This window comes from Paenibacillus sp. FSL R5-0378 (assembly GCF_038009285.1).
Classification (GTDB): Bacteria; Bacillota; Bacilli; order Paenibacillales; family Paenibacillaceae; genus Paenibacillus_AQ; species Paenibacillus_AQ favisporus.
Genome location: NZ_JBBPAY010000002.1, coordinates 1 through 115,343, shown reverse-complemented (window position 1 = coordinate 115,343; position 115,343 = coordinate 1). Strand labels below are relative to the sequence as shown.

The window sequence follows — 115,343 nt, the reverse complement described above, 5'->3', positions numbered from 1 at the left end:
ATTGGTAGACTGGTCCTTTACCTTGCCATCCTCTACGACGACATAATCACCGCTTGTGATATAAACACCAAAGCTCCCGTAAATGTCAAACTGCCCGCCGACATAACTGTCATAGAGAAAATAATATGGTATCACGTCGGCAGGAATCGTTCCTTTGCCAGCATTGGCCTTGATCGCTTCAAGAGCCTTCTTAAAATCTGCCGTGGTCTTGGGAATCTCCAAATTCAACTCACTCAACCAAGATTTCATGATGATCCATTGATCCCGAATGTTGCGGTCATAGGGCGCAAAATCGATATAGGGCAGACCATAAAGCTTCCCATTAGTCGCAAGAGAAGCGTTGTATACCAACCGGTTCTCCTTCATGAAGCGATTCCAAGTCGGTGCATACTTCTCTAGCAGTGGTTCTATCTCGACGAAATAGCCGCCGTCCACGGAATTTGTCATCTGGTTTGCATTGATATTTACCCCCATCAACAGGTCGGGAAAATCACCACTCGCGAACATTAGATCCGCTTTGTCCTGATCCTTCACTACCTCGATTTCCAGATTAATGTTCGTCTTCTCCGATACATACTTCCAGATTACCGATTTATCCATGTCTGGTCGCAGCGAATTGTACATAACCGCCGCTTTGATCGTTATTGGCTTCGTCGTAATCGGGTATCCCTCCAGATTTGTTACACCGCCGTCAGCTTTCCCGTTGACTTCTTGCGTTAATGCAGAGCTCTTCCCTGCCGAAGATTCCGAACTCTCGTTACAGCCCGCAAGCAATCCGACTGTCAGACCGAGCAGCAACCCCAAGGTGACAATAGACTTGTATATTTTTCTCTTCATTCATAAACCTCCTTTATAGATCGTCCAGGTTCTTTAATGGCTCGTGATTTGGAAGAAATCATGAGCCAATGAAGATAATTGAACAAGCTGCTGGATTTCTAGCCTTTGCGATTCGGTAAACAGGTCAGCGTCGAACATGCGGCTGAAGATCTCCATAGAAACCCCCTGAAGGGATAAAGCGAATTTAGCATTGACGGGATAAGACTGGTATTCTGCCATTGAACATACACCCAAAAACTGTTGGACCTGCTCTGCAAGCTGTAGATCTGTCTGATAAGAGTGGCAGAGCCAACTATAAAATTCCGGATGGAAATTGGCCATGACCCCACTATAGCCATCCGCCCCCATTCGGAGGCTTTCCAGCAAGGTTGCGCTGTTAGCATTAAACAGCTTAATACCGGTTCCAGCGATGATTTTCAATTTTTCGGCGATCTGCTCCACCCTGCAACAGGTATCTTTGATAAACAAGAAGCGGTCTGACTCCACACAGCTATATAACACCTTTGGTGTGAGCAGCCGCTTGTACGGATAGGGACATTCGTAAATGCCTAGCGGAATGGAAGGAACCTCAGATAAGAACGCTTTCATTTTTGCAATAAGTTGATCGTCAGATTCATCAGCATCCGCAAATCTGTTAGGTAAAATGACGTAAGCAGAGACGCCCTCGACTGTTAACTCCATTGCTTCGCTGATCTGCTCATCGAGGCTGCTCGCAGTATGTCCAGACACTATCACCTGCAGATCCCCCGCATGGCTGACGATATGTCTGATCAACTGGCTCTTCTCCTCCCGGCTGAGCTGGAACATTTCGCTAGATTGACACACGGCAAAAACGCCTGTGACACCACGCTGCCGATAGAATTCCAACAGTCTTTCTACTGCTGAAAAGTCGATTTCATTGTCCTTGTTGTAAGGAGTCACCATGGTCGGCCAAACTCCACTACTGATGCTATGCATCATATCGCCCCCTTAATGTTCTATAATATAGAACATCGTTCTATATTATCTCGAAAAAAAAGGAAGTTTTTAACTTCCTACTCTCGATCAAGAATCATCATAGCACGTCAAATTGTTACTGTAAATGCGTTTTTGATAGTCATTTTACATGATCTATTTCTAACACCTTGATTTTTATAATGAGTTGCGAATTATTTACAATCACTTCATTATGACCGATAATAGAAAGTAGTTATGTTTTTTGGAACGAAGATTCACACCGGAAGTCTAGTCACATAATACCAGATGCTTTACGACCACCCCCAGGGATGACGAAAGGAACAATTCTTATGACCGAAGAAGTAAAAGTCAAAACACTCAAAAAAGCTCTAGATGTTCTGGGCTGTTTCTCCGCATCCGTAACGGAACTTGGTATTTCTGAAATCAGCGAAAAGCTCGGACTGTACAAGAGCAACGTTCACAACTTAGTTTCTACTTTTGAGCAATTCGGATATATGGAAAAAAATCCTGATAACGGGAAATATCGCCTAGGGATGAAGGTTCTCGAGCTTGCCTATATCATCAACTCCAACCTGGGGCTTCACAATCTTATCTATCCACCCATGCGCGCACTATCCACTGAAATAAATGAAGTGGTCTATTTCGCGCTTCCCAAGGAACCTCTCATCATTTACCTTGAGGGCGTCTATCCAAGTTCCTCATATAGTTCTCGCTCTATGGTTGGCGAAACGGCTGAAATGTACTGCACATCACTGGGAAAAGCTATTCTTGCGAACTTACCACCAGATCGCGCTGTCAAGGCGATCGCCGGCCAGAGCATGGCCGTGTATACTCCGAATACGATCACCGAAAAGGATATTCTGCTCGATGAGTTGGAGCTCACCCGCAAAAGAGGTTACAGTATTGACAATATGGAGCATGAATTCGGGATTAAATGCGTCGGGGTGCCCGTTTTTAAACGTGATGGCTCCCTGCTCGGGGCCATGAGCATCTCCGGTCCTTCGCTCCGCTTAGATGATCAAACGGTGAAAGAGTATGCTGAGAAGTTACGTACCTCCAGTCAGAAGATCAGTTTGCGAATCTAGCCTTAGCTTAGGCAAGGATTGGTGAGTAATACCGCGGTCAGCAATGGTTGTGAGATGCACAGGAAGCGATCTCTGATCAAGTTTGCCTAGGATGGGATCTCGATTGCCGCAATGCCGATGCAACCAACTTTTAAAACTCTTTCGAATTACCAATGGTTTCAGAACGATTTATAATAATGAGACTGATATCTGTATAAAGGTTCTTGCGAAAAGGAGGGAGTAAGGGGGCTAATATAAGTAAAAAACCATACTCTAAAGGGCGCTTTTGACTTATTAACAAACAAGGAATTAAGTCACCTGGTTTAGACTAGGTCGTTTCAGAATCCAATGTTGCCAAGATGACACTTTAAATTCACTTTCAATCAAACAATGATCTCGTACTCGAATATCTAATGAGACAGGATGGCGAACGGAAAAAATCGTTAAATATTCTGTTGATAAACGAGGAACCAGAATTTAATTTCCTCACATACATTAAGACCGCCTCGAAATTTACGGATCATCCCCGACGCACTATAAGGTTGCTCATCAGTATAAGACTTTTATGCGATATTATATCGCTTCTCTTACTGATTCAAAGTCTCTCATCGAATTCCGAAGAATTGCCAACGCTTTAATTCTGCTAGAAGAAGGTGCAATACAGACCGATACAGAGCCTGCTTTGCACGCTCAAGAAACAACCGAGATTGTTATTGATCACTTCACACAAACAAAATTGAAAGAAATAACATAGCTTCCCTATCTTGTGATGGCTATGTTATTTCTAGAAAGCCCAGTTCTAGGCCGTTGAAACCGAAAAACGAACACTCAGTCGCTCCTAAACTAACTTTCTCCCCATAACCTTTTTCATCACCACAAAATATATCTTCTTTAATGTAAATATTGAGTGTTTAATTCAACAACTCTGCTATGTATGACCTATCACTTCCGCTCCTCCAATAATATGGACCCTGGCAATAATCCACGCCTCGTTTTATCATAGTTACATCATAATTATACACCAACTTTTTGAACACAACTTCCCCGTTTATTGAGAAAAAGGCGAACTAAAAAGCCCTCTGCCTTCAAAATTCTTTATTGAGCTGTCGTGTCATCAATAGCTTAATAGGTGACCTTCCATGCGTTTTACTCTCTTGCTTAAAATTGCTGGTGTAACCGTCTGCATAACTAAAATCCCATTCCGGCATATTCTACTTTCTATTCTTATTTGTTTTGTAAAGTTTGCTATCGGACAACTTTCAATTTTTTTACGTAATTATAAAGTTGAACAGCAGCTGCCATTTCTTTTCTCAGTAACTCAATTAAACTGGGGAACCCCGCGTCTATCAAAACACTCTGAGCATCATCATGGACAAAGCAAGGATAAATGTTTCTCTGTTTAATTCCAACATCGCCACGTTGTTATTAATTTTCTTCATTTTTTATAACCCCATTTTTCTATGGACTCGGGTTTCCAGTAAAGAAGTGCGGCTTTGAAATGATGCGGGTATACAAATTCTTCATTTTCTTTCTTCACATAGCGAAACAGAATATCCTTTGCGGCCTGCTTGTCGAACTCGTCATTTAATATAACATCGAGATTTTGGTTTATCAGTTGTTCCTCAGAGCTATAACGGTTCATTCGCTGTAAATTGATGATCCTACAGTTTGCGTCAATCCCCATCTCATACAGTAGGTTTAACAAGTAAATATAATCTCGACGTCCGAACTTTACCTTATACCCCAACTCGTGATGTAAGTCCCATAAGTGAGGCTTTTCAGGGCCACTCGTCACACCTACAATTGCTAAACGGCGTGCCGTGTTGTTCATGTTTATCAATGCTTGTTCAATATCTTGCATGCGATAGTAACAATTTACTCCGAAAACAACATCAAATTTCTCTTTTGGATTAAAGTTCTCCCATTTTTCGTGTAAAAATCGCATGGAACGTATACCTTTAAGTTCTGCTTGCTTCTTCAGAAAATCCAGTGCACTTTGAGAGCTGTCAACACAAGTAAGAGAAGATACTTTATTGGCTACTTCAAAGGTATAGTTCCCCCATCCCGGCCCAATTTCCAAAACCGTGTCTGTTTCTCCTAGCAGGTTAAGAATTTCAGGCCTAATCTTTGTTGTATAGTCATCATAACCATCAGTTGCAGTTGCCTTTTTCGAAATCATATTCTGCCAAAACGCTTCTTCTTGTTCGTCATTCGTCATTCTTTCGGGTAATTTTCCATTCCAATCTTTCATCCCGTCCAACCACAGCCTTTTGCTGTCCAAAGAAAGCCTGACTCCATGATACATACGCTTTCCCCTTTCAAGAATTTATATATATCAGCTCGTTTGTTAATCGTAATAATTACGATCATTTTTCAAAAAAATAACTTGCTTCTGTAAAATACTTAGCCAATCAAATTTAGGCAATGGGTCATTAAAGAACATCCAATTACTTGTTATTTCATCGACATTCAACAAAGCAGAGTCCAGCGTATTTATAACTTTTTCTTTATCATAAGGAGAACAAAAAACTTTAAGTGAAGTAAGCCGATCTCCCCATTGCTCATCCCAATCGTGATCTTGGATCGATTTAAGAATGTCATTACTGTACTGACCTTCATCAGCAATCGCAGCATGCCAAAGGCCTTCCGGGGATATACTCCACTTCTCCCCACATAAAGAAAACGAAATGGCCAAGTGATTTCGAGTTGCCAACCAGATTGTTCCTTTGGAGCAGAGCCTACAACTTGAATTATTGTTAATCCATTTCAGGAACCTATCCGGATGAAATGGGACCCTTCTAATATAGTCAAAGGAAAAAATTCTATGCCTGCTTTCATCCATGATTAATGAGTTTCTCCTATGCATTTGTTATGATCACTGGTTTTTACACTAGCTAATACAGCAATTTCACTCATCAATAACAACCCCTTATTTTCGGTTTGTATCTTATAGGCGTGGAACTGATTATCACATTAATCGTAATTATTACGATTATTATTTTATTAACTTTCCATGTTGAAGTCAACATGAATAGCATCTCCCCCCCTTCTTCTGCCGCAATACCACTTCTGGATCGTCGTTGCGCAGATGTATTTCACGTCTGAGGTCATGTCTCGACAAACCCGGTTAAGATTGGATCATAGCATTTATCTGTATCGTCATTAAAAAGTAAGTATTGGTTTGAAACTCAGAAATTGACAATCCAATCACCAACTCCTATAATTTAATAGTAATTATTACGATTAAGCTCATTTAAAGCGAAGGAGTGAATTAGATGTCAACCTTAAATGATCCACGCATTCCAGTTACTGTTTTAACAGGTTTTCTCGGAGCAGGAAAAACGACCTTGCTAAATCATGTATTAACCGCCGACCATGGTCAGAAAATCGCGGTTATCGTTAATGAATTCGGTGAAGTTGGGATCGACAACCAATTGGTCGTCGGCGCGGACGAAGAAATCTTTGAAATGAATAACGGTTGTATCTGCTGTACAGTGAGAGGCGATCTAATCCGTATTCTTGCTGATTTGAAGGATGCCAAGCTTGGGAAAAGTGGTCGCCGAGCAGCCGATTTTGACCGTGTCTTGATCGAAACCACAGGTTTGGCAGATCCGGCGCCGGTGGCCCAAACCTTTTTCGTCGACGATGAAGTTGCAAACTTCTATAATCTCGACGCGATCGTCACGGTGGTAGACGCCAAGCACGCAGGACAACATCTGGATGAAGGACATGAAGCCCAGGAACAAGTCGCCTTTGCCGATGTACTTCTGTTGAACAAAACGGACCTTGTGTCCGAAGAAGAACTCACGCAGTTGGAAGAGCGTTTGCATGCGATGAACCAGGCTGCCAAGATTTATCGTACACAGCAATCAGAAATCGAAATCAACCGCATTCTGGGCATTAACGCTTTCGATTTGGATAAGAAACTGGAGATTGAACCTGGATTTTTAGAAGAAGAGCATCACGATCATGATGATGAAGTTTTCTCTGTGTTTTTCCGTGAAACCCGCCCTCTCGATTTAAAAAAGCTGGAACGCTTCATTAACGAATGGCTTATCGAACATGGTGTGGACACATTCCGCTACAAAGGGGTTTTGAACATTAAAGGCAGCAAAAAAAGAGTGGTATTCCAAGGCATTCACATGCTGTTTGGTGCGTATCCGGATAGGGACTGGAAACCGAATGAGGTGCCTACAAGCGAATTTGTTGTGATCGGACGAAATTTGGACGAGGAATGGTTCCGCAAGCAATTTGCAGCATGCGTAGCTGATTAAACCAAATTTGATATTAGGTTAGAAGCGCACATCTGAATGTGCGCTTCTTTTCAATGACTGGCTCATGCAGGTCTAGCGATTTCCTCCAGCTTCTTAAGTAAAGACTCTTTTGAAAAATGCTCCCCAATAAAAACAGCGGCATCCTGAATTTTACTTTCCGGTTGAATCGTAATCAGCTCCAATTGCCTGTAGGCAAATTGAAACATTACCCGTTTTCCGTTTTTCTTAGACGTAAAAATACCCTTTGCTCGGTAAACCCCATCAGGCAAATCATTCAAAACTCGCTCCAGTTCGTTATCCTCTAACGGTTCCGGGAAATAGTGTGAATATGCCATTACATGATCATAAGAATGATGGTGCCCTGAAATACCGTGATTGTGTTCATGATGTTCGTGCTCTTGTGTATGCAGATGATCTATTGAATCATTATAGTCGAACCGCTCTTGATGTTCCGTACGTAAGCGATCTATGGCGTCCAATTCGACTTTTGACGAGAGGCTCTGAAGCCAGACTACTTCGTCCATGTCGCAATGAGCTGTAGGTATGATCGGAGCGAACGGGTTCAACCCCATCATGTTCTTTTGAATCTCTTCCAAATCTTCCGTGTATACCAGATCGCTTTTATTTAGGACAAGGATTGATGAACATCGTATTTGGTCCTTCATCAAGCGGTAGGTTCTCCCCTTTCCAATACGGGAGCGATCCAAAAAATGCGCTGCGTCAACAACAGTAATCATTGCCTGGATCTCGATCGGATTGAAAAAGGCAGCTTCCGTGACCGCATCTAAGATTTCGATCGGATTTGCAACACCAGATGCTTCAATAAGAATATGATCCGGATTTGCTTCATCAATCAACCTCCTGATTTCCATAGCCAGATCACCACGAATCGTACAACAGATGCAGCCGCTGAGCATTTCGGACATCGGTACCCCCATACCCACCAGTTGACCGTCCAGATTGACATCCCCTATTTCATTCATAATGACTGCCGGCTTGATCCCTTTTCGTAAATCGTCATTCAGCATTCGGGTCAGCAAGGTCGTCTTTCCGCTGCCCAAGAACCCCGACAAAATCAGAATCGGAACGGATTTCATTTGAACTCTCCTTTTTACTGCGATTTACTTTTGCCGATGGCTTTTCTTGACCTTTCACAGATCGTCCGGTAGGCATGAAACGCTGATTAAACGTATAGACCATTTGTTCCACCAAACGACTTCCAGCGGCATGTCTGCGTACCAATTCTCTGCCCAGTTCAGGTGTCATTTCCTTGTACCAGACCCCTTCTGGATAAGCGATCACTACACAGGCATCGTCGCATCGTCCATTACAGCGCGTACGTGTCGTATGTATTTGACGATTTGCTTCGAGCTGGTTGATTTCGTCCCTGATCGCCAGCGTTACTTCCTCTGCCTGATGTTTCATGCAGTTCCCACCATTGCAGATCAGTAAATGACAAGATGTATCTTGCAAATTCCATGTGGTCATATAGTCATCCTCCTTATCGGTAGTTCTCCACCGCGAAATCGTCTGCACCGAATTCACTTGGGCAGCCGTCCGTCTACAGTTTTAATTGTCAGGTTACAGAACATGTCTTATGCTTGTACGTCCTCTGCGACTGCCAGCAGCTAAGGTACACCCATCAATGAATGGGCCACCTTTTTATTCCTTGCATACAAAGCCATCTCGAGTCATTGGTCTTATTAATTCGTAATAATTACGATTAATGAAAGGCATGTTACACCCTTTTTCCCACCCCTTCTTTGCGTCCTCCTTAAGAATTTGCTTCCATCATTATTTTAATCGTAATTTTTACGATTATCAACATCGTTTATGGACTTCACAAAAAAGCATGCTCTCTTGAAAAGATCGCATGCTTACGAATGAAAGGATACGTTGCAGGCATCCTGACTATTCATCTATTGGTTCTTCGTTTTGCAGCATCTGGCATTCCTCACAAATCCCGTATACCTCAAACCGATGTCGTAACACCTTGTAATTCCCCGGCAAATCAAAACGATGGTCCATTGGACAATAATCAAAAGGGAGTGTTTTTTCACAATTAACGCAAATCAAGTGATGGTGATGGTGTGCAGAACAATTATCCCTAAATTTTAGGCCGCCATCCATAAAGTAGAAATGCTCCAATACTCCCATCTCACTTAACATCCGGAGATTACGGTACACCGTATCCAAGCTTACGCTCGGATAACGAATCGACATTTGATCGTAAACATCTTTGGGCGACAGATATCCTTCATGATCGGCAAAAATTTGCGCAAGCATTCTTCGCTGTTCGGTTACTCTCCATCCGTTTCGTGCCATCGTATCCAGCATCTCTCTAACTTTGGAATGGCTGTCTTTCATAACATCACACGTTCCCTTCATCAATGTACAATGCATCCCACCTGACGGAAGCTTCATCAGAAAGAACTCTGTCTTATTTATTTTATCAAAAATAGGGGAATGTTGTCATATGATCAAACGGAATATTTACCTGGGACACATTTTGTATTACACTTATTTGTAATATTTACGATTAAAAATCATGTTCGGCCCCTTAGGAGAATGTTAGTCACCAATAATCCGTCAGGGACCATTTATAAAAAACACACTACAGCATGAGGTGGAAACGATGAAATCGACCAGTAACCAAAGGATTTTTCCCCCGAAGGCAGAACGGCTCCGCCGTTTTGGTTCAACAGACCCTATTCCTGGTAACAAACCTACGGTCAAGGAACACATGACCGACCTGCAAAATTTCCGACAAGACTACCTGTTCCCCATTGATCATGTCGGCATTTGCCGGGTTAAACACCCTGTTCTGGTTTGTTCCGAATTGGAACCGAGGATCCAAAGCAGCATTGCAACGATGACGCTGACTACGAGCTTGCCTCGCGAGTCCAAAGGCATTAATATGAGCCGGTTGACGGAACAATTGGAACTTTATCGCCAAAAGGACTGGACAAGCAATCTTGCCGATCTGTGTAACTTTGTCCATGAGCTTGCCAAACGGATGGAACAGGATAAAGCCGAAATGACGATGACGTTTCCTTGGTTTTACGAACGAGCAGCCCCGGTTACCGGGAAATCCGGGCTAAGTCATGCGGAAGTGTCGATCAAGACTGGATACGAAAAAGGGAGGGATTTTACTGCGGAAGTCAGCCTTCGCGTTGCCGTCACCACCTTGTGTCCTTGCTCCAAAGAAATTAGTGAATACAGTGCCCATAATCAGCGAGGGACGGTCACGATGACTATCGAGATCAATCCCTTATTAGACTCGGGATGTGATTGGAAAGCCATCTTATTGGAGGCTGCCGAATCTAACGCAAGCAGTTCACTTCACCCGATTCTGAAACGTCCGGACGAGAAAAAGGTCACGGAACAGGCTTATGAAAACCCGCGTTTTGTGGAAGATATGGTGCGGCTTATCTCCGCAGATTTATATGAAATAGACGCAGTTCAAGCCTTCACTGTGGAATGTCGAAACGAGGAATCCATTCATATGCATGATGCTTATGCTGTAATCACGTACGATAAAAGAAAGGAAGCGGCGACGCGTTGACGTCGCCGCTTCCTCAGTTGATGACCTCCAAGTCTCCTTCCACTTCGACATACTTTTCCCGAAGCTGGTCCAACTTCTCTGGGGCAGGTTGCCAATATCCTCGTTGATGGCTCTCTAGCAACGTTTCCATCAAAGCGTGATAAGCCCAGGGATTGTTCTCCTGCATTTGCCGGCTCCGCTCTGCATTTGCCACATATACTTCATGCATCTGGTCGAACACCCAAGTGTCTACCATTCCAGTGGTAGCAGCCAGTCCCAGCACGTACTCAAACCGCTGGGCGATTTGTGCAGCGCCATGATAAGGGTGATCCAGGAGCGCGTCGATCCATTTCGGATTAGTCAGCCGAGTGCGTACACCTCGTGCAATGGCATGCCTTGCCGATTCGGTCTGAGGTTGCTCGCCCGTTGTATCTGTAATATGGATCTCCACCGGGGTTCCTTTTACCATCTCTACCGACTTGGACAAGCCTCCGAAATACTCGTAATAATGGTCTGAATCCGTGACTTCCCATTCGTGGCTGCTGCGAATTTGAGAGACGACATCTACTGCCAATAAATTGGTTCGAAACAACTCTGGTTCCGCACTCCCGCGCTCCCCCAGACTATATACATATTGTTGGCTATCCGCATAAGCCTGACCTAGCTCTGCCTCTGCACTCCATTGCTTTGTCTCGACCAATTTGGTCATGGTTGTCCCGTATTGGCCTTCGGCCGGGCCAAATATCCTAGCGTTTGCTAAATCCCAGGCGCGCTCTGACTTTTGACCAGCCTTCAGCAGGCCCTCCTCCGTTTTTCGGGTATGGGCCTTGAACATATTCATTTCATCAGGCTCATCGAGCCTAGAGATACGCCGGAAAATCCGGTTCAAATCATCCAACAGATTTGGAAACATGTCGCGGAACAATCCGGTCATATGCACCACAACATTCAAACGCGGACGGGCCAGATCGGATAACGGGATGATTTCGTATTCGCTTCGAAATGTCCCGATTCCTCTGCCCACGCGTACGCCCAAATAATGAAGAATTTGGCCGATGGTCTCTCCTTGAGTCCGGGATGTCTCCAATCCCCATAATACGATCGCCGTGGTTCCCGGGTATTCACCATGAAGTTCGTAATACTGACGAATCGAATTTTCAGCTGTACGCGCCCCTCGTTCCACCGCGGTAAGGCTTGGCACAGCGCGCGGATCGAATTGATAGAGATTGCGTCCGGAAGGCAGCACTTCAGGGGAACGCATGGCGTCCCCAGCCAATTTGGCACGGATGTAGCGGCCTTCCAGTGCCTTCAGCAGGCCTTCCATCTCTTCGTTATTCATAGAGCTTTCATAGGCGCGGTATCCATATTCCAACGTGTTCCGCAGGGCGTTCTGCCATTCTGGGGGCTCCCCCATGCAGAAAGGCGGGAGCGCCCCATTTTCAAGGTAGCTGTCAATCAGTTCTTTCGCTTCAAGGTCAAGACTTCGAAGTTCGTCTGTTCTCCCCGCAGCGACCAGGTCTTCCGCCCCCTTCCCCTTCCGCTCCGCCAACAGTCCACGCAAGGAACGAATGGTTCCCCGCTCGTGACGAAGCATGAACCGCATGTATGCTGCTGCCGCTTCCCGGGAATAACCCTCGCCAAGCACATGCAGTCCGCTTGGGATGAGCGACCGCTGCATCCGGTAAAGTTCTTCTTCCATTTCTTCTGGGGACTTCGCTGAAAAGTTCAGTGCCTCAGCTGTCGTTTGCATCTTGCAGAGGATATCACCGCAACGTTCGGGATCAAGCTGCTGCGCCTCACGATATTCATGCAGCATCGCATCAAGACCTGCCCATTCGCCATATAAGTCCGCCTCTATGAATGGAGGAGCCTGGTATCCAACCAATACGGCATGACTGCGGCGTTTGGCAATCATCGCTTCTGAAGGGTTCCCGACGTAATAATAATACAAATGGGGTAGCTCACCGATAAAGTCGTCAGGAACGCAATCGCCAGACATGCCGCATTCCTTGCCTCGTTGAAACTCCAGCGTCCCGTGAGTGCCAATATGTACGACTGCATCCGCTTCCCACTGTTCCCGAACCCATTGGTAAAATGCTGTGTACTGGTGTGTCGGGAGCAAGAAGCGATCATGAACGGATTTCTCCGGGTCCTCGTGAATGCCTCGCGAAGGCTGCAGGCCGATAAAAATATGACCGTTTATCAAGCCGGGAATTAGGAAAGAATCACGCTCTGTCATGATTTCACCAGGTGGTTGCCCCCAACGTGCCTCTGCCTCCTTCCCCCACGAACGAGCGGACAGCTTGTTCGCAAAATCTGGATCAACGTAGCGGATCATACCATCTGCTGCCTGCTCACCCGCCCAATTTCCGGAATTGACAAGCCCACCTTCCACAAATCGGGATCGAAGTTCATCAGCGGTCATTTCCTCGACATGATACCCTTCATGTTTCAGTCGGGTCAGCAGCCGCGATACGGATTCAAAAGTATCGAGAAACGTGCCCCCGAACACGTTGGCTTCTCCGGGAGGGTAATTATAGCAAATCAGCGCCAGTTTCTTATCGCTGTTCGATTTCCTTTTCAGTTCAAGCCAGCGCCGAATGCGGCCAACTACCCGATCGGTCCTTTCTGGAAGGAGCTCCAGCTTGTTTAAAGCAATATTCAGGGATGGATCGACTCCATCACGGTTCAAGGCCGCGATTGGAAACATTTCAATGCTGCCGTCCAGCTCAGGCAGTACGACTTGAACCATGAGCTGTGAAGCATTGACGCCCCTAACGGATTCCTTCCATTCGTCTTTTGTCGTACCAGACAGAAAAAACGGATGCAGGACAGGGGCTCCCAGTGCGTCGAGTAATTCCGCTGCATCTTCGACTGCAGCTGCCGGCCTAGCTCCACCCGGGCCAATTCCGAGACGAAAAGGAAGCAGGTTAACAATTAAATCGACCGTTCGATCCTCTCCAACCAGTAATTGGCGCAGATGATCCAATGAAATATTCATCACCGAGGGAAAGGCGATGGGCAAAACATCGGCAAATACCTCGATTTTGTCCATGATTCCCTGAACGCATTCTGCGAGGTCCATCGGATTGCCGTTGACGAGAAACAATAATGCAACCGTCGGCCGCTGACCCGTGTATCCCCGACTTTCCCGATATGCGGATAAGGAAGCAAAGTGAGTTTGACTGGCAGGATCAAAAATGCATAACTCCTGGATGAAAACCGGCTCTTCAGGAACAGGCAGCTGGTCGCAGCCCCCATATTCCCGGCCCAACAGACAAAGCAAGGCAAACATATTTTTCGTTCCGCCGCCTCGCCAATATTCCGTCATGTTCACATAGTTGTCATAATCCTTTCGCAGGTCGTCTGGCAATGCTTCTTCCTCGTTTGTGTGATGCCCTGGTAAATAGTCGGATGTCATCCCACCAATCCGAAGCAGCGAGCGGGTATCGTCGGAGTCTCCACCAACAGGAACGATCTGCGCCGATCCTTGGCTCAGGATTCCCTTGATCTGCTGGACGATCTCTTTGCGGACGCCATGAGCATCCAACACAACAAGATCAACAGCGGAGGACAAAAGCTGCGCTTCCAGCTGGGGCGGCGACTCGACCGCCTCACTGCCGCCCGGGTCTACAACAGCAAGCTGAAGCTGATGTCTCTGTCCTTCATCCAGCATGCGGTAAGCCGCCGATAAATGGGTTTGCGCGGTCTCGCTGTTCGTCAGTACAATGATCTTCAACCTCTCATCTCCCCACATGTTTTTGTAAGCGTCGGCGTTGTCCGACTCATTCAAACGGTTACAGTCCTGAAAAATGCCATATACACCAGCTCGACAGACCCTAACCAGTCATTTCGTCAACTAACCTACCTTTGCACCAAGCCCCTTACGGCGCGCTCGATCCGCCTGGCATCCAGTTCCTCCAACTGGTAGTATTGGGCATGCAAGCAGTCTGCCAATTGACGTGCATATCCGAGCCGTACGAAACCCTGTTCCGTGTCAATGACCAATGCTTGTATGCCTGCGGCTGAAATCCGGCGTCCAACGTTACGGATCTCTTGCCATTGGTCATGTCCCGAAGCCGTCCCCGTGTTTGCTTTGCCATCGGTGATGACGATCATTGCGGGGATCAGTCCGCTGCCTTTTCGCATCAAGGTATGAATCGTCTCCGCGCCTTTCTCCAGTCCGGCCAACAGCGGCGTCCTTCCGCCGACGGGCATCGATCTCAACTTGCGTTCGGCCAGTTCGACACTGCGCGTGATGTCCAGCAGCAGTTCTGCTCCACGGTCCCGGAAAGCGACCAAGCCGACGCTGTCTCGCTGCCGGTAGGCGTCACGCAGCAATGACAGTATCGCCCCCTTGACCGCCTTCATCCGTTTGGACGCGTTCATCGACCCGCTGGCGTCTACGACGAACAACAATGCAGTTCCCGTCCGGCTCTCCCGCACCTTTACCCGCAAATCGCTCCGCTCGACGAGCACATGGGGACGTGATCGGCCACCGTCGTCCTCTACTTGACGCTGAGCCCGAAGTTGTTGGTAAGGTGCTGCCGCCCGAAGCGTCGCATCCAAGGCCAAATCAGATAGGGTTCTACGCGGTGGCTCCGCTCGGACATAGCGCCCGTTTCGCCCGCCTTCGCTGGTATGATTGCGTTTACCCGCTTTCCCCTGGAACCGTTTATTCGGCGGGGCAAAGGCAATACGGCGAACATCGAAGCCGCGGCCCACGGCCTCAACGACGACTTGCGCTGTAGTACTTACTTCGTCGGAACGGGAAGATCCTCCGGATTCGCCTGAAGCATTGGGATCAGGTGCCGCCGCGGATTCCTCTCCGACGTCATCTGTTAATTCGCCACCAGGCTGCTGCTCCTCTTGCTGGCTATGAATACCTTGTTCCGGGGCCTTTGGCTGTTGAATGGAATTACTATCGCTCTCCGTCTGTTCGCGCTCCGTTTCTCTTTCCGATGTTTCTCCCGATGCACCGTTCGCATCACCAGCAAGCATCCGGTGCGGCAAAACAAACCCTGCTGCTTCTCGTACATGCTCGCTGCTAATCTCCGGCTGACCTTCCCAGGCGGCTAAAGTTCGCGCCAACTCCGCTAGCAGAATATCTGCGCGATGTCCTGTGCAGCCGGATTCCTTGACAATTTCAACAGCCAACCGCAGCATCGGCTCGCCAATCCGCACAGTGCATAGACGCTGCTGAGCCTGAGTAATCTTCTTGCGTAACGCTGCGGTCTCGGTTTCGAAGGAGAGTACAAACTCGTCCGAATTCCGTTCAAAAGCCAGCCTGCGGCGCATAATCTCCATTCGCTCAGATGGATTGGCCGAATTTTCTACGCGCACATATAGTCCCCAACGGTCAAGCAGAGCGGGATTCAACTTAACATCCTCTGGATTCATTGTTCCAAGCAGCAGGAAGGAAGTGGACTGCCAAACGGATATCCCTTCGCGTTCCGTTTCGAAGCCTCCATTTTCCGTCGTACTCAAAATCGCCTTAAGCATCCTTTCGCTCATCAGGTTCACATCGTCAATGGCCATCATTTGTCCATCAGCCGAGGCAAGCAATCCGGGAGAAAATCTTTTCTCTCCAAGGTGGACAGCGTCAGCCGTATCCATCCCTCCAAACAACCGGTCATCGTCGACATGAAGCGGAATGTAAATTTGCCGGCGTTCTGGAAGCAGGGTGGCAAAGCCACGCACAAGTAACGACTTTGCTGTCCCCGTCTCCCCGGCCAGCAGCACTCCATTTAAAGACGGATTTACGGCATACAGCATTAACGCCCTTTTTGCGCGCTCCTGCCCAACAACAGCGCAGAAGGGGTAAGCATAATCTTTAGAATGCATTGGAGGCCTCTTGCAGTAGATCACCAAGCATTTCCCTTATCCTCTCTACTCCTAATTCATTGTCCTCGAACGGTTTTTTGCGCATCCGATGCGGCATGACCATTAAGGCTGCCTCCACCAAATCTTGCGGCAGAACTTGGGTTCTCTCATTCAATGCGGCGAGCGCCATCGATGTCTTCATCAGGGTGATGTCCGCTCGATGACCGTCCACTTCCAAGCGAATTCCGACTTTTGCGATCCATTCTAACAGCTGTTCGGAAGGTTCGAGCTGGGCAAGCCGCTCACGTGCCTGCAGAATTCGTTCGAGGAGCGTAAACTGTTCCTGATAGAAACGACGTCTGAATTCTTCGGGATCCTTGTCAAAAGCCAGGCGACGCTTGACGACTTCCATCCGGCAAGCCACATCGCGTTCGCCTGCGACCTCCACGGAAAGGGCAAATCGATCCAGCAGCTGCGGTCGCAGTTCCCCTTCTTCCGGATTCATCGTACCGATCAGAATGAACCGGGCAGGATGTGAATGCGATACTCCCTCCCGCTCGACTGTATTCACGCCCATGGCGGCGGCATCAAGCAACGCATCCACGATCGCGTCATCCAGCAAATTAATCTCATCCACATACAGAATATTTCCGTGGGCCGCAGCCAGTAATCCCGGTTCGAATCGTTTTTGCCCTTCTCGGATCGCATGCTCGATATCTAACGTACCAACTACCCGGTCTTCGGTGGCGCTAACCGGCAGGTTAACGACCTGCAGACCGGGCATCAGATCGGCAAGAGCGCGTACCGCCGTGGATTTGGCAGTCCCTTTTTCCCCGCGAATCAAGACCCCTCCAAGCCGCGGATCCACGAGATTTAAGAGCAACCCCTTCTTCATCGTGTCTTGTCCGACGATCGCCGTAAATGGAAACACATCCGGTTTTACATCCATCGTTATCCTCCTTACCCCTATTTTTATTGAAGTGTGGACTTCATGGTTAAATACAAGAACACTTTCTATCTTCGCTCCGCTGGGAGCAAGCCGGTCACCAAACAGGTTAGCCGTGCGTTATCCGGATCGCGTTCAATACGCCCGTTTACGCCGAATACTTCTCCAAGTGTTTGCTCGGTAATGGTGTCCTCCGGCTTACCGCTTGCATATACTTCGCCCTTGTTCATCACCATAATTTCGTCTGAATAGCCGGCAGCATGGTTCATATCGTGCAATACCATGATAATCGTCATGCCGAACTTTTGGTTAATTTCGGATATCAACTCCATGATCTCCCATTGGTGGCTGACATCCAGATAGGTAGTCGGTTCATCGAGCAGCAATAGACGCGGTTTCTGTGCCAACGCCAACGCAATCCAGACCCGCTGGCGTTCTCCACCAGATAAAGCGGATAGTTTCCGCTGTGCAAACGGAAGCGTCCCCGTTTGTAATAAAGCCCAATCCACGATATCTTCATCCTCTTGACTCATCGCCGTCCAGGCTGGTTTGTGAGGGAATCGGCCATAGCCGACTAAGGTGCGAACCGTCATATCCGGCAATTTATCTTGGCTTTGCTGCAACATAGACAATTGTCTGGCCAATTCACGTCTCGTAAAGCTGCTAATGGACCGGCCGTTAAGGAGAATCGAACCCACGACCGGCTTTAACTGTCCGGCAATGGCCTTAAGTAGGGTACTTTTGCCGCAACCGTTCGGACCAATAATGCTATAAATCTTTCCTTCCTCGGCATGCCAGTTTAAACGCTCGATCACCTGGTGGTTGTTGTATGTAACAGACACATTATCCAGTCGCAGCGCCGTCATTCTCTTTCCCTCCTTAGCAGATACAGGAAAAATGGAGCACCAAGGACACCCAATATAATGCCGACGGGTAGCTCGATCGGCGCGAACATCAGGCGAGCCAGCGTGTCACAGATGGTTACCACTGCCGCGCCGAGCAAAGCGGAAGCGGGCAGCAGTACCCGATAATCGCTTCCGATGAGCATGCGGGCAGAGTGAGGAACAATCAGACCTACAAAGCCGAGCAGGCCAACGACACTCACTGCGCTGGCGGCCAGCAACGTAGCGATGGCCGTTAATACAAAGCGTGTCGCCTCTACTCTTAGACCAAGACCACGTGCGTTTGAATCCCCCAGCGTAAGCAGGTTGAGGTGAACAGCCGCGAAGAACGCCAAACACAGGCCTGCAATGGAATACGGGAGCATCATGTTCAGCTCCGGCCAGCTTTTAGCAGCCAACCCGCCAACAAGAAACACCAGTGCACCATTGACCCGATCACTATAGAAGGTGAGCATCGCTGAAATGCCGGAACCGAGAAAAGCAGATACGGCCACGCCTGCGAGAATGATGCGAACGGGCTGGACACCCTGTTTCCAGGCCAGCACATAAATGATGGCGGCTGCACCGGAAGCCCCGATAAAAGCTACGGGTGTAAGCAGAGACCACGCGTGAGGAAACAAAATAAGAATGATGATACCTAGTAAACCAGCTCCAGAGGAGACTCCGATGATATGCGGGTCAGCTAGCGGATTACGCATGACTCCCTGCAGAATGGCCCCCGATAAAGCCAAATTTATTCCCACCAAGGCCGCAACCAACGTGCGCGGCAGACGAATGTTCCAGATCACTTCTCTCATCGGACCATCAAATCCATGAAATAGATATCGCCAAATATCACCCAGTGTAATCGAGACCGCCCCGGTACCAATGCTGAACGCGATGCCGGCAAGTGCTACAATCAGCATCGCTGCAAGTACAAGGACGGCTCTGGGAACTGATATTCGTTTTTGGATATTAGTCTTCATTGCCGTATACGTCGGGATAAACGAGCTTTGCTAAATATTCGACCGACTCGTTTAACCGAAAACCTGGGTTCGACAGCAGCAGATCCGAGGGCAAAATCGCCATTCGTTTTTCCTTCACTGCGCGAAGCGAGGACCATGCCGGTTGACTTGCCAGATCTGACTTGATTTTTTCCTCACCGTCCTCACGTGCTCCGTGGATAAGAATAAAGACATAATCCGGATTCAGCTCCACGATTTTTTCCAGGCTGAAGGGGGCTGTGGATGGGCTCTTCTGTGAACCAGCTAGCGTTGCCGCCACATTTTTCATATGTAGCATTTCTGCAACTTCAATGCCTACCGTATTTTCTCGCTGCACGGAAATACTGCTCGGCGTGATGTTCAGCATGATAAAAGTAGGGGCTTGGACAGTCGGTACCTTGGCTGTCAGATCATTGATTTGTTGATCCAGCTTGGTCAATGCCTCCGTTGCTTTCGCCTCCGTACCAGCTAACTTGCCGAACAGTTGGGCTTTTTCCTTCAGGTCAGAGTAGCTACTAAGTGTAAAGAGAGCAAACGGAACATGGCTTGCGTCAAGAACGCTTGCCAGATCGCGATGAAACGAGGTAGAACCGATCACCAGATCCGGTTTTAAGGAAAGCAGTTTTTCCGTGTTAACCGTTGTTATGCCGCCAACATTCTCAATTCCTTTCGCCTTTTCCGGCACAGTCCCCCCCGTCGAAGTGGCCTTGGCAATGGCGCTTCCATCAACCTCGTACAATAAATCCAGCAATTGCGGGGAAAGCACGATAATTCTTTTGGGCTGCGATGAGAGCGTCACTTCACGATTGATATCATCCGTAAACTTGAGAAACGGCTGCACCTGGCCCCCTTCAATAGAAGTTGAAGACTCGAGTGACTTGACGTTTGAAGCTTGGGAATCGTTTACCGACTCCGTTGCCGTATTGTTAGCCACCGGGGATGACGCACAGCCAGCGACGCCAACAAGCAGCAGACTTCCTAATAAAATGAGTGTAGATTTCTTGATTGAAAGCATAGATTCAAGCCTCCTATATCGTAATTATTACAGTTTACAAGCGAAGTTCCCTGTTGTTCTGCTAATTCATATCAGCATTCCTGTCCATCTCCCATTGGACAAAGCTTTCGGCGCAATGATGCAACAATATACAGAAGGAGCGGTTATGTCCGATAAAAAATGAAGAGAGATCATATCGGTCCCGTAGTGGCTCGAACGTTACGAGTAAACGATGTTTCATCATTCTTATGGCAAATTGCACGAATCGGTGGGCTTTCTCAGACGCGAACAAAGTTATGTAAGCATACATTGAATGATCTACCGGCTCATCCAGCGGACTCACACCTGCGCAGGAAAATTCGGTTTGAAGCCCCAATCGCTTCAGGCTAACAAGCGCACCAAATATCTCCGTATCCACCTCAATGTTACCGAGCCATGCCGTTTGTTTAGTCCGTCTTCTAGGTTTGACACATTCTACCCAGTTTGTAAGCTCCAAGTCTCTTCGTTGCCAACGTTCTTGGGAATGGATGCTGATTACCTTTTCCCCTTCTTTCATCGTGCTCCAGTATGCCAACAATCTCCCCCCATTCGTTAAACAAATCCCTAAAACTTGGGCAGTGGATCGCTCAAAGACTTTATCGTTGAAACACTTTAGGCTTGTATTCCAAAAAAGCATTTTCAAGATGTGCCATACGAAGCAGACTGTCTTCAATAATAGCCTTTCGTTTTGCCTTGAGAATAATTTGTTCCATATCGGCAAAACTGCAGCCTGTTAACAATCTGGGCACCTCCTTGGTAATTGTCTCCTCATGTTCAAAATCGTCCAGCTGCAGGCGAATAAATTGGTTCCTGTCCTTATCATCCGGCATGTTGTAAGTCATTTTCGTATCAAACCGACGCCAGATTGCCTGATCTAATTCCACCTCAAGGTTGGTCGCCGCAATGAATACGCTATCCCCTTCAAATTCATCCAGGCATTGCAGCAAGGTATTCACGACTCTCGCCATTTCTTTGACTTCGTCATTGTTATCACGCGTTCTGGCAACTGCATCGAATTCATCCAGGAACAAGACACAAGGAGTAGTTTTGGCATACTCAAAAATTTTGCGGATATTGCTTCCCGTCTCTCCCAAATGGCTGTGGATCACCGCATCTAACCGTACTAAAATTAACGGGAGCTCTAATTGGGCAGCAATATAAAAAGCAGTTAGCGTTTTGCCGGTGCCCGGTGGTCCGAACATCACAATTTTATTGGGAATCGGAACTTCAAAATGTTCGAATTTCTCTTTCATCCCCAGGATGGTAATAAACTCCTCAACGATTTTCTGATTGATTGATGTAAGCACGATACGCTTTACTTTTTTTTGCATTCTTTTGGCGCATAATAGGTCGCCATATCTGTACCCTTGGATTTGGGAAGATGTAAATTAGTGTTCTTTTTACTCATTTTAGACGAACTCCTTTAATTACTTCGTAACGATTTGACTCTCCACCTCAGACATCCAACAGATACATTAGATCCAATTCAACCTCTTCCAACTGCAACTCGAAACCCGGATGAGGCGTAATGGATTCGAGCCAAGACCATCACCTCCATTTCACAGTAATTTTTATGATTTGATGTTAAGTGTAAAAATTACGATAAGGCAGCAGAGCACCCTATACTTGCGATAACAATAAATAACTAAGCCGCAAGTTTTGTCGGCTTCTTGCAAAAACAGCGCCATAAAATGGCGCTATGAATAAATCGTTCATGCCTGCACTTACCAGCTTGCCTTTTTCACCCCGGGAATCTGTCCGCGATGGGCCAGTTCGCGAAATACGATGCGGGATACTTTGAATTTGCTAATATATCCCCTAGGCCGGCCAGTCACAGAACAGCGATTATGCAGGCGAGTGGGTGATGAATCACGGGGCAGCATTTGCAAGGCCTCATAATCCCCTTTTTTCTTCAATTCTCTGCGCTTCTCAGCATATTTTTGAACTAGAGCCTGCCTTTTCTGTTCTTTAACAATCTTCGATGTCTTAGCCATCCTTGATCCCTCCTTTTAACTTGCGGCACAAGAACCGCATAGACCGTAAACTTCAAATTTGTGCGAAACAACCTGGAATTCTGTCGGTAAATTCAAGTCTTTCTCCAGCGGGCAAAAATCGATTGGGATCGTTTGCTGGCATTGAATGCATATCAAATGGTGGTGATGACGGTCCGGACCACATCTAAGCTTGAACCGGACCCCCTCTGGAAAATCGAACTGTTCAATCAGGTTGAGATCCGCCAGCAAGCGGAGGTTACGATACACCGTATCATAACTGACTCCCGGAAGATGCTGGGCAATATAAGAGTGAACCTGACGCGGTAACACGAACCCGTTGGAGGCAGAGAACAACTCTGCTATCCATCTTCGCTGCGAGGTTATGCGCAGGCCTTTGGACTTCATAGCTTGAATCAAGCGATTCGACATGTTCTCTACCTTCTCTTCCCCCCGGTTTTCATATCTGTATAATTAATTCGTCTATCCGTCTGTTGATATTACTCGTTCAGCGCTGTCTTCAAGGCTTTTAAATTTTGTTGCATTACCGCAATGTAATCAAGGCCGTCAGCCATCTCTTCTTCCGTCAAACCTTCAATTGGATTCAGAACATCAGACTTGGCTCCGATTTCTTTTGCAATCGTATCCGCTATCTTGGAAGACACCAGTGTTTCAAAAAAGATCGTTTTCACGTTGTGTTCTTGCGAGAACTTAACAATTTCAGCCATTTGGGCAGCAGATGGCTCTTGTTCAGGTGAGAGTCCTGCGATTGGAACTTGAGTTAGCCCATACTGCTTCGCTAAGTAACCAAAGGCAGCATGCTGAGTGATGAAATCCTTACGCTTGGTGTCTTTCAAAGCATCGGCATACTCCTTGTCTAGCGCTTCCAGCTTCGTTATATAAGCATCAGCGTTGGATTTAAACTGATCGGCGTACTCCGGTGCCGCTTCAGACAAGCCCTTCTCAATGTTATGAACCTCTTGAATTGCCAGTTTCGGAGACAACCACACATGCGGATCCAAACCACCGTGGTCATGATCGTGATCACTTTCGTCGTGGCCCTGTTCTTCTTCAGTGTGTGCATGTTCAGCCTCTTCACCATGTTCATGCTCTTCTGAGCCTTCCATTATTTCGATACCCTTGCTGGCTTCAACGCTTTTAAGTCCCTTACCCGCACTATCAAGTACTTGTTCCACCCAGCCTTCCAAACCTGCCCCGTTGTATACGAGCACATCAGCCTCCGAAATGGCAGCCATATCCTTCGCTGTCGGCTCCCAATCATGCGGTTCCATGCCTGGAGGAACAAGATTTTCCACATCCGCCAGATCACCAGCCACATGTTTCGTAAATTCATACATCGGATAAAAACTCGTCTTGATATCCAATTTTTCCGTTACTTGCGTTTTTTCAGTGGACTCAGGTGCAGCAGCTGATCCGTTATTTTCAGCAGTATTGTCCGCTGTATTCGCTTTTGACCCACACCCGGATGCAACCAGCATCACCGACAAGGATAAAACGGCTAAACTACGACTCAAAACTCTCATTTTTCGTAAACTCCTTCTTTTTATTTATTTTTTTGGAACTGCGCCGCCCATAAACATGTTGCAGCTTTTGCATCATCATGGTTGCCAGCAGGACAACAAGTAAAATCAGTGCAATCGTCCCGCCTGGCGGGGTATCGATATAATAAGACAGACTCAGACCCGAAAAAACGCCAACCAGCCCCGTCCCCACAGAAATCAGAATCGCTGCAATAAAGCCTGATGCTAATCGCAAAGCCAATGAAGCCGGCAGTACAATCAACGCGGAAACCAGAAGAACCCCTACAACGGGCATAGCTGAAGCAACGATCATCCCGGTCAAAACCGCAAAAGAAAACGACAACAGCTTTACCCGTGCGCCTGAGATCGCAGCGGTTTCTTCGTCAAAAGTAAAATTGTAAAGAGGACGGCGCAGAATAATAAAATAGAGCAAGCCGACCAGCGCCACGACGGCAATGAGAAGCAGTTGAGTATCGCTCACTGCCACGATGGAACCGAACAGATAAGAGCTGAAGCTCTTGCTCCAATTTTGCTTTAGATTCATCAGCACGACAGCAAGCGCCAGACCCGATGTCATGATGATGGCAACAGGCAGTTCGCTGTAAGTGCGGTAGGAACGTCGAAGTTGCTCGATCACAAGGCCTGCGGCTATAGCCAAAACAAAAGCGCTGAGGGAAGGATTCAGATGCATGACGGATCCCAAAGCTACCCCAGCAAGGGAGACATGAGACAACGTATCCGCCATTAATACCTGACGGCGAAGCATGAGGTAAACGCCGAGCAACGGAGCGATAATCCCTATTAAGCCTCCCGCCCAAAAGGCACGCTGCATAAATTCGAAACCGAACAATGCCAACTTTCATCCTCCTTCCGCTCTAATTTAACCAATGTATCGAGATAGGGCATCGCTTCATCGAGCTCATGGGTCACCATAATAACCGTTTGGCCATGCCGCGTAACGCTATCTCTTAACAACTCGTAAAGTTTTATCCGGCTTGCCTTATCCATGCCCGTCATAGGCTCATCCAAAACAAGCACTTGCGGCTCCTGGGCTAGGGCACGAGCAATACATACACGTTGCTTTTGACCACCCGACAGTTCTCCAATTCTTCGATCGCGAAACTCCCACATGCCTACCTGTTTCAAACTTCGCTCAACTACCTGCTGATGCTCTTTCCTAAAACGACCAAATAGCCCCATGCGGGAATACATCCCTGACCGAACCAACTCAATAACCTTGCTAGGAAAACCGGCATTAAAGGAAGACACTTGCTGGGGTACATACCCCACTTCTACCTTTGAACCGTCCTTATTGGCCCGGTTTAACCAGACAGAACCGCTCCAAGGCTTGATCAAGCCCATCATAAGTTTCAATAAAGTGGATTTTGCTGCACCGTTCGCTCCCGCAATCCCTATAAATTGTCCGGCATGAATGTCCAGAGACAAGTTTTCGATAACCGGTTCATTACCGTAACCAAACACAACATCGCGCATGGACGATACCATCATATCCATCTCTCTTTTCTTAATCGTAATCATTACGCATTTAACGGATTACATATTATCGTAATAATTCTGATTTGTAAACCCTTTTTGGCGTCAAATGCTCTAGATCATAGAGACTTGGCAGGTAATAGAGCCCCAAAAGATATTCCCCGTCAAAAGAGTCGTCATAGGAGAAAAGTGGATCTTCACCGGTATCCAAATTGTAATGAATGTGACTCCGTTACATTCACGGTTTAAGCAATTCCTATGTAATCCCAATTAAGCAGCAGTCAAGGAATGAATAGGATAAGTAGTTATCAAGAACAAGCGGAAATCTTACGATTAAATGTATTCCTTTGCTGAGACTTAAAACGACGGCAAACAGCCGCCCGTTTTTTAGGATCAATACTTACCCTATTCTCAAAACTGAAGGTATTCCCGGAGAGACTTTTGTTCAAATGGATGACCTCATAGTTGCGTAGCAGATTTTATATACTGATAATAACTACTTCGCCCATGTAAAAGCCCGGCATCCAGGCTCCGCCTTTAACCTTAGATATTTCAAATTCCTATTCACTAGCAGTTTCATAGCAAGGTTGTCTTTAACATGCTTTCCAATGTCTTTCTAACGTCTAGACACTTTTGGGACTCGAGTCTCCAAAGCGAGGATTCGCTGAACTAAACCAGAACCGGGTTAAACGTTCGCCAGCTCAGCTTAATCCTGAATAGCCCATGGTAACGGATTGTTGAATTGACTCCAATCCTGCTTCATTTCTTCTTCATTTAATAGACAACGCGACAACCTTTTCTCAATATCTTTTTGATTCATGTCCATACCGATAAAGACCAGTTCTGTCATTCGATCTCCCCAGGTATCATCCCAGCGATCCAGAACTTCGGGTTCACTCTCCAATACTTCTCGCTGCTGATCTTCCGGCAAAGCTGCTAACCAATATCCTGCAGGACCAAACTGAATGGAAGGACCTGCCTGACTTAACTGTGCCGCCATGTCGCCACGCGCTGCAATCCATACAAGTCCTTTAGCACGAACTACTTCTTCGGGCCAATTGCTAAAAAAATAGCTGAGACGCTGAGGATGGAACGGAATTTTGCTGCGATATACAAAAGATCCTATTCCATACTCCTCCGTTTCGGGAGTGTGTTCTTTATTCATTAGCTCCGAAATCCAGCCTGAGGACATACTCGTCTTTTCAAAATCAAACAATCCCGTATTCAAAATCTCCTTGGGGTCCACGACTCCATGTATGGTACGAATGATTCTAGCCGTCGGTTGAAGTTTCCTCAATACGGCCTCCAGCTTAACCAGTTCCTTCTCCTCAACTAAATCACACTTGTTCAGCAGTAAAACATCACAAGTTTCAATCTGATCGATTAGAAGATCCACAATATCTCTGTAGTCGTTTTCGCCTACCGCCTGATTCCGGTCAAGTAAGCTTTCTCCCGAGGCAAAATCGTGCCAAAAGCGGTTGGCATCAACGACAGTGACCATCGTATCCAATCGAGCTAGAGAAGTTAAGTCGATATCCAGATCCGGATTGGCATAAGTAAAGGTTTGTGCTACAGGGACAGGCTCACTGATTCCTGAGGATTCAATTAAGATATAGTCAAAACGCCCCTCACCGGCAAGTTTCTGTACCTCGCGCAGCAAATCATCCCGAAGCGTACAGCAGATACAGCCATTGGACATTTCCACCAGCTTTTCTTCCGTTCTTGACAACGCGTTCCCCGATTTTACGAGATTGGCATCTACGTTCACCTCACTCATGTCATTGACAATAACTGCTACCTTTAAGCCATCCTTGTTATGCAAAACATGATTTAACAAGGTTGTTTTACCGGATCCCAAGTAACCGCTCAAAACCGTAATGGGTATTCTCTTCGATGTCTGATGCGTTAACATACCTGATCTCCTCCCATCCATTAACGCGTTTCGCGATGCAGTGTGTATTTTTTAAGACGCGGACTATATTTGCGCAATTCCATGCGTCCGGGATGCATCTTCTTATTTTTGGTGGTCGTGTAATTTCGATCTCCTGTTTCGGTGCATGCCAAGGTAATAACTACTCTCATGTTTAAACATCTCCTTTTCTTATTCGTAATGTTTACGATTTAATCATTTTACTCTGTCCACTCTCTCCTGTCAATCAACATGGATTGTATACCATGTGTTCGTTAAGATAATAAAGCGAGCTCTTTCGTGCAGATTTGAGTTTCCTAATTTGAAGGCCACTCCCTTTGACTGGGATGCGTTATGAGCATGGAATTCAACAATTTCATTGAGACGGGATGCGAGAGGTTCTGGACGATGTCACCGGCTGACTCATCAACAATCGACCTGCATCCATAACCAGCAACCGGTCGGCGAAAGCACATGCAGCCTTGATATCATGAGTAATATACAAATAGGATATATTCAAGGTACGTTGCAATTCCTTCAATAATGCGAGGATTTCGAATTGAATGATTGCCTCTAAAACGTCTTGTCGCTTCATTCAATACAATCAACTTTGGCCGCATAGCAATGGCCCTTGCGAACGACAGCCGCTGCTGCTGCCCTCCGCTAAACTGATGCGGGTAACGGTCCAGGACTGAAGGATCAAGTTCTACCCTCTCTAGTAGCTCGCTGGCATATTTCCTACGCACCTGTCTCCTCATTTTCTTGTAGTTGTCCAGCGGCTCGAGTATGATATCCCCAGCCTTCATTCCGGGGTTAAGGGCAGCCGAACTGTACTGGAATACCGCGTACATATGTTTACCCGGGATGCTTTTTCCTAGCTCCCGACTCCCCCACTAGAGCAACGCATTCCCCTTCTCCGATCTGAATGAAACCCGCTCAAGCGCACGATAGTGCTTTTTTCTTCCTCGCCAGCCTCTGGTTTCAACCGGAAAGGCTTTAATCACTTCATCCAACCATGCGCAACATCTCCTAAGGTAGAGAACTGAGTGTCCGAATTCAATGGAAGGCTAAAGCGGGTGTTCAATAGACAGCGAGTGTATGGATGCTCAGGAGCATTAAACAACTGGATGCACGGCGCCTTTTCCACCACCCTGCCGTATCGCATTACAGCGACCGTTTCCGCCATCTCTGCGATAACGTCAAGGTCATGCGTGACAAGCAAAACTGCAGCTCCGGTTTCCTGCTGCACCTTTTTCAACTCCCGTAAAACGGACTTCCGATGATAGGCATCCAGCGCGGTGGTCGGTTCATCTGCAGTAATTAAATCCGGATTCACGGCGAGAGCCATTCCGATCATCACCCGTTGCAGCATGCCACCACTTAACTGAAAGGGATAATGCTTAATCAAGTTGAGCGGACGCGGAAACTGGACTCTGCTCATGGACTCTACCCCCAAGTCAATCGCCGCCTTCTTGTTTAGGCCAAGATGAATGCAAAACGTTTCTGTGAAATGAGCTCCTATCGTACGGAGAGGATTGAACCATGTCATCGGATTTTGCATAATCATCGCCATTTTGCTCCCTCGGAGTGCACGGAACTGTCTGGAGATAATCCTTCAAGTAAAGTTCCTCTGAACCGGATCTGGCCTTCTGCTATCCGAAATTCGGACGGAAGCAAGCCCATTACGGCCTGGCATAACATCGTTTTGCCGGAGCCCACTCTTACCTACAACACCAACAATCTTTTTATGGAGAGATAGAGATATCTTCCAGCACAGGATATGGTTCCCGCTCATGACTGACAGTTACATGCTGAATGTCCAACAACGCAGATTTACTTAAATCTTCAGAACGCATTCTCACCGTTCCCTGGGGTCAAACTGAGCACGAAGCCCCTCCCTATCAGATTAAAGGCAATAACCGTAAGTAAAGTGGCTATTCCGGGATACACCATAAGCCAAGGGAATTGCCATATATAAGACTTGCTTTCGTTGAGCATCATCCCCCACTCGGCTTCAGGTGCCTGTACCCCAGCCCGAGGAACGTGAGACCCGTCATATCCAACACTACGCTTCCCGTTTCCAAGAATGCAAGCACAGCTACAGGTATGCCACTTGAGGTATAAGATGCTTCCGTATCAAATTCCAACCTGACGTTCCCGATACGATCGACCCCCGCACATAATCGCTGATTTTCAAAGACAACACGAGACTACGGACAAATCTGGCATAAGCAATCCATTGCGAAAAAATAAGAGCCAACAATAAATTTGCAAATCCAGGTCCCATGACTCCAACAAGCGCAAACGCTAGAACAAGGGTTGGAAACGCGAGGAGCAATTCGCATTAGCGCATAAAAAACGATCCAGCAGGCCACCTTTCCAAGCAAAAAATGCGCCCATCACTGTGCCCATGACAACGCTGCACACCATAACGACGACCGCTCCTCCTATGGAATAACGAATGGCCATCAAGAGCCTGGATAAGATGCACCTGCCTAGATGGTCCGTTCCAAAGGGATATTGCCAGGAAGACGGACTCAACTTGGAGTCCAGATTGACCAAGTTTGGATCGTTCGGCACAATCCATGGAACGAGCACCCCGGCTACGCCAAGCAGAAGCAAGAAGACAAGCTCAGCTTTTGCAAGACGCGTATCTCTACCATGGATCCATCGAGTCACGAAAGACGAAGTATTCATATCTGTCGGATTCAGACTCATGTACGCCCCTCCCCATCGTCCCCTCTAGGATCGAGCTTACGTTGTAATCCGTCCGAAATCAGATTCACCGGTTACATACACTACAGCCATCAGCCATACATAGCATTGAATTACCGGATAGTCACGATTCAGAATCGATTCCATCAAATACCGGCCCATGCCAGGCCAACCAATTACTTGCTCGACGATTACCGTTCCACCCAACATATTCCCTATGCCAAGCCCCAGAATAGTTACAATCGGTGCCAGTGAGTTCCGCAGCACATGACGGACCAAAATAAACCCCTCGCCAAGCCCCCTGACTCTGCTATAGAGTACAAAGGTTTCCCCCATCCGCTCAAGCATTTGACTTCGCAAAAGCCGAGCCACCATGGCAATCTGGTGCAATGCCAGCGTAAATGACGTTAGAATAAGATGAGCTATGCCTGCTTTGCTCTGGGACGGAAACCAATCAAGCCTAAGCGAAAAGACATAAAGAAGTAAAACACCGAACCAAAAGCGAGGCATCGCCGCTGTTATATACATGGAAACCGCTGTGACCCGATCTAGCCAGTGGTTATGAAATTGCGAAGATAAAATACCTAACGGGATGCCGATCAAGACGATTAACAGGAAAGTTTACAGGGCAGTTGGAGGGTTGCCGGAAATTTGGAGGCAATCTCGGACGAGATTGCCAATTTGCTCACGTAGGAAAACCCGGAATCAAATTGTATCGTCCTAGAAAGCCGTAGCCACTATTGAACTTAAAGAGGCTCATCCATCCCTAGTTCGGTCCTAACATCCGCAACCGCCACATCGGTCGCAGGTAGGTTCGACAGACGCAAGATCACTTCCGCAGGCTCCACGGATACCAGCCGGACGAGCAGAATAATGGAACCCTGCGCTCATCTCTTTTGAAACAAAATAATTTCCGGTGCTTTTCGGTTGCTTGGGTTGCGATTAGTAATTCTTGAACCACTCCATTTCCGCATGCTTCGAATACTCTCCAATCATCTTTCAACATTAGTTCAATCATCGATAGATCGTACTAAAATAAAAAGGCCGAAGATATCATCTCTTCGCCCCTTTATATTCCTTGTAATGCTGATGTCACTAGATTTTATGTATTATAAGCTCGTTGAACTGATGATGCATACCTGAGCCAAGTAAAATATTCCTCAGTAGTAACCAACCGAATGTCCCGGAGGGGAATCCACCGCTCAAATGATTGATCTAGGAACCCCGTTGGACGTAAAACGAATTGGATTTTGGCATGATGGCAGTAGATCGCCACCACTCTGCCGGCATATCCACCATAAGGATTCCCCGGTAGACCGATTTGAACAATTACCCAGTCACCTATATTCATTATTATCTAGCACCTCTTCATCAACCGGCTGTTGCCGCAGGGTATCATGACTTCGATCATTAGCTGCTCATAATCTTTACTGCTAGTCTTGGATTGGATGCCTTCCATGCGCTAATCTTACCTTTTGCTCGGATTTGTTCTCCATAACTTCGGATATAACCTACTTCCATTCAGCTCACCAAGTACAAACTAACCGCCAACCCAATCAATACAAACCTATGGGCAATGACAATAAAACCGTCGTCTTTAAGCATTTTTCCGGGCCTTCGAAAAGATACCGTGCCGATCAATACGACAATAGTAACCAGATAGACAGTCATTATAAGGATTAAATTCCGGTACTACGGGTGTAAGTCAATCTGTTTTTATATGTAATGGTCACCGGAACATTTACATTAGGAAAACAAACTGCCGTTAAAAATGCGGTTCTCTAAACCGCGTCTTCAGAGGTGTTGACCTCAATGTATTCCGCAACTCTGCGGTACTCACTGGCAAATTTCAGCTTCACGCTAATATTGCCATTTTCGTATACCTTGATGGTGTCGACAAGCTCAATCAGAATATCCCTTGTCAGTTTGTTGATGTTTTCGTACTTCCGAAAAGTTGCTAAAAACGGATTCTATGTGTCAATGCCATTTTCAAGCTCCTCCTTTTCCTCTTGCAGATTGCCTATAACCTCGGTTAATGGCTTCGATCTGCCGCTCATAGTCTTCTTTCATCTGGCGATAATCCTTATGGGTAATTTCGCCGTCTTTCCAGTCTTGATAAATGCCTTGCCTATAGCGTGAAATCTTGGAAAGCTCTTTTTCCTTTGCCGTTATTCGTTCATTAAGCCGGATAGACTGGCCTTTCTGGAGCGGATCCTTGTTAATCCGTGGAACCATTTCTGAAAGAGAAACCGCAATGTATACCTGTTGCTTGATCGCATACAAAACCGATTGTTCCAAATGGTAGTGCTTCATCGTGTGTTTCGTACAAGCCGCTTTGGATTGGTCTCTGTACGTGCGTGCGGCAGTAGTAATACACGTTTCCTTTAACGGTGCTTCGTGTCATGGCCTTGCCGCAATCTGCGCAGCGTAGGAAGCGACTGAACAAATACAACGTTTTTTGCATCGGCGCGGTACGAGTATCCTTTTTCAAAAGCTTCTGTAATCTTCACGGCTGATGATCGGCTCATGCGTATTTTCGACAATGAACCATTCATCCTCGGGAACCGTTTCCTGCACATGGATTTTATAACTCTTAATGCGATAGCGCCCTTGCACCATATCCCCAACATAAATGTGGTTTTTCAACATATTGGTGACCGTCATGGCACACCATTAAGGATTGCTGCCCTCGCTGTTGGGATTCTTGTATTTCATCCCCTTGCTTTTCTTATACGCTGACGGACATAATATACCACTTTCGTTCAATGCTCATGCCCTCTAAGAACCAAGCATAGATGCTTTTGACATTTTCTGCGGCTTCCTCATTGATGATAAGCTCGTTTTTGTCCTCCGGGTCTTTCAGATAGCCATAAGCGGCAAGAGAACCAATATGCAGGCTTTTTCACGCTTCCGATGTGCAGTCCGAATGATATACGTTTTAAAATGATAGCACATAACTAACGAAGGTGTATGGATGAATCACAAGAAGATACTGCGCTAATGCAAAAGCTCGGTCTTTAAGCCAGCATTCGCCGGAAACGTCGGAATATGACATACCAGGCTGCCGGGCGTGTGGCTGATAATCTGCTTAAGCGAAATTTCACAGCTTTTGAACTTTAATTGCAATTAAAAATACACCCCCTAATCTAGGGGGTGCACTTCAATATTCAACGGGTGTAATGACAAATCAATCAAGAAAAGTGAATCATGTTTCATCAATTTCTGTTGTTAGTTTTGGTTGAACAGATTCAAAACTTCATCTAGTTCTTTTGACTTTTCCAGCACAGCTTCGGCCATCATACCCTTCTCAAGTACCAGCACGTTCAGTTCGCGCCGCAATTTCTCTATTTTCATTATCAAGTCGAGTTCATTCATTTTTCATCACATGGTACTCTCGGAATAACCAATCTCAGCCAAAAATGAAATTATGACTGTATGAATAGAATAGGTGACTCTAATTTTGAATATCAACTGCCTCCATCCTGGCGCTGGCGATTAATGCATGCTCTACATAAGTCGCGAGCATTCCATCGCGGGACCCTTGTGTAAGCTTGTGTAACGATTCCCAATCTGCTTACAAAGGATAGTCCATCCCGTTGCGCGCTGCAGAATATTACCAATAGGGGCGCCAATCCTTCAAAATCCGAACAAGTGCCTCAAAGTAAAAGTAATCTCCCCATATATTACACTCATCAATCCCCCATCCACGTGGTTTATTGTAGACGGCATGTTTGAGAATACCGTTGGAGTAGAGGTGATCCTTTGTTGTATAACTTTGAGAAAGAGATTCCAATATTGCTAGTGCCGCTTTTTCATAACGAGGTTTGTCCGAGTCTAACAGAGGCAAGTGCCTAGCTAGTTCCAGCATACCGCAAACCGCAATTGCAGCGGCAGAGCTGTCTTTCTCCTGTTCCTCACCATCTGTAAATACCAGGTCCCAATAAACAACCCCATCCTCGGGGAGACGAGACAAGAAATACTCGGTTAATGCTTTAGAGGTTTCAATGAAAGAAGGATCTCTAGTGTAGAGGTAGCTAAGCATAAAGCCGTAAATTCCCCATGCCTGTCCTCTGGCCCAGCAGGAATCGTCTGCATAGCCCTGATGGGTATTACCATACTTAGGCTCACCTGTAACCACATCCATATAATACGTATGATAACTGGTATGATCCTGGCGTACCAAGTAAGACGCAGACTGTTTGGCATGGCTGACAGCCATTTTGGCGTAGCTTGAATTGCCAGACACCTCGGATGCCCAGTACAATAAAGGGAGGTTCATCAAACAATCCATTATCATTCTTCCACATTCCTTTGGATCGTTTAAGTCTCCCCAAGCCTGAATAATTCCCGCCTTTGGAACAAATCGTTCTGCCAGCAACTCTGCTGCTTTAACGGCGATCGCTCGGGCTTGCTCGTTTCCGGTTAGTCGATAGGCAGCAATCGCCGAAAGACTATACAGAAAACCTAGGTCGTGTGTATTCGTAGCAATACGCTCATCAATCCGTCTTTGAAAGCTGGGCAGTCCCGATTCCGCAATCTCGCGGTACTTTTCATCCTGTGTGCATTCATATGCAAGCCAGAGTATTCCGGTCCAGAAACCGGAGGTCCAATCCGTGTTGGAAACCGCCGGATAAACTAAGCCCTTGCTCGTTGCGGCTGGAAATTGATCCTGATTAAATACGGATAAGCTCTGTTCAAGCTTTTTCAAAACAAATTGAATCTCGTTTTCAAAGTAAGCCCGATCCACAGTTGTCACTTCTCGGGAAAACTGCTTCATCTTATAACCCTCCTTTACTATCAATTAATATCTATAATCATTTCCGGATAAACCCATGCGTAGGATAGATAATAGCCACTTTCCTGGTTTCGATTCCCGATGACAGGACGATAAGGGCCAACGAAATGTTCGTATGCCGCGTCGCCGTAAATACGGGCCATCGCATCGTATAGCTCTACCGGCCAAGTATCTTGCGCCAATTCAGGAAAATTCTGATCCGGTGCATACGGCCATTCGTTTACATGTCCATTCACGTAGTAAAACAAAGTATCTAATGCCAGCTTCAAGCTTCTACCCGAAGGAGAGACCCAGTGAAACAAGTCCTCCTGGGTTGCTTTCCGGATCAGATCGGCCGCAGCTGTCGTAGGTGCAAGAGCAAAATAGTGATACCACATCCCGTTCTTTCCGCGCTCGGTTTCTTCAGTTATAAATCCTTGAGAGGATATCGACTTGTCTATATGTTCCTTCAGTTCCTCAATCACCACCTGCAATGCAGCTTTATCCCCCGCATAAGCATAATAGGCCGCCTGAGCATACAAGCTCCAGCTCCACCAATTGTTTCTCCCCTGAATTCCTTTCCAGGCAGGCAAGCAGACCTGTGTCATCCAACGTTTGAAAGTAGTTTGTTCTTCTCTGTTAAAGAAATGGTAATCTTTAATCATATCTGCCGCCCGAATCAATCCCACACCAAGGTAGGCAGAGACCAAAGGGCCGTCGTTTTCAGTAAACCCCCTGTTCATTTTGGCCCAGGCATAAATCATTTCCCGAGCCTTATTCGCATAAACGGTCTTGCCTGTATATTTGTAGGCCAATGCAGTCGAGAAGGCAGCCTGAGCATCCGGCTCCATCTTTCGTTTGGCTTCCAAGTGTCCCTCCTGATCCATGTAGAATCCAGGTATTCTCCAGGTAGCTACGGCATGAGGCTTCGATGCCAAGCTCACATTAGCTTCTTTGAGCAGTATCCTTGTCATATCGGAACTTGCCAATTTTCTGAACCACCTTCCTTAGTAAAATCATTGTCCGTCTAACCTTTGACTGCACCTATCATAACCCCTTGAACGAAATACCGCTGTACGAACGGATAGGCTGCCAGCATAGGAACAATCATGACAATGATAGCTGCCGACTGCATCGATTCAGGAGTCATCATTTGAATATCTTCCGGACGCAATTGATTCATTTCCTGCACCATGGATTGATTCTGCACCATCTGTTGTACCATAACGGCCAGGTTAAGCTTGTCGGCATCGGTGATATAGATCAATACGCTCATGAACGAGTTCCAATAACCCACACCGTAAAATAACGTTAAAGCAGCCATAACAGGCAGCGATAAAGGAAGCATAATACGGATCAACAACCCCAGCTCGGAACATCCGTCAATTCTGGCTGCCTCCTCCATTTCCTGAGGAATGCCTTCAAAGAAATTCTTCATCACGAGCATATTGTATACACTGACTAGACCAGGAAACCAAAGGGAGCCATAGTTGTTCAACAGACCCAACGATTTCACGACCAAATAAGTCGGGATCATTCCCCCTGTAAAGAGCATCGTAAATATAACGGCCATCGAGATCGATCGTCGACCGTAGAAATAAACTCTTGATAACGGATAAGCAGCCAAAATGGTGAACAACATGCTTAATCCGGTGCCGACTGCCGTTATTAATACGCTATTGAGAAAAGCCTGAACGATTCTCGTACCTTCAAATAAATTCCGATAAGATTGCAAATTAAAGCCTTTGGGCCAAACAGAAACATTCCCGGACAATACAGACGATGCATTGCTAAACGAGAGTGCAGCTATATGGATGAGCGGAAATAAGCACAATAGGGCTGCGCAGGTCAACACCAAGTAATTCACGGCATAAAATGTTTTTTCACCAAATGTCGCTCTCATATTAGCTACCTCCTACCATAGTCCCTGGCCGAATTTGTGGGCAATCTTGTTCGTTGTCAACACCAGAAGCAAGGCTATAGCAGATTCGAATAGCCCTAAGGCAGTTGTAAGACTGAACTCGCCATTTTGCATGCCGAGTCTGTAAATATACGTACTGATAACTTCTGAAATGTCCGATACAACCGGGTTTTTAAGAATATAAATTTGATCGAATCCTACCTCCATGAAATGACCCATGGACAAAATCAACATCAGAATAATTGTTGGCAGCATACCAGGAATCGTTACATTCCAAATTTGTTTTAATTTCCCAGCCCCATCCAAGCCTGCAGCCTCATACAAGGCAGGATCTATACTCGACAGAGCAGCCATATAAATGATCGCGTTCCAACCTGCATCTTTCCATATTCCTGACCCAAGAAAAACCGCCAACCATGAGGACTGCTGGTAAAGAAAAGGTACTTTAAACCCAAACAGCCTATACAACACCTCATTCACAATCCCTTGCTCTTGGGCGAATAGCGTTACTACGATACCGCCAACAACAATCCAGGACATGAAATGAGGAATATAAACCAGAGTTTGCGTCCATCTTTTAAACCATGACTTTCGAACTTCATTAAGCAGGATTGCCAGAAGGATAGGAAACGGAAAACCTATAATAATGTTTAGTATGCTTATCACAAGCGTATTTCGAATAATTTGCAGTGTCTGCGGTTGTGAGAACAAGGCTTCAAAATTTTTAAGACCAGCCCATGGACTACCCAGAATTCCATCACGAAAGCTGTAGTCCTTAAATGCAATAATCAATCCACCCATCGGAAGATACTTGAATATAATAAAAAAAAGAGCAACCGGGACAAACATCACAATCAAAGGAATATTCTGTCTGAAAATTCTGCTTTTTGTCTTCATGGTACACCTTCATTCCTGAACATGGATCCTTCAGAAATCTCTAAAGGATCCATGAACATTAGTTGTTATTTCAAAATGTTATAAAGATCCTTGGAATAAATCGCTTCATCTTTGTTCTTGTCATACCAGTTTCTATAATACTCCTCCAGTTGTTTCCCTCCTGCTTTTTCCCAGGTCGACTGCGCGTCTGCAGCTGCCTGATCAATCGTATAAGAGGAACCACTGATCACCGCTCTAGACCAGATATCATCAATCGTTTTGCTGACAGTCGTATCAATCAAACTCAACTCCTTGGTCAATTGCGGAAGATACTCCGGAAGAATAAAGGTAGCTACGGGACGATCCGGAGACAGATAAATCACATTGGCAGCTTTCTTCAGCTCATCGACTTTTTTCAGTGCCGGTGTACTCAGGTCTTTCATCTTGTCATCAATATATTTTTGACGAACTCTTGGATACAGTAATTGATAATAATCAAAGTTCCAGTCCAGTTGGTTCTTGTTAATATCGGTAAAGCCCGTTTTATCAGGGAAGCCGTTCACTTTTTTGTAATTTTGTCCTTCTATCCCGTAATGAAGCGTATTGCCAGCTTGATCGGAAACCATAAAATCAATATATTTCATGACGGCTTCCGGATCTTTGGCATCTGCGTTAATGACGGCCGTTGTTTTAATCGGTGCTATTAACTGCGGATTATATTGGCCGTACTCTGTCTTCGGAAGTGCCATTGGCAGTACTTCTGCTTCTGGTTGGTTCTTCATTAACGTTTCCATGTTATTGACATCTAGCGCTGTGCCTGATGGGGCGATCCAGATACCGAGTTTTCCGGTTACCCAATCCTGAATAGCCTTTTGCCCTGTTGAATCGGTCAAATAATCCTTGTCGACAATACCCGCGTCATATAGTTTTTTCTTGAAAGCATTAGCCGCTTTAAAGCGATCCCAATCATGGATCATCTGTCCGTCCTTCAATGTCCAGTTAACTGCACCGAACATTTGATTGACTCCACCTCCGGAAAAGCTGCTTAAATTGATCCCATACTCATCCTTCTTATGATTTCCATTAGGATCATCTTCGGTGAAAGCCTTTGCAACATTATACAAATCATCAATTGTCTGAGGCATTTGAAGGTTTAGTTTTTTCAACCAATCATTTCGAATCAGTAAGTAGAATTGGCTGCCGAGCTCCGCCTCAGTGGTTCCGAATTCGTACATTTTACCATCAGGCTTGGTTCCGAGTTTTTTTAGAATGGGATATTTATTCAACAATTCCTTATAGTTCGTACTGTACTTTTCAATCAGATCGTCAATAGGAAGCAGTTGTTTCTGATTGTATAACTGGTTGCGAAAATTTGCGTCGTATTCCAAAATCAAATCTGGCGCATCTCCCGCTGCGATTAAGGTGTTTAGCTTATCCTGTGACTGGTTTCTTGGAATCGGTACAAATTTTACATTTACTGGCCCATTATCGTTGATCCACTTCGTCCAACGATTATTCTCATATGTCCCCTCTTGCGGTGGTACCTTGCCACGGTCGTAAATTGTAACGCTTATCTCAGGCTTTCCTTTGTTCCCTGCATTTGTGGAACCCGATCCAGTCAACTTCTCTGCTCCTTCCTTGCTGCTTGAACAGCCAGAAAGGAGCGAGCCTGTTACCATTGCCAGCGTAATAAGCAATGTAACAAACCGCTTCCCTTGTGTTGATGCCATGTTTGCATGTCCCCCTATTTTAAGATATTGTCGATGAACATCGACTGAATCGAATATAGATTCAGCAGGAAATCAAGTAAATTCACACTTATTAATCAGCGACACATCTTTCAAGGAATAGATACTCACAATTTCAAAGGTCCCTCACAAAATCAGATAACTCCTCGGCTTATCCCGTTTATTGATCAAGTAAATTCTCCGTCTTCTCCTGTTTCCGGAATTCCCCCGGAGTCATCCCGGAAAGCTTTTTAAACACCCTCATAAAGGAATATACATGCTCATAACCTACGCGCGCAGCCACATCCTGCACTGTAAGTGATGTTGTTTTCAGAAATTCCTTTGCATGTGAAATTCGAACTCGGGCCAGATAATCAACAAAACGTTCACCAATTTCATCCTTAAACAACCTGCTTAAATAGTTGGCATGGTATTCGAATGTTTCACTTAAATAGTTTAATGACAAATTGGGTTCCATATAATGTTCTTCAATATAATCACAGATTTTTCGGCTAACCCCGTACTGACTCTTGTTTTCCCGAATCAACAACATTTCTTCATAAGCTTCCCGTAAAACAGTGTGAATATTGGTTTGAATTTCCTGCAAGTCATCAAAGTCATTCAAATTCTCATTTAGACGAGGGAGCGTGCGCTCTAGCCATAACGCCTGATATTCTTTGGACAATTCCATCAAATTCCGGTACATGTTATATATTAAATAGCTGATCAAACCAACAATATCATCCCGACGAATACTACTAGTTTTCAATAAATCAAAAAAAATGCTGAGTTCCTGTTCCCATTTGGGCTCTCCAAGCCGATAAGACTGAATCATATTGCGAATAATTTGGAGATATTTGAACATCTCATCTGGAGTATCTCCGTTAAGATCCCAGGCTGGTATAACTCGATTCAATCCAAGAGAAAGTTTATAGTTCAGTGCCTTTCTTGCATTATCGAAGGAGATAGCTAAGTCTTCTGGTTTATGAACAATCTCACCTAGTCCAACTGTAACCGAGAAGTGCAAGTTATGCTGGACCCAATCCCGTACCAGCTCCCCAAGTCGAATAAGATTATTTTTACAATCCTCTACTCCCCCTTCGACCAGACATATTGCTGTCAATTGATACGGTTCATCTATCCATTCGGCCCAAAGTCGTATAGCTTGATGCTCCGATATTTCCTGGAGTACTTTCAAAATGACGAATTTGAATAGGTTTTGATCCCGATATGAATACTGCTTAGTGAATAACGAGTAGCGATCAATCTCGAAAATCATGACAGACAGCATATCAAATCGCGGATCCAATCCAAATACCTGAAGTTCTTCATCCCACTCTATTGAAGTAATGATCCGGCTTCCTTCAAGTAATTCCTCAAAAAAGATCTGTCTTTTATATAACTGATTCTCCTCATGCTCTTTTTGAAGCATGCTGGATGTATTCATTAGATCATCTAATGCATAATCAATATATTTAAATTCATCAAGGAATTGATTATCTAGTGCTTGATCATTAGGCTTTGCAAACGCCTCGATTCGTTTGACAATGGATTGAAGCGGTTCCACGTTCCTCCGTGTAATGATAAGAATCCAGAATGCACCGACCAATAAAGTAGCTACAATGAGAATCAACCAAATCCACGAAACGGAGGAAATGATGCCTAATAAAGCAATGTGTTTGACTCTACTTTGGAGGTCATAGCCTGAATACTGAGAATGAACTGCCGTCAACACATCTAGATTAGCTTGGTTTTGAATCGATCCATTATCCTCCAATGTAAGCAGCAACTGCCCATTTTCGTCATACAAGCTAAAAGTGTTTTCGTTTCCCTGATGCTTAAAATTATCTTTAAGTAAGGATTGAAGCCTTTTGGGATTAATATTGACAATGATTAGCCCCTCATCACTCACTTTTCGTACAAGTGATATGACTTGCCGTGGTGATTCTACTTCGGGAAACTCAGTGAATGTGCGTAAGCTTGTCCAACGATAAGGGGTTTTTTGGTTCATAGAACCCTGGACGAACTTCTGATCCGGATAATCGTTCAACGATCCGGTCCAGGATGAACTCAGCACATGATTGTCCTGAATTCTGTATAAATACATGGAATCAATCAGCGGATTGCTGATCATATATTCCTGTAGTCTATGAGATATGGTTAAATCGTCCACTTGAGTAATTCGGTTACGAATTGGTTCAAAAAAAACTTGAAAGCGTCCATCGCTTTGACTTTCTTTAATCATTGAAGAATCAATATTCCCTAGTGAATAATCCACGAACTGTACTATCACCTGTGAATAAGTCTCGTTTGCTTGCCTAACTTCTTTTTCAAACCGTTCACTAAATCCAATTAACGCTGCCAGAATGACAGCGCAAGATACAACAAGAAGAACCGGCATATAAGAAAAAAGTAGCCGATAATACCACTTTTTGTTATTCAAGAAGACCCCTCATTTCTAAAAACCACAATTTAAGTACGGATTTATAATAACATGAAGCAAACCCTCCAAAAATACAAACATTTCTGAGAAACCATATTTTCAAAAACCGCCAAAAAACAAACAATAAAGACCGGAAACAAGCAGCAACCACGGTGGAAGTAGCAAATATCCCGTTAATAGGCGAGTTTATCATCGGCAACTATACAAGAAGCAAGGTGGGACAGCCATGGCTACATGTAAATCTAAATTATTCGGAAATCAAAGCAGAGGGGAGTCTGGGAGATCCCGATTCCGTCTTCTTCTGTTACCGCAAGTTGATTCAACTGAGAAAAAGCAATCCGACTGTTGTTTCTAACCAATAAATGTTGGCCACAAAGCGATATTGGTAATCGAATCTCGAGGCAATGCTTAATTCAGATTCACTCGAGTAAAACAATCAGATATATTTTCCCAGTAAGATTGGGTATTATAGTCCCAGCCGCCATAGTGGTTGTCCAGTTGCTTAGCATTAGCCAAACAAAAGAAAAGAGGTAAAGAACAAAGCCAGTTGATACATACAGTACAGGTAATACGATTTGTAAATTGAACATAAATAGGAGGAGCACTCCTAAAACAAGAAATAATAACTTGTAAGTTTTTTTAATAAATGCACCCCTGGGAAGTTGAAAAACTCAGCACTTTGGAGAACGTAGCTAATGTGCTTGATATCCGCACTAAGAGCAAAAAAGAGAACATCCTCAAGGATATTCTCTTCCTTAATTTATTTCGGGAAGTCAAACCTTCCTGCACCGGTGCAGCCGGCTCCTGCCATGTTAAGTTCCCACCTTTCGTATTAAAGCCTCTCTTATAAGATCGACTTCCTGGGAACGAGCACATTGGATCACAGACCGATCGCCCCAACGGCATGAGGATAAAGCTCCGAGGTATAATGACCGAAGCCCTCTTCAGTCGGATGCACGCCGTCAGCAAACAGATGCGGTAATCCCGGAACGAGCAATGCGCCGTCAACGACGCGAGCTTGCCCGAATCCGGAAGCGACGCGCGCGATCAAAGCGCGAACGTCTGCCAACGTTCCAGCAGCCTTACTTGTCATCTCCGCATGGTGCCAAATCGGCGTGATGACCAGAAGCGGTACCCCCGCGTACCTAGCGCTTATTCGCTCCAAATACCCCTTCGCTCGAACCTCAATCTCGGAGGCTAGCATGTTGCTCATCCAATCGTTCACGCCGTAGGCGACAGTGATCAGATCGGGCTCGAAGGGAAGCGCCGTATCGAAACTGTCGGGATCGAACACATGTCCTCCCACGCCCTGATTGAGCAATTCCGCATTCATTAAACGAGCTAGCCGAACCGGATAAGTTCCAGACGGGTGACGGGATTCGAGCCCCTGAGTGATCGAGTCTCCAAGGCAGAGTAGTCTTCGTAGGGGCCGATCTTGCGCCGGAACCGCAATGGCGCCAGGAGATAACCGGACGTCTGTAACAGTGACCCATGCGGCTTGAGGCAAATGCACTTCAACCCTACGTAGTTCCCCCGCTTTTGTCACCGGCTCCAGCGAAAGCTTCAACACACTGGTATGCGGTAACGTACCAATACGTTCGAACGAGGCTGAATCGGCCCAGCGGTTACGAATGATCGCAGTGGCCTGCAAATATTGGCGTGCAGCACCTTCAACGTGGAGCTCCAACTCCAGCCAAGTTGCGTCCGTTTCCACAACTAGGCTGACGCCTGCCGCACAACGGGCCCTAAGTAAATACGAGTCATTACTCCTGAAATACGACAATTGTTTATCCGTAAACCGGACGGGCCGCACGCCTAAGTCCGTCTCTTCCAGATGGAGTAAATGGCGATAGCTTTCCGCCTTCTTCCAAAAGACCATGTAACCTCCCCTATCGTTTCAAGTTTGATGAACCTTCCTGTAATCGCCAGGTGTCACGCCAACTGTTTTCTTGAACGTGCGGATGAAAGACATCGGGTGCAGGTAGCCAACCCGGACCGCGATTTCGTTGATCGGCAATCTGCCGTTGCGCAGCATGTCCTTGGCGTGCTCCATCCTTACTTGACAGAGGTATGTGACGAACTTCTCTCCGAATTCTTCCTTGAACAGTGTGCTGAGACTGGACGTGTTCATCTGAAATTTCTCTCCAAGCAAAGTCAAGGAGAGGTCAGGATTATGAAAATTCTCTTCAATGTAGTCTCTCACTTTGCGGACGACGACGTGGTTGCCTTTCTCTTCTCTGAGTCTCTTCATGCTGCGGAAACAATTCGCCAGACGATCCGAGTAGAAGGCTTCGAGTTCATCCAGTGTCTCGAGAGAATCCATGCGCTCCCCCCAACTAGCGCGGAATTCGCGGTTCCAGATCTCTTGATATTCCGGTGGAAGCTCCGTCATCTCTCTGTAAAAGAAATAGTTCATATAGGTTAGAACACCGTCGATCTCTTCCCTTGGCAACAGCAGCGACCGAAGCCCGGTGAACAGCAGCTCGAGTTGCTCCTGCCAGCCCTCACTGCCAACGCGGAATGCTTGGGCGATCGTCCGCACGTACTGCAAATAGACAAACAAATCGCCGCTCGCCAGATCCTCGATCTCCCAATGTCCGATCACCCGGTTGCTGCCGAGGGCGGATTTATAATCTAGTGCTCGAACACCTGATTCGTAGGATTTGGAGATGTCGCTAACCTCTGCTACGGACGAGCCAATGCCCCACGTGATCGTCAGCTTCAGATGGTTCTGCAGCCAGTCTCGGACCTCCTCGGCTTGAGCAAGGATGCGCCGGCTCGCCTGAATCCGATCTTCCTCGGATGAACTCAGATCAATAACGCATAGCCGGTGGTTCGTCGCCCACTCTTGCCAAATTCGCAGGGAACGCGTCTTTGCCGTCTCTTCGACGACCTTGTTCAAAATATATTTGAACAAGCCCTGATCCTCGTGTGAGTAACGGCTAATAAAGGAGGAATATTGGTCGATCTCGATCACGCTAACCGTGGCGCCCGCGAAAGCTCCGATCCCTAGCCCACGCATCGCCTCGGACCACTCCGCTTCATCGACCATCCCGCTTCCTTCCAACAATTCCTGAAACAATCGCAATCGGCGGAGCCTCGCATGCTCCCGATCCCGATGTTCATAGTCCTGCGTCGCTTCGATCATATTGGAAAGCGTGTAATCGATGTAACGTAGCTCGTCGCCGATGGGCTCACGCAGAAAGGAATTCAGGTGCTGCTCGTTATACGATTGAATCCGGGAAAGAATCGATTCGATCGGCTTGTAATTTTTACGCGAAATATAGACGACCCACCATATACCGATTAACAACCCGAGCAAGCCAAACAGCACCCAGCCGCTCGTGATGTATTCGTATAAATTTCCAGAAAGGGATGTCTTCAACACGCTGCTATAGGTTAGTCCAGAGTAGGCCGAAGTCAACTGGACGGGGTACTTCTCGGACGGGGTGGCGGCTTGACCGAACACCGCTCCTCCGTTACGGTCCGAGACTGACAGGTAGCTTACCTGCGACTCCCCGTAGCTTTCGAGATAGTCCTGAATCTTGTTTACGCTGACGTTAACGACAAGAATTGCAATACCTCGGCTACCGAGTGGTATGCTCTTGGTCATGGAGATGACGTTATCCTTGCGTTCTCCGCTAGCAAAGACCCGAAAAGTTCGCGGGGCACTCCAGACGGACTTTGCGCGTTCAGGCCGACTTCAGCATACGCGCGATCAGCGAATTGATCGATGCTCAGCTTCGTCTGGTCGCTAACCACCGCCCCGTCCCCCGCTCGATAAACGTAAATCGAGTCGATCAGGAAATTCGTATCGACCATTGATTGCAACAACTGGGACAAGCCGATGATAAATTCGGGCGAATTCTCCATTCCGCCGAATGATGTCAGCGTCGAATTACGAGAGATCGTCCCAATCATCATCATTTCGATTGAGCGCAGCGACATATCGAGGTTATTTTGTAGATTCTGGGCAATCTAATCGGCATGTTCGGATAGAGCTTCCGGTTTGCCAAGAAGTTTCCGGTTTAATGCCTCCATTTAAAAAATCGAATACATCGTGAATATGGACGCGGGTATCTTTCGATATTCCTAACGTTTAGAATAATGAACGGTGATAACTATCCGAGCATTGACGTTCTGCCAACATTCGATAGTAGAAGGAGTCATGTTCGGAGTCACGAAACAGGGTAGGCATCATACATTTTCTCCTCTCAAAATGATTTGTGACAGCAAAAGAGCCAATGAAAACAAGGCTTCTTTACTAACCCTTTCATTTTGGAGTTCAAATCGGGTACTTTATAAGATTAAAATTATTATAAGGACACTAATCATGACACAAAATCGTCATGCGGCATCTGGAGGAGGGTATGTCATAACGGATTTACAAAATTTGATTACATATGTATGGAACCGGACTGTTTTCAAACTTTGAGAGACCCAGTGGCAGAAGGCAAATCTTGCTTGGATCGAATAATTTGAGCGAGGGAAAGAAATTTTATACGATCAATGGAATCAACCCATCGTGCTTATGATCACTGATGGGTTGACTTTAGTTATTGAGCTATTCACTTTCAACATCAAATGGATTGGATCAAGAGAATCATTGATTAGGCTTAACGATATCCCCTGCTTGAAGTTGTAGCACCAAGTGAAGTAGAAGCCACCCTCAATTATGCACAAGGAAGGCGCATGCACTTAGCGTTATATTACAGAAAAATCCTTCGCGTTGCTTCGTCGCACTAGAAAGCATTCCTATAATCGATCCCCTTCGCAAGTGATCAGGCGAAACCGACTGCCTCATGCCCAGCGAATGTTTCTACTTTCCTCTCCGCTTTCATACTTCCTCTACCAGATCACAAACTTAAATGCCACTTCAGTTCAGGCTTATAAACGTTTTTTAGATTGTTGTATCTAGCTCCAGTTTCAACTCATTTTGAGAAAATTGTTCCCCCATAAAAACAGCTACATCATGCACCTTCCCTTGCGGCTGAATGCGAAATAACTCCAATTGTCGGTATGCAAATTGAAACAACATGCGTTCCCCGGTTTCTGCTGAGGTAAAAATACCTTTTGCCCGATAAACCTTGTCCGGCAATTGGCTTACGAACTGTTCGAAACGTTCACTGTCAATCGGTTGATTAAAATAATGCGTATAGACCATAACATGATCGTAAGAATGCGAGTGATTCCCATCATGATCATAGTCATGGTGGTGATCATGCTCATGGTCATGGTGGTGATGTTCGCATGTATGCTGTACATTTTCTTCATTATGATGCTGACCTTCTTGAACAGGAACAAACTCATGCGCTTGTAGAACTCCTTCTATCCAAGATTGATCGAACTCACAATAGACCGTGGAATAAATAGCAGCTACCGGATTGACCAGATGAATGATTTGTTTCATTTCATCTAACTCCGTTGTGCTTATCAGGTCGGACTTATTAACTAAGAGCATGGATGCGCATCGGATTTGATCCCGCATTAAATGATACGTTCTCCCGGATCCCTTACGGTGCCATTGCATGAAATGCGCTGCATCAATCACTGTAATCATCGCTTTAATTTCAACATGGACCAATAAAGCCGCCTCTGTAACGCCGTCGAAAATTTCCATGGGGTTTGCCACACCCGTTGCTTCAATTATAATCAGATCCGGTGACAAATCATCTACAAGCTGTTTAATTTCCATTCCTAGATCGCCACGAATTGTACAGCAAATGCATCCACTCAACATCTCACGCATGGGGACACTCTCTTCCAAGAGTTGTCCGTCCAGGTTGACATCACCCACTTCATTCATAATGATCGCAGGTCTCATACCTTTCGCCACGCAAGTAGTCAGCATCTTCGTAAGCAATGTCGTTTTCCCGCTTCCCAGAAATCCAGACAAAATGAGGATTGGTACCTTTTTAATCAATGGATAAAAACCTCCCGCTCTATTCCCATCTCTACTGATGCAGAGATGAATTCTTTGTTCATAACTAAAAACAATGATTGCTCTCTTCACCTTTTTGACAGATACACGTCCTATGGTCTATACTGAATTTAATTGTAATAATTACAATTATAGATGTAATTTGAAACCTGTTCAAGTAACAGAGGTTCAAATGAGGCATCTTTAAAGAGGAGGATTGGATTTTTGAATAAAGTTCCGGTCGTCATCATAGGCGGTTTTCTTGGTAGCGGCAAGACAACGCTTCTGTTAAGACTTCTTCAAGAGGCAAGACTGCGTCAACTCAAAACCGCTGTCCTTATGAATGAATTGGGACAGTTTGACGTAGATGGCGGACTCGTTTTATCCGACTTGCCTGACGCCTCCGTAGAGAGGCTTCTCGACGGTTGCATCTGTTGCAGTAAAAAGTCGGAAGTCACCCAATACGTGCGACGGCTCCTCGACCGCAATCCTGATGTTTTGTTCATCGAATTGACCGGGGTAGCAAACCCGGAAGAGGTCACCGATTGCTTAACTGAGCCGCAACTTCTTAATCATATCGAGTTGAAGCATATTATAACCATACTTGACGCAGAATGGGTGCTGGAATATAACAGCATATTTAATACCGATCGCCAGCTTGTCCATACGCTGCGTAGGCAAATGGAAGTAGCAGACACAGTACTAGTAAACAAAAGCGATCTGGTTTCCTTCACCCATTTGTCCAAAATTGAAAAAGCAATCAAGAAAAGCAGAACGGAGTGGCCACGATCCATTTTACGTTATACAGTGAAATGAACATGGATCACATCTTCTCCGACTTACGGCCAATCGTTCGAAGCGTTCCCGCGGTCCAGAGGAAAACCTTCAAAGTTATCGAATCCGTGCGAAGACAACAAAATTCGCAGGGAGAACACTCCCACCATGAGAACGATCATTTAGAAAATAAATCCTTCAGCAGAGTCCAGACCATAGCCCTACATTTTGCGGAGGGCGCTTCCACAACAGCAAAGCAAATTGATCGCTTCCTCAAGCAGTGGGGAAAATCGCTTCTGCCAGCAAAAGGCTACCTCGTCTTAGTTGATCAAACATGCAAGCTTGTTCAATTCGCCGGAAACCGAATCGTTTGGCAACCGACGGGTTATCCGGGCCCCTCTTACCTGGTCCTCATCGGGATCGATTTGGATCGTGATCGGGTTAATCACGAATGGGCCAAGATCGTTTCCTATTCGACATAATTTGCTACAAACAAATTTAGCTTGAACGCGCGGCCCCAAATGTACTTCCACGGTCTCCTACATTTCTAAATAGGGTTCCAGCAGTCCGCCATTATTGCCGGACTGCTGGCCTATACACGGTATCGGGCTTCCAGTGCAGCAACGCGGCCTTGAATTTATTCTTATAGTTGAATACACCATCCTCTACCTTCACATACCTCAGCACCAAATCCGCCGCTGCTTTACGATCAGACGACTGATCGATAATGTCGCTCAGACAGGAACTCAACAACTCTTCCTCCGACGCATATTGATAGTTACGCTCCAATTCAAGAATTGTACAGTTCGTATCAATACCAAGCTCATACAATAAATTGGTCAAATGAATATAATCGCGCCGCTGAAATTTCACCCTGACCCCAAGCTCCTTTATGAAAATCCAGCAAATGCGGTCTTTCCGGTCCGCTAGTCAATCCGATCACAGCATATTTTCGGGCCGCTTCATTCATATGGAGCAATGCCTGCTCAATGCCCTCCATTCGATAAAAGCAATTAATGCCGAATACCACATCGTATTGCCGATCCGGTTCATATTGCTCCCACTTGGCATGGATCATCTCCATTGGGCGAAGACCTCTTCGGGCCGCTTCCTTCTGTAAAAAGTCCAAAACGCTTCGAGAACTGTCCACGCAAGTCATCGCTGATGCCTGCTCAGCCACGGCGAACGTATAATTTCCCCATCCGGGTCCAATTTCCAGCACACCGTCTCCAGGCGCAATATACCGAAGCAACTCCTCACGGATTCCGGCCGAATATGCATCCGGCCCACCGTTTTTCTCCTGCAGAAACGTATGCCAGAACGCCTCTTCCTTTTCATCATCCGTCATGCGCTCCGGAAGCTCACCGTTCCAATCCTTCATCCCATCCAACCAAAGCTGCTTGTAGTCGACTTTCAACCGCACTCCATGGTACAAGTACAAACACTCCCTCTCCTAATCGCCTTCATGTGTCATTCTCCGGGCTGAACCGACTCCAACGCCGTCATCTTCAATCCATGCCGAGACGGCTCGATAAGCATATGAACACCGTATACGTGCCGCATATTGCCGGCAACAAATACCTCTTCCGGCGAACCGGAAGCATAGATTTTACCGTTGTAAAGCAAATGGATCGTATCCGAGTATCGGGCAGCCAGCTCCAGATCATGGAGAACAAGTACCACAAGCATATTCGCTTGACGGGCAAAGCCGCGAATAAGCTCCAGCACCTCCAATTGATGACGAATATCCAGTGCAGACGTAGGTTCGTCAAGCAACAAAATTTCGGGTTCCTGCGCGAGCGCCCTGGCAATCAATACCTTCTGCCGCTCACCTCCGCTGAGCTCATCCATGTATCGATCAGCAAACACTTCAAGCTTCAGCCGCTTCAGCAACTGTTCAACAACGTGCAGATCATGGGACGATACTCGCCAGCGCATATGCGGTTTCCGTCCAAGCAACACCGTCTCCATCACCGTAAGCGGAAAATAAAATGAGGCTTGCTGCGGCACGTAGGCTTGCTTCCGCGCCAGCACTTCCGGCTTCAAGGCACGCACATCCTGACCATCCAACCATATCTTTCCTTTTTTGGGCGGAAAGATTGTTGCCATACTTTTGAGCAGCGTCGTTTTGCCTGCTCCATTGGGACCGACAATACTAGCCACCTCGCCTTTGGCAAGTTTCATTCGAATATTGCTTAACACTGGATTGCGCTCGTATCCGAAGGAGAGTCCGGTTACTTTAATCATGATCGTCCCCCCTAGGCCCAGTATTCCCGACGCTTTTTAATCAATAGGTAAATGAAAAACGGTGCTCCGAAGAAGGCCGTCACGATACCTACCGGAATTTCAATTTGCGATAGCAGTAGCCGGGCAACAGTGTCTGACAACAGCAGAAGCAAAGCGCCTATCAAGCAGGAGCAAGGCAGCAGAAATCGATAATCGGTACCAATCAGCATCCGGCTAATATGTGGAGCAACCAGGCCGACGAAGCCAATAATCCCGGTAAATGCGATGGTCGTGGAAGCGATCAACGTTGACAAAATTAGACAGATCCAGCGCATTCTCCGTATCTTGACGCCGAGCGTGCGAGCGGCTTCTTCTCCAGAGCTGAGCGCATTCAAATCCCAAGCGTATTTCAACAATACTGCCAGCGACACCGCCAATAGCGGCAGCAGAATGCCCAGCACCTCCCAATCAGCGCCCCAGAATCCTCCCATTAGCCAAACAATCAAATCTTTAAGCGCTTCGTTATTGGAAAAATATTTGAGTACGGACACGCCTGCGGCAAATAATTGACCAATCGCCACTCCCGCCAACAGCAGCACAGTGACTGAGCTGTTCTTTAGCCGCGAGATACCATAAACAAACAAGACCGCCATACAACCGAACACAAAAGCATTAAAGGCGATCAGCCAGCGCCCGCTATATACAAGATTAACGCCGAAGGCACTTGCCCCGGCCACAATGGCAAGCGCTGCTCCAAATGCCGCTCCGCTGGATACGCCAAGCGTAAATGGATCAGCCAGCGGATTTCGGAGCAACGCCTGCATGATCACACCTGCAGCTGCCAGAGCCATACCGGTTACGACCGCCATCACAATTCTTGGCAAGCGGACCTCCTGAAGAATATACATATTCATCGCATCCGCTTCGCCGCCAACCAGCATCGCCCGCAGATCGCGAAACGGTATATTCGCCGAGCCCTTCAATGCCGCGAACGCCGAAGCGAGGATTAGGAGAAACGCAATACATGCTAGAAGCAGCAATCTGCGCCGCACACTGCGTTGATAAAGATGAATGACCGAATGTTCCACTTTCATTGACTCTCCTTGAAGGAATAATACCAGGTTCCTTGATACGGTACTCCCAGCCATTCCTCAAAATATTGCCTGGCGTAGTCGTCAGCCTCCACTCCTTCAAACCGTTCAGGGTACAGCCACTTGGCCAGCTGAAGAACACCGATGTATCGTTTATCGGAACCGATGAAATTGGTGTGGAAGAAATAGACATCACGAGTTTTACCTGCATCCAATTGCTTCAGCGACGATATCTCCATGATGTTGGCAAACGCTTCTTCGAATGGAGCACGTTCTGCAACACCGTATCCGCCGAGCCATGTGCCATGCAGAGTGATCTCTTGTGGATTGTGTGTGAGCACGTATTCCTCATCCACCAGAATCGTCGTAGACGCTTCAGTCGGATCCCACTGCAAATCGGCCGCATCAATCCCGCCTGCCGCTATAGTGGCATAACCTTCGCCAACGCCCGGCTTTCCTCCGAGAGATTGGCTGGGGAACACGCGGTAGCCGCCATTGGAATTGAGGAAACCTGCAGATAAAGCCAGCACGCTCTTTTTCTCTTCTTCCGCAAGGCCCTTTAAACGTTCAACTGGAATCTGTTCAATTGCTTGTTTCCACTCCAGAAATTCAGCTGCACGTTCTTCCTTGCCAAACAATCGGCCAAGCAGCTCCAGTTCGGCATCCATCTGATCCGGCAAATAGTTATTCATCCGAATCACCTGGATGCCTGCCGGCCCCAGCTTGTCCTCCAACGTCTGATCCGGTCTGTTCGTGTAGGCAAAAACGACCTGCGGCTTCAAGCTGAGAATCGTCTCCAGATTCACTTCACCGGTTTCTCCGATATCCGGCAAATCCTGCAAGCCCAAGTAACGGTTGTTCTTGACTGTCGTATCGCCTGTAGCAATGATCCGATCTTCTGCGCCTAACAACTTTATAGCTTCCGCCGTATTTCGGTTGATTACAATCGCTTTATCAATCGGAAGATCAAGCGTGATTTCCGTTCCCGCCGTATCCGTAAAGGTAATGGAGGTCTCTTCTGCAGGCGACTGAATAACCTGATTATCCGGTGGCGGAGATTGTTGCGGTGCTGAGGGTTGCGGCGAGGAATTCCCATTGCTCTAGCTGACTGTTCCACCTCCATTGCAAGCGATCACCATGACTGAAATTAGAAAAAACAGAAAGAACATAGATGCAGGCTTCATGTACCGAACGTTCAATTCAGACAACTCCATTCCTGAATTTAAATGTAATAATTACAATTAAAGATATTGAGCACACCTATTTTTTATACAATGTAAATACGTCGCATCATACAGTGACTACTGATTGCCGACATAACCGCAATAAGCTGTAAAAGTAATCCTCGCTGCTGCCTCCCACTTCATTCTAACCTTCCCACGACAATCATTCTTGGTGACTGCCGCGGATCATATATGTTCTCTTCGTAATCACCATAAATCTGATCAATGCGTAAGCCTGCCCGTTTCAGCATGTTTTCCATCGCCGGAAGTGCGTACAGCTTCACGCGCTCCCAATATCGACGGGAAGGTGCGCCTGCTTCCTCGATAAGAATTTCCTTTACGACAAATCCGTTCATTAGACGTCTCGTTTCCTGAATGGATACTCCGTCGACTACCCGCTCAGAATAAGCCATCAGATGTTCCCTGACGTATCCTTCGTTAAGAAGATCTATAATAAATCGGCCTTGGGGCTTTAGTGCCGTTTGAATTTGCCGCAGCACTTTTATTTGCTCATCGTCTTCTTCAAAATAACCGAAGGAAGTAAACAAATTGACAACAGCATCGAACTTCCCATGCAACATTACCTCATCCGGCAACCGTCGCATATCGCTCTCGATCCAAGTAACCAAACCCTCCTTATCCGTCTCTCGCGCTTCGTTAAGCAGGCGCTCGGATAGGTCAATACCCGTCATCCGAAACCCCGCCTCTGCTAAAACCAAAGCGTGTCTCCCAGCCCCGCAACATAGATCGAGGACACGGCTGCAATTGGGAAGGTTTAGCCAATCTATCATTATTTTTACTTGATGAACGGCTTCATGCCGATCCCGATGACTATAAATACGCAGATAATCGTCTCCAAAGCTTGTCTCGTACCAGTCGCTCACTTTCTTCCATTCCCTTCAATAATAACGGTCGATTAAATTGTAATTATTACAATTAAAATGCACGTTATAAACTTAGCAATAGTACTCAAGGCAAGAACAGCTACGACCTTGACCTTCCTCAAGAATGATCATTTTTCAGTCTTTCCATTTTAGACACTTGATTATCTGAGTTGCTAACTTATCAATGTAATTTTATATGTAATTCCTTCCGTTTAGATTCCTTCCTCCGAAGGATTTTTATTTGTAATAATTACATTTAATAATAATGCAGACTTACTCCTCTGTCAACGAACACGCTGTACCTTAAATTTGTACTTGCTGAACGAATAGAAGATATTGTATTCAGCGAAGATTACATGTCCTATTAGAAGTTTGTCAATGTTGAACGATTGGGGCAGACGAAAAAACTGCTCCTTCGAATGGTGGAGGTAGCCGGAAGAGGGGAATACGGATAAACGAAAATTGACTGCCAAGGCTAACGGTAGCCACTAAATTCACGAAAACGGATGGAACGTTTGCAGACTGGATAAGCTGCAAAAAAGAAAGCAAATTTGCGTTGTCGCTTAGAAGTCTCCGTTACGTTTGACAAGCATCACAAATTGCGTATACCTCGAACCGATGACTTAAAATTTTATAATTATCCGGCAATTCCAATCCTTGATCCATCGGACAAAATTCCAAAGGGATTGTTTTTTCACAATTGACGCAGATCAAATGGTGATGATGATGGGAGGTACAACTTCTTCTAAATTTCAATCCCCCCTCCATAAAATAAAAATCCTCTAACACACCCATTTCGCTTAGCATGCGGAGATTGTTATAAATCGTGTGAAAACTGACGCTCGGATATGTGACAGCCATTAAATCATATACGTCTTTGGGAGACAAATATCCGTCATGGTCTGCAAAAATTTTCGCCAGTGTTTTACGTTGCTCGGTCACCCTCCAGCCATTTCTGGACATCGCCTTTAACATATCGTTTACCTTATAATACGTTTCACTCATGTCTCCAAACCCTCTCCTGAAGATCGATAATGTTTAGCTTTCTACACGACGCGACAATTCGCCACCACTCTCATTATAGTTTAACAAAAAAACACAAGCGTTGTCACATTCATATTCAACAAACTCAGCAACCATGGGGAGGCCTGCCATTAAATTCAGTTTACCTCTCTCTTATTTTGTAGTACACTTTAATTGTAATTATTACTTTTAAGGAGGGGTCGCATGCTTCTTGATCAACTTTATCGACAAATTGTGATGGATCATATTACGGTAAATTGGAACAACCTGAAGCCATCCGACTGCCTTATAAAAACCCCACTTGTGGAGATACCATGATTTTATATGCTTACATTGATCACGGGGTTATTTCGGAAATCCAATTCGAAGGCAGAGGTTGTTCCATCAGCATGGCTTCTTGTTCGATGATGACGGATGCCATCCGAGACCAAACAGTGGCTGAAGCTCACAACATGATTAACCAATTCGAACTCATGATCAAAACCGGGATTGCTTTAGATCATCCGTCTTTGCTAGACGCTTCGTCTCTTTCGGGTGTTCATCCCTTGCGAGGCCGTCATAACTGCGCCTTAATGGGGTGGCAAGCATTAGCCCTAGTTCTTCAGCAATACGAAACTCAGTAAAATTTTCTTAAAATCTAAGGCAAACTAGCGATCCGACTGACCGCTATACCGCTGCAAGAGAAGGAGTAGGAGTACAGCATGCAATTTACCAAGATACAACTGGCTCTTCCTGCAAAACCGGAGCGTCATCGTCGATTCGGTTCCGTGGATCCCGTTTCAGGCAACAAACCAACGACAAAGGAACAAATGGTCGATCTTCAGAATCAACAAAAAGATTTTCTGTTTTCTATTGATCGAGTGGGCATCTGTCGAGTTCGACACCCCATTCAGATACGTTCAGAGATGGCTCCCACGCTTCAAACCAGCATTGCAACCATCTCTCTTACAACAAGCTTGGAGCAAAATTCCAAAGGCATTAACATGAGCAGGCTTACCGAGCAACTGGAGCAGTATCGTCAGGAGGGATGGACAACCGACCTTCCAGAGCTATGCCATTTTGCTCGGGAGTTGGCCGAGCGTATGAATCAGCGAAAAGCCGAAATCAGGATCGACTTCCCTTGGTTTTATGAGCGTTCTGCGCCGGTTACGGAACATACGGGACTGAATCACGCAGATGCTTCAATCCGCGTCGCTCATGAAATACAAAAGCCTCCAAAGATCACGATAGGTATGTCTGTAGCAGTAACGACCCTATGTCCCTGCTCCAAAGAAATTAGCGAATACAGCGCCCACAATCAGCGTGGAACCGTGGCCATAACCGCCGAGATTGATCCCGCCGCGCTCCCTGTACAGGATTGGAAGACGGCACTTCTAGCAGCGGCGGAGTCCAATGCCAGTAGCGCACTCCATCCGATACTGAAACGTCCAGACGAAAAACGAGTCACGGAGCAGGCCTATGAAAATCCCCGCTTTGTCGAGGATATGGTGAGACTTGTAGCCGCGGACTTGTATGAAATGAATGCAGTATTGGCATTTTCGGTGGAGTGCCGGAATGAGGAATCGATTCATCTGCACGATGCGGTCGCCGCCATTTATTACGACAAAAGAACGGAAGCGACACATTGATGTGTTGCTTCTTTGGTTCCTATCCCACACAACGTGTCAAGGTAAACCATTTTGAGCGACCTGTCTCCATATTGTTCATGCCGCATCTTATCGTGATCAGAAATCGCTATCAAGATGAATCCGGCTGCCGACCGCATTCCGCTGTCCCTGATATTTTCCTTGATAGACGTTTCCGGTTTTCCGATCCATCTGCGCAAACACCAACTGACAAATTCGGCGTCCGGCCTTCAGCCTGATCGGCAACCGGTTGGCATTAAATAATTCTAGCGTAATTTGACCCTCGAATCCTGGATCGACCCAACCGGCGTTCTGAATAAACAAACCCATGCGACCAATGGAACTCCGACCTTCAACAAATGCAGTCACATCGTCCGGCAAGCGAATTTTTTCGATCGTTGTTGCCAGTAAAAAAGACTGCGGAGGAATCACAACTTCCTCGCTCTCGAATTCTTCGTACACCATCTCCTCCTCCAACGTCATTACACCGTTTACAAATTCATTCATTTTCAAATAATGTGTACCGAGCCGTAAATCGACGGAGGCTGGTTGAATTTGTTCGTCCGTTAACGGGTCAACAGCCAATTTATTTTTTTGGATAAATTGCCGAATGGTTTGATCGGACAGAATCATATAAACATCCTTTCCTTGGAATACTGCAACCCATTCAAATAATATGATACTCTGTTTACTCCTTAATCCTACTCTTTTTGAATACCAGCTATTGAACAGCCTGTCGCAACAAATTGACAATTATACTCATACACAACCTTCTCTTCCAGCCTCGCCCCGGAGAGATGTTTACGAACCAACAATCGGCCCGCTTCCGGTTTAATATCCTTGTACCAAACGCCTTCAGGATAAGCGATAACCACACAAGCATCGGCGCACCGACCGTTACAGCGGATGCGTGTCGTATGAATAAGACGATCCAGTCCAAGACTTGTAATTTCATCTCGAATCGCCAGCGTAACCTCATCCGCCAATCTCTTCATGCAACTGCCCCCATTGCATATCAATAGATGGCATTGGGTTTCTTGCAAATTCCATGTCGTCATAAGAAGCTCCTTTCTGTAATTTGACAAAGTCGAGTAGGCGCCTTATACTCATATTAATAGTAATTATTACAATTTACAAGAGAGTATGAACTTCCATGTCTGCTATACAAACAGATTCGCGTATTCCTGTCAGCGTGTTAACCGGGTTTCTCGGTGCTGGTAAAACGACCTTGCTGAATTATATTCTTACCGCCAATCACGGCCACAAGATTGCGGTTATTGTGAATGAATTCGGCGAAGTCGGCATTGACAATCAATTGGTTGTCGGTGCGGACGAGGAAATTTTCGAAATGAACAATGGTTGTATTTGTTGCACCGTACGGTCGGACCTCATCCGCATACTCGGCGATTTGGCGGATGCCAAATTCGGCAGGGGCAATCGCAAGGTCGATTTTGACCGCGTCGTCATCGAAACAACTGGACTGGCCGATCCCGCGCCGGTGGCCCAAACCTTCTTCGTCGATCCGGATATCGCAGAGAGCTTCAAATTGGATACCATCGTTACCCTCGTTGATGCCAAACATGCCGACCAACATCTGGACGAGGGGCATGAGGCCCAAGAGCAAGTTGCCTTTGCTGATGTTCTACTCTTGAATAAAACCGATCTCGTTTCCGATGAAGATGTTCAGAAGCTAGAGCGCCGTCTTCGTTCCATGAATTCAGCGGCAAAGCTATACCGTACGCAACAGTCCCAAATCGAACTGCAGCATATTTTAGGCATCAACGCCTTTGATTTGGACAAGAAACTGGAGATTGAACCCGGCTTTCTCGAAGAAGAAGCTCATGAACATGACGATGAGGTCGCATCCATCTTCCTCCGTGAAACCAAACCTCTTGATTTAGAAAAAGTGGAACGCTTCATTAACGAATGGCTGGTGGATCATGGTACGGATACGTTTCGCTACAAAGGCGTCCTACATATTAAAGGTGTTAAGAAACGTGTCGTTTTCCAAGGTATACACGTGTTGTTCAGTTCCTATCCAGATCGTGACTGGAAACCGAGTGAAGTACCTGTCAGCGAATTCGTTGTAATTGGTCGCAATTTGGACGAAGATTGGTTCCGTCAACAATTTGCTTCCTGCGTTGCCAGCTAAAGCACAAAAGTCGTTTAAGACCTCCAGCCTGTTATCAACGGGCTGCGGGGTCTTAAACATAATTGCCGTGTTGCTGGCATGCTTCACAAATGCCATAGATTTCGAATCGATGATTGACAATTTTATAATGACCGGGTAAGTCTCCCAAGTGATCCATCGGACAATAATCAAAAGCAACCGTTTTTTCACAATTTACACAAATAAGAGGATGATGGTGATGATCCAATTTGCATGCCTTAAATTTCTGGCCACCATCCATAAAGTAAAATCGTGCCAGCAGTCCAACGTCGCTTAATAACCGCAGATTGCGATAGATAGTATCGAAACTGACGCCAGGGTACACCTTTCTCAATTGCTCGTAGACATCTTTAGGGGATAAATAACCATCATGTTTGGCAAAGATTTTAGCGATTGTTCGGCGTTGGTCTGTGATGCGCAGCCCCTGCCTCGTCATCGCATTCAACATTTCTTTGCTTGCGTAAGCATTCAACAAGAGATCCTCCCTTCACCGGTTGTTAATTGTAATTATTACATAAAAGAGAGGGAACAGCAATGAATTTTGATCGATTCCATCCCAAGCTTGGTACTGATGACAGTATGTCGTTTTCTGTCGAGCAACATCGTATGGAGAGTCCTAATTCGGTCCGATGCATGATAATTACCGTATCGGACAGCAGAACACCGGAAACGGATCGAAGCGGAGCGGAGCCCTCATCCGCAGTCTATTGGAAGCTGCCCAAATTGCCCACGATGATTACGATCAAATCCAACTTGCTATCAAGAAAGGGGTTGCCGACTCTTCCGTCGAGGCCATCCTTCTTAATGGCGGCACCGGCATTGCCGCACGCGATGTCACTTACGAGGCCGTGCACAATTTACTCGAAAAGGAGATGCACGGCTTCGGTGAAATATTCCGATTCTTAAGTTTTACAGAAGATATCGGTGCTGCTGCAATATTGAGCCGGGCTATTGCAGGTATCCGTGGTCATAAAGCTATTTTCTCTATGCCAGGCTCAAGCGGTGCCGTCAAGCTTGCCATGTCACGAATCATTATTCCAGAGCTCCGTCATGTCATGAGGGAAATATACAAAGATATGTCGTGAAAAAGGGATAAAGCTCCATTATCGCTTGACTTTATCCGGGTACAATCCGGCGGCAAGTGTCTGCAAGGCAATCGGGGCACGAATTCCTTCCGCGGCTGCCGATAGGGGCATCACAATGAATCGCTCGTTTTGGACAGCATGAATGTCTGCGAGTGACGCTTTGTTCAGCAGTAACTCCCGCTTTTGCTCCGCGGTCGTATCCCCATAATCGACAATAACGATCACGTCCGGATTGCGGTTCACTACTTCTTCCCAGCTGACTTCCGCATATCCCTTATCGATGTCGTCAAATATATTTTTCCCTCCCACTTGATTGATCAGGCTAGTTAAATAGGTGTTGGCCGCGGTGAGTGCCTTGTCGTCTCCGCTATCGTACACAAATACCTTGAGCGGTTTGTCCACAGTTCCGATCTGGCTTTGAATTTCCTCCAGCCTAGTGGTGATATTATCTACAATCGCTTGAGCACGATCTTCAACTCGAAAAATACGTCCAATATTCAAAATATCCCGATATACGTCCTCCAAAGTTGGCGAAGGCTTACTGGACGATTCCTGAACATAAGTTTGCACGCCCAGCTTGGCCAAATCCGACCTCATCCCCAGCGACTTCTCAGTGAAAGCACTTTGCCAACCCGCATAAGCAAAATCGGGAGTGGTGGCCAAAAAAACTTCTTTCGACGGATATTGATCCGAGAGCACCGGAATGTTGTCGTAGGCTTCTTTAAATTCAGGCAAAATGCTATCGTCCAAATAGGCAGTTCCTACCATCGACGCTTCCAGTCCGAGCGCCAACATCACTTCTGTTGCATGCTGGTTTAAGGTAACTGCCCGCGTTGGCGCTTCCGCAAACACCAGTTTCTCGCCCATATTTTCAATTTCAACCGGCGTGTCCTCACTCTCCATTTCAACCGACACATCCTCGTCAGTTGCCGATCCAGATTCAGGCTGTTGCTGCTCCTGCGTCTGTTCGGCAGTCGCTTCCTGCGTATTTGCCGATTGCGGGCTGTTGCCGCAAGCAGACATGAAAACCAACAGTACGATTCCAAGCAATATGGGCATCCAACTGGATACATTTTTTTTCATTTCGTTTTCTCCTCGCTTAATTTTCTAGCCTTCGGTCGTTAGATATATGGCGTTATTCCCTCATCTTGTCAGGATATAAGCCTTTTGCGAAGTCTTCCATTGCTGTAGTGATGCGAATGCCTTCCATTACGTTTGCCAGTTTGGTGATGACAAATCGATCGTTAACGACGGCCGCAACATCTTTCATGGCTGGCTGGTTCTTAATCAGGTCAATTTTGCTTTGAGCACTCTCCTTGCCGTAATCAAAGACAATAATGACTTTGGGATTGCGATTCACGACTTCTTCCCAGTTCACTTGTGACCAGTTTTTCGGGATATCGCCAAATATATTGATTCCGCCGACTCTCGCCAGCAAATCGGAAGCCAGTTGATTGCCGGCCGTCCACATACTTGTCGTGTCGCCGCTATCATAAAACATGACCTTCACAGGCTCGTCTACTTGGCCAATCTTACTTTGTATCGATTCAACATCTTCCTTTAACGAAGCTACCAGTTCATTAGCGCGATCCTCTACCTGGAATATTTTCCCGATGTTCATGATATCTTCGTAAACCAGCTCCATTGTCGCTTGCGGAGCTGAAGTCGCCTTCACAACATAGGACTTGATTCCTTATTGCGCCTGCAAATCCGACACCGGCGTACCGTTAAATGCGCTGGCTCTCGCATAAATAAAATCCGGGTCGGCCCCAATAACGGCTTCAAGCGATGGATACCGGGCTCCGTCGCTCAAGATGTTGAGTGTAGAGAACTGTTCTTTCAACTCCGGCAAGCTTCTTCCGGTTTGCCAATCGCCGCCACAATGCGGTCGCCGAGGCCTAGCTTCAATAAGATTTCAGTCGTTTCTGTCGCCAGAGATACAACGCTTTGAGGTTTCTCCGTATAGGTCGTCTTGTGATCAAGATTGGTTACCGTTATCGAGGTATATTCCTCCGCGAACTCCTGCTGGCTGCCTAACTGCTGCTCCGCAACGGGCCGATTCAAATTCTCCTCGTTCCGGTTTAATTCGCAACCGGCCATAATCAACATAACCAAAAGGATAGCTGACAATACTGCATATGCTTTCATATCCAATTCTCCCCGTATGTTTGGTCTAATCACGCATTGGATTTTTTTTCGCGATCAACGTCATGGTCGCAGGATCTGCAGGCGTTCGGGCTGACATGGTATGACTGAACGGGTATCCGCCATTCGTCCATGCCCCTTGGCGGTAAGGGACAATGGTTTTCCCTGCCGCTATCGCCTCCTCCATCGACTCTGTAGCACCTAGCTTCTGCGCCGGTTCTTCCATATTTGCAGGAAGTGCTGTTTGCCACGGCGTAGATAAGCCGTAATTCTCCACGATTTGCATGACCTGATACCCTTCCGAGGCAAGCAGCAATGACATTTCTTTAGGTGTCATCAGCGCATATTCACGTTCGACCCGGTAGCGGGAGTCCATCACGCCCTCCACGTATACTTCGTAATGGATCGCGCACCGATAAAGCTGGCGGGTTAGCGATGTCTCCCCCTCGATCCTCCGAATCACCCATTTATTTGGTGTGACACGCTTGCGATGCAAGGTCTCCCATTGCGATTCCCCTGGCGGCAGCAGCAGATCGACGGCAAGCCAACCTTCATCCTGTAACCAACTGCTAATATTGCGCAGCAATGTACGATGATCCTCCATATACGTGAAATGCTGCAAAAAACCATCCGGGCATAGGACATGACTGAAACGCAATTCCGGCTGAAAAGTCAGGGCATCCGCCTCCACCAGTTGCAGTCGTTGTACATCTTCTTGGAATATGCGCTTCCGTTTCGTGTCTGCCGTTTTGAGCATCAGAGGGCTCCAATCCACACCACAATATTGTGCAGTTGAAGCAGCCAATTCGACGGCAAGCCGTCCCGTACCGACGCCAAGCTCCAGCACGCTCGGCAATTCATCGAAGCTTTCCAGCCAGTTTCTATAGAATGCGAGGCCGGCTTTCCCCGCGAACTGGTCATAGAAATCGGCCTCCTGCCCCGCATATTGGGGACCGCGCTGCCGCTCATGCCGTACGCCTTGAATCCCACAGCGAGAACAGACCGAACCGGCCAAATCTTCGATAGATGTGCCGACGGGCACACCATTCCTCGTATCCCCGCTCCACTCGTCATATGAAAAGTTGCAGTAACTGCATTGCGTCAATGTCAACGTTTCACCCTCCCTTCTATCAGTTGATTAACACTCTCCGGCAAAAAGGTAATAGATATCTTTCCAGTTAATGGGTGTGACGTAATTTCAGCGGAAACCCCGAACACATCATGCAGCAATTCCGGGCGCAGCACCTGCTCCGGGCTGCCAGAAGCGACCAACCGGCCGGCCTTCAAGACAACTAATCGATCGCAATAAAAAGCGGCGATATTCAAATCATGCAGCGCGGCAAGCGAAGTAATCCCCAGTTCCTTCACCAAATCCATGACTTGCAATTGATAGCGGATATCCAGATGATTGGTCGGCTCGTCCAGAATTAAAAAGCGGGCCTGCTGGACCAATGAGCGGGCAATCAAGGCGCGTTGCTTCTCTCCCCCAGACAACGTTGAAAAGCTGCTATGCGCCTCGTCCAGTAAGCCGACACGCGATAATGCCTGCTCCACGATCTCATGGTCATGTCCGGTATCCGGTTCAAACATCTTTTTATGCGGGTTGCGGCCCATGAACACAATGTCCTTCACCGTGAAATCGAACGATACCGATGTCTCCTGGCTGACTACAGCAACTTGTCTGGCGGTTTCTTTATACGACATCCGGAATAAATCCTGCTGGTCCAGAAACACTGCACCTTTGTCCGGCTCCAGTACACGATACATGTTTTTGAGCAAAGTCGATTTACCGCTGCCGTTTGGACCGATCAAGCCGACCAGTTCGCCTTCCCGAACTTCTATACCGATGGCCTCAATCAATGTCTTGTTCTGAATTCGATAGGTGAGTTCTTTTACAGTTACGTTCATTTTCCACCTCCAAACGAATAATTGCTGCGGCGCAGCATCCAGATGAAGAAAGGACCGCCGCATAACGCGGTGACAATCCCAATCGGCAATTCTTCAGGCGCCAGGACCAAACGTGCAAACACATCTGACCAGACGATAAAGACCGCTCCCAATAGCAGGCTGACCGGAAGCACGCGCCGATGATCGGAGCCGACCATCAGTCTGACAATATGCGGGATCATCAGCCCTACAAAGCCGATCGACCCGCTGACCGATACAATCGTTCCGGTTAACAAAGCAGCAACGATAACCAGAAATTTACGGAAAGCCTGAATATCCACCCCTAACGTCACGGCTGCATCTTCTCCCATCAGCAAAGCATTCAACGCTCGGTACTGAAACAGCAGAATTAAAGCACCCGCCACGACAATCAAGGCAGGAATCGTCAAGTACTCCCACTTGGCTCCAGTCAGACTGCCCATCATCCAATACATCGCTGACCGTATCCCTTCTTCCCGCGGCGCCATGGTTACAATAAAATTTGTTGCAGCTGACATGATCATCGAAACGGCAATACCCGACAACAAAAGCCTGGTTGTTGAAACTCTGCCTCCTACCCGCGCCAATACAAAGACCATCCCCATGGCGGCGAGCGATCCGAGAAAAGCAGAGAACACGAGCGCATACTGACCAAAAAAGCGGAAAGCACCGAACAAAATGACAAGTGTCGCGGCTACGGATGCCCCTGATGAAACGCCAAGTATGTACGGATCGGCCAATGAATTACGGATTAAGGCTTGAATCGCAACGCCGGCCACCGCTAATCCGCCCCCTACCACGACCCCTAGCAGAACTCTCGGAAAACGAATATCCCAAACGATATGCCCGTCTCCTTTCGTCCACGTTTCCTCGATCAAGCCATTTAACCCCGGCAAATGGGACAAAACTATTTTCCAGACCGTTCCCGGAGCGATCTGTACGGGCCCCAGCATAACGGCAATCGTGATCGAGACAACAAGACCACCTCCCAAAATCATCAACCAGAACGCAAACAGAGCCGGATTACGCGAGGATTCCAGCGTTGTAGATTGGTCCGTCTTTTGAATTTCTGTTTTTTCCACTTCTTCCACCCTTTTAATTGTAATTATTACGATTTTTCCACATTCGATAAACTCTTTTTCTGAAGATATCTATCATCAGGGAACTCTAACCTCTATTTAAATGACTCTGGATGGAAGGCTTTAGCCATTGCTTCCAACGCATTCATATTTTGCACACCGGCAAAGACGCTGTCGAGCGGGATGATGACAAACCGTTTGTCCTGTACGGCGGATACGTCCTTAAGCGAGGCACGATTCGTTATTTCCTTGATTTTCTCATCAGCTGTATTTGTACCGTAATTGTTGATTACGATCACCTGCGGATCCCTCCGCACAACCTCCTCCCAACTGACATCCGCCCAGTTTTTCTCAATGTCGGAAAAGATATTTTCTCCTCCTGCCATCTCAATCAAGCGTGTCTGTAACGCCCAATTCCCTGCTGTGAATACGTTGTCGCCGCCCGAATCGAATACCAGAACACGAACCTCCTCTTTTGCTGGATTCAGTGCGGAGGTAATCATCTCTGCTTTTTCCTTTAAAGCATGAACTAGCCCTGCTGCCCGTTCCTCGACTTGAAATATAAGTCCCAGATTCATAATATCCTGATACAACATATCTATTGTGGAGTTCTCACTATAGGAATCCGTGTCGACAAACACTTTAATCCCGTACTTCTCCAAATTCTCAACAGATTCAATCGGCGTATTCCCGGCAAAGGAGCTTTCACGTCCATATATCAAATCTGGATTCAAATTTAACACGAGCTCAAGTGACGGGTTTTCATTCCCTAATAAGGGAAGCTTGTCAAAAGCCGCTTCATACTCAGGCAAGACATAGCGGCCCTCCCGACGTATGACACCTGCAATATGCTTTTCTAAACCAAGTGCGAGCATGATTTCCGTCGTATGTTCATTCGTTACGATAAATCGTTGCGGCACGCCCTCGAACGTAACTTCACGCCTATAATTCTCTATAGTAACAACGGAATTGCTTTCTACAGAGGCATCCTCTGTTGCTGCTTCTTCAGTCTCCACTGGCTACTTAATGTTGATTGCGTATTAACCGAGCAGCCGGCGGATACTGCCAATATCAAGATTAGAATATGGATCGCCAGAAGACGATACCGTTTTTCAGCATCAAGATAACCTCCCCTGTTTATTTACTGCATTTTATATGTAATTATTACAATTAAAACTCAAAAAATTAAATGACATTCGTTCGATGTTTAATTGTAATTTTTACAATGTAATGAGTATAGTGAACCGAGCATTTTTTGTCAACATGAATCTTTAACGTGTGATTCTTTTACAATGAATTTTCAACGATATTTTAACGGTCCAGTTGTCAGCAGAAAATAAGTATTAGACTGGATTCTTTTTCTAAGCGGCTATTTGAATTCTCATACCGTCAGACTCCATAAAATAAATTTTAGATCTACCAGAGAAATTGAAACAGCGACAGCCAAGGACAAGAAAATAAATCCTAGACTGTCGCTGTTTCATTGAACTAACGTATCCGTTAGTATAAAGCTAATCATATTCAAATGATTGTTTGACTGAATAATTACAGTGTGATATTCTCTCAATAATCAAATATAAGTTTGAGTATAGGGGGCGCGGCATGAAGGATAGCTGTGAAATTTACTGTTATGACGAGCCAAAGGTACGCAAGGTCCAGGCATCCTTAAAGCAGCAAAATATATCTGGCATGACCAAAATGTTCAAAGTGCTTTCCGACGAAACCCGAATGAAAATCGCCTTCGCTCTTTGTGAGGAAGAGGGACTGTGCGTTTGCGATGTGGCCAACATCATTGGCTCCTCGCTTGCAACTGCATCCCATCATTTGCGGACGCTAAAACAGCTGGGATTAGCGAAATATCGCAAAGAAGGCAAGCTCGTGTTTTATTCGCTTGAAGACGATCAGATTCGCCAGTTCATTCAAATGGCATCCAGCCACGTGTTTTTCCAGTAAAAGTTGAAATAAAAATTGTACAGCCAGGTATCAATTCACAAGGTATTACGGACGATATGCTTCGTATTTTAAGCGGAACCGCATCGTATTTAATGGATACCTACAGTATTGACCTCAAAGTCATTTGCAGCTCGGTGAGTATTTCGCAATGAATTGAGCCATTGTTCCGGCAAGTGGGAGTCGCAATGCGGACTTCTAATTTGAGTGAAATGGACTTTTGTGGGTAGTAGAAGTGAAGAAAGTATTACGGAGCAAAGCTTTCTTCATTTTTACTCCTGCCTTCCTCAAATTTTTCGAATTCAGGGAAATAACTTGTAATGGATAGCCCTTCAATTTTGTCTTTCACCATACCAACTGCTTTAAATATCGTATTATCCTGTTCATTTAATTGATAGTTAATTATCAATTTAGAAAAAACTTCAAGAACATGTGATACATTATTGTCTTTATAAGTGATAATAACTGGCGGCAGTAAATTTCCTTTTGGAGATTCCCTTCCTTGCATCCCATAAATTAGATACAATATAAAAATGGGGACGGCAAGGACCATTTGTAATTGGCTGCAAGAGAAGTTAAGGGTCCTACGTTTGTAGTAGCAACTTGAGATGCGTTAAAGTCACCACCTTGTTTTGTCCAGAGATTAGTGGCATCAGCATACATCCAAGAAGCGGAGTATTCCATCCAAGATGTGGCTACTCCATGTAAAGTGATGCCGATGTTGGTGTCATTAGAAACAGCGGCCAGCCATAGATTTAAGTCAGCAGTTAATACCTTGGATCCTCTGGGAATTAGCGTCGTATCAAACTGAATTAAAGAACGAATGACATTCGACTGGGTGAATCTTTATAGAGACCGCCCTCCCACCGCCCCCTCAGTATCCCTACCTTATATGATGACCCCTCTCCCTAAAGTTTAATACTGTCACAGTTTTAGGAACCGTAAGAGCAAATGTAGGGCTTATTTGGTAGTCCCCCATTCCATAACCAGGATCAGCATTAAAAATTGTTTGCGGATTACCCTTACATTTTCCATCAATTTTATAATCGTTGCATTCAAAGTACAATATCATTTTGCTGTAATCACTGGCAACACAACTGCAGCCCACCGGATAACCAGTTTTATTATCGTCGAAGACGATTAAAACACCCTTAACTGCTGCACTTAAAGCAGTTTTCAAGCTCAAAACTGCTTATAGAGGGATCGGTTGTTGTCTTGCAAATGCAGTGCTTTATACAGCCGTTTCCTTAACGGGTCGTAATTATCAACATCCAAGTATGTGTAAGCAGTTGATACTAAGTTTCATCAAAATAGAGCGCACTTCGGCTATTGTTAACTCATAGCAGAAGTGTTGAATTTCATTCCGTAATTTTCCTCTTACCTGCGATGGCTCATCAGCACGGTGCTCCGTGCCTCCGTTTCGTCAGTTTTCTGATTATGATTTCCTTCAATGTCTTCAACGTATCCGTTACAACCTACCATTCTTTATGAAACAAAGGCCGACTTCTCAGTAGTCTGATAAGACTGCATTGAAATCGAATCTCTAGCTTAAACGAGTATCGCCTTGGAGAGTTCCTGTATGCCCAATTGCGGTCCTGTACTTTTACATATTCTGAAGCAAGCAGGATTTATGGTTGTATTTAACATACAGGTTAATTAAGCCCTATCTTAGGGACCTGCCCCAAATGAGTTGTCTCTCCATTCTATACCAGAACTGCGTATAGCTAAACCACTGTTAGATAAGATACACATGAGCTGTTATTTATGGACACATTCGCAAAATTAAGCATTTTTTCGTGGCCGGGAAAAAGAAAAGACGACGGTCAAAGAGCCGAGGCCTTCCGGTGGGAAACTGCTAGAAACAAGTGCAGTTTCTTGGGGGGCGAGATTTTTTCCACATTTCATAATAACTTCCTTTTTTTGTTTTGAAAGTTAAATATTCTGAGCTAATTGTAGTATAGAGATTACAGGTTTATTAATGTCACATTTTGCTTGTGCAAAGTGATTATAGAGTACACATATTATCTCAAGAATATTCACCACCGCAGCTGTTATTGAAAAGGTCGCGGCAGAGATTAAAGCTACAATTCAAGTTATTGACTTTTTCATGAAACCACTATTCTTAAGGTATATTCGAACTTATTCTAGATAAAAAGATGTATTTTATACGACAAAAAGCGTGAAAAGCTAGACAGTATAGCGTTAAAATAAAAAAGCATCAATAAATAGAACCCCTTGCAATGGACATATGTAAAAAGAAAACGGGGTTTTGACATCCAAAAATGCCTTATTCAACAATCATGACAAGCCCCAGGTTCTCCAAGCTTCAGAGTAATGCGTCTAAAACTTTATACTTTTAATAATCCGGTACCTACCAGGTACCGGATTATTTATTTTTTTACAAAGCTCTTTTTAAGTCTCATTAATTTTGTGTTTTTTTCGTCCAACTTTTGAAAAATTCCCACAACCTGGAACTGGCCAGCTTTAAGCCGCTACCAAGTCGGTTAAGTTCCTCGCGCAGCTCTTCAACTTCTTTTTGCAGGACATCCAACTTTCGGATTGAATCAACAACCTGGTTACCATCACTCCTGACTCCCCCTCCCTCCTCATAAATGGTTGAAGCCCTTATACTGCGCTTCTTCTAGCTCTTTTGGCGGCCACATGGGAGCGGGCTCCGAAGGGGCCGCAAAGCTTGGGAACAAATGAAGATGGAATGTTCAAGGACGGCATGCAACATTTCCTTGGTCAACATCAGATATATCACGGTAACCCCCGGGCCAAATAATATCGTCTTTGTAAGATACAGAATTTCCTGCAGATACCGTACCCAAAGCAAATGACGGGCCTTGCATTTTGCAGCTCACTGAAATCAAGTAATCTTAGCTCCATTTCGGAATTAGCATAATATTTGTAAATTCCTAGTGGAAACAAAAGGAACGGTTGAAGTTGAGATCAGCTTCAACCGTTCCTTTTTAACACTAGCAACAAGGCCTGTTAGTTCCTAACATGTGCACAGCTCCTAGGTGGCTCTAAGAAAACACTAATCAGCAAGTACTGGATATTCGGCGATCCGAAGTCTAGCGCATCCATATGGAATGAGTTCCAACTGCTCATCCGGCTCCTTGCTTCGCACGGGTCCAACCGGAACGGTCCCCGCAGAGTTCATTTCCATGGTCCACTCAGGGATGCGTCTTCCGTACACTTTCAGACGCACGGGGGCATGTTTGGCCATAAACGGCTGATAGGTAACCTCGCCCAGATTAACCTGTACCGAGCTTCCGGGATCACGGAGATTCAGGTGCAGGCCATAATTCCAAGGGGATTCAGGGTAGATTTCCCAGTCATGATAGGGTTCATAAATGCGGTGCCTCTGCCAGCGTTCTTTCACGGGGATCACATACATCAACGGTCCCCTTTGAAGACCAACAGCGCCGTTTGCGCGGGTCACCGTGCTAACACTCATCGGAAGTTCAAGCGAAATGGAATCGCCGTCATTCCAGCATCGGTGAATGGCTGCAAAGCCTTGAACCACACTGAATTCTACCGCCTGGCCGTTAATCTTGACCACAGGTGACAAGCACCATCCGGGTATTCTTAATTTCACAGGAAATTCTAACGCCTGATCCAAAGAAAGGGCCATCTTAATACTCTCTTTAAAAGGATACTCCGTCGTCACCTGAATCGAAACCTGCTGGCCGTCTGCCACCAAAGCCGTTACCGTGCAGGGCGCATAAGATACCGCTGCCAGGCCGTTATCCTCAGTCGCCATCCATAATCTCGCGGCAAATTTCGGCCATCCTTGATGCATATTAGCCGTGCAGCAGCCAAAATGTGGTTCAATACCAAACAGGTTGGCTTCATTATTATTTTCCGTCCAGTTGCGCTTCGCATGCGTGCACATGATCTGGTTCGCTTGCTGATCATATTGGTGAACTTTCCAATCTGGACTGATCGCGGCAGGCAGCGCATTAAAAGCGACCTTCTCCAGCACATCGCCAAAGCTCCCGTCACCGGTAATCCGGATCAGATGCTCAAGTGTATACATGTATTCAACGACGGCACAGAGTTCTGTGCCTTGGCTTGGATGGGTTCCCGCAAGCCATTCATCGCCGGAGAACATCCCACTCAATTGACCATGATACGTCATCACGCTTTGAATTCCCTGATAGACGGATTTTAACTCTTCAGGATCTTTCGTCAACAGATAGGCAAGAGCCGGTTCCTTAAACGACATGGCGACATTCACCACATGCACCCTGTGGTCGAAAGCAGTCTGACGGTTCCAGTAAGGGTAATTTCTAAACAAGCCTGACCAATCCATCGTCTGGTTCCGGATTAGCTCCATCAATTCCAGCAAAAAGTTTTCGCCCGTCCGGTTGTACAACCATTGAATACTGATCAGGTTCTCCCCTCCCCTGGCTTTCGCCCATTCGGAAAGAGGCCGTTTTGGAAGTTCCTGCAGTTGGTACCGGAAATAAGCAGTCATCAAGGTTTCCACTCGCGGATCCCCTGTATAATCCGCATGCTGTATCAGAACTTTAAGCATAATCATGCGGCTCCACCAATCATCATTGGTTTCCGGCCCGAATTGTCCATCTGCTCGGGAGCTGGAAAGAGTCCATTCGATCCAAGGCTGAACTTTCTCAATCAGCTCCTCGTCGCCGAGAAGATAAGCCAGCGGCAGGAGTCCGTCTAGATAATACGGTCCTCTTTCCCAGCTGTCTCCACGACCTCCCAGCCAACCGTTATCCGGACCTACATAGCTCCAGAATTCGTCAAGATGTCCTGTTAGACCGTTCCTTTGAATCTCGAGCTGGTCTTTCAGCCAGCCTGCAGGTTGGATCGAACCAAGCGGCAGCTCCATGTAGGGAGTCGTTGCCAGCGGTTCACGGTTTATCACTGTACGCGTCACTGTCCATAGTCACCTCGATTATAAAATGACATCAGGGACAGGCCCAAGTAGATCTGCCCCTAATGTTTGACCGAATTCACTTTTGCTTCAATAAATTGTCCAGCTCCGGAGCCAAATCATCTGCAGCTTTGGATGCGTCCAATTGATTCAGGCCGACCAGATCCATCTTCTTCATGATCGTATCTACAACTTCCTGCCAATTGTTTGTAAACGGGATGGCCCGGGAAAATTCAACAGACTGGAACCATACTTCTTTCTCTTCAGGGGACAGTGGATTGAACATATCTGCCTTACGGGATTCCGCAACAGACTTCAATACAGGCATTCCGCCAACATTCTTGTCCACCAATATATTTTCGGCTTCCTTCGAAATAAAGAATTTAATGGCTTCCGCCGCTTCCTTCACATGCTTTGAGCCTTTATAAACCACATACGTATCCACAAAGTTCGGTGTAAACGCCTTTCCGCTTGCGCCCATGGGAATCGGTGCTACGCCCCATTTGAATTTGTCGATCTTGCTGAATCCTGGCATCATCCATTGGCCTTCAATCAGCATGCCTAGCTTCCCGGACAGAAACAGCTGATCTGGTGGCATGGTTTGGGTCTCGGCAGGTGTCGGGGAGTATCCATCTTTAATCAATCCTTGAAGATAGGAAAGCGCACCCTTGGATTCCGGGCTATTGATCATCGATTTGGACTTGTCCTCATTAAACAGGTCCCCTCCGTTTGTCCATAGATACTGGGTTGCCCGCTCCGGATTAAGATTGACGTAGACGCCGTACTGCTTGCTGGCTCCCTTGCCACTAGAGAGCTTCGATGCAGCGTTCTTCAGATCGTCAAAGGTCCATGCTTTATTCCAATCGGTTGGAGGCTCCGAAATGCCTACCTTCTCGAACATATCTTTATTGTAGTACATCGCCATAGTGTAAATGCCAGCAGGCACACCGTACATTTTGCCGTCCTGTTTATACTGATCAAATGCAGAGCTGTAATAATCCTCCATCTTCAAATCCCCTGTATAAGGTGCCAGGTCTTCAAGCTGCCCCTTGGAGGAGAACATCGGCATATACGCCGCCCCTACCCGGCCGATATCCGGCGGGTTGCCCGCGGCAATTTGGGCTGTCATCTTCTGAATATATTCGTTCCAGCCGCCGGGAAGACGCTCGAGTTTAATTTCCGTTTTGGGATGAGATTGGTTAAAGGCATCCACAATGCTTTGCCAAGCCGACATTTCGTCCGTTCCGGCAACGATCGACATCCGGAGAGTAACTTTCTCCTCTTTCGCTGGAGTTCCCTCTTCGCTTGATGATCCGCCAGATGAACAACCAGAGATAAAAAGAGCAACGATGCAGCTGATAAACGTAAGCCTGAATACCATTTTTTTCATAGAAACACTCTCTCCTTTTCTACATAATTTGTGTTACCCTTTCATACCGCTGAGTGTAATTCCTTCAATAAAGTACCGCTGTGCAAAGATATACACGATTAGCACAGGAATCAGGGAAATACACGAAGCTGCCATCAAGAGGGGCCAATCCGTCGAGTAAAGCCCTTGAAAAGAAGCGATGATGAGCGGCAGCGTAAATTTCTTCTGATCATCCAAATAAATCAGCGGCGTAAGGAAGTTGTTCCAGTTACCCATAAAGGTGAAGATCCCGAGTGCAGCCAATGCCGGTTTGCAGTTGGGGAGCACGATTTTCCAATAAATTTGCCATGGATTGAGTCCATCCACCCTCCCGGCATCCTCCAACTCTTTCGGGATAGAGCTCATATACTGGCGCAGTAAAAATACACCAAACGCGTTGCTAAGTACCGGGGGAATGATAAGAGGCCAGTGCGTATTCACCCAGTTAATTTTGCTGAACCACATAAACATCGGAATCAGGGTCACCTGACCTGGAATCATCATGGTTGCCAACATCAGCATAAACAGAAATTTCTGTCCTACAAACTGCATCTTGGCAAATGCGTACCCTGCCATCGAACAGGTCAGCAGCGAACCTGCCGTTACAATAACGGCAATTTTCAAGCTGTTCAGATAAGCGATCCCGATCGGAAGAGTTGTCCAAGCCTGTTTGTAATTATCATAGTGAAGAGGGTTGGGAATGACTTTAGGCGGATATTCGAATACCGCCCCCTCCCCTTTAAGTGATGTCGAGACCATCCATACAAAAGGAGTGACCATAAGGACCGCTCCGAAGATCAGGACCAGATACAGCAGCGGCCTGGCGAGAAACTTATTTTTTCCACTGTTCCATACCGAAATCTCCGCACGTTTTGCCGGCTGTATGTCAGACATCGTAATTCACCCACTTTGAGAATTTGAATTGGATCAGCGTCACGATCAGAATAATAACGAACAGAATGAAGGAAATCGCTGATGCTTCACCCATCCGGAAAAACTGAAATGCTGTATTGTAAATGTGAAGTACCAATACATTTGTGGCATCCGCAGGACCTCCGCGGGTCATCATATAAGGCTCTGAGAATACCTGCATAGAACCGATCAGAAGCATAATGACAACAAAGAACGTTGTTGGAGAAATCATGGGAATGGTGATTCTCCAGAATCGCTGCCAGCTTCCAGCCCCGTCCATCTTCGCAGCTTCATGAAGCTGTGAGGGCACACCTTGCAGACCGGCCAAGAAAAGAATCATGTTATAGCCCACACCCTGCCATACCGTCATAATGACAATAGAGGGCAGCGCCCATTTCATATCGGATAACCAGCCTGGTCCTTCAATTCCAAGTGACATTAATACCGAGTTGATGAGCCCGTAGCTCGGATTGTAGAGCCAGGTCCATACAAGAGCAACCGCAACGGAAGAGGTCACGACAGGTATAAAGTAAGCAGCCCGCAGCAATGTTTTCCCCTTCAAATTTTGGTTTAGCATTAGAGCAAGGGCCAACGCACCAATAACCGTCAAAGGAATATTCAGCAATGCAAACACTGAAGTATTTTTTAATACTTTCCAGAATATCGGATCAGAGACCTGCTTGCTGTAATTGGTGAGGCCAACCCACTCAGGCGTAGATCCAATGTCCCATTTCATAAAACTGATGACAAAAGCGAAGATGACCGGACCAATGACAAACACGAGTAATCCAAGAATCTGCGGGGCGATAAACAGGTACGCCCATGCGTTGTCTCTGACCCATCGTCGTGTCCATGTACTCAAATTTCAACCCCCTTTGTTATTCAAACACGTTGATATGTCTAGGCTCCCATAATGCATTGGGACGTAGATCCCGGTTTGGAAGCACTTACAGGAGCTATTGTATCAACGAATAACAAAGTGAAAAATAAGGCGATTCTTTGATTATGTTTGATGATATTACAATATAAGACCGCTGCTTGAAGCAGCGGTCTTACGATTTACTCATTTATCAGCTCGTCGTGTTCAGTAAATATCCCATTGCGATTCCGATATTCTAAAGGTGTCAATCCTTGGCTTCTGCGGAACATCTGGCTGAAGTGTCTCCCATCGGTGTAACCAACTCTCTGCGCCACTTCGTAAATCTTAAGGTTGGCTTCTTTAAGAAATAACTTAGCTCTTTCGATCCGGTAACGACTTAAATAATCGCTAAAAGACACCCCTGTTTCCTGTTTGAATAGCGTGCTTAGATAGCTTGGGTTCACCCCCAACACCTCTGCAATTTCGCCAAGCTTGATATTTGCGGCATATTTCTCATGAATTATCCTAATGACCCGCTGAATCACATGGTTCATTTGAATATTCAGATAACTTCGTGTCCGTTCTGCATAATCCTTAACTACCTGTCTAAGTCTCATAATAATTGTTGATATATTTTCGCTATCTCCATCTACAACATAATCAAGAAGCGTATTCCCGTCATCTAGCCGCTCATTTCCATTCTGAAGTTGTATCAGAAAATGGACTGCATGCTTTTCTAGCTCCCGAATTGTCATTTTACTATAGTGATCTGCAACCTTATCGAATACACGTATAGCTTCATCTGGGTTCCCCTCTCTAACATGCTGGATTATCGCATATTCCAGATCGATGGGGATAAGCAGCAACGTTGCATCCGTATCCGTTAATTTTTCGTAGAAAACAATTTTTTTATCCGTGCTGGCAAAATATGCTGCAAATTTACTCTGTTCGTAAGACTTACTGGCCTGTGCAAATTGTATTTTTTGTCCGATCCCTATTCTCCAATTGACAATCCCTGCCGCACAGAGCTCTAGGCCAATTTTGTCGAATAGCTGATTTAGCTCAATAGATGGTGTTCTAACACTTCTCTCACCCAGTAAAATCGTCCACTCCGAAAGACCATCCTGCAATACTAAGAATGGTGAAGCATACTCCATTTGCAATTCATTCCTTAAGATATTTTCGCAAGGTCCACGTAGTGAATTATTATAAGAGTCTAATAGAATACTGGCTACTGCTAACCGGTCACAATCCGAAAACATGGACAAATTAGATATGGATAACTCATCCAGTCTTCCGCCGTAGATCACCTCACGCATATTTCTTTCAAGCAGCTCCCGTTCATAATCTTTGGCCATTCGGAGTGACTCCTCATATTCCTGTTTTACATGACTCGCCTCATCGAGATGAATTTCCGCCTTTTTAATAATCTCAATGATATCCGGTGCTCGCATCGGCTTCAGTAAATAATCAAACGCCCCATAACGTATCGCCTTTTGCGCATACTCAAAATCTGGATGGCCTGTAAGGAACACTACCAAAGTATCTAATCCCATTTCTCTAATTTTTCCGAGGAGTGACAACCCATCCATCTCCGGCATACGGATATCCAATAAAATCAAGTCAGGTTTATGAAGTTTGATTTTCTCCAATGCAGTAACCCCATTAGTAGCCTCCCCAGCCCAAACCCACTCTTTCAGGGTGTTGACCATCATTCTTAGTCCATCCCTCGCCATTCTCTCATCGTCAACAATTAAAATTTTGTATGGCATTGTTAATCTCCTTAGATGTTATTATCATTTAACGGCAATTTGTAAAGCACCTTTGTGCCTCTCCCTTCTACACTCGTAATTGTCAAGCCATAGGCCTCCCCAAAGGTTAGTCTCAACCGCTCATCCACATTTTGAATTCCGTGTCCATCACGAACATGTCCTGGCTCCATTAACTGGGCCAGTCTCTCTGCAGAAATGCCAACCCCGTTATCCGAAATTTCAATCCGACATTCTCTTTCATAACGATAAATACGTGTACAAATAATCCCTGGCCGAACACTGGGCTCAAGACCGTGAGTAATAGCATTTTCGATCGTAGGCTGCAGCATTAATTTAAGAACCCGAGTATCCTCGAGTGAGTGGTCTATATCATACTCAAATGTTATTCGATCCTGATAGCGGGTTGATTGAATATGAATATAGTTGGACAGGTTGTCAAGCTCATCTTTCAGCGTAACAATTGGGCCGTTCTTTCCGATGCTGTACCTTAGCATATTGGACATGGCAACAACAACATCGCCAATTTTCTCTTGCCCACGCATATATAGCATCCAATAGATGGTATCTAATGTGTTATATAAAAAATGTGGATTGATTTGAGCTTGAAGAGCACGAAGTTGAGCACTTTTTTCTTTAAGTTCCTCTTCATAAACACGGCTGATCAGTTCTTTGAGCCTTGAGGTCATTTTATTAAAATTGCTGCTTAATATTAAAGCCTCCTCATTACCTGTTAAATGAGTCTGCACGCTAAAATCCCCACTCTCTACACTGCGCATTGCCCGTATTAATTGCTTAATTGGTGTGACAACAGTTCTTGTAATAAGAAGAGAAAGCAAAATACTAATTAAAATCCATCCTCCAAGATAGAGAATGTTACTTTTGTACACACCTTGAAGTCCTGGGGTCATCTCGGCGATCGGTACTAATCCCATCGTTTTCCAGCCAGTCGTTTCTGAGGTATGGAATGCCATAAAATAGGTCTGACCATCAATCTTATCAATGAACGCACCCTCGGAATTGGCGTACAATTTGTTTAAAATATTACCGTCTAGATGGCGACCCACCCAGTTTCGGTTTTGCCCAGAGAGAACAGTACCCGTAGTATCTACAATAATTGCTTGTCCTGTTTGTCCAAGCTGAAGTTCCTTAATCGAATCATAAATAATATTTTCAGGCATTTTGAACGTTAAATATCCAATTGGAATGATTTCAGGGCCTAACATGTTTTTGATTAATCGAACCCCTTGAATATGAGCTTCGTGAAAAGTGTCATAACCGGCAAAGTTCCAATAAATCTGTCCATCAAGTTTCGTCACTTTACTTATAAGCTCTCCACTCAGAGGTGTGTAATTGTCTGACAAACCAATGAGGAATATCCCTTTAGTTGAATAGACGCTGATGTCTGACATTTTTGGAGAAACGACGTTATATTGGGCCACTTCCTTTGATAGCGCTTTCCTCTCCTGGTATGAAATATCTCTATGAAATTGTTTGTTAAGGAGTTGTTGCACAACGGGATTAATCAAAAATGAGGCATCACTGTTAAACTGTTGTAGGTTTAGGTCAATCTCTCCGTTGGTTTGTTTCAGCATCTGGATAATATACTGTGAAGTATTACTATTTATAATATCCTTACTTTTGAAATACGTTCCGATAGAGGTGGATACGACAGGGACTGTTGAGATGAAGATAAAGCTGAGAATTAGAATATACGTCAAACTTAAGTTTTTTCCGAAGAAACGTGGTTTTCTCAATCAGAATCACACCTTGATGAATAAATTGTAATAAGTTATCTTCTTGCACCTGATTATGCATGGAATCACAAAATCCGTCCAGCTAAAATCACTTATAGAATCATCGCCAATAAATATAAATCTTGGAAGCTCCATTGAGATTTCGGATCGGTAATGTTCTTTCCACCCAACGATGCTTATCACGCCAAGGCGTGATCCAATGACAAAGACGGTATATCAGCGAAAGTCCTCACTAGCTTCGATCCGTTCTTTCGCCTACATTGTTGTTAGTCAAAAAAGGCAGACAGTCATCCAGGACTGTCTGCCTTATCTATTCTAACCTGCCGGGAATTGATCGGCCGGCGTGAATCTTTATCGCACCCCTGTGCCTGCGGTACTTAGACTCACAGAAATGCGGTCGATATCCGGGGCGTAGCCTGTCGGCTGGGATACCAGCAATGTATTGGACCCAGCCTGCAGATGCACCGTCGTCTCCAGCGTGCCGACCGTCGTCCAGCCGCCGGAGCTCGGAAAGCTGAGCGACGCGCCTGCCCCGCCGTTCACGCTGAGCACAGCGGAGCGGCTTACCTCACCGTTCAAATAATGGATCGTCAGCGTATAATCGCCTGCGGACGGTGCTGTAATTCCGTTAAACCGCAGCGTGCCGCTGCCGTTGCCCAGGTAGCCGACCTTGCTCCCGCCGGAGCAGGTCGCGCAGCTCGCAACGACCGCAGAGCCACCAAGCGTGTTGCCCGGCGCTTCGGCCTCATAAGTGACTGCGCCGGAAGTCGGTGTGCCCGGCGTCACAGGCGGGTCGGGCAGTACAGTCGAAGTCGTGGCACTGGCGGTTACCCGGAAGCCTGACAGCGTCAGCCAGCCATCCTTGTTAGCGTCCTGCCGCGTGTTTGCAAAACGGAGCGTCTTGCCTCCAGCGAGCGGGTTAACGACCCGCATGACCAGCTTATAGTCGCCGGGAGCCAGGTTGTGGTTCGCGCTAAACGAAAAGGCGTAGTCCGTACCGCCAGGCAGGACGCTTGTCAGATTCCAGTCGGCGGTGCCAAGTGACTTGACCCAGACATCAGAGGCGTTCAGTACGCCGAATTCGACCGGCCAATTATAATAAAACGGGGCAACGCCCTTGTTCTGTAGCTTGACGCCCACCTGCAGCGATGACGCCGAGGAGTCGGCCAGCTGAACGGAGGAGTTGTACAGCGTGTATCCCAGCATTTTATGAGCCCGCAGCGCGTTAGCCGTGGCGGTGCTGTCCGGAAGGGAAGATTTGTACACTCGATCGTACATCAGCCACGAGGCGTGCGTTGTCTCGACCGAAGTCTGGAAATCTTGACCGTTCTGGTTCGGCCAGTGCTGCCAGAAGCTCGAATCCTGCTGGAGCGGAGGATAGAGCTCGCCGCCGATCGGATGCGTCTGCCAGATGTTTTGCAGGCCGTTCTGGGTAACAAGATGCCAGAAGTCCCAGTCATTCTGGAACAGTGTCTCGTAGGAGAAGGAATCGTCATGGTAGCCGAAGGCGCTTTTTAATGCAGCCGTGCTCGCGGAGTAAGGGTAACGGGCCAGTACATGAGTCTTGTGGAACGCATCCTTAAACGCGGACAGCAGCGCATCCCGGTTGCTTGAGTTCATCTCCCAATTCGTCGGGTCGGTATTGTAAGGCCATGTATGCCACTCTCCCCAGAAGCCGTATAGTCCCGCCGTTACAAATCCGATCCGGGGATCGCCGTCGTAACGTGCGCCGAGCGCGGCGACGAACTGGCGCATCGCCTGATTCAGATTAGCGTCGTTCCAATCGGGGGCCAGGCTGTGCGTCGCTGTATTGTGGTTGCCGTTCTGATCGTAATCACGAGTCAGAAGCCCGCCGTTGATCAGAAACTGCGGAATTCCGGTCGTGCGCCCCGGATAATCGACGTAGACACGGAAGGCTGCCTGGTTGCCCCGACTAGCAATATCGTTGAGATAGGCGTCCAGTGGCGCCCAGTTGTACGTGTTCCAGTCAGTCATCAGATCGCGGAACGAGACGTAGAACCATTCCATGCTGTGCGGGAAGCTGTTGTTCGGGTCAGTGCTGTCCGAGGGCTGTTTAGAGAAGGGCATAAAACCTTTCAACGGATTCAGCTCCAGCCCCGGCTTGTTGGGGTCGTACGTCTGGGGCTGCCATTCGCCGGAGGCGTCGGCATACGAGAGCTTGAAATTCATGAGCAGCATCGAGCCGAGCAGAACAAAGACAAACAACTTCCATCCCTGCCTTGCCAATCTTGCGTTTAACATTGCATCGTTCACTCCTGTCAGATGGGATTGACTGTTGAAGCATGCGGCGATCCTCCCCGCCGTCCCTGCACTTCACCCCCTCTCCAGCACCGCCCAATCAGCCCTTGCTGGCACTAAAGGCGACGCCCTCGATGAACCGCCGTTGGAAGATGAAGAACAGGACGAGCATCGGGATGACAGCCATGAATGCACCGGCCATAAGTACCGGATAATCTGTGCCGAACATGGAGACAAGCGTGGCAAGCCCTGCCGACAGCGTCAGTTTCTCCGGCGAGCTGTTGATGATGAGCGGCCACTGCAGCTCATTCCACGACCACAGCAATTGAATGATGACGACCGCGACAAGCGCCGACTTGACGAGCGGCAGCATAATGTGGCTGAAGATCTGAAACGGATTGCAACCGTCCAGCACCGCAGCTTCCTCCAATTCTTTAGATATACCCATAAAAAATTGCCGCAGCAGGAAGGTGGCGAATGGGCTGACGAGTGAGGTAATCCAGAGCGCGGTCACCGTATTCACCAGACCAAGCTTGCTCATCATCAAATATTGCGGTGTATAGAATACCGGGTTTGGGATCATCATGACCGAAATGATCAGGAAAAAACACAGCCCTCTGCCCGGAAAACGGATGCGTGCGAACGCGAAAGCGGCCATAGCGCTGAAGATGACGGGAAATGTCGTTTTCATGAACGCCGCTATCAGTGTGTTGGCATAGTAATGCAGAAAGGGTGACTGCCTCAGTGCGTCCGCATAACCCCGCAGGTTCGGCTTGGCAGGGAGTACGGTGATTGGAATTTGGGTCGCCTCCGTCGTCGTTTTGAGTGACGTAAGAATCATCCAAAGGAACGGAAGCACCATGACAAGGGCCCCTGCGATCAGAATGAAATGAATGACAAGTTTGTTTCTATGCTTGGCAGACACGGCGCTGCTCATTTTTTGTACCTCCTAAAAGTTTTGTGAGCATGACTTCTTGAGCTATTTCGTACAAAACTTGCTTCGGAAGCGTTGCTAAGTTTTGTGAGCATCAATCGTAAACCACCCATTTTTTTTGCAGCAGGAACTGGATGCCCGTCAATATCAAATTAATAATCAGCAGGATGTTGACAATGGCCGCTCCATAGTTCTGATCATAATAAATGAACGAATTTTGATAATAGGCGTAGACGAGAGAGCGAACGGCGGGCAGCGCAACGTTCGTCTTGCCGATAATCAAATAGATGCTATCGAAAATTTGTGTAGCGCCGATCACGAGAACGATGGATGTAAAAAACAGCGTTGGCGTGAGCAGTGGGAGCGTGATGGAACGGAACTTGCGGAATCCGGCTGCGCCGTCGATCTCGGCCGCCTCATACAGCGGGCGCGGAATCCCTTGAAGACCGGCAAGGATCAGCAGCATGTTAAAACCGATCGAGCCCCACACGCCGACCATGACGAGGGCATACATCGCGAACCGCTTATCCGAAATCCACGCGATATGGGTGCCAAGCACGGAATTTAACAATCCGTAATCCTGCGCGAATATAATGACCCACACCATGGCAGCTGCGGCCGCCATCGTGACCTGCGGCAGAAAATAAATGACCCGATAGACGGACTGGCCCTTGATCTTGGCGTTCAGCAGCACGGCGAAAAAGGTCGAAAGCACAATCGTCAAGGGCACAAACAGCACGACATACAGCATCGTATTTCGTAAATTTTTCCAGAACTCCGGGTCCTTGAACAATCTCTCGTAGTTGGCCAGGCCGACCCAGTGGCTGACGAGGCCGAAGTTTTCGGACTTCAGAAAGCCCAGATATATGGAGTAGACGGCAGGCCAGCTCCAGAACACCAACGTTCCAATCAACGTCGGAGCAATCATTATATAAGCCCATGCGTACCTGCTTTTCGAATTCATTGCCTTCACCTCATATTTGTCGAAGGCGTCCCGGATCCCGGAACGCCTTCGACGATTTTGCCCGGCATGCGGCGCTTACTTTGCATCCGCGATCGCCTGATTCATCATTTCCGCCACCTTCTTGGCGCCTTCCTCGATCGAGATCGCCCCGCCCCATGCCTGGGACATAATCTCGCTCTCCTTCGCGAACCAGACTGGGTACGACTTCGAACCGCTTGGATATGGCGTCGCGTCGGCCGCCTGATCAATGAACACCTGCAGGTTCAGGTCCGGTTTGGACTTCACCCAGGCATCCTGCGTCCCTTTGAACGCCGGGATCGCCGCACCTATTTCGGCCGTGATCTCTGCGGCTTCCTTCGAGCCGAGGAATTTCAGAAACTGCCATGACTCTTCCTTGTGCTTCCCCTTCGCCGACATGACGTTGCCAAGGCCATTGATAATATTGCCCCGTCCGGCTTTGCCCTTCGGCAGCGGCGCCCAGTTGTACTTGCCCTTAATGATGTCGCTGCTGGCCAGGTTGCTGTTGTCCCACGAGCCGTCAAAAATCATCGCCAACTTCCCCGACTTGAACATTTCAACGGAATCCGTGTCGGTCATCTGCTGATGCGTTGGCGAAGCCTTATCAAGAATCTTAAAGCCGATATGCTCCAGATGCTGCTGAGCCGTGATTTCTATTCTATCCAAAGAGATGCCCGCAGCCTTTCGCCCGAGTCGATATTTGAACAGATCTGCTTCATTTCCCACTTGTGATAAAGACTCCTGAGATACCCTCAGAATAGCCGCCTAATAGACAACCCCTAGCGCTCGAACAGTTACGTTCAAGTCTAGGGGCAGTTTATTTAAAAGTCCGTATCCATTCCCAATTCATTTTCCTCAGAATATCAACCTGATATGAGCGAAGACATTAACATTCCCTGTGTAAAGCCGAAGCTGTAATGGAACAGCCTTATGTTGATCATTTACCTAGATCGAGCTCATTACGTTCTGCGAGAGATACCCCACTGGAATTAAATCTCCCTTTTCTCCATTTCTCCATTTGCTTCGAGAGATAAAAACAACCAGATGACCAACTCTTGTATAATCTATAAACATGGATCGCCGATTAGTTTAACCATCTATTACAGTTGAGAACTCCAAAACGCCGGAACATGGATGTAATGATTGACTTCTTTAAGAACATGACCCAATCCCGGGAAGCTCAGATGCATCCCGCTGACAAGCAATCGTTCTTCGGCAGCCCAATCTAAAATTCGCTTCCTTGTCACAATGGCCAATTCGGGATTAACATCCAAAACTAACTTCTCATCGGGTCTATTCAATTGAATTGTTGCATTGTGAACAATGTCTCCCCAGATAAGCAGCTTCTCCCCATTAGATTCGATTAAATAAGCCGTGTGACCCGGCGTATGACCAGGTGCTTCAATGGCTTGTATGCCCGAAACCGGCTCCTTCTCATCCCTCCCAAAAGTACGGATTAGCCCCTCATAAGGCGCCATTGCCGTTTGAGCCATCTGAAAACTGACTTGTTCAATTTCATTAGAAGGGTCCTTCATATTCCTGTCGTCCATCCAGTACTCATACTCGGTGTCTCTTACGACAATTTCTGCGTTTGGAAATGTTTTTGTGCCATCTGCCTGGACAAGGCCATTTGAATGATCAGGATGGAGATGGGTTAACAGCACTGTAGCGATATCTTCAATAGCATATCCAGCTGCTTCAATATTTTGCACCACAACACCAAATCCCATTCCAGCACCTGCATCAATTAGGGTCAGATGCCCTCCAACATTAATGACAAAGCAGTTGTTATTTAGGTACGGCGGGCTCATTTCAAAGTTAGCATTCAGGATTTCCTTTCCTTTTTCTTCGTCAAGTTCAAAATATGGCCACAATGGAAGCTGCATCCCGCCATCGGATACAACCGAAACGATGACATCTCCGATTTTCTGATGGTATACGGAAGGAGCTTGCGATTTAATAATATTGGTCATAACGAGTACTCCCTTCAACAATGAGATATGCACCTCGATTTAAACAACAAGTGTTGCCCAAGGTACAAGTGTAATGATATATTTTAGAGTACCTCGCTTCAACCAATAATTTAGCGGATTTGTTGCTTAAGCAATGCATGATTCAATGTGTCGATTTTAAGTAAGACGCTTGCCGGGAACACTGTATATGTTAACAGTATGGGCGTATACGCAGTAAAATGAGAGGAGATTAAGGAATAATGTCAATTACTTCTACGCTAAATCTCAATGATCCACGCGTTATTAGAACAAGACAGCTTATAATGGATGCTTTTGTTTTCTTACTCAGCAAACAGAACTTTAATTCTATAACGATAAGCGATATTACAAAAAAAGCAACGATCAATAGAGCTACTTTTTATGCTCATTTTCCTGATAAATTTGCGCTTATCGATAGCATGTTAGCTGATGCTTTTATAGATTTCGTTAAGGCACGAGTAAACCCTAGCAGTACACTCGACGAAGGGACAGTTAAAAGCATCGTCATTGCGTTATGTGAATATCACGAGGCATCTAATAAACGTTGCGTACGTGGTTATGATGATATAGCACCTTTAGTGGAAAAAAATATCAAAATTCAATTACAGAACTTCATTTCTGAATTAATCAACGAAAGCTGTGAAGAATCGGATTCCCGCACTCGAGAAGTAGCGATTATCATGATGACATGGTCCATCTATGGAGTCACCTACCGCTGGAATCAGGATGGAAGATCCGAGTCGCCAGAACAATTCGCAGAGATAGTAATACCGTTGTTGAAGAGTTTTATTAAATCTTAAGTTTATTTACTGACATTTTCGTCCGCAACCATTTGCATGGATAAATCGAGAGCAACCCGCAGCCAATTTTCTAATACTACACAATATTAACGCGGTGTCGTTTGTATTTGATGGACATGAAAAATAGTTGTCGAGAACCTTCTCGACATAAAATTTTGGGGAGAGGTGAAACTTGATGAATAGCAAAAGATTTATGAAGCCCCTGACTTCCCCGATCCATTTCCATACAGCCATGATAGAGCAAATCCCTGTGGCCGCCTTTATCGGACAAGAAATGATCGGTAGCGGGAAAATCGTTGAAATTACAGACTTTGCAGTCAAGATCGGTGATGAATTCTACATGCGCGAAGCCTGCACGTTTAAATATGCATTATAAAAAAGGAGCCGCTGGCGCCGGCGAATACTCCTTTTTCTTGAGCTAACGCTCCCGTTAGCTTAAAGCTGAATGTTCGCTTATCCTTTATGGCATATCTGTACTAACAGACTAATATTATCCTCGATATTTTTGTTCAAGTGCTTCTACATCTCTAGAATGTACCCCCTTTTTAACTGTACCCCTAACTTCACAACGCTTTTTAGAAGAGGAAATTAAAGCTCCAATGGAAGTAGCATATTGCAAGATAAACCAAACCGCTAATATTCAGCAGAGGAGTACCACCACCATCCACATCTCTGCTTTCCGCTTTTATTTAACCCCCATCTCTTCCTTAATAGCATCCAGTTCTGTCTTATCGTGATAGGAACCGGCACGTACAACAGCATGAATCTTATGAAGATTTTGTACACTCTCTATAGGATTTGCATCCAGAAGTACGAGATCAGCATTCTTACCTGCTTCTACGGTGCCCATATCATCCAAACGTCCCAGAAACTCAGCCCCGTTAAGGGTAGTCATCTGGAGAATATGAAGAGGTGTGATCCCCGCTTTCTCAAGTTCGTCAAATTCCTGATGTATGGAGTTACCTGCGTCACGCCAAATATCTCCGCCGCCGCTATCTGTACCAGCCATCATCTTAACACCTTCCGAATCGTAGGTCTTTACCAGTTGCAAATAAAGATCGTAGAGTTTCTGCGAAATGGAGTCACTCCCACTAGATAACAGACCGGCATGTATACGCACTAAAGTTGGGGTTTGCCATGTGTTGTTGTCAACAAATATATCTGCAAGCTGGATTGCTTTTTCTTCACTATAAGTGTCAATTAATTGTTGTAGTTGTGCTGGATCTTTTTCTCCTCCTGAAGATTTAATGGCCGCACTCATCACTTGTTTGTTCACAAAATCTTGAAGCCCCTTGATCTTCATGAGTTGCACGAAGATTGGATTTGCCGTGATTGAAGGAATCGCGGTCGCCTTTGCTCTTAAGGTCTTCTCGTCTGTTGAGGCGGAAATCAGGGCTCCGTGGTTGATTCCGAAGTGTTCGACGCTGCGGATTCCTTTTTTCGCAGCTACTTTCAAGTCCACGTCAGGAAGCACATGTCCGACAACCGGAATATTTAATTTTTTCCCCTCAGCTAGAACGGCATTAAATACATCCGGCCGAACGCCCCCTACTTTAATAAAGTCAGCCCCTTCCTTTTGCTGCTGGCGGACATAATCCACGGCAACCTTGGGCGTGGGTGCATTCATCGGCGTTAAGACATTACTAGGCATCGAGAGCAGCGCCGGTTGATCCGTAGAACTGGTAAAGGCGCCGGATCTCCATTCCTTCAAAAGCTCTGGTGAACCGCTCATCTGTCTGAATCCGGTCACGCCATTGGCAAGCAACAGACTCATCGCTTCTGAGGTATGCGCCTCCCCGATCATGTGCATATGCATGTCCAGGTACCCGGGAACCGCATACTTTCCGGTGGCGTCCACAACCTTCGTGCCTTTGTCCGCCTTGATCCTTCCAGCCGGTGCAATATCTATAATCTTCCCCCTGGCTAACTGAAGGCTCACGTTAGAAGTTAGATTACCCGTGCGTGTATCCACAACAGTTACATTATTCAGCAAAAGCTTATAAGAAGCACTGGGCTGTTCCAGGTTCATAGCGGTGTAAGGTTGAATATCCACCGGAGGCTGGCCGGCAAACAGACCGCCCCATGCGATGACAAGCGTTAATATCCAATATAGCGGGACTCGCCATCCATACCAAAATTTCGTTTTTCTCAGGATAATAAGCGAGCCGGCGCAAGCAGCCAGAATCAGATACGCATACCAGCGTTCATCACTGCTGATCATCAACACCAGAACAATGCCGAAAAGAATCACTGATAAAATCACAAATCCAATCATTTTTAGAATTTTTCTTTCTGTTTTATGCTCCATGGTGTTCCCTCTCTCTATCAGTATTTATATACAAACGTTCAAATGAACAAACAAGGGAATCTGCGGAAATGCGTCGCCGGTTATTCATAAAGCCAATGTTCGGCTTCGTTGTAAATCTGCTGTACAGAATCCGGTCTGTCGATACCCGGAAGATCCATATTTACTTCAAATCCACTCATTTTCAGGAGATAGGAAAGATTCGCGTAACTGGGTCTATACTCATCAAGTTCATTACGCGCGATTGAAAAGTACTCGCCGGATCTGGGAAGCAATGCGTCCTTCTCATAGATTCCTTCCATGAAAACGATGTGCCAACTCGCATTTATTACCTGCAGGCGATACAACAGCTTTAAGTCAGACTGAAGCTCGACTATACAGCCGTCTATATCCGCACTGGTCTGTATGGTTGCCATCGTCGCTGCGACGGCTCTGTCGTTGTTCAGTTGAATCACCGTGTTATAAAGCTTATGCGGTGCGTGGGAATCCATTTTAATGGACGCATCCACGAATTCAGCCCCAGTTCCTGTAAACCATGAAATTTTCACAGTTGAATCCGGAGCGAAGCATTTGCGCATTTCGTCCCATAGCGCGTTATCCCTGCAAAAACGCTCAAACTCAATGAGTTCCTTAATACTAAATTTATCTTTCAGTAGTTGATCGGTGTTTCGAACGGGTCTTGTAAACAGCATATCTTTTCCTCCCTAATTCTTCTAAGCACTGACGATGATAGGTACATATTTGAAAGTTACAATTTGCTATAATACTTTATATTGTGATACAAATGTATCATATATTATAGTGAAAACAATACAAAATCGAGAAGTGGAACAGGAGCGATGGTAATGTATCGCATCGGCAATGATAAGCGTAAAATAAAGTCCGCCAAACTCATCTGCAAAGGCATGGAACAATTGATGAGAATCCAGGATTATAACGAAATCTCCGTCACGCAGATAGTCAACGCATCCTGCGTGGGAAGAGCTACCTTTTATCGTTTATTTGATGATAAATCGGATGTTGTATTGTACCAGATGGAATCGGTATTCGATGAATTAATCCAACGCCTAGGGCCCCATACCGATTCCAATGTGGCGGTCACATCTTTATTTGAACTCTGGCTTTCCCAAAAAGAGCTATTTTTATCATTGGTCAAAGCAAATCTATATGGGGAGTTTCAAACACGGCTTTCCTTTGTAATCGGTGAAAAATTGAAATTCATTAAAGAAAGTGTTGGTCTTAATGACAGAAACTGGGAGTATTTTATACACATCCGCGCAGCAATGCTCTTTACTGCTTTGCGAGTAGCGATTACTCAGTTTAACGAAGATAGTCCGCTAGATATTTCCAATACGCTGAACGACCTTTTCGGCAAACAGCCAACAATATTCAAATCTTAAACTACGGCTGTATTTGATGGTCAATTTAATCAAATTAGCGCTTAGGAATATGATGATGAGGTAGAACGGAGTTAGCTTTGGTTAATCAATAATTTAGCGAGAGGATTATGCGCCTTTACAATTGCTTTAAATGTCATTCCGCTTTTTGTATTTTCATGAAGGAATTTAAAAATTTGAGTATATATTTTTTGATCTATCGAATTTCGTTTCGGGAGTTTTTCTTTTCCAGGACGGGAGTACATGAGCGGGACAAGGACTTTGATGACAAACTGTTCGTCAAGTGACTTGGTGAACTAGCCCCATCCGCCAAAACGGCCAACATCGATCTGTAACCCAAAAAAACCTCGCAGATACCTATTTAAGCAGCCTTTGACATGGAATGTGACCCAATCCCTATCCATGGTAGGCATGCTGCAAATACAGGCTCCTGCGAGTCTTTCTCCAAAAAACTTGCCATTAGTTATGATACGGTTCGGCCCGAATGATCTTAAACTATCCTGCCCGTTAGCTTAATGAAATTGCATTGGAAACATATTTAAATGGTTATCTAATCGGTAATCGGTTCATGTTCTTGTCCTTTTCGGCAATCGGTACAAGTTCTTGTCCCCCGACAAGAAAGCAGCTCGCGAATTTGCGTTCAGAACGTCCAGCGCTTCCGACTTATAGAAGGTAACGGCTCCATGTTTTACTGTCGGGAATACATGGAACTCAGTATGCCAATCCGCTATCGCCGATTTCGCCACACCGCCCGACTCGATAAGATCCTTTTTTCGTAATAATTCATCCCGTTTTCCTGTTCGCCGCCCGTCGGACCATGTTCTTGTCCCCCGACACTTAGCAGCTAAGTGCCAACTGAGCTCGTACAAAAAAGAGAGCATGGAAGGGTGAATTCCAGCTCTCTTCATTAGATCAACGATAATTGATCCGTTTATCTATTTAACGCCAGGATTGGATGAACGCGCGAATTACGCTTTGAACGTATATCCGGGTTCCTTCCTCGATGTCTCCTTCCCCCGAACGATCCAGATGCTTCAGTGCATTCTCCAACTGATGAACCGCTTGTTCGAGGCGGCCCTCTCCATAGTGAAACAGTGCTTGACGGGTTGCATTAGAAAGCTGCTTCGACAGCGGGTATTGTATCTCACCTTGATCGATTCGAGATTCGATTAATTCCGGCAGTTGATCCGGCGTGACCGTCTCCATATAGGTTATGGACGCATCATCATAATACGCCTTCGTCATCCATAACTGGGAACAGAAAAAGACCAGCCTGACGTAAGCTGCATTCTCCGGAGCAACGGTGCTTATCTCAAGCTGCTGCCATTTTCCGTTTCCTGCGGTAATTTGAAGCGAAGTCCCGCCGACTTGCTTATGGTTGGCATCATAGTAATTCAATGAAGCGAGGGTACGTCCTTCCTGCAAGTAAACATGGAATCTCGCCGAATACGCCGTACCCGGTTTCACGGGAACGGAATCGGATGCGACCGCAACCGTTTCCGTCGTGGAAGTATCCGTTATCTTCAGGCTACTCGGCCCGCTTACGGTCTGCTCATCACTCAGCCCAAAAGACACGTTTGGCGTTATATTAAACAAGGAGCTCCAGCCCGGGATCACGCCGGAATCAAGAGGCTGGTCAAAGCTTCTGTTCAATAGAGGGAGCTCGATCGGGATGTGAACAGCTCCGCTTCCCTTCGTCACTTCGATTTTTTTAAGTAATGTATCATCTGAATAATAGATATGCCCGTCTTCGCCAAGTGTCATCAATTGCGTTGACGAGAGCGTGACCGCAGCTTCCGGATCTTTTGGATCGACTACGGTTATCCTGCCCGCAAGCGTCGTGAACATGTAGCCGTCTTCGCTCCACCGGATGTGAACCGGACGCCATCTTCCATAATTGGATACGGACGGATAAATATTGGCGCTTTTCACGATATCCATTGTCTCCGGATCCATGGCGAAGATCGTTCCATCCGCCGCTGCCCAGAGCAATCCGTCAGGACCGATACTTAGTCCACCAATCATGTTAGGTTGAACGGATGCACCCGGGATGGCGGGAATGAATTCTTGAAGCTTCCTTCCACTGGCGATATCCCATACAAATATTTTGGCCGCTGTCTCCGTCGGATCGATTCCAAGGCCGCCAGCTATGGTAGTCGAACCGTAAAGCTTTCCGTTGTGGACGGCAAGGCCGACGATCGACTGGTTGTGTACAACGTCTTCATAGACAGTAAATCCTTGTTCAGGACCGCGTGACGGATCATATACGGTCAGCGAGCCGCCGAGTTCTCCGTAGTCCGGAATCGTGCCAATAAACAGTTTACCTTCGCCAGACGTCATGGCGAACGGTCTGTCCTCGTGAGGAATTTTATATATCTCCTTCGGATTGACTCCATCCTGAATCGGCTGGTTCACATCCAGCTCCCGGATGTAACCTCCCGGATAAAGACCGAAGTACATTTTGTCACCGAGTGCAGCCATGCCTTCCGCCTGTCCTAAAGAGAAGGTTTCAATTTCACCGGAAATCGGGGAATATGCAGCCCCTTTCCCACCCGGATAACCGCTCATGTACAACTTGCCGTCCGGCCCTTTCTCCAGCATCTGAATCGGAATCGGATTACCGGAGAACGGGTAGGTAACCGACTTGACCTTCTTCGTCTCCATATTCATGTAAGCCACCGCTCCCGACCACATGACGGTAGCCAGCGATTTTCCCGGGAGCTCCGGATCGTTCGTCATCTTGACCCACGCCGTATTGCGAAGGTAGGTGGTATATTCGATTCCGGTGTCGACCGCGTCCATTGTGATAAGATCGAGCTCCATCAACCGGGTGTTCTGTACGAAATATACTTTGTTGCTGCCCGGCTCGCCAAACGATAATCGAATTCCCTTGTTGTCCAAAAAGTAGGTATCACTCCAATCCCCGGCTTCCGTGTCATAGAACAGCAGAGCGTTATTCCCTCCGCTCAAGCCAGCTACGATATACTTACCTGCTGCATCAAGCTGATACACTTGCGCAGTCTCCACCGCACCACCATATGTCGGCAGCGGAATTTGTTCCTTTTCCCCCGTGTCCACGTTCACCTTTACAAGGCTTCCCTGAATACCGATACCTGCATACAGATATCCATTATGATAGGCTGTGGCCCGGGTATAACTTTGACCAGGCATTACGTTGCCGTAATCCTTCATCTCGCCGGTGGAGGGATCGTAGCGTCCAACCTTTGCATTTGGATAAGAACCAAAATATACCCGGCCCTGTTCGTCATACGTCAGTCCGTATACGACACTTTCTCCAATCCTGCCCAGGTCGCGCAGCTCCTTCGTTACAGGCGAATACGTATACAGCTTACCGTTACCGCCAATATAGACCGTACCGTCTGGCAGAGTGATATGCGTCCAGGAGCTTTCGGTTCCTTCAAGCCTGAATTTGCGCAGCACCTCCCTGCTCACCAGATCTACCACCTGGAATATAGCCGGCTTGCCAGTTACCGTCGTATACATGACATCTCGGCCATCTTCGTTTCCGAAAGCTGCGTCAAAAACAGCTACGTTCTCAATCGGGGAACCGATGGAGACCGGCTCTCCGAACGCTTTGTCCACTCGTGCATCTGCCGGAGCCGCGAGCCACCATTGCGATACCATAACCAACATGAGTGAAAGAATGGATATAGCGCTTCTTTTTGCGTAAACAATCCTTTTTGACATTAATGTAATACCCCGTTTCTTATGATGATTGAAAGCGCTTTAAATTGATTCGTCAAAGGATGGGACTATACATCTTTAAACCTGCTCATGCTCTAGTTCCTTTGCCTGGTACAGTAAAGATCATACGTAAAACTCGATCGATGTCAGGTTACTGCTCAATCCCCCCTCTTGATCACGGCCATCACGATTGCTATCACCATGATCCTCATTTTATTGCCATTACGGTCTTTCGCTCTGTGGTTGGTTAGTTTATTGTGCAATTCACCAACTCCAAGCGAGCATCAGACTTCGTAGGCTCTTTAGTATAAAAACTGCTTTACTTTTTAGTAAAGCTACATATTTCCATAGGCTGTTGATTTTCTGCTGCTGCCAATTACCTAACCCTGCGCATGAATCTATAAAGAGGAAAATGTTGTGTGGAAATTGCTAAATGGGTAGAAAATACATAAACGTATGAATGTACTGTCGTAGGTGATATAGTTAGATACTTCTCTAATCGGTAATCGGCTCATGTTCTTGTCCATTACGGCAATCGGTACAAGTTCTTGTCTTTGACTCGGGACAAGAACTTGTACCGATAAAACAAAAAAGCCGCTATTATAGCGACTTTCTATGGGACCATGTTCTTGTCCCCCGACATCTGCTCCCGGCTCCTATTTATAGAAGCGGGGTAATTTCTTAATAACTCATCCAAAGTACTTTTTCTTTAAATGCGAATACTCAGGTTTCATTAGCAGGGATTCTAACTCTTCTCTTTGAATCAGTACTTTTTTGTAGGGGATATAATAATTTGTGTTACTCATTAGATCACTTTGAAACCAATCTATAAAATCACTTGTGATCTTCCGATTTGTTACGAGTAAATAGTAATCAGGTTTATGCATGAGAACCTTGATCATTTCACTATAGATTTCATCTATTTTCAAGGAGGTATTTTTATCAACGGAATACTTACATTGAAGAATCCATCTTGTGGTTGCATTGACCTTTGGAAGCCAGGAAGCCATGTCAATCTCAAATTGTCCATCCCTGGCGCGATCTACTCCGGTACCTATTCTTCCATAGTTTACTACTCCATTTGATTCAGAAAGAATTATTTCATTGATGAGATCCTCAAAGGCATCTGCTTGACCGGTACCCGAACAACCTGTTGGGATGATAAGTTTTGACCAGTCAAATTCATAGGTCATACTGGAAATCTCCATATATTCTTCTTCAGAAATAGTTCTGATTCCTAGAGCTTGTAACGACACCCTAGATTCTAAGAATCCATTTTTATTCTCCCAGTTGAGATCTGGAGATTCTAATATGACATATGCACCCTCGTATTTCGTTAATACCGAAACTTTATAGACTCCGTCATCAAGTTCTTTGGTAACTTGTTTAAGCGCTAGGCGGCACTCGTCATCATCCTTATTCGACATCTCTGGAGTGGGCATAATGCCTTGAAAATTACTTAAAAAATCATATCTGTGTCGTGCAGTAAAGATTCCATGCGCCAGAAGTTTGGAGCCGGCAGAATTAAAAATATGGCATTGCAAACCATTCATTGCTTCAATCATGTCTCTCGTCATTGCTAAAGTTTTCACTGGTCCTGTTCCCCCTCCCTTATCGGACGATCGTTCGGGTATACGAATAGTAACCAGCCCACCAAGTCCTCTATTTTCCCATTTCCTTTGTAGTTTTGAGAAACAAAATTTAAGAATATGGTCACAAATATATTCTTACAAAATACTTTAAATCGTTCTACTACACGTTCTTTCAAAGCAATTCTCCCAGGGTAATCACAGAGCATGAAAAACTCTAGGAAGTCCTCATAAAGCCAGACTCGCATATTTCTAAAAGTAACATCTGAACCTCTGTAATTTACACCAGCAATAAATACAGAACTAGCAGCAGCCATTAGTCTGTGATCCCTGCTGTTAAAAAGACTTGAGATCACTGACTCTAAACTTCTCATTTGTTCATTTACATCAAATGACCTGAAAAAACTTTCGAAATGTGTTACTGCTCCCATCAAATTGTTTTTCCATCCCTGATCATTATCGTGAAAACGAACCAAAATATCAATTAATCCAGGATCTACATCATCGATTGATCTAGGAACGCTCAACATCTCCTTACCTGTAACTCCAGTGCTCAACAAGTCAAATTTATGGTTATAGGATACGAAGGTATTAGCTATATCGAAACGTTGTTCATTATCTCGAGATGAAAAGAAATATATTAGACTTAGACAACTAGTCAATTTTTCCATTGCCATTTCACATGCCATATCTGTATCTCTGGCAGCAGCGCGGACATTATGTACAAGCGCCCACACATCTTTATTCTGCTCATCTGTAGAACTCCGCAAAATTAAAGGACGTTCGCGTTTTTTTTGGATTGGGAGCTCGTATTGCCATGACTCAAAAAGTTCACGAGACTTAAATTCAACATCCTTCAGACTAAGTCGTGAAAATTCGCTTGCTGTAAGATTTTTCACACGCAGGCATACTGTATAGTTCACAAACTTTAGCCACTCTTCAGACATCCATTTAAAGAGATCCTCAGTTCGCTCTGCGTAAAGATTGTTGTATGCGGTCTTTAGAATCTCCTCATGGTTTCCATGTTCAAGAAGGGCCCTTACAATGGCTTGATGAACGAATTGGAAGAGTTGTTTTTCAATGTGGTTAATATCATGGTTAGGTTTAACAATGCTTGAAACATATTCATAAAAATCTACCCAATAAGAGTAGGCCCAGCTTCTGAGTTTAGTTTCATTCAATCCCTCCTTGATAAGATGTTTTAGACGTTTGCGATATTCATCTGTTATATTTCCGAGTTCAACAGTTTCTCTGATTTTTTGTGAAACCTCTTTATATATCTCATTTCCTGCTTCTAGTGTTCTCCCTGATCTCAGCTCAGAAGAAAAACTATGAATAAGTGTATTTTGACAATCTATAGAGATGTGTTGAATATGTTCGTCGGTTAGCAGAGCTATATTATTATAAAGCACCTGATCTAATAAAATTTTCTCGAATTCCCTTTTGAAATTATCCATCGACTTCTCTATGTATTTCATGGAATACATTCTATCATCAATGCTGTACAACAGATTGCTTCGCAATCGATACAAAACAAAATACAGTGGCTTTTTTTCAAATTCAGGTTGTACCTCAAGTTCAGTTTCTAGCGAAATCCCGATAACATACAAATCTAAATCAACTTTCTTCACCGTATCTAGATACTCTTGAAATGTAACTGACGGTATTTCAGACTCTGGTTTTTCTTCTAGCTGCTGAATCGGTACCAGCAACAACTCATTGATTTTCGAGGTTAGAATATTGTCCAGTAACTCCACAACAACTCGTGGGGGAACATCTATTTCATCCAGTGCTTTTAACTCCTCACAGTCCAAGTGGAATTCCAGATAATGATTAATAAGATCAATATCTTTAGCTTCAGGATATTTATCAAGATACTTTTTCCACAGTGAATGCTCGACACAATCCATAAATTGCGAGAAACAGTTTGTCAGAGATTCTTCAACAGGATCTGAAAAGGTTGAACTACTAAGCTCCATCCTGAATTTTCGCTGGTACATAACACTCGTCACCCCAATTTTTTATTTGTCTCATGTAGCACTACTTCAACGGATCATAACTTTATGGTCAATAAAATAGTCAATCGGGCATTCTTAAACATCTTTCTTACAAGGATCATATACTTATCTCCCCTTTGTAAAGTATAAGAATATATAAGATGAACTTTTTTGGATTATAAAAATTGAATATCTACAAGCCATTTACGTATTTGAGGGGCTTGAATCCTGCCCAAAGCAAACTGAATCATTTTATCGAGATCTTTTAAGGTTAGTCCATAGTCGGCTAAATCACTTCGGTTGAAACGAACATAATAATAAAGTTGCTTCGCTTCTGCTTCCGAAATTGAGCAATTTTTTAGCATTAGAATGCTTCCTGTCAAGTCAAAGTCTGGATCCGCGTTTGCAGAATCAGTTGTTGGAGAGGTGAACCTCGACCGTTCCGATGTGTGTTGCCGAACCTCAGCTATTGGATTCGGCTGTTCCATATAGTTCTCATTAATAGATGTTAAACGATGCCGGTGTTCTTCAACTTTAAGGATCAGATCAGAAGCGAATTTTGTTCGTTCCTTATCCTCTTCTTCCACATCGCTAAGGAGTATTTCATCTCGGACGATGAGGGCATGTGAAATACTGAGCTGATACCCTCTGGTCAAAGAAAAGGCACGATATGGCGTTTTCTTCTGATCCAAAATTAAACGATGTACTGAAATAGTAATGCTGTCTTCTTTGGAGTGAACATAGTATAAGCTACGAACATCAAAGTTCAAAGGCACATGCGCTTGATAACCAAACAGTGCGGGGATATTCACGTCAGGGAACTCCTCAGATAAATCTTCAAGCAGCTGGTCCCATTTGATATCCTCTGTCGTTTTCATCGTTAGTCCATACTCAGCTTCCCATAGATGGAGCATATTATGATTAATATCCTCAGCCAACTCCCGGTCTTCTACGAACCAGATTGTCTGAAGTCCACGATCTCTAAAGTACTTCGTCCGCCTATTGATAAGCTGAACAACTTTATCGTCACCAATTTCATGCACGTTAGTAATAATTGAAACTGCGAACTCCCTGCCGTTGTTGTTGATATAAATGTCCGGATAATACCTCCATGACTCCGGCCCCTTCTCTTTGTACCCATACTCAACTTTTAAATCAGATTTGATTCGCTCTTGCCCTTTTAGATCCGTGTAGATGATTTCTTTAATAACTGAGTGCTTCGTATTCTCCCTGCTTACTTGAGCCTGGTAAGAATCATAAGCTCGAGCCAGTTGACAGGTTTTTCCTCGGGTATGAGCAAAATGAATATTCCGGATATCGCCAGCTCGTAACAACAGGTTTGCCATACAGAACGGACAGGTTATGGTTTCCTTCTCCGCATATTTTCGATATTTCTCAATTTCGGAATCCCGCTCCGCTGCACTATTTATTATTGTCTTGATATTGATAAGTTTCCCCAAATATAACCCTATGTCCATACTGAGCCACCCTTGTAGAATTATCAGATTTCGTATTTTGATCAGTATCCACTGAAGATAGACGACTATTTCAGTTCAGAAAAAAATCACTCTAGTTATTGCCTATTATAACTCTCCGATTCGTGTACATCACTATTAAGCAAAAAAGCCGCAATATGCGGCTTTAGCTTTTAAAGAATAATCCGGTTAAAATGTATAAGTTTCTTTGGCTCCTGCAGGATACTCACCTCTCGCTGCTTCACGAACATCTACCACATCACCTGGCTGAAATTTAACCTATTGATCAAATGGAAGCGGGGTCCAGCTTCCGCCATTAAGTGAATACTAAAGAGGACAGAACAACTCTCCACCAAGACGCTAGTGTAAGCGGTTACCGGCCTATAAAAGAGCCTAAAACCGACTCGATTAAAATTTATGTTTCCTGGCGGCAACGCGTCGGAGCCTATCCTGTTCCATTTCTGATTGATAAGCATCTGCGCGCGGTTTTTTCTTTAGATATGGGCGACTATTATAAAAATTAGTCCGACACCGATAAGCCCCAGCAGGTCTAAAAATGCGAATCGTTTCCATTGGTCGTCTAATAAGGCAAATAAGGCGAGGAATACGAGTATGGAACCATAGTATAAGATGTTGGCCACGGCTTGAGGGCTGAGGTTGGACGCTGCCTCCTCCTTTTCCTTGCGGTAATCCTGCCGGGCACATTCCCGGATCTTTTCATCCTCATATATGCGCCATTCCCGCTCATAAACGTTGCAGAATTTTATTAGATGATTTCCGGTTGCTTAGGGTAGCCAAAAGCGTTCCAAAAATAGGTGCATATCGTATTGGCAGTTTTTTCAACAGTTTCTGAATCAGAGGATTCAATGAGTACTTCTGGTAAAGTCAAAAAATCCTCGTCAATCGCTTGGGAACTGCCTTCACCCCACAAACTTTTGGTTGTGCGAACCCCCATTCCGCCAACAATACTGATAAAAATGTAAAAAGGGTCTCGCATTCCAAGAATCGAGTAGTTCTTGAACTGCCATTCCATTGATTCCTTCAGTTCAAATTCAAACTCAGGTACATAAAAAGTCGGACGCCTTTTGCTTTCATCCACCCAAGATTCATCAGAAAAATGAAAGTTAGAAACATGTTCAGTTATTCCATTCCTAAATATTTGATTATGTCCTCTAAAGTAATTCCCCTGTGAATCATGGCAGAATAAACCATCTGCATTAATCCTCTGAACCGCTTGAGATCGACCAAGAACAAAAGAAGTTAGGTATCTCCTTCTGTCAATGACAGGATAATTTGAAGAGATATCGAATGCAGAGACTGGAACATAATGAAGCAAGATGAAGGGTGGCTTTACTTTGTATACATGCAGCGACTTTTCAGCTCTCTTAGCCCGGAAGCGTTCATATTTAGAGAGAAAATAATTTTGTCTGTCCATCATGCTTCTAATTTCAGAAGTTCCTGCCATAATCTTCGCCGAACCGCTCCGAATCATGAATTTACCATTATCCTTTACCATATGTGGAGCATTCCAGCTGCGAGGAGCACGAATATGGATTACACGCTTCCCATTTTCCAAAGAAATCGACCGATACAATATATTAATCAGCCTCGGGTCTGTTTTGCTTTCAATTGATTGTTTAATACGAAGTATCAACTTATCGGGGTCTTCATCTACCCCTTCCAACTCGATCGGACCATCTTTCATCTCACCTATACCAATGAATAGATCCCCACCTTGAGTATTTGCAAACGAAACAACTTCTTCAACCAAGCTAGTTAGGTGTGGGAACTTCCTTTTAAATTCAAGCTGTAACCCCTCAATTTCTCCATTTTCTTTCAGCAACTTCAAATCTTCTTCGTTCACATCCTCGAAATTCTTGTAAAAGGTCACTTTTTTCTTGTCTCCTTAATAAGGCATATTAAGTTATGACGCTGCAATGTATTGCATATTGGGTTTGAATCCTTCATGTAATGAAATATTTGTTTTGGTCGCGTATAAATAGAAGGATGCCCGAACTGCATTTGCCACCGAAGATTTCGCTATCTTCCGTTTGATGGAGAAATATCCCGAACTATGTGGTGAACTTGGGAGTATGTACGCTGCCTCTTGCTAATCATCATCTGATTTCGAACGGCTAGGGATTGATTGTACACCCGATCTGGCTTTCCAGACCTGCATAATATTGATTCACATGAAAGTCTTGCTTGCCTTGCCTTCTCCATTTGCCGCAGTGCATTGCTGCCACCTAAAGTCGTCTCGATCGAAAAGTCCTCCCCTTCTCAATACAAGCATTGACTCTACGAAGGGTTTCACGTCCAATTATAAGTAAAAATTCTATTTTTCTATATTTAGCAGATTTCCGTTTTTGTTAAGTCAAGGAGGAATAATAATGAGAATATTAATAATTCTATCGAAATTCGTTCAATTAGAAGTCGAAATTAGAAGTCGATCCAACTATAAAGAATCTGCATCACGTTTGGCTTCCTTATATTCTCTTTCATCTCGAACCGCTCGATTCCATTCTGTTTTTGAATACCTAGCATTATAATTAGCTTGTTTTATAAACATTCTTTTTGAAAAATTGGCCTGTTTCCGTTTTTGCTCAGCTGTATCATATGCCTGACTTTTTAATCGTTTCCTCTCTTGGTGTAATTCACTGAGTCCATTATTCCATCCGGTAGCATAGTTTCGTTTTTCAAGTTTTGGAGTGAACTTATTTATTAATAACAACGGAATGAATATAATAGTACCACCAACCATAAGTAAGAGATCAAGAATTTTAAGACGCAATAGACCTCCCTTGATGGTAGATACTTCACCTTTTTTCAATAGCTTCAACACTCTGGTTTTATTTCGATTACTTTGAAACTCTCCATCATATCTTCCTGTCTCTATTTCTTCAATTAATCTGCGGTTTGTATTTGTCATATGAATCATAACTTTGTTGATCAACTTTGCAGATATTACAGCAAACACAATTGGAATAACGAATAAAACAGCCAGATATAAGAAAGAGTCCCAGACATGAGTTACCATCATTTGAGATGCATAAGTATTGGTCAAGTTAAGCAGAAGAAATAGGATGATGTATCCGCATATAGTTCCATAAATACTGTACCATTTGAAGGTTTTTTCATTAGCAAAAGAATTAGACTGCCTTTTTATTTTATTCATGAAAAACTTTACAACTAGGATACTGATAAATCCAGCGGGGATCGCAAATATCACACCATAACTGCCAAGTGAGAAATGAATAGTACGAGAACTGTACAGACCTTCCTCAAGAATTACCTCTTGAGTCAATATTCGATTGACCAGTTTATTAATTGCGATTGTCAAAATAATAGTCAGGATAATTACAGATAGGGGCTTTTCTTTCACAGTTTCCTTCATCGTCCATCTTCTCATCTCATTCATTCCTTTACTTATCATTTATGTTTCTATTCATCAACCATTTCAAAAAATGGATCCCCTTGCATTATTCCTTTTTTATATAGCCTTCGATATTCCTCAATTATAAGCTTTTCAATGAAGCTGCTGTTAGTGTCTTTGCTTTCTTTTGACATCTTTTCTAAATACCAACTTGATTTTTCTGAGATATAAATTTTTTTTTGGATTTTCTTATTTTCTGTTTCTTCATTCTGAATAAGTTCGGGGAAAAATTTACCCAATCCTTTTTTAGATTCTGGATCATAAGTAATGACTTCACTTGCAAATTGAACAGCCAGTTCATAAGTGACCGGTTTGATTTTCTCTTCTACTACATCCATTAATTCGAATTTTGGATTCAAGTCATCATTGTTTACGTCAACATAAGTAGGAAAATTATTCTTGATGAAAAAGAAGAAATTTCCATTCTTTGTTTTGTAAAGCTGTTTTAATTGATCTACATAAGCTCCCTTTCCATGATTAGCTTCATTCGTGCGTTGTTCGCAGATTTTTTTAGCTGTCTGCGTGTTATATACAGCGCCCTCAATTACTTTTTTCATTTTATTCTCCTCTCTTATTATTATAAAATCGCTTTTTTAAATTATGGCTAAAGGAGTTTTATTGTATTTTTCAATTAGTTCCATATCTATTTTTATAATATAATTCAGAGTTAGTACTTGGTCAACATTAAAAATTAAATAATCCTGCCTGTTAGCTTAATGGCTGAAGCCAATATAAACGAAATAAAGGAGCTCATTGAGAGCCCCTATTTTTATAATCATATTAACAAATCACGTTACATAGCTGCTTATTTCCAATTCACTTATTTTCCTACCTTCTTGGTTTTCTTTGATTTATTTTGATTGTGAATTGGGCTTTCAAGAACGATTTTTAATGCTTTAACCATTTTTTCCATATTGGGTTCATAGATAGCATTAATAGAAATATCCTTCGGAACTTTATACTCTCTATTCTCCTTCATAACATGGTCTCCTTCCGAATAATTTAGTTCCACTTCAAATGAGCAGCCTAGTTGAAAATAAACCTTTCAACACGAAAACAGTTACTTGTATTTGAATTAATCTTTTCCGCTTTGTTAATCTTTTCTGCATAATCCAACGAAACAAGTTAAAGTCCCTAACAAAATGAATATGAAGCTTAAGCTTGGAAATCTAAATTTAAAATCTACAATTAAATTAAAAACTAAGCCAAGTAATATAAGTTCCCCACCAATGATCATGATTTTTTTTCCGCGGCGATCGTCGGTTCCAGGAGACGCTGACCGTGGTGGCCAAGGAATCCGGAGTAGCTTTGATGACTGCAATACGGGCGATTCGAGAATTAGAAAATGCCGGCAAGGTTATCTCGTTCAGATCCGCATCAAGACGGATCGCAAACACTTATGAATATGTCGGAGATCTCATTGGGTTTATCGAGAATCAATCATCAGAAGATAAAATCCAATATTTGCAGTCGAAGCTGGCGGAGCTGTCGAGTGAAAAGGCAAAGCTCGAAGATGAGCTGGACCAGGCACGCAAAGAACTAAGTCGACTGAAACGAACAACTATTATATAACAAGAAGAACTTACAAACTTATTAGAGGCATGGTTGCGGCTATTTTTATAAATATTCTTGTCAGAACCGAAGGATAAGTAGTCGAAAGACGAGAAACATAAACGTTAGCCGAAAAAAGCCAAAATTTGTATAATTGGTTACCGTGGTCGTGACACAAACAAAACCCTTAAAAATCCTAATAGAATAAGACATTTATAAGATTCACGGACATATGTACAAAATCCTGATTTTGTGAAAAAGAAACGTCGCCATAGACCAGACCGGGAAATAATCGAATGTTCGTGCGGTCGGCAATAGAAGAAAAAAAGCAGCCAGGCGGATCTCCGCCTGGCTGCTGGTGCTACTGAGCAATATGGGATCATTTAACGGATGCCTGTACAAATCTCGATGTTATTTTCTTTGGTCTCGTAATGGCACCGCCTACGACGGCCGCGTATGCGCCCAGTTCGAGACATCGGCTGAACATGTCCGGCGTAATGACGTTGCCTTCCGCAATGACGGGGATATCGACCTCACGCAGCACCGACTTCAGAAATTCGAAGTCGTTGTCATACAGCTTGGTCGCCGACGTATACGACGTATACCCATGCAGCGTCGTCGACACGCAGTCAAAGCCCAGCTCCTGCGCCATGACCGCTTCCTCCACCGTGGAAATGTCAGCCATCAGCTCGACCGCCGGATTTTGCCAGCGGCAGTAAGCGACGAGCTCCGCCAGCGTCTCGCCGTTCGGACGATCGCGCTTCGTGCAGTCCATCGCGATCATCTCGCAGCCGCTTTCGAGCAGCTCCGTGATCTCCCTTTTCGTTGCCGTAATAAACACTTCGCTGTCTGGATAATCCCGTTTAACGATGCCGATGACGGGGAGAGGCACCTCTTTCCTGATCGCGATGATATCCTCCCGGCTGTTTGCCCGGATACCGACCGCCCCTCCCTCCAGGGCCGCCAGAGCCATTTTGGCCATAATATACGAGCTGTGCAGCGGCTCATGATCCAACGCCTGACACGAGACGACGAGTCCGCCTTTAATCTGTTCGATCATTTTCGGTGCCCCCTTATTCTCCGTTTGTGTATTGAGCAATGGCTGCTTCGATGTCCTTGTTCAGTTCCGCCAGCGATGCATGATGCTCCGGCCGGACCGGCAGCAGCGGCAGTCGCGGCGCCCCCGTGGCGACGCCCTGCAGGTTGAGAATGTACTTGCAGGCTCCGTACAGGGACGGATAGCTCAGCAGCCTTTTTATGAAGCCGTTCACTTTCGTCTGCAGCGTCTGGGCTTCTTCGATACGGTTGTCCATAAACAGGCGGTTCAGCTGGACGAACAGCTCCGGCATCACGCCATACGTACCGCCAATGCCTCCGTCCGCACCCATGATACGTCCGGCCAGAAACTGCTCATCCGGACCATTGAACACGAGGAAACCTTCGCCACCGGTCTCCTTGTACTGCTGGAGCTCAAACGTGCTTTCCCCGGACATTTTGACACCGATGACCTTATCCTGCTTCGCCAGCTTGGCCAGCAGGCCCGTGCTCAGCGTGAAGCCTGTTGTCTGCGGTATGTTGTAAATGATGAACGGCAGGTTGGTACTGTCGATCATGTGCTGCCAGTGGTTTTCCACCGCCGCCTCCGGCAGGCGATAATAAATGGAAGGCACGGCGGAGATGACGTCGGCGCCGACCGTTTCCGCATGCTTCGCAAGCTCCACGCTTTCCCGGGTCGAGTTCGCACCGACATGCACGATAATCGTCAGCTCGCCTTGGACTTCCTCCATCACCGCTTCCAGCACCTGCTTGCGCTCCTCGGCGTTCTGCAAAATCCCCTCGCCCGAGCTTCCGCCAACGTAAAGTCCCTTCACACCCTTGCCGACGTAATATCTCGCGAGTTTTTTTACGCGCTCCTGGTCCACGTTTCCGGCTTCGTCATAAGCCGAATACATCGCGATATAAATGCCTTGGTATCGGGAAACGATGTCTGATTTCATGAATATCACTCCATTTTATTTAAAGTAAGGATATACCGCGCCATACAATGCCGCCTTGTTGCCGAGCTCTGCGCTGACAAGCTTCGTCTGCGAGAAGCCCGCAGGCAGATAGGCGTGCGCATGCGCAGCGATACGATCCAGCAAAAATCCCTTTTGCTCCGAGACACCTCCGCCGATGACGATCAGGGACGGATCCGCGTACAGGATCATCTCGGCAATGCCCCTTGCAATTTCCTCCGCCCAACCGTCGATCAGCCGCAGGCAGGCCGGATCACCATTCCGGGCACGTCCGAACAGCTCGAAGCCGTCTCCGGAAAACCCTTCGATCTCAAGCGCCGCCCGCTGCATCAAAGCGGACATGGACGCCCGCTGCTCGTACGTCGTGCCGCTCTGCTTGTCGTACAGCGTATGGCCGATCTCGCCGGCCCGATAGTGGGCCCCGCGTACGGGCTCGCCCCCGCTGAACATGCAGCCGCCGATGCCCGTGCCGAGCGTCATGCAGAAGAAGTGGTCGCTGCCACGGGCAGCTCCTTTCCACCACTCACCACGGGCCGCAGCGTTGACGTCGTTGTCGATCGCGACGGGTAGCCCATAGCGTTCCTCGATCCGCTCTTTCAGGTTCGTCCCTTTGTACGAAGGGATCGTGCCGCCCGCAAACAGAATCTCCCCGCTGACGGTGTCCACGACCCCTGCCGTGCTGATGCCCACCCCTCGAACGAGATTCCCGTAGGCTTCGATCAGGCCATTCAGGATACCCGACACCGCCTCGGGTATCCGGATACGAGCATCCCCGGCTGGCGTCTCTACCTTATGATGGAACACGATGTCCGCGTTGACATCGAATACCGCCGCCTTGATTTCCGTACCGCCCACGTCAATGCCTATGACATGCTTCATCCTTTTAACCTCGCTTGTATCGTTATTCCTTCACAGCACCGCCGGCAATTCCCCTTGTAAAGTACCTTTGGAACAAGAGGAAGATCAGAAGCATCGGCACGGCCGCCACGGTCGCACCCGCCATTTTGTAGGCAAAATTCGGGTTCAAGTCCTGCATCAGCGTCGCAATGCCGACCATCAGCGTTTTCACGTTTTTGTCCTGGCCGACGACCAGCTGCCATAGATAGTCGTTCCATACCTGCACGAAGTTCAGGATGAACAGCGCGCCGATCCCAGGCTTGACGATCGGAAGCAAAATCTGCAGAAACGTCCTCACTTCACCGGCACCATCGATCCGGGCCGCCTCCCGGAGAGCATCCGGCACGCCGTCGAAGAAACCTTTAAGAAGAAACACCCCGAAGGCCGTGGCGACATTCGGCCAAATCATCCCCCATAGGGAGTTCACCATGCCAAGGTCCTGGGAGATCCGGTACAAAGGCACGATCATGACTTCCTTCGGCACCATCAGGCTTGAAATGAAGATGACAAACAGCAGGTTTTTGCCGAAAAAGTTCAATTTCGAAAATGCATATGCAGCCATCGAGCTGGCAATCACGACCAGAATGGTGCTGACCCCGGCCACGTACAAGCTGTTGAAGGTCCAGCGCAAAGCCGGCTGATTGTTGAAAACATCGGTATAATTGCTGAACGTAAACGTCCGCGGCCACCAGTCGGGCGGCATTTTGATAACGTCGGAGCTGTTTTTGAGCGAGCTGGTAAACAGCCAGTACAATGGAAACAAATTCAGCACAGCGAAGAGGATAATGACGGCATTCGAGACAACATCGTACTTCTCTCGCTTGTTCTTCTCTTTCGTTTGAAGCATGATTTATCCCTCACTTCTCCTTGAACATGGCTCTGAGCTGCGGTATGGACAGCAGCATCGTAATGATGAACATGATGACCCCGACCGCGGAGGCAATACCCAGCTGGTTATACTTGAACGCATTGTTGTAGAGATAATACATCATGGTGACGGAAGCGTTATTCGGGCCGCCGCCTGTCAGCAGCTGGATGACGACGAAGATTTTCAGCACCGCGATAATGTTGATGATCGTGATGTAAATCGTGGTCGGCTTGACCAGCGGAATTAGAATCTGGAAAATGATCCGGACCCGGCTCGCCCCATCCACCTCGGCCGCTTCGAACAAATCCTTCGGCACGCCGATCATCGCCGCAATATATAGAATGATCGCCTGGCCGACGTTGGTTGCGAATGTCACGAAGATGATCACCGGCAGAACCGTATGTTTATTTCCAAGCAAATTGACGATCGAAAAATCCATTTCCCTTGCCGCATACGAAATAAGGCCGTTGGCCGGGTTTAGCAGGAACCCCCAGACCATGCTCATGACGACCATGGAGACCATGACCGGAATGTAATAGCTGCCCCGGATAAACGAGACGTATTTCGCGTTTTTATCGAACACGGACGAAGCGACGAATATCGCAAAAGCGACTGTTAGAAGAACTATGAAGACAACAAAAATAACCGTGTTGTATATCGACTTGAAAAAGACGGGATCATGGAACAGCGTGACGTAGTTGTCAAATCCAACGAACGTTTCCTGCTTGAACTGCACCTTGTACAAGCTGAGCCGGATCCCTTCGATGATCGGATAGACGATAAAAATGAGGAACATCAGAAATTGTGGCAAAATGAACAGATAGCCGGTCACGTTTTCTTTCCAGTGGTAGGTTCGCAGTTTCATGGATATCCGTTACCTTTCCAAATTCATGGCCCTGCCGCACCACTGTCGGGCTGCGGCGGGGTCAGAATCTTATTGATATGGGAGACTTCGCGGGTTACTTTTTGAAAATAGCCGAGCTTTCCTTCGCCTTCTGGATGACGTCGTTGCCTTTCTCCTGGTAATCCTTCACGGCCTGTGCCGGCGTTTTTTCGCCAATGTACATAGCTTGCAGCTCAGGATAAAGCACTTGTCTCAGCTCGCTGTAGCCCGGAACGTTGCCTGTAAAGTTGAACAGGTTCGAAGCGTTCGCGTCATAAGCGGCGAACAGCGGGTATTGGTCCTTGAACTCAGCAGCCACCGAGCTACGAACCGGAACGCTGTTCTTGGATGCCTTCACCAGCTCCGGATCGGTGGAGAAGAACTTCACGAAGTCCTTGGCCACCTGGGTCTTCACAGCATCGCCCGTTTTGAATACGGAAGCGCCGATGACGTACGTAAAGGACAGCGGCTTGCCGCTTGCGGACGGGATATTGGCAAGGCGGATATCGAACTTCGGCGCTTTGCCGGCTTCCATGTCAGCCTTGGAGTTGTTGAACAGCACCGGATTCGTAAAGCTGATCGCCAGCTGCTGGTTTTGGAACATCGCATTGGCATCGTTCGAGGATACAGATTCCGCTCCGGGGTTCGTATAGCCCTCGTCGTAAATCTTTTTCAGCCAATCGGCTGCTTTGACACCGTTCTCATCATTGACGATGATGTTGCCCTGATCGTCGAAAAACTTGTTGCCGAACATCCGCAAATACGCCAGATTCCAGGTGTCGCCCTGGTTGTTGAGCGCATACAGCCCCATCGGGTATGAGCCCTTCGGAAGCTTGTCCTTCAACGTTTTCAGAATGTTGTCGTAATCGTCCAACGTCCAGGTCTTGATCTCGTTTTCACCGCCGACGTAGCTATCCAGGCCTGCGTTTTTGAACATGTCCGCGTTGTAAGCGAGCGTGCCCGGGTTGTGGGCGAACGGATAAAAATACACCTTATCGCCGAAGGTCACGTTGTCCCAATATTTCTGGTCGATATCCTTCTTGGCCGCGTCGTCTACGATATCGTCTAGCGGTTCAAGCGCTCCGCGGTGCACATAGTCGCCCATGGCGAACACGCTCTCAAAGAAAATGTCCGGCGGCGTGCCTCCGTTAAGATTGACGTTCAGCATTTCGTCGCGCTGGTCGCCCGCGATGACCTGCACGTTCACTTTCACGTCGTATTTGTCGTACTGCTTGGAAAATTTGTCTGCGGCGTATTTGAAGAAGCTGTCATAGTCCGCATTTTGCTCAGATGCGTCCATGACACCTTTCCACTGCGGTGTCAGCCATAAGGAAAGCTCCACCTTGTCTTTTTTGCCGGAAGAAGTGTCCGTGCTACCGCTGTTTTCGGCATCTTTCTGGCCTCCGCCTGCGCATCCCGCCAGCATGCCCATCACGACGACGAGCGCGGCAGCTGCCGTAAATATCCGTTTCTTAAACATCGAATCATGCCCCCTTAGATCTTTCTTTGAGACTGGGTTAAAACAGATGACGGTTGATCTTGATGACGGCCTTTCTGACATCGGACGGCTCCGCCTCGGTTAAGCCCGGACGGTGGATGTCCTCCGGATACAGGACGGCATACATGCCCGGTTTAAGCCGGATCATGGACTCGGCGTCCAGCTCCGTGAACAGTGAATAATCCTCCTCCGGACTGCATTCAAACGGCTTCGCGCGGTCGTCCTGCAGCTGCCAGCCGATCGTCTCTTCCCCTTCGATCACATAATGGATATCGAGGAAGACCTCATGCTTCTCCGCCGGTTGCTGCGATGCCGGCTTGGTCCGGATGCTCGAGACCAAAGCGTACATGTCCTGCCCCCAAATCGGGTGCTTGCCATTGTCCAGCTGGCTGAATTCGGCGGTCTGCAGAAAATCGATGGCTTTGCGTATCACGGGATGCGCGTATGTCCGCTCCTGTGGCCAATGCGTTAGCGATCCGACGATCATGCTGTAGTTCCTCCCTTGCGTGTGAAATCATGGACCTATCAGGATTTTTGACAAGTGAATGACTTATAGGAAAAGTATAGCCCCGCCCTAAACGCGCAAACAGGAACAAATTTCACGGTTTGATGTTCAACATTTTTAAAACGCTTTACATCAAGCTGACGCACATGTTCACGAATTTTGGAGCGCGATGTTCATTATTTTTGGATGGGGTAAGAAAAAACAAATCCTCCTGCGGATGCAGGAGGTCGTAAGCGCGCTACACTTCCGTTTTCTGGAACTGTGCGCGGTATTTTTGCGGGCTGACGCCTTTCAATTTTTTGAAGATCCGCCCAAAGTAGTTAATATTTTCGTAGCCCACCTGCTCGGCGATCAGGTAGCTCGGCAGGCTCGTTTCCATCAGCAGGCTTGCGGCCTGCTCGATGCGCATCGTATTGATCCAATCGGTGAAGCCCATACCCGTTTCCTTCTTGAAAATCGTACTCAGGTACGTATCGCTGATATTGATGCGCTCTGCCGCTTCCTTCAGCGAAATGTCCTTCGTCAAGTTCTCTTTGAGGTACGATAGCAGCATGTTAATGTCCTCACGCGACGTTAGCTGCATCCCGGCATCCAGCAGAGCCGACTTTGCTTTGGCGTAGGCGCCGGGAATGTCCTCCCATTGCACAAGCGGCCCCGCCGTTTCCGAGCGCAGCGTGATGCCGAGCAGAACTTGCGCGGAGCCCGCCAGCGCCGCAACCTGCCGCTCCAAATCAGGCTGCTCCTCATCCGAAACGGCGAGCAGTGCCGCGATGATGCGGCCGTCCACCGCTACCGGATGGCTGTCCAGCAGAGACTCCAGCTCCGTCTCCACCAGATGCTCCAGCAGCTTCATTGCCGAAGCCTCCGCGCCGCCTTCGCGGGCATGCCGCACATGCAGCAGCAGCAGCACGCTGCGGGGAGGCAGCGTCAAAGTCGCAGGGAGGGCAGGCTCCTCGGGATGGCCCTCCAGCAGGCTGCGAAGACCCGCCGTCACCTCATCCCTGCGTGAGCTCTGGACCGTTCCGGCGCCGGTCGCAGCCGACTTCGCTTGGTCTCCGGGGCTCTCGATTTTCTTGGAAGCCTCAACCAAAAGATTCAGCAGCTCATCAGGCTTCATCGAGGTTTTCAGCATGTAATCCTCGACGCCGAGCTTCATCGCGGTCCGTACGTAATCGAATTCGTTGTGGCTGCTCAGCACGATAATCAGCGTGGCCGGATACCGTTCCCTCACCCGCTTGATCAGCTCAAGCCCGTTCATGCGCGGCATGACGATGTCCGTCAGCAGAATGTCCGGAACGCTTTGCTCCATTAACTCCAACGCCTTTTCCCCGTCAGGGGCGTCTCCGATAAATTCAAAATGATGCTGCTCCCAATCGATCAGCGATTTGATCCCTAAACGAACCAGCAGCTCATCATCAACCAGCATTACTTTTCGCTTCATCGCCAACCTCCTTCTGAGCTTTTCTAATCGGCAGCCTGTATTCGACGCTTGTGCCCCGGCCTTCTTCGCTGATTAAGGTTAAGCCGTAAGTGTCGCCGTATTGGAGCCGGATCCGTTCATGCACGTTCCGCACGCCGATTCGCTCTGGCGCCGGGGATGCCGTACCGGCTTCCAGCTTGCCGCGGATTTCTTCCAGCTTGTCCCGGCTCATCCCGCTGCCGTTATCGGTCACCCGCAGCACGAAATCGTCCCGTTCATGCCAAGCCCGAATCGTGATCAAACCGCTGCCCGCCTGATCCTGCAGGCCATGCACAAGGCAATTTTCGATGATCGGCTGCAGCATGATATTGATGACTTCCTGATCCATCAGCTCGTGCGGAACGTCGATATGGAGCGATATCGCGTCAGGATGGCTCATTTTCATCAACGCCATATAGTTGCCGATATAGTCCAGCTCCTGCCGGAGTGTGATGAGGCTGCCACCGCGACCAATGCTTCCCTCCAGGATGCCGCCCAGATTGGACAGCATGTCGCCGACTTCCTTATCGTTGCGGATATAGGCCATCCACTTGATGTTATTGAGCGTATTCAACAGAAAATGCGGATTGATCTGTGCTTGCAGCGCCCGAAAGCGCATATCCTCCTTTTGCTCGTATTCCTCCTTCACCCTGCCGAGCAGCCCGCGGATTTTCTTCACCATCTTGTTATAGGTCTCGATGAGCGACGATATTTCCTGCGGTCCCGTCACGGCGATGTTGGAATAAAACTCTTTGTCCTCCAGCTCCCGCATTTTTTTGCGCAGCAGCTTAAGCGGCTTCGATATGCTGTACGCGATGGAGATCGTGATGAATGAAAATACGACAAAAATCGCGATAAAGATCAGCAGGTTCGTTTTCCTGATATCGAAAATCTCCTTGAAGACTGTGTCATAAGGAACGATCTGAATGATTTTCCAGCCGTTGATGCGAACCGTATCATAATTGGCGATCCACTTCTGCCCGTCCTTTTCAAAAATCTGCTGTCCGCGCGCGGAGTCCCGCACCTTCGGCATGTAGCTCTCCTTCAGCAGGCTCTCCCCGATTTGATTCTTGTCGGCACTGGAGACAACCGTACCGCCGCTGTCTACCAAGTAGGTGTTACCTTCCAGCCCGGTCAAATATTTGCGGATATCCTCTTCGCGCACGCTGAACACGATCATGCCCGTATTTTGGTTCGTCTGCAGCTCGGTGATCGTCTTGACGAGCGTAATCAGCGGCTTGCGGTCGGCGTACATCAGCTCCTTGTTGTTGAACATCCACTTGATCTGGTAGGGCTTGCCCATCATATCTTGGTACCATGGCGAATCCAGATAGCCGTGCAGCAGCGGATCGAACATATAGCTCGTGCTGAGCCAGTTCCCTTGCCGGTCAAACAAGGTGACGTAAGTATTGGAAAAATAAGAGCTGAACAGCCGGTTAAAGACAGTATCGTTCAAGCGGAGCTTTTCGTATTTGCTGTAGGCATCCGGGTCTTTAAGCAGCTTGGTAATGCTGTGGTTAATCGTTATATTAACGGAGGACTGCAGCATCTCCTCAAGGAATAATTGAACGTTGAAATTCACCAAATACAGCGCGTCCTGGGCGGAGCGGCCGATCTTGCGCTCAATCACCTTTTCCAGAGGCTTGTCCATAACGTAGAAAGTCAAAAGAACGGGGATAATCAGAAATACCAGAATGGAGAAAAATATTTTGTTGCGGATCGAATTCAAACGGCTCCATGTTTTGTTCATGTTTCCCATCGTGCTCGCTCCCTTAAGCTGGCTGCTGACTGCACCATGTTGAAGTTGTAAGCGATACCATGCCAGAGTTCAATTATAGGGCCAGTGTATAAGGTTATGCAAGCCTTGTCCATGAGAGGAGGATAATAGCTGGCCCGCTCCCATATTTCAGATTCAAGCAGGTCAACGTAATAAAGTAATCCGCCCGCCGTTGTATTGGCGCCCGCAGCCAAGGAAGAACATTTCATTTGGATGTGCATTTATCCGTCTCTTCTTTTCTTAGTCTTGAATCGTTTCCAATCTCGTGAATCAATTTGATTTCTCTATATGCAGGCCCTGCTTGGCTACGTGCCGACAGGGTATTTTTTATTTTGAGTATAGAGTCAACCAAGATTACCCAAAATGGTTATATAGGTATGCTCCTATAAGCAGCATCAGCGTGTCTAACTTTTGGGGGTCACTTCAAAATAGCGACTTCCAATGGGACAATGTTCTTGTCCCCCGACACCTGACAAATTAATCGAGTTTAACTATGGAACGCAGGACACTCGTCTTTGTCGGTACGATCCTTGTGCAGCCTCGGCTTCATAGCACGCCTTTACTCGGCCTCGCTTGAGTTCTCGGGCAATGGAGGAGTGTTGACGACCAAGATGCTGGCCAATGGCTCTCGTCGACCACCCAAGCCGATGTAACGTCTCTAGTTGTCCTCGTTCGATTATGCTAAGATGGGAGTAGCTCATGTTTGGGTTCTCCTGTAGAAGAAACACATCCTGATTACCTTCGTTTGATTGAATACATCCGGCAAAGCAATACAATCAAATCCGTCGCAGTATGAAAATCAGGCAGAGAGCCTATATAGACTCCTCTGCCTGAGAAAGTAAAGCACTTTACCACGTAGATCCCTAAAAACCAATTTTTCCACTTAGGGACTTTTTAGACTGCCCCTTCATTATTTATGAATTCACCATAGAACTTGCAAGTTCTTCAATTACTTTTGCTGTTTTTACTACATCTTCCGCAACTAATAAGTGCGTGCAGTTTTCAAACGGAATCACTTCAGAATTCGGAATCTGTTCCTTCATGTATTCAGCTGTTTCTTTTGAGTAAAGTGTACTCTTTTCTCCATACACAATTTGTGTTGGTACAGTGATTTGTGGTAACACGTCACGATAATCGCCAACTGCCATCGCATGCCACATTGCCGCTAATACATGAGGGGTATTGCCGTTGACTACTAAATTGAGCTGCTCTTCCATCATTTCACCAGTCAAGTATGGGACGATCACTTTAAAGAAAGGCTTTGCGAATTCCATCAAGCTATCATTGATCACTGTCAAATCATTCAATGAGTCTTCCCGCGTATATTTACCGTGATAAAGACCTAAATTCCAATCCTCTTCATTGACTAATTTTGGTGTCATGTCGAACAACGATACGGCCTTCAATCTGGATACACCGAAGTTTTTTACATACTCGAATGTCGTAGAAACCCCCATCGAGTGTCCAACTAATGTGACATTCATCAAGTTAAGATGCTCCATTAGTTCTTCCAAATCGGAAGCGAATCTCTTCAATGTCAAACCATGCTCCGGGCGATCAGAAGCGCCATGTCCTCTCAAATCAAAAGACACTACATTGAAATTTTTGCTCAATTCTTCAAATGGTTGATCGAATGCTGTATGATCCGATGACCAGCCATGGACGAGCACAATCGGTTGTCCTTCTCCTTTTTGCTGATAATACAATTTGACGCCGTCACTTGTTTCGAAAAATGCCATGATGCTTTCCTCCTTCTAGTAGGTCTCAACATAAAGTTGTTGTTAAATTGTTTATAAAAACACTTTATTGCATAACTTTTTCTACCATAAATAAAGTTTACTCCTGCATTATCTGAATAAGGTTGCCGCATGTATCGTCGAAGACAGCTATTGTGACTTCGCCCATTTGTACAGCTGTAGATGCTATTTCTCATTTATAAAAATTAATATGCATTCGTTATATGACTTCCCCATTCACGGTTAGGTTGCAACCAGCTAACGCTTCTTTCCACAATTAAATCATCCAGTCTTACTTCGTAATCCTTGCGGTATGGTTTAGTAAATTCTTCATCAAGCCAGCTATCTCTCGTGCCTTTCCATGTTTCATAAATGAGCAGTTCATCCGGTTGATCCAGATTATCCGAAACAATAGCGCTAATAAATGCCTTTTCGGATGACATCTCCTCAATTAGAGAAAATAGCTCCTTGCGGAATTCTTCTTTCTTCCCTGGTTTAGCTTTGAATCGAATATTCAGTTGAACTTGTGGATTGGACATGTTGACTCCTCCTATATGTTTCATATATGCAGTGATTCCGTTACGGCATTTATCATAACGCTAGATGAATAATTCGACAGTAATTTAGATTACGTCCAAAAGCATACAGTCGAAGGAAAATTCATACAGGTCATGAAATTAAGCCAGTTCTTTCATCGCTTTTTCGATATGAATCATGACCATTCTGCGGCTGGTCACGATAATACCTTCATTGGATAGTTCCTGTAAGGTAAGCGATACCGCTTCTCTTGTGGCACCA

The 115,343-nt window shown here is 46.1% G+C and carries 105 protein-coding genes and 6 pseudogenes (1 of these 111 running past the window's edge); 15 read left to right on the top strand and 96 right to left on the bottom strand.

Features of this window, described 5'->3' with window-relative positions:
* Positions 1-837, bottom strand: the 5' portion of a protein-coding gene (locus MKY74_RS34055; RefSeq protein WP_076175280.1) for a hypothetical protein. 810 nt of this gene lie to the left of the window's left edge; the window shows 837 of its 1,647 coding nt (coding positions 1-837); it begins with the start codon at positions 835-837; the stop codon falls past the left edge of the window.
* 33 nt (positions 838-870) lie between these two features.
* Positions 871-1,797 carry a dihydrodipicolinate synthase family protein gene (locus MKY74_RS34050; RefSeq protein WP_076175283.1) on the bottom strand — a complete coding sequence of 309 codons (927 nt, stop codon included), beginning with the start codon at positions 1,795-1,797 and terminating at the stop codon, positions 871-873.
* Positions 1,798-2,123: 326 nt separating this feature from the next.
* Here MKY74_RS34050 and MKY74_RS34045 point away from each other — a divergent pair, with 326 nt between their 5' ends.
* Positions 2,124-2,879 (top strand): IclR family transcriptional regulator, encoded by a 756-nt coding sequence (locus tag MKY74_RS34045; RefSeq protein ID WP_076175285.1) that lies wholly within the window; start codon positions 2,124-2,126, stop codon positions 2,877-2,879.
* Between the two features lie 1,414 nt (positions 2,880-4,293).
* Here MKY74_RS34045 and MKY74_RS34040 read toward each other — a convergent pair.
* Positions 4,294-5,163, bottom strand: coding sequence for a class I SAM-dependent methyltransferase (locus tag MKY74_RS34040; RefSeq protein ID WP_076175288.1), 870 nt, complete (start codon positions 5,161-5,163; stop codon positions 4,294-4,296).
* A 42-nt stretch (positions 5,164-5,205) separates the two neighbouring features.
* Positions 5,206-5,700, bottom strand: a complete 495-nt coding sequence (locus MKY74_RS34035; RefSeq protein WP_076175291.1) for a CobW C-terminal domain-containing protein — start codon at positions 5,698-5,700, stop codon at positions 5,206-5,208.
* Positions 5,701-6,133: 433 nt separating this feature from the next.
* On the opposite strand from MKY74_RS34035, the gene MKY74_RS34030 reads away from it, so the two are divergent.
* Complete coding sequence (locus MKY74_RS34030; RefSeq protein ID WP_076175293.1) at positions 6,134-7,132, top strand: CobW family GTP-binding protein; 999 nt, start codon at positions 6,134-6,136, stop codon at positions 7,130-7,132.
* 62 nt (positions 7,133-7,194) lie between these two features.
* On the opposite strand, the gene MKY74_RS34025 is transcribed toward MKY74_RS34030, so the two are convergent.
* The 3 genes from MKY74_RS34025 to MKY74_RS34015 all read right to left on the bottom strand — a co-directional run bounded on the left by MKY74_RS34025 (position 7,195) and on the right by MKY74_RS34015 (position 9,520).
* A complete protein-coding gene (locus tag MKY74_RS34025) occupies positions 7,195-8,229 on the bottom strand; it encodes a CobW family GTP-binding protein (RefSeq protein WP_076175295.1) in 1,035 nt (344 codons plus the stop codon).
* Positions 8,150-8,620, bottom strand: a complete 471-nt coding sequence (locus tag MKY74_RS34020; RefSeq protein ID WP_341014083.1) for a (2Fe-2S) ferredoxin domain-containing protein — start codon at positions 8,618-8,620, stop codon at positions 8,150-8,152. The genes MKY74_RS34025 and MKY74_RS34020 overlap by 80 nt, the downstream gene beginning before the upstream one ends.
* Positions 8,621-9,043: 423 nt before the next feature.
* Positions 9,044-9,520: a Fur family transcriptional regulator gene (locus tag MKY74_RS34015; protein ID WP_208629393.1), complete on the bottom strand. Its 477-nt coding sequence runs from the start codon at positions 9,518-9,520 to the stop codon at positions 9,044-9,046.
* A 247-nt stretch (positions 9,521-9,767) separates the two neighbouring features.
* Between MKY74_RS34015 and folE2 (MKY74_RS34010) the strand changes: the two genes are divergently transcribed.
* Positions 9,768-10,697, top strand: coding sequence for a GTP cyclohydrolase FolE2 (folE2, locus tag MKY74_RS34010; RefSeq protein ID WP_076175297.1), 930 nt, complete (start codon positions 9,768-9,770; stop codon positions 10,695-10,697).
* 13 nt (positions 10,698-10,710) lie between these two features.
* Here folE2 (MKY74_RS34010) and MKY74_RS34005 read toward each other — a convergent pair whose 3' ends face one another.
* From MKY74_RS34005 to MKY74_RS33870, 30 genes and pseudogenes are all read right to left on the bottom strand, one after another.
* On the bottom strand, positions 10,711-14,352 hold the full coding sequence (locus MKY74_RS34005; RefSeq protein WP_244169421.1) for a cobaltochelatase subunit CobN: 3,642 nt from the start codon (positions 14,350-14,352) through the stop codon (positions 10,711-10,713).
* 188 nt (positions 14,353-14,540) lie between these two features.
* Positions 14,541-16,520, bottom strand: coding sequence for a VWA domain-containing protein (locus tag MKY74_RS34000; RefSeq protein ID WP_076175302.1), 1,980 nt, complete (start codon positions 16,518-16,520; stop codon positions 14,541-14,543).
* The gene (locus MKY74_RS33995) at positions 16,510-17,448 is read right to left on the bottom strand and encodes an ATP-binding protein (RefSeq protein WP_076175305.1); all 939 of its coding nucleotides are present in this window, start codon (positions 17,446-17,448) and stop codon (positions 16,510-16,512) included. The genes MKY74_RS34000 and MKY74_RS33995 overlap by 11 nt, the downstream gene beginning before the upstream one ends.
* A 65-nt stretch (positions 17,449-17,513) precedes the next feature.
* Positions 17,514-18,311: an ABC transporter ATP-binding protein gene (locus tag MKY74_RS33990; protein WP_076175307.1), complete on the bottom strand. Its 798-nt coding sequence runs from the start codon at positions 18,309-18,311 to the stop codon at positions 17,514-17,516.
* Complete coding sequence (locus MKY74_RS33985) at positions 18,308-19,312, bottom strand: FecCD family ABC transporter permease (RefSeq protein WP_076175309.1); 1,005 nt, start codon at positions 19,310-19,312, stop codon at positions 18,308-18,310. The genes MKY74_RS33990 and MKY74_RS33985 overlap by 4 nt, the downstream gene beginning before the upstream one ends.
* Entirely contained in the window at positions 19,302-20,345 is a 1,044-nt protein-coding gene (locus MKY74_RS33980) for an ABC transporter substrate-binding protein (RefSeq protein ID WP_076175311.1), read from the bottom strand. The genes MKY74_RS33985 and MKY74_RS33980 overlap by 11 nt, the downstream gene beginning before the upstream one ends.
* Positions 20,346-20,959: 614 nt before the next feature.
* Positions 20,960-21,771, bottom strand: a pseudogene (locus MKY74_RS33975) (AAA family ATPase).
* A 316-nt stretch (positions 21,772-22,087) separates the two neighbouring features.
* The gene (gene rpsN, locus MKY74_RS33970; RefSeq protein WP_076175313.1) at positions 22,088-22,357 is read right to left on the bottom strand and encodes a 30S ribosomal protein S14; all 270 of its coding nucleotides are present in this window, start codon (positions 22,355-22,357) and stop codon (positions 22,088-22,090) included.
* Positions 22,358-22,372: 15 nt separating this feature from the next.
* Positions 22,373-22,786, bottom strand: a complete 414-nt coding sequence (locus tag MKY74_RS33965) for a Fur family transcriptional regulator (protein ID WP_076175315.1) — start codon at positions 22,784-22,786, stop codon at positions 22,373-22,375.
* Between the two features lie 68 nt (positions 22,787-22,854).
* Positions 22,855-23,898: a metal ABC transporter substrate-binding protein gene (locus MKY74_RS33960; protein WP_076175317.1), complete on the bottom strand. Its 1,044-nt coding sequence runs from the start codon at positions 23,896-23,898 to the stop codon at positions 22,855-22,857.
* Positions 23,879-24,751: a metal ABC transporter permease gene (locus MKY74_RS33955; protein WP_076175319.1), complete on the bottom strand. Its 873-nt coding sequence runs from the start codon at positions 24,749-24,751 to the stop codon at positions 23,879-23,881. The genes MKY74_RS33960 and MKY74_RS33955 overlap by 20 nt, the downstream gene beginning before the upstream one ends.
* On the bottom strand, positions 24,697-25,404 hold the full coding sequence (locus MKY74_RS33950) for a metal ABC transporter ATP-binding protein (protein WP_076175321.1): 708 nt from the start codon (positions 25,402-25,404) through the stop codon (positions 24,697-24,699). Before MKY74_RS33950 ends, MKY74_RS33955 begins: the two co-directional genes overlap by 55 nt.
* 691 nt (positions 25,405-26,095) lie before the next feature.
* Positions 26,096-27,301 (bottom strand): GTP-binding protein, encoded by a 1,206-nt coding sequence (locus MKY74_RS33945; RefSeq protein WP_076175324.1) that lies wholly within the window; start codon positions 27,299-27,301, stop codon positions 26,096-26,098.
* A 20-nt stretch (positions 27,302-27,321) separates the two neighbouring features.
* Entirely contained in the window at positions 27,322-27,471 is a 150-nt protein-coding gene (gene rpmG, locus MKY74_RS33940; protein ID WP_076175326.1) for a 50S ribosomal protein L33, read from the bottom strand.
* A gap of 315 nt (positions 27,472-27,786) precedes the next feature.
* The gene (locus MKY74_RS35780; protein WP_076175329.1) at positions 27,787-28,149 is read right to left on the bottom strand and encodes an ATP-binding cassette domain-containing protein; all 363 of its coding nucleotides are present in this window, start codon (positions 28,147-28,149) and stop codon (positions 27,787-27,789) included.
* Positions 28,150-28,298: 149 nt separating this feature from the next.
* Entirely contained in the window at positions 28,299-28,871 is a 573-nt protein-coding gene (locus MKY74_RS33935; RefSeq protein WP_076175332.1) for an ATP-binding cassette domain-containing protein, read from the bottom strand.
* 525 nt (positions 28,872-29,396) lie between these two features.
* Positions 29,397-29,585 (bottom strand): ABC transporter permease subunit, encoded by a 189-nt coding sequence (locus MKY74_RS35775; RefSeq protein ID WP_432206622.1) that lies wholly within the window; start codon positions 29,583-29,585, stop codon positions 29,397-29,399.
* A 20-nt stretch (positions 29,586-29,605) separates the two neighbouring features.
* Positions 29,606-30,016 carry a hypothetical protein gene (locus MKY74_RS33930; RefSeq protein WP_084204176.1) on the bottom strand — a complete coding sequence of 137 codons (411 nt, stop codon included), beginning with the start codon at positions 30,014-30,016 and terminating at the stop codon, positions 29,606-29,608.
* Positions 30,017-30,052: 36 nt separating this feature from the next.
* The gene (locus MKY74_RS33925) at positions 30,053-30,616 is read right to left on the bottom strand and encodes an ABC transporter permease (protein ID WP_076175334.1); all 564 of its coding nucleotides are present in this window, start codon (positions 30,614-30,616) and stop codon (positions 30,053-30,055) included.
* Between the two features lie 1,178 nt (positions 30,617-31,794).
* A pseudogene (locus MKY74_RS33920) lies at positions 31,795-31,965 on the bottom strand (DUF4368 domain-containing protein); the annotation flags it as partial.
* 37 nt (positions 31,966-32,002) lie between these two features.
* Complete coding sequence (locus tag MKY74_RS33915) at positions 32,003-32,311, bottom strand: hypothetical protein (RefSeq protein WP_244169436.1); 309 nt, start codon at positions 32,309-32,311, stop codon at positions 32,003-32,005.
* Positions 32,232-32,477, bottom strand: a complete 246-nt coding sequence (locus MKY74_RS33910) for a zinc ribbon domain-containing protein (RefSeq protein ID WP_347876924.1) — start codon at positions 32,475-32,477, stop codon at positions 32,232-32,234. Before MKY74_RS33910 ends, MKY74_RS33915 begins: the two co-directional genes overlap by 80 nt.
* A gap of 23 nt (positions 32,478-32,500) precedes the next feature.
* Positions 32,501-32,677 (bottom strand): recombinase family protein, encoded by a 177-nt coding sequence (locus tag MKY74_RS33905; protein ID WP_347876921.1) that lies wholly within the window; start codon positions 32,675-32,677, stop codon positions 32,501-32,503.
* Positions 32,678-33,241: 564 nt separating this feature from the next.
* A complete protein-coding gene (locus MKY74_RS33900) occupies positions 33,242-33,388 on the bottom strand; it encodes an aspartyl-phosphate phosphatase Spo0E family protein (RefSeq protein ID WP_084204179.1) in 147 nt (48 codons plus the stop codon).
* A 238-nt stretch (positions 33,389-33,626) separates the two neighbouring features.
* Complete coding sequence (locus MKY74_RS33895; protein ID WP_076175342.1) at positions 33,627-34,790, bottom strand: glycoside hydrolase family 88 protein; 1,164 nt, start codon at positions 34,788-34,790, stop codon at positions 33,627-33,629.
* Positions 34,791-34,810: 20 nt separating this feature from the next.
* A complete protein-coding gene (locus tag MKY74_RS33890) occupies positions 34,811-35,761 on the bottom strand; it encodes an alginate lyase family protein (protein WP_279628512.1) in 951 nt (316 codons plus the stop codon).
* Positions 35,762-35,814: 53 nt separating this feature from the next.
* Entirely contained in the window at positions 35,815-36,690 is an 876-nt protein-coding gene (locus tag MKY74_RS33885) for a carbohydrate ABC transporter permease (protein ID WP_076175346.1), read from the bottom strand.
* A gap of 12 nt (positions 36,691-36,702) precedes the next feature.
* Positions 36,703-37,605: an ABC transporter permease gene (locus MKY74_RS33880; protein ID WP_076175348.1), complete on the bottom strand. Its 903-nt coding sequence runs from the start codon at positions 37,603-37,605 to the stop codon at positions 36,703-36,705.
* A gap of 65 nt (positions 37,606-37,670) precedes the next feature.
* Positions 37,671-39,314: an extracellular solute-binding protein gene (locus tag MKY74_RS33875; protein WP_076175350.1), complete on the bottom strand. Its 1,644-nt coding sequence runs from the start codon at positions 39,312-39,314 to the stop codon at positions 37,671-37,673.
* Positions 39,315-39,492: 178 nt separating this feature from the next.
* Positions 39,493-41,754 carry a helix-turn-helix domain-containing protein gene (locus MKY74_RS33870; protein ID WP_076175352.1) on the bottom strand — a complete coding sequence of 754 codons (2,262 nt, stop codon included), beginning with the start codon at positions 41,752-41,754 and terminating at the stop codon, positions 39,493-39,495.
* 152 nt (positions 41,755-41,906) lie between these two features.
* Here MKY74_RS33870 and MKY74_RS35770 point away from each other — a divergent pair, with 152 nt between their 5' ends.
* Positions 41,907-42,116, top strand: a complete 210-nt coding sequence (locus MKY74_RS35770; RefSeq protein WP_445671811.1) for an alpha-amylase family glycosyl hydrolase — start codon at positions 41,907-41,909, stop codon at positions 42,114-42,116.
* Between the two features lie 518 nt (positions 42,117-42,634).
* Here the strand turns inward: MKY74_RS35770 and MKY74_RS33865 are convergent.
* From MKY74_RS33865 to MKY74_RS33850, 5 genes and pseudogenes are all read right to left on the bottom strand, one after another.
* A complete protein-coding gene (locus MKY74_RS33865) occupies positions 42,635-43,633 on the bottom strand; it encodes an SGNH/GDSL hydrolase family protein (RefSeq protein ID WP_076175354.1) in 999 nt (332 codons plus the stop codon).
* Positions 43,634-43,651: 18 nt separating this feature from the next.
* A complete protein-coding gene (locus MKY74_RS33860; protein ID WP_076175356.1) occupies positions 43,652-45,367 on the bottom strand; it encodes a helix-turn-helix domain-containing protein in 1,716 nt (571 codons plus the stop codon).
* The gene (locus MKY74_RS33855) at positions 45,364-45,702 is read right to left on the bottom strand and encodes a hypothetical protein (RefSeq protein WP_076175358.1); all 339 of its coding nucleotides are present in this window, start codon (positions 45,700-45,702) and stop codon (positions 45,364-45,366) included. Before MKY74_RS33855 ends, MKY74_RS33860 begins: the two co-directional genes overlap by 4 nt.
* Positions 45,703-45,709: 7 nt before the next feature.
* A pseudogene (locus MKY74_RS35765) lies at positions 45,710-45,952 on the bottom strand (DUF6075 family protein).
* Positions 45,953-46,654: 702 nt separating this feature from the next.
* A complete protein-coding gene (locus MKY74_RS33850; RefSeq protein WP_341014081.1) occupies positions 46,655-47,677 on the bottom strand; it encodes a CobW family GTP-binding protein in 1,023 nt (340 codons plus the stop codon).
* Positions 47,678-47,899: 222 nt separating this feature from the next.
* On the opposite strand from MKY74_RS33850, the gene MKY74_RS33845 reads away from it, so the two are divergent.
* Complete coding sequence (locus MKY74_RS33845; RefSeq protein ID WP_167372926.1) at positions 47,900-48,490, top strand: GTP-binding protein; 591 nt, start codon at positions 47,900-47,902, stop codon at positions 48,488-48,490.
* Positions 48,487-48,930 (top strand): CobW C-terminal domain-containing protein, encoded by a 444-nt coding sequence (locus MKY74_RS35760; RefSeq protein ID WP_084204182.1) that lies wholly within the window; start codon positions 48,487-48,489, stop codon positions 48,928-48,930. Before MKY74_RS33845 ends, MKY74_RS35760 begins: the two co-directional genes overlap by 4 nt.
* 91 nt (positions 48,931-49,021) lie before the next feature.
* Here MKY74_RS35760 and MKY74_RS33840 read toward each other — a convergent pair whose 3' ends face one another.
* The 7 genes from MKY74_RS33840 to MKY74_RS33810 all read right to left on the bottom strand — a co-directional run bounded on the left by MKY74_RS33840 (position 49,022) and on the right by MKY74_RS33810 (position 54,877).
* Positions 49,022-49,198, bottom strand: coding sequence for a hypothetical protein (locus tag MKY74_RS33840; RefSeq protein ID WP_244169422.1), 177 nt, complete (start codon positions 49,196-49,198; stop codon positions 49,022-49,024).
* A 73-nt stretch (positions 49,199-49,271) separates the two neighbouring features.
* Positions 49,272-49,889: a class I SAM-dependent methyltransferase gene (locus MKY74_RS33835; protein WP_244169423.1), complete on the bottom strand. Its 618-nt coding sequence runs from the start codon at positions 49,887-49,889 to the stop codon at positions 49,272-49,274.
* Positions 49,890-49,918: 29 nt separating this feature from the next.
* A complete protein-coding gene (locus tag MKY74_RS33830) occupies positions 49,919-50,695 on the bottom strand; it encodes an ABC transporter ATP-binding protein (RefSeq protein WP_244169424.1) in 777 nt (258 codons plus the stop codon).
* A gap of 11 nt (positions 50,696-50,706) precedes the next feature.
* Positions 50,707-51,768: a FecCD family ABC transporter permease gene (locus MKY74_RS33825; RefSeq protein WP_076175362.1), complete on the bottom strand. Its 1,062-nt coding sequence runs from the start codon at positions 51,766-51,768 to the stop codon at positions 50,707-50,709.
* Positions 51,765-52,706: an ABC transporter substrate-binding protein gene (locus MKY74_RS33820; protein ID WP_279628513.1), complete on the bottom strand. Its 942-nt coding sequence runs from the start codon at positions 52,704-52,706 to the stop codon at positions 51,765-51,767. Before MKY74_RS33820 ends, MKY74_RS33825 begins: the two co-directional genes overlap by 4 nt.
* A 422-nt stretch (positions 52,707-53,128) precedes the next feature.
* The gene (locus tag MKY74_RS33815) at positions 53,129-53,872 is read right to left on the bottom strand and encodes a class I SAM-dependent methyltransferase (RefSeq protein WP_076175364.1); all 744 of its coding nucleotides are present in this window, start codon (positions 53,870-53,872) and stop codon (positions 53,129-53,131) included.
* Between the two features lie 576 nt (positions 53,873-54,448).
* On the bottom strand, positions 54,449-54,877 hold the full coding sequence (locus tag MKY74_RS33810) for a Fur family transcriptional regulator (RefSeq protein ID WP_076175366.1): 429 nt from the start codon (positions 54,875-54,877) through the stop codon (positions 54,449-54,451).
* Between the two features lie 275 nt (positions 54,878-55,152).
* Here MKY74_RS33810 and sufU point away from each other — a divergent pair, with 275 nt between their 5' ends.
* Both sufU and folE2 (MKY74_RS33800) read left to right on the top strand, forming a co-directional pair.
* On the top strand, positions 55,153-55,518 hold the full coding sequence (gene sufU / locus MKY74_RS33805) for a Fe-S cluster assembly sulfur transfer protein SufU (RefSeq protein ID WP_244169426.1): 366 nt from the start codon (positions 55,153-55,155) through the stop codon (positions 55,516-55,518).
* A gap of 78 nt (positions 55,519-55,596) precedes the next feature.
* Positions 55,597-56,523 (top strand): GTP cyclohydrolase FolE2, encoded by a 927-nt coding sequence (gene folE2 / locus MKY74_RS33800; RefSeq protein WP_076175368.1) that lies wholly within the window; start codon positions 55,597-55,599, stop codon positions 56,521-56,523.
* 96 nt (positions 56,524-56,619) lie between these two features.
* On the opposite strand, the gene dcd is transcribed toward folE2 (MKY74_RS33800), so the two are convergent.
* Positions 56,620-57,153, bottom strand: a complete 534-nt coding sequence (gene dcd / locus MKY74_RS33795) for a dCTP deaminase (RefSeq protein ID WP_076175370.1) — start codon at positions 57,151-57,153, stop codon at positions 56,620-56,622.
* Positions 57,154-57,221: 68 nt separating this feature from the next.
* On the bottom strand, positions 57,222-57,578 hold the full coding sequence (locus MKY74_RS33790; RefSeq protein ID WP_076175372.1) for a (2Fe-2S) ferredoxin domain-containing protein: 357 nt from the start codon (positions 57,576-57,578) through the stop codon (positions 57,222-57,224).
* Positions 57,579-57,673: 95 nt separating this feature from the next.
* Between MKY74_RS33790 and MKY74_RS33785 the strand changes: the two genes are divergently transcribed.
* Positions 57,674-58,672 (top strand): CobW family GTP-binding protein, encoded by a 999-nt coding sequence (locus tag MKY74_RS33785; protein ID WP_076175374.1) that lies wholly within the window; start codon positions 57,674-57,676, stop codon positions 58,670-58,672.
* A 52-nt stretch (positions 58,673-58,724) separates the two neighbouring features.
* On the opposite strand, the gene MKY74_RS33780 is transcribed toward MKY74_RS33785, so the two are convergent.
* Entirely contained in the window at positions 58,725-59,138 is a 414-nt protein-coding gene (locus tag MKY74_RS33780; protein WP_076175482.1) for a Fur family transcriptional regulator, read from the bottom strand.
* Between the two features lie 131 nt (positions 59,139-59,269).
* Between MKY74_RS33780 and MKY74_RS33775 the strand changes: the two are divergent.
* Positions 59,270-59,775, top strand: a pseudogene (locus MKY74_RS33775) (MogA/MoaB family molybdenum cofactor biosynthesis protein).
* An 18-nt stretch (positions 59,776-59,793) separates the two neighbouring features.
* Here the strand turns inward: MKY74_RS33775 and MKY74_RS33770 are convergent.
* The 8 genes from MKY74_RS33770 to MKY74_RS33735 form a co-directional block, all read right to left on the bottom strand.
* Positions 59,794-60,858, bottom strand: coding sequence for an ABC transporter substrate-binding protein (locus tag MKY74_RS33770; RefSeq protein WP_076175376.1), 1,065 nt, complete (start codon positions 60,856-60,858; stop codon positions 59,794-59,796).
* 52 nt (positions 60,859-60,910) lie between these two features.
* Positions 60,911-61,450: an ABC transporter substrate-binding protein gene (locus tag MKY74_RS33765; RefSeq protein WP_076175378.1), complete on the bottom strand. Its 540-nt coding sequence runs from the start codon at positions 61,448-61,450 to the stop codon at positions 60,911-60,913.
* A gap of 18 nt (positions 61,451-61,468) precedes the next feature.
* Complete coding sequence (locus MKY74_RS33760) at positions 61,469-61,618, bottom strand: hypothetical protein (RefSeq protein WP_167372928.1); 150 nt, start codon at positions 61,616-61,618, stop codon at positions 61,469-61,471.
* On the bottom strand, positions 61,615-61,923 hold the full coding sequence (locus MKY74_RS33755) for a hypothetical protein (RefSeq protein WP_076175380.1): 309 nt from the start codon (positions 61,921-61,923) through the stop codon (positions 61,615-61,617). Before MKY74_RS33755 ends, MKY74_RS33760 begins: the two co-directional genes overlap by 4 nt.
* Positions 61,924-61,948: 25 nt before the next feature.
* Positions 61,949-63,031 (bottom strand): methyltransferase, encoded by a 1,083-nt coding sequence (locus tag MKY74_RS33750; protein ID WP_076175382.1) that lies wholly within the window; start codon positions 63,029-63,031, stop codon positions 61,949-61,951.
* Positions 63,028-63,828, bottom strand: coding sequence for an ABC transporter ATP-binding protein (locus MKY74_RS33745; RefSeq protein ID WP_076175384.1), 801 nt, complete (start codon positions 63,826-63,828; stop codon positions 63,028-63,030). Before MKY74_RS33745 ends, MKY74_RS33750 begins: the two co-directional genes overlap by 4 nt.
* Positions 63,825-64,844 (bottom strand): FecCD family ABC transporter permease, encoded by a 1,020-nt coding sequence (locus tag MKY74_RS33740; protein ID WP_076175485.1) that lies wholly within the window; start codon positions 64,842-64,844, stop codon positions 63,825-63,827. Before MKY74_RS33740 ends, MKY74_RS33745 begins: the two co-directional genes overlap by 4 nt.
* Positions 64,845-65,020: 176 nt before the next feature.
* Positions 65,021-65,941, bottom strand: a complete 921-nt coding sequence (locus MKY74_RS33735) for an ABC transporter substrate-binding protein (RefSeq protein WP_076175386.1) — start codon at positions 65,939-65,941, stop codon at positions 65,021-65,023.
* A gap of 586 nt (positions 65,942-66,527) precedes the next feature.
* Between MKY74_RS33735 and MKY74_RS33730 the strand changes: the two genes are divergently transcribed.
* Complete coding sequence (locus MKY74_RS33730; RefSeq protein ID WP_076175388.1) at positions 66,528-66,878, top strand: ArsR/SmtB family transcription factor; 351 nt, start codon at positions 66,528-66,530, stop codon at positions 66,876-66,878.
* Between the two features lie 244 nt (positions 66,879-67,122).
* Here the strand turns inward: MKY74_RS33730 and MKY74_RS33725 are convergent, their stop codons facing one another.
* The 13 genes from MKY74_RS33725 to MKY74_RS33665 all read right to left on the bottom strand — a co-directional run bounded on the left by MKY74_RS33725 (position 67,123) and on the right by MKY74_RS33665 (position 84,637).
* Positions 67,123-67,428, bottom strand: a complete 306-nt coding sequence (locus tag MKY74_RS33725) for a hypothetical protein (protein ID WP_076175390.1) — start codon at positions 67,426-67,428, stop codon at positions 67,123-67,125.
* Between the two features lie 330 nt (positions 67,429-67,758).
* Positions 67,759-68,055 carry a hypothetical protein gene (locus tag MKY74_RS33720; protein ID WP_144025521.1) on the bottom strand — a complete coding sequence of 99 codons (297 nt, stop codon included), beginning with the start codon at positions 68,053-68,055 and terminating at the stop codon, positions 67,759-67,761.
* Between the two features lie 1,860 nt (positions 68,056-69,915).
* On the bottom strand, positions 69,916-71,787 hold the full coding sequence (locus tag MKY74_RS33715) for a beta-L-arabinofuranosidase domain-containing protein (RefSeq protein WP_244169427.1): 1,872 nt from the start codon (positions 71,785-71,787) through the stop codon (positions 69,916-69,918).
* Between the two features lie 76 nt (positions 71,788-71,863).
* Complete coding sequence (locus tag MKY74_RS33710) at positions 71,864-73,174, bottom strand: ABC transporter substrate-binding protein (RefSeq protein ID WP_076175392.1); 1,311 nt, start codon at positions 73,172-73,174, stop codon at positions 71,864-71,866.
* Positions 73,175-73,207: 33 nt separating this feature from the next.
* Complete coding sequence (locus MKY74_RS33705) at positions 73,208-74,086, bottom strand: carbohydrate ABC transporter permease (RefSeq protein WP_084204183.1); 879 nt, start codon at positions 74,084-74,086, stop codon at positions 73,208-73,210.
* Positions 74,079-74,966 carry a carbohydrate ABC transporter permease gene (locus MKY74_RS33700; protein WP_076175394.1) on the bottom strand — a complete coding sequence of 296 codons (888 nt, stop codon included), beginning with the start codon at positions 74,964-74,966 and terminating at the stop codon, positions 74,079-74,081. The genes MKY74_RS33705 and MKY74_RS33700 overlap by 8 nt, the downstream gene beginning before the upstream one ends.
* A gap of 197 nt (positions 74,967-75,163) precedes the next feature.
* Entirely contained in the window at positions 75,164-76,735 is a 1,572-nt protein-coding gene (locus MKY74_RS33695) for a response regulator transcription factor (RefSeq protein WP_076175396.1), read from the bottom strand.
* 11 nt (positions 76,736-76,746) lie between these two features.
* The gene (locus tag MKY74_RS33690) at positions 76,747-78,489 is read right to left on the bottom strand and encodes a cache domain-containing sensor histidine kinase (protein ID WP_076175398.1); all 1,743 of its coding nucleotides are present in this window, start codon (positions 78,487-78,489) and stop codon (positions 76,747-76,749) included.
* 351 nt (positions 78,490-78,840) lie between these two features.
* Positions 78,841-80,751, bottom strand: coding sequence for a DUF4832 domain-containing protein (locus MKY74_RS33685; protein WP_076175400.1), 1,911 nt, complete (start codon positions 80,749-80,751; stop codon positions 78,841-78,843).
* Between the two features lie 97 nt (positions 80,752-80,848).
* Positions 80,849-81,685 (bottom strand): carbohydrate ABC transporter permease, encoded by an 837-nt coding sequence (locus MKY74_RS33680; RefSeq protein WP_076175402.1) that lies wholly within the window; start codon positions 81,683-81,685, stop codon positions 80,849-80,851.
* Between the two features lie 91 nt (positions 81,686-81,776).
* The gene (locus tag MKY74_RS33675) at positions 81,777-82,646 is read right to left on the bottom strand and encodes a carbohydrate ABC transporter permease (RefSeq protein WP_076175405.1); all 870 of its coding nucleotides are present in this window, start codon (positions 82,644-82,646) and stop codon (positions 81,777-81,779) included.
* A gap of 75 nt (positions 82,647-82,721) precedes the next feature.
* Positions 82,722-83,390 (bottom strand): extracellular solute-binding protein, encoded by a 669-nt coding sequence (locus tag MKY74_RS33670; protein ID WP_076175408.1) that lies wholly within the window; start codon positions 83,388-83,390, stop codon positions 82,722-82,724.
* Between the two features lie 374 nt (positions 83,391-83,764).
* The gene (locus MKY74_RS33665; RefSeq protein WP_076175411.1) at positions 83,765-84,637 is read right to left on the bottom strand and encodes an MBL fold metallo-hydrolase; all 873 of its coding nucleotides are present in this window, start codon (positions 84,635-84,637) and stop codon (positions 83,765-83,767) included.
* Between the two features lie 239 nt (positions 84,638-84,876).
* Between MKY74_RS33665 and MKY74_RS33660 the strand changes: the two genes are divergently transcribed.
* Together MKY74_RS33660 and MKY74_RS33655 are read left to right on the top strand one after the other, a co-directional pair.
* Positions 84,877-85,455, top strand: a complete 579-nt coding sequence (locus tag MKY74_RS33660; RefSeq protein WP_076175413.1) for a TetR/AcrR family transcriptional regulator — start codon at positions 84,877-84,879, stop codon at positions 85,453-85,455.
* 172 nt (positions 85,456-85,627) lie between these two features.
* On the top strand, positions 85,628-85,831 hold the full coding sequence (locus tag MKY74_RS33655; protein WP_432206623.1) for a hypothetical protein: 204 nt from the start codon (positions 85,628-85,630) through the stop codon (positions 85,829-85,831).
* 309 nt (positions 85,832-86,140) lie between these two features.
* Here the strand turns inward: MKY74_RS33655 and MKY74_RS33650 are convergent, their stop codons facing one another.
* Positions 86,141-87,763, bottom strand: coding sequence for an amidohydrolase family protein (locus MKY74_RS33650; RefSeq protein ID WP_076175415.1), 1,623 nt, complete (start codon positions 87,761-87,763; stop codon positions 86,141-86,143).
* An 80-nt stretch (positions 87,764-87,843) separates the two neighbouring features.
* A complete protein-coding gene (locus tag MKY74_RS33645; RefSeq protein ID WP_076175417.1) occupies positions 87,844-88,452 on the bottom strand; it encodes a nuclear transport factor 2 family protein in 609 nt (202 codons plus the stop codon).
* A 153-nt stretch (positions 88,453-88,605) separates the two neighbouring features.
* On the opposite strand from MKY74_RS33645, the gene MKY74_RS33640 reads away from it, so the two are divergent.
* The gene (locus MKY74_RS33640; protein WP_076175419.1) at positions 88,606-89,160 is read left to right on the top strand and encodes a TetR/AcrR family transcriptional regulator; all 555 of its coding nucleotides are present in this window, start codon (positions 88,606-88,608) and stop codon (positions 89,158-89,160) included.
* A gap of 936 nt (positions 89,161-90,096) precedes the next feature.
* Here MKY74_RS33640 and MKY74_RS33635 read toward each other — a convergent pair.
* From MKY74_RS33635 to MKY74_RS33600, 8 genes are all read right to left on the bottom strand, one after another.
* Positions 90,097-92,760, bottom strand: coding sequence for an FIMAH domain-containing protein (locus MKY74_RS33635; protein WP_244169428.1), 2,664 nt, complete (start codon positions 92,758-92,760; stop codon positions 90,097-90,099).
* Positions 92,761-93,551: 791 nt separating this feature from the next.
* Entirely contained in the window at positions 93,552-94,454 is a 903-nt protein-coding gene (locus tag MKY74_RS33630) for a hypothetical protein (RefSeq protein WP_076175424.1), read from the bottom strand.
* Positions 94,451-96,451: a hypothetical protein gene (locus tag MKY74_RS33625; RefSeq protein ID WP_076175426.1), complete on the bottom strand. Its 2,001-nt coding sequence runs from the start codon at positions 96,449-96,451 to the stop codon at positions 94,451-94,453. The genes MKY74_RS33630 and MKY74_RS33625 overlap by 4 nt, the downstream gene beginning before the upstream one ends.
* Positions 96,452-96,624: 173 nt before the next feature.
* Positions 96,625-97,926 carry a competence protein CoiA family protein gene (locus MKY74_RS33620; protein WP_076175429.1) on the bottom strand — a complete coding sequence of 434 codons (1,302 nt, stop codon included), beginning with the start codon at positions 97,924-97,926 and terminating at the stop codon, positions 96,625-96,627.
* Between the two features lie 763 nt (positions 97,927-98,689).
* Positions 98,690-99,814 carry an AlbA family DNA-binding domain-containing protein gene (locus MKY74_RS33615; RefSeq protein WP_076175432.1) on the bottom strand — a complete coding sequence of 375 codons (1,125 nt, stop codon included), beginning with the start codon at positions 99,812-99,814 and terminating at the stop codon, positions 98,690-98,692.
* A 564-nt stretch (positions 99,815-100,378) separates the two neighbouring features.
* A complete protein-coding gene (locus MKY74_RS33610) occupies positions 100,379-101,332 on the bottom strand; it encodes a hypothetical protein (protein WP_144025522.1) in 954 nt (317 codons plus the stop codon).
* A gap of 32 nt (positions 101,333-101,364) precedes the next feature.
* Positions 101,365-101,913 (bottom strand): hypothetical protein, encoded by a 549-nt coding sequence (locus MKY74_RS33605; RefSeq protein ID WP_076175436.1) that lies wholly within the window; start codon positions 101,911-101,913, stop codon positions 101,365-101,367.
* 263 nt (positions 101,914-102,176) lie between these two features.
* Entirely contained in the window at positions 102,177-102,335 is a 159-nt protein-coding gene (locus MKY74_RS33600) for a hypothetical protein (protein ID WP_167372929.1), read from the bottom strand.
* A gap of 302 nt (positions 102,336-102,637) precedes the next feature.
* Between MKY74_RS33600 and MKY74_RS33595 the strand changes: the two genes are divergently transcribed.
* The gene (locus MKY74_RS33595) at positions 102,638-102,928 is read left to right on the top strand and encodes a hypothetical protein (RefSeq protein WP_076175439.1); all 291 of its coding nucleotides are present in this window, start codon (positions 102,638-102,640) and stop codon (positions 102,926-102,928) included.
* Positions 102,929-103,286: 358 nt separating this feature from the next.
* Here MKY74_RS33595 and MKY74_RS33590 read toward each other — a convergent pair whose 3' ends face one another.
* The 13 genes and pseudogenes from MKY74_RS33590 to MKY74_RS33530 form a co-directional block, all read right to left on the bottom strand.
* On the bottom strand, positions 103,287-103,967 hold the full coding sequence (locus MKY74_RS33590) for an N-acetylmannosamine-6-phosphate 2-epimerase (protein ID WP_076175441.1): 681 nt from the start codon (positions 103,965-103,967) through the stop codon (positions 103,287-103,289).
* A 13-nt stretch (positions 103,968-103,980) separates the two neighbouring features.
* A complete protein-coding gene (locus MKY74_RS33585) occupies positions 103,981-104,904 on the bottom strand; it encodes a dihydrodipicolinate synthase family protein (RefSeq protein ID WP_076175444.1) in 924 nt (307 codons plus the stop codon).
* 15 nt (positions 104,905-104,919) lie between these two features.
* Positions 104,920-105,801, bottom strand: coding sequence for an ROK family protein (locus tag MKY74_RS33580; RefSeq protein WP_076175447.1), 882 nt, complete (start codon positions 105,799-105,801; stop codon positions 104,920-104,922).
* Positions 105,802-105,823: 22 nt separating this feature from the next.
* A complete protein-coding gene (locus tag MKY74_RS33575; protein ID WP_076175449.1) occupies positions 105,824-106,666 on the bottom strand; it encodes a carbohydrate ABC transporter permease in 843 nt (280 codons plus the stop codon).
* A gap of 10 nt (positions 106,667-106,676) precedes the next feature.
* The gene (locus MKY74_RS33570) at positions 106,677-107,552 is read right to left on the bottom strand and encodes a carbohydrate ABC transporter permease (protein WP_076175451.1); all 876 of its coding nucleotides are present in this window, start codon (positions 107,550-107,552) and stop codon (positions 106,677-106,679) included.
* Between the two features lie 94 nt (positions 107,553-107,646).
* Positions 107,647-109,050: an ABC transporter substrate-binding protein gene (locus MKY74_RS33565; protein WP_076175454.1), complete on the bottom strand. Its 1,404-nt coding sequence runs from the start codon at positions 109,048-109,050 to the stop codon at positions 107,647-107,649.
* A 37-nt stretch (positions 109,051-109,087) separates the two neighbouring features.
* Positions 109,088-109,555 (bottom strand): YhcH/YjgK/YiaL family protein, encoded by a 468-nt coding sequence (locus MKY74_RS33560; protein WP_076175457.1) that lies wholly within the window; start codon positions 109,553-109,555, stop codon positions 109,088-109,090.
* A gap of 256 nt (positions 109,556-109,811) precedes the next feature.
* Positions 109,812-111,014 (bottom strand): response regulator transcription factor, encoded by a 1,203-nt coding sequence (locus MKY74_RS33555; RefSeq protein ID WP_076175460.1) that lies wholly within the window; start codon positions 111,012-111,014, stop codon positions 109,812-109,814.
* Positions 110,989-112,791, bottom strand: coding sequence for a sensor histidine kinase (locus MKY74_RS33550; protein ID WP_244169429.1), 1,803 nt, complete (start codon positions 112,789-112,791; stop codon positions 110,989-110,991). The genes MKY74_RS33555 and MKY74_RS33550 overlap by 26 nt, the downstream gene beginning before the upstream one ends.
* A 512-nt stretch (positions 112,792-113,303) precedes the next feature.
* Positions 113,304-113,510 (bottom strand): annotated as a pseudogene (locus tag MKY74_RS33545) (helix-turn-helix domain-containing protein); the annotation flags it as partial.
* Between the two features lie 213 nt (positions 113,511-113,723).
* Entirely contained in the window at positions 113,724-114,548 is an 825-nt protein-coding gene (locus MKY74_RS33540; RefSeq protein ID WP_076175465.1) for an alpha/beta fold hydrolase, read from the bottom strand.
* A gap of 97 nt (positions 114,549-114,645) precedes the next feature.
* Positions 114,646-114,717: pseudogene (locus tag MKY74_RS33535) on the bottom strand (VOC family protein); the annotation flags it as partial.
* 34 nt (positions 114,718-114,751) lie between these two features.
* Positions 114,752-115,084, bottom strand: a complete 333-nt coding sequence (locus MKY74_RS33530; RefSeq protein WP_076175467.1) for an antibiotic biosynthesis monooxygenase family protein — start codon at positions 115,082-115,084, stop codon at positions 114,752-114,754.
* Between the last annotated feature and the right edge of the window lie 259 nt (positions 115,085-115,343).

Excerpts from the sequence above, each read along its gene's own strand:
- MKY74_RS33730 (WP_076175388.1), top strand. The coding sequence starts at position 66,528 with ATGAAGGATAGCTGTGAAATTTACTGTTATGACGAGCCAAAGGTACGC.
- MKY74_RS33780 (WP_076175482.1), bottom strand. The coding sequence starts at position 59,138 with ATGTTGAATGCGATGACGAGGCAGGGGCTGCGCATCACAGACCAACGC.
- MKY74_RS33610 (WP_144025522.1), bottom strand. The coding sequence starts at position 101,332 with ATGAGAAGATGGACGATGAAGGAAACTGTGAAAGAAAAGCCCCTATCT.
- folE2 (WP_076175368.1), top strand. The coding sequence starts at position 55,597 with ATGCAATTTACCAAGATACAACTGGCTCTTCCTGCAAAACCGGAGCGT.
- MKY74_RS34000 (WP_076175302.1), bottom strand. The coding sequence starts at position 16,520 with ATGCATTCTAAAGATTATGCTTACCCCTTCTGCGCTGTTGTTGGGCAG.
- MKY74_RS33605 (WP_076175436.1), bottom strand. The coding sequence starts at position 101,913 with ATGAAAAAAGTAATTGAGGGCGCTGTATATAACACGCAGACAGCTAAA.
- MKY74_RS35780 (WP_076175329.1), bottom strand. The coding sequence starts at position 28,149 with ATGTACGCGGTATTCCAGTACAGTTCGGCTGCCCTTAACCCCGGAATG.
- MKY74_RS33660 (WP_076175413.1), top strand. The coding sequence starts at position 84,877 with ATGTCAATTACTTCTACGCTAAATCTCAATGATCCACGCGTTATTAGA.
- MKY74_RS33665 (WP_076175411.1), bottom strand. The coding sequence starts at position 84,637 with ATGACCAATATTATTAAATCGCAAGCTCCTTCCGTATACCATCAGAAA.
- MKY74_RS33880 (WP_076175348.1), bottom strand. The coding sequence starts at position 37,605 with ATGAAGACAAAAAGCAGAATTTTCAGACAGAATATTCCTTTGATTGTG.
- MKY74_RS33945 (WP_076175324.1), bottom strand. The coding sequence starts at position 27,301 with ATGTTAACGCATCAGACATCGAAGAGAATACCCATTACGGTTTTGAGC.
- MKY74_RS35760 (WP_084204182.1), top strand. The coding sequence starts at position 48,487 with ATGAACATGGATCACATCTTCTCCGACTTACGGCCAATCGTTCGAAGC.
- MKY74_RS33865 (WP_076175354.1), bottom strand. The coding sequence starts at position 43,633 with ATGGTCTTTTGGAAGAAGGCGGAAAGCTATCGCCATTTACTCCATCTG.
- MKY74_RS35775 (WP_432206622.1), bottom strand. The coding sequence starts at position 29,585 with ATGGGACCTGGATTTGCAAATTTATTGTTGGCTCTTATTTTTTCGCAA.
- MKY74_RS33585 (WP_076175444.1), bottom strand. The coding sequence starts at position 104,904 with ATGAAATCAGACATCGTTTCCCGATACCAAGGCATTTATATCGCGATG.
- MKY74_RS33810 (WP_076175366.1), bottom strand. The coding sequence starts at position 54,877 with ATGAGTGAAACGTATTATAAGGTAAACGATATGTTAAAGGCGATGTCC.
- MKY74_RS33875 (WP_076175350.1), bottom strand. The coding sequence starts at position 39,314 with ATGGCATCAACACAAGGGAAGCGGTTTGTTACATTGCTTATTACGCTG.
- MKY74_RS34030 (WP_076175293.1), top strand. The coding sequence starts at position 6,134 with ATGTCAACCTTAAATGATCCACGCATTCCAGTTACTGTTTTAACAGGT.
- MKY74_RS33935 (WP_076175332.1), bottom strand. The coding sequence starts at position 28,871 with ATGGCGATGATTATGCAAAATCCGATGACATGGTTCAATCCTCTCCGT.
- MKY74_RS33890 (WP_279628512.1), bottom strand. The coding sequence starts at position 35,761 with ATGACAAGGATACTGCTCAAAGAAGCTAATGTGAGCTTGGCATCGAAG.
- MKY74_RS33770 (WP_076175376.1), bottom strand. The coding sequence starts at position 60,858 with ATGAAAAAAAATGTATCCAGTTGGATGCCCATATTGCTTGGAATCGTA.
- MKY74_RS33685 (WP_076175400.1), bottom strand. The coding sequence starts at position 80,751 with ATGTTAAACGCAAGATTGGCAAGGCAGGGATGGAAGTTGTTTGTCTTT.
- MKY74_RS34035 (WP_076175291.1), bottom strand. The coding sequence starts at position 5,700 with ATGGATGAAAGCAGGCATAGAATTTTTTCCTTTGACTATATTAGAAGG.
- MKY74_RS33570 (WP_076175451.1), bottom strand. The coding sequence starts at position 107,552 with ATGAAACTGCGAACCTACCACTGGAAAGAAAACGTGACCGGCTATCTG.
- MKY74_RS33960 (WP_076175317.1), bottom strand. The coding sequence starts at position 23,898 with ATGAGAGTTTTGAGTCGTAGTTTAGCCGTTTTATCCTTGTCGGTGATG.
- MKY74_RS33745 (WP_076175384.1), bottom strand. The coding sequence starts at position 63,828 with ATGAACGTAACTGTAAAAGAACTCACCTATCGAATTCAGAACAAGACA.
- MKY74_RS33680 (WP_076175402.1), bottom strand. The coding sequence starts at position 81,685 with ATGAGCAGCGCCGTGTCTGCCAAGCATAGAAACAAACTTGTCATTCAT.
- MKY74_RS33910 (WP_347876924.1), bottom strand. The coding sequence starts at position 32,477 with ATGCAAAAAACGTTGTATTTGTTCAGTCGCTTCCTACGCTGCGCAGAT.
- MKY74_RS33565 (WP_076175454.1), bottom strand. The coding sequence starts at position 109,050 with ATGTTTAAGAAACGGATATTTACGGCAGCTGCCGCGCTCGTCGTCGTG.
- MKY74_RS33895 (WP_076175342.1), bottom strand. The coding sequence starts at position 34,790 with ATGAAGCAGTTTTCCCGAGAAGTGACAACTGTGGATCGGGCTTACTTT.
- MKY74_RS33620 (WP_076175429.1), bottom strand. The coding sequence starts at position 97,926 with ATGGACATAGGGTTATATTTGGGGAAACTTATCAATATCAAGACAATA.
- MKY74_RS33755 (WP_076175380.1), bottom strand. The coding sequence starts at position 61,923 with ATGAAAGCATATGCAGTATTGTCAGCTATCCTTTTGGTTATGTTGATT.
- MKY74_RS33705 (WP_084204183.1), bottom strand. The coding sequence starts at position 74,086 with ATGTCTGACATACAGCCGGCAAAACGTGCGGAGATTTCGGTATGGAAC.
- MKY74_RS34045 (WP_076175285.1), top strand. The coding sequence starts at position 2,124 with ATGACCGAAGAAGTAAAAGTCAAAACACTCAAAAAAGCTCTAGATGTT.
- MKY74_RS34025 (WP_076175295.1), bottom strand. The coding sequence starts at position 8,229 with ATGAAATCCGTTCCGATTCTGATTTTGTCGGGGTTCTTGGGCAGCGGA.
- MKY74_RS33555 (WP_076175460.1), bottom strand. The coding sequence starts at position 111,014 with ATGAAGCGAAAAGTAATGCTGGTTGATGATGAGCTGCTGGTTCGTTTA.
- MKY74_RS33825 (WP_076175362.1), bottom strand. The coding sequence starts at position 51,768 with ATGAAAGTGGAACATTCGGTCATTCATCTTTATCAACGCAGTGTGCGG.
- MKY74_RS33675 (WP_076175405.1), bottom strand. The coding sequence starts at position 82,646 with ATGAATTCGAAAAGCAGGTACGCATGGGCTTATATAATGATTGCTCCG.
- MKY74_RS34040 (WP_076175288.1), bottom strand. The coding sequence starts at position 5,163 with ATGTATCATGGAGTCAGGCTTTCTTTGGACAGCAAAAGGCTGTGGTTG.
- MKY74_RS34020 (WP_341014083.1), bottom strand. The coding sequence starts at position 8,620 with ATGACCACATGGAATTTGCAAGATACATCTTGTCATTTACTGATCTGC.
- MKY74_RS33625 (WP_076175426.1), bottom strand. The coding sequence starts at position 96,451 with ATGTACCAGCGAAAATTCAGGATGGAGCTTAGTAGTTCAACCTTTTCA.
- MKY74_RS33645 (WP_076175417.1), bottom strand. The coding sequence starts at position 88,452 with ATGCTGTTTACAAGACCCGTTCGAAACACCGATCAACTACTGAAAGAT.
- MKY74_RS33540 (WP_076175465.1), bottom strand. The coding sequence starts at position 114,548 with ATGGCATTTTTCGAAACAAGTGACGGCGTCAAATTGTATTATCAGCAA.
- MKY74_RS33885 (WP_076175346.1), bottom strand. The coding sequence starts at position 36,690 with ATGAGAGCGACATTTGGTGAAAAAACATTTTATGCCGTGAATTACTTG.
- dcd (WP_076175370.1), bottom strand. The coding sequence starts at position 57,153 with ATGATTCTGTCCGATCAAACCATTCGGCAATTTATCCAAAAAAATAAA.
- MKY74_RS33590 (WP_076175441.1), bottom strand. The coding sequence starts at position 103,967 with ATGATCGAACAGATTAAAGGCGGACTCGTCGTCTCGTGTCAGGCGTTG.
- MKY74_RS33695 (WP_076175396.1), bottom strand. The coding sequence starts at position 76,735 with ATGCCATACAAAATTTTAATTGTTGACGATGAGAGAATGGCGAGGGAT.
- MKY74_RS34050 (WP_076175283.1), bottom strand. The coding sequence starts at position 1,797 with ATGATGCATAGCATCAGTAGTGGAGTTTGGCCGACCATGGTGACTCCT.
- MKY74_RS33950 (WP_076175321.1), bottom strand. The coding sequence starts at position 25,404 with ATGATGGTATCGTCCATGCGCGATGTTGTGTTTGGTTACGGTAATGAA.
- MKY74_RS34005 (WP_244169421.1), bottom strand. The coding sequence starts at position 14,352 with ATGCTGGATGAAGGACAGAGACATCAGCTTCAGCTTGCTGTTGTAGAC.
- MKY74_RS33710 (WP_076175392.1), bottom strand. The coding sequence starts at position 73,174 with ATGAAAAAAATGGTATTCAGGCTTACGTTTATCAGCTGCATCGTTGCT.
- MKY74_RS33575 (WP_076175449.1), bottom strand. The coding sequence starts at position 106,666 with ATGCTTCAAACGAAAGAGAAGAACAAGCGAGAGAAGTACGATGTTGTC.
- MKY74_RS33985 (WP_076175309.1), bottom strand. The coding sequence starts at position 19,312 with ATGAAGACTAATATCCAAAAACGAATATCAGTTCCCAGAGCCGTCCTT.
- MKY74_RS33995 (WP_076175305.1), bottom strand. The coding sequence starts at position 17,448 with ATGGATGTAAAACCGGATGTGTTTCCATTTACGGCGATCGTCGGACAA.
- MKY74_RS33860 (WP_076175356.1), bottom strand. The coding sequence starts at position 45,367 with ATGACCAAGAGCATACCACTCGGTAGCCGAGGTATTGCAATTCTTGTC.
- MKY74_RS33790 (WP_076175372.1), bottom strand. The coding sequence starts at position 57,578 with ATGACGACATGGAATTTGCAAGAAACCCAATGCCATCTATTGATATGC.
- MKY74_RS33965 (WP_076175315.1), bottom strand. The coding sequence starts at position 22,786 with ATGTCGAATCGCTTGATTCAAGCTATGAAGTCCAAAGGCCTGCGCATA.
- MKY74_RS33650 (WP_076175415.1), bottom strand. The coding sequence starts at position 87,763 with ATGGAGCATAAAACAGAAAGAAAAATTCTAAAAATGATTGGATTTGTG.
- MKY74_RS33830 (WP_244169424.1), bottom strand. The coding sequence starts at position 50,695 with ATGATTAAAGTAACCGGACTCTCCTTCGGATACGAGCGCAATCCAGTG.
- folE2 (WP_076175297.1), top strand. The coding sequence starts at position 9,768 with ATGAAATCGACCAGTAACCAAAGGATTTTTCCCCCGAAGGCAGAACGG.
- MKY74_RS34015 (WP_208629393.1), bottom strand. The coding sequence starts at position 9,520 with ATGAAGGGAACGTGTGATGTTATGAAAGACAGCCATTCCAAAGTTAGA.
- MKY74_RS33905 (WP_347876921.1), bottom strand. The coding sequence starts at position 32,677 with ATGACGGTCACCAATATGTTGAAAAACCACATTTATGTTGGGGATATG.
- MKY74_RS33530 (WP_076175467.1), bottom strand. The coding sequence starts at position 115,084 with ATGTCCAATCCACAAGTTCAACTGAATATTCGATTCAAAGCTAAACCA.
- rpsN (WP_076175313.1), bottom strand. The coding sequence starts at position 22,357 with ATGGCTAAGACATCGAAGATTGTTAAAGAACAGAAAAGGCAGGCTCTA.
- MKY74_RS33725 (WP_076175390.1), bottom strand. The coding sequence starts at position 67,428 with ATGGTCCTTGCCGTCCCCATTTTTATATTGTATCTAATTTATGGGATG.
- MKY74_RS33740 (WP_076175485.1), bottom strand. The coding sequence starts at position 64,844 with ATGATTTTGGGAGGTGGTCTTGTTGTCTCGATCACGATTGCCGTTATG.
- MKY74_RS33550 (WP_244169429.1), bottom strand. The coding sequence starts at position 112,791 with ATGGGAAACATGAACAAAACATGGAGCCGTTTGAATTCGATCCGCAAC.
- rpmG (WP_076175326.1), bottom strand. The coding sequence starts at position 27,471 with ATGAGAGTAGTTATTACCTTGGCATGCACCGAAACAGGAGATCGAAAT.
- MKY74_RS33980 (WP_076175311.1), bottom strand. The coding sequence starts at position 20,345 with ATGCTTTCAATCAAGAAATCTACACTCATTTTATTAGGAAGTCTGCTG.
- MKY74_RS33930 (WP_084204176.1), bottom strand. The coding sequence starts at position 30,016 with ATGAGTCTGAATCCGACAGATATGAATACTTCGTCTTTCGTGACTCGA.
- MKY74_RS33785 (WP_076175374.1), top strand. The coding sequence starts at position 57,674 with ATGTCTGCTATACAAACAGATTCGCGTATTCCTGTCAGCGTGTTAACC.
- MKY74_RS33600 (WP_167372929.1), bottom strand. The coding sequence starts at position 102,335 with ATGAAGGAGAATAGAGAGTATAAAGTTCCGAAGGATATTTCTATTAAT.
- MKY74_RS33990 (WP_076175307.1), bottom strand. The coding sequence starts at position 18,311 with ATGACGGCGCTGCGACTGGATAATGTGTCTGTTACATACAACAACCAC.
- MKY74_RS33640 (WP_076175419.1), top strand. The coding sequence starts at position 88,606 with ATGTATCGCATCGGCAATGATAAGCGTAAAATAAAGTCCGCCAAACTC.
- MKY74_RS33900 (WP_084204179.1), bottom strand. The coding sequence starts at position 33,388 with ATGAATGAACTCGACTTGATAATGAAAATAGAGAAATTGCGGCGCGAA.
- MKY74_RS33855 (WP_076175358.1), bottom strand. The coding sequence starts at position 45,702 with ATGTCGCTGCGCTCAATCGAAATGATGATGATTGGGACGATCTCTCGT.
- MKY74_RS33560 (WP_076175457.1), bottom strand. The coding sequence starts at position 109,555 with ATGATCGTCGGATCGCTAACGCATTGGCCACAGGAGCGGACATACGCG.
- MKY74_RS33580 (WP_076175447.1), bottom strand. The coding sequence starts at position 105,801 with ATGAAGCATGTCATAGGCATTGACGTGGGCGGTACGGAAATCAAGGCG.